This is a genomic window from Corynebacterium sp. LK2537 (assembly GCF_040946485.1).
Classification (GTDB): Bacteria; Actinomycetota; Actinomycetes; order Mycobacteriales; family Mycobacteriaceae; genus Corynebacterium.
In genome coordinates, this window is sequence record NZ_JAYWLQ010000003.1 from 1 (window position 1) to 113844 (window position 113844).

107 protein-coding genes, 6 tRNA genes and 2 pseudogenes (1 of these 115 only partly in view) are annotated in these 113844 nt (G+C 65.9%); 45 read left to right on the forward strand and 70 right to left on the reverse strand.

Translation table 11 applies throughout. The features are described from left to right. Window positions 1-165 precede the first annotated feature (165 nt). Together murA and ramA are read right to left on the reverse strand one after the other, a co-directional pair. On the reverse strand, window positions 166-1434 hold the full coding sequence (gene murA, locus VVS03_RS04835; RefSeq protein ID WP_368519804.1) for a UDP-N-acetylglucosamine 1-carboxyvinyltransferase: 1269 nt from the start codon (window positions 1432-1434) through the stop codon (window positions 166-168). 20 nt (window positions 1435-1454) lie between these two features. After that, window positions 1455-2297, reverse strand: coding sequence for an acetate metabolism transcriptional regulator RamA (gene ramA, locus VVS03_RS04840; protein WP_368519805.1), 843 nt, complete (start codon window positions 2295-2297; stop codon window positions 1455-1457). Window positions 2298-2655: 358 nt separating this feature from the next. Here ramA and cysK point away from each other — a divergent pair, with 358 nt between their 5' ends. Both cysK and epsC read left to right on the forward strand, forming a co-directional pair. Continuing rightward, on the forward strand, window positions 2656-3594 hold the full coding sequence (cysK, locus tag VVS03_RS04845; RefSeq protein WP_368519806.1) for a cysteine synthase A: 939 nt from the start codon (window positions 2656-2658) through the stop codon (window positions 3592-3594). Window positions 3595-3686: 92 nt separating this feature from the next. After that, a complete protein-coding gene (gene epsC / locus VVS03_RS04850; protein WP_368519807.1) occupies window positions 3687-4250 on the forward strand; it encodes a serine O-acetyltransferase EpsC in 564 nt (187 codons plus the stop codon). A gap of 74 nt (window positions 4251-4324) precedes the next feature. Here epsC and VVS03_RS04855 read toward each other — a convergent pair whose 3' ends face one another. The 5 genes from VVS03_RS04855 to VVS03_RS04875 all read right to left on the reverse strand — a co-directional run bounded on the left by VVS03_RS04855 (window position 4325) and on the right by VVS03_RS04875 (window position 5271). Next, the gene (locus tag VVS03_RS04855; protein WP_368519808.1) at window positions 4325-4699 is read right to left on the reverse strand and encodes a GNAT family N-acetyltransferase; all 375 of its coding nucleotides are present in this window, start codon (window positions 4697-4699) and stop codon (window positions 4325-4327) included. Further along, a tRNA-Phe gene (locus tag VVS03_RS04860) sits at window positions 4664-4739 on the reverse strand. Before VVS03_RS04860 ends, VVS03_RS04855 begins: the two co-directional genes overlap by 36 nt. A gap of 20 nt (window positions 4740-4759) precedes the next feature. Then, window positions 4760-4836: transfer RNA gene (locus VVS03_RS04865), tRNA-Asp, on the reverse strand. 233 nt (window positions 4837-5069) lie between these two features. Beyond that, window positions 5070-5143 (reverse strand) — tRNA-Asp (locus VVS03_RS04870). A gap of 55 nt (window positions 5144-5198) precedes the next feature. Next, window positions 5199-5271: transfer RNA gene (locus VVS03_RS04875), tRNA-Glu, on the reverse strand. A 116-nt stretch (window positions 5272-5387) separates the two neighbouring features. On the opposite strand from VVS03_RS04875, the gene VVS03_RS04880 reads away from it, so the two are divergent. Beyond that, complete coding sequence (locus tag VVS03_RS04880) at window positions 5388-5720, forward strand: metal-sensitive transcriptional regulator (RefSeq protein WP_368519809.1); 333 nt, start codon at window positions 5388-5390, stop codon at window positions 5718-5720. Between the two features lie 143 nt (window positions 5721-5863). Here VVS03_RS04880 and VVS03_RS04885 read toward each other — a convergent pair. Both VVS03_RS04885 and VVS03_RS04890 read right to left on the reverse strand, forming a co-directional pair. Further along, window positions 5864-5936, reverse strand: a tRNA-Lys gene (locus VVS03_RS04885). Window positions 5937-6049: 113 nt separating this feature from the next. Continuing rightward, the gene (locus VVS03_RS04890) at window positions 6050-7549 is read right to left on the reverse strand and encodes an acetyl-CoA hydrolase/transferase family protein (protein ID WP_368519810.1); all 1500 of its coding nucleotides are present in this window, start codon (window positions 7547-7549) and stop codon (window positions 6050-6052) included. Window positions 7550-7731: 182 nt separating this feature from the next. On the opposite strand from VVS03_RS04890, the gene dusB reads away from it, so the two are divergent. Beyond that, window positions 7732-8877: a tRNA dihydrouridine synthase DusB gene (gene dusB / locus VVS03_RS04895; protein ID WP_368534627.1), complete on the forward strand. Its 1146-nt coding sequence runs from the start codon at window positions 7732-7734 to the stop codon at window positions 8875-8877. 88 nt (window positions 8878-8965) lie between these two features. Continuing rightward, entirely contained in the window at window positions 8966-9694 is a 729-nt protein-coding gene (gene phoU, locus VVS03_RS04900; protein WP_368521627.1) for a phosphate signaling complex protein PhoU, read from the forward strand. A 167-nt stretch (window positions 9695-9861) separates the two neighbouring features. On the opposite strand, the gene pstB is transcribed toward phoU, so the two are convergent. The 5 genes from pstB to mshD form a co-directional block, all read right to left on the reverse strand. Further along, window positions 9862-10635: a phosphate ABC transporter ATP-binding protein PstB gene (pstB, locus tag VVS03_RS04905; protein WP_368519813.1), complete on the reverse strand. Its 774-nt coding sequence runs from the start codon at window positions 10633-10635 to the stop codon at window positions 9862-9864. Window positions 10636-10690: 55 nt separating this feature from the next. Beyond that, window positions 10691-11605 carry a phosphate ABC transporter permease PstA gene (pstA, locus tag VVS03_RS04910; protein WP_368534628.1) on the reverse strand — a complete coding sequence of 305 codons (915 nt, stop codon included), beginning with the start codon at window positions 11603-11605 and terminating at the stop codon, window positions 10691-10693. Between the two features lie 20 nt (window positions 11606-11625). Beyond that, on the reverse strand, window positions 11626-12702 hold the full coding sequence (gene pstC, locus VVS03_RS04915) for a phosphate ABC transporter permease subunit PstC (RefSeq protein WP_368519815.1): 1077 nt from the start codon (window positions 12700-12702) through the stop codon (window positions 11626-11628). A gap of 166 nt (window positions 12703-12868) precedes the next feature. Next, window positions 12869-13957: a phosphate ABC transporter substrate-binding protein PstS gene (pstS, locus tag VVS03_RS04920; protein ID WP_368521624.1), complete on the reverse strand. Its 1089-nt coding sequence runs from the start codon at window positions 13955-13957 to the stop codon at window positions 12869-12871. A gap of 327 nt (window positions 13958-14284) precedes the next feature. Then, a complete protein-coding gene (gene mshD, locus VVS03_RS04925; protein ID WP_368534629.1) occupies window positions 14285-15205 on the reverse strand; it encodes a mycothiol synthase in 921 nt (306 codons plus the stop codon). A 32-nt stretch (window positions 15206-15237) separates the two neighbouring features. Here mshD and VVS03_RS04930 point away from each other — a divergent pair, with 32 nt between their 5' ends. Continuing rightward, on the forward strand, window positions 15238-16056 hold the full coding sequence (locus VVS03_RS04930) for a DUF2993 domain-containing protein (protein ID WP_368519818.1): 819 nt from the start codon (window positions 15238-15240) through the stop codon (window positions 16054-16056). A 6-nt stretch (window positions 16057-16062) separates the two neighbouring features. Here VVS03_RS04930 and VVS03_RS04935 read toward each other — a convergent pair whose 3' ends face one another. Then, window positions 16063-17115, reverse strand: coding sequence for a diacylglycerol kinase family protein (locus VVS03_RS04935; RefSeq protein WP_368519819.1), 1053 nt, complete (start codon window positions 17113-17115; stop codon window positions 16063-16065). Between the two features lie 93 nt (window positions 17116-17208). Here VVS03_RS04935 and VVS03_RS04940 point away from each other — a divergent pair, with 93 nt between their 5' ends. Next, window positions 17209-17937 (forward strand): FABP family protein, encoded by a 729-nt coding sequence (locus tag VVS03_RS04940; RefSeq protein ID WP_368519820.1) that lies wholly within the window; start codon window positions 17209-17211, stop codon window positions 17935-17937. Between the two features lie 9 nt (window positions 17938-17946). On the opposite strand, the gene VVS03_RS04945 is transcribed toward VVS03_RS04940, so the two are convergent. After that, window positions 17947-18792: an aminodeoxychorismate lyase gene (locus VVS03_RS04945; protein ID WP_368519821.1), complete on the reverse strand. Its 846-nt coding sequence runs from the start codon at window positions 18790-18792 to the stop codon at window positions 17947-17949. A gap of 62 nt (window positions 18793-18854) precedes the next feature. Between VVS03_RS04945 and VVS03_RS04950 the strand changes: the two genes are divergently transcribed. Next, on the forward strand, window positions 18855-19916 hold the full coding sequence (locus tag VVS03_RS04950) for a folate-binding protein YgfZ (protein ID WP_368519822.1): 1062 nt from the start codon (window positions 18855-18857) through the stop codon (window positions 19914-19916). A 193-nt stretch (window positions 19917-20109) separates the two neighbouring features. Then, window positions 20110-20319, forward strand: coding sequence for a DUF3073 domain-containing protein (locus VVS03_RS04955; protein ID WP_290223174.1), 210 nt, complete (start codon window positions 20110-20112; stop codon window positions 20317-20319). A 70-nt stretch (window positions 20320-20389) separates the two neighbouring features. Here VVS03_RS04955 and purM read toward each other — a convergent pair whose 3' ends face one another. The 3 genes from purM to VVS03_RS04970 form a co-directional block, all read right to left on the reverse strand. Continuing rightward, complete coding sequence (purM, locus tag VVS03_RS04960) at window positions 20390-21451, reverse strand: phosphoribosylformylglycinamidine cyclo-ligase (protein WP_368519823.1); 1062 nt, start codon at window positions 21449-21451, stop codon at window positions 20390-20392. A 28-nt stretch (window positions 21452-21479) separates the two neighbouring features. Continuing rightward, a complete protein-coding gene (gene purF, locus VVS03_RS04965; protein WP_368521622.1) occupies window positions 21480-22988 on the reverse strand; it encodes an amidophosphoribosyltransferase in 1509 nt (502 codons plus the stop codon). Window positions 22989-23057: 69 nt separating this feature from the next. Beyond that, window positions 23058-23453, reverse strand: coding sequence for a sterol carrier family protein (locus tag VVS03_RS04970; protein WP_368521621.1), 396 nt, complete (start codon window positions 23451-23453; stop codon window positions 23058-23060). A gap of 170 nt (window positions 23454-23623) precedes the next feature. On the opposite strand from VVS03_RS04970, the gene VVS03_RS04975 reads away from it, so the two are divergent. Next, window positions 23624-24574, forward strand: a complete 951-nt coding sequence (locus tag VVS03_RS04975) for an acyl-CoA thioesterase (RefSeq protein WP_368521620.1) — start codon at window positions 23624-23626, stop codon at window positions 24572-24574. 33 nt (window positions 24575-24607) lie between these two features. Here the strand turns inward: VVS03_RS04975 and VVS03_RS04980 are convergent, their stop codons facing one another. Both VVS03_RS04980 and trhA read right to left on the reverse strand, forming a co-directional pair. Next, window positions 24608-24799: a hypothetical protein gene (locus VVS03_RS04980; protein WP_368521619.1), complete on the reverse strand. Its 192-nt coding sequence runs from the start codon at window positions 24797-24799 to the stop codon at window positions 24608-24610. A 110-nt stretch (window positions 24800-24909) separates the two neighbouring features. Next, window positions 24910-25611 (reverse strand): PAQR family membrane homeostasis protein TrhA, encoded by a 702-nt coding sequence (gene trhA / locus VVS03_RS04985; RefSeq protein ID WP_368521618.1) that lies wholly within the window; start codon window positions 25609-25611, stop codon window positions 24910-24912. Between the two features lie 109 nt (window positions 25612-25720). Between trhA and VVS03_RS04990 the strand changes: the two genes are divergently transcribed. After that, a complete protein-coding gene (locus VVS03_RS04990; RefSeq protein WP_368534630.1) occupies window positions 25721-26791 on the forward strand; it encodes an alpha/beta hydrolase in 1071 nt (356 codons plus the stop codon). Between the two features lie 435 nt (window positions 26792-27226). Here VVS03_RS04990 and VVS03_RS04995 read toward each other — a convergent pair whose 3' ends face one another. From VVS03_RS04995 to purS, 6 genes are all read right to left on the reverse strand, one after another. After that, window positions 27227-28057 carry a hypothetical protein gene (locus tag VVS03_RS04995; RefSeq protein ID WP_368521616.1) on the reverse strand — a complete coding sequence of 277 codons (831 nt, stop codon included), beginning with the start codon at window positions 28055-28057 and terminating at the stop codon, window positions 27227-27229. Beyond that, window positions 28020-28865 carry an ATP-binding cassette domain-containing protein gene (locus VVS03_RS05000; protein WP_368521615.1) on the reverse strand — a complete coding sequence of 282 codons (846 nt, stop codon included), beginning with the start codon at window positions 28863-28865 and terminating at the stop codon, window positions 28020-28022. The genes VVS03_RS04995 and VVS03_RS05000 overlap by 38 nt, the downstream gene beginning before the upstream one ends. Continuing rightward, on the reverse strand, window positions 28865-29389 hold the full coding sequence (locus VVS03_RS05005) for a hypothetical protein (RefSeq protein ID WP_368534244.1): 525 nt from the start codon (window positions 29387-29389) through the stop codon (window positions 28865-28867). The genes VVS03_RS05000 and VVS03_RS05005 overlap by 1 nt, the downstream gene beginning before the upstream one ends. A gap of 134 nt (window positions 29390-29523) precedes the next feature. Continuing rightward, complete coding sequence (gene purL, locus VVS03_RS05010) at window positions 29524-31794, reverse strand: phosphoribosylformylglycinamidine synthase subunit PurL (RefSeq protein WP_368519833.1); 2271 nt, start codon at window positions 31792-31794, stop codon at window positions 29524-29526. A gap of 9 nt (window positions 31795-31803) precedes the next feature. Beyond that, a complete protein-coding gene (gene purQ / locus VVS03_RS05015; protein WP_368519834.1) occupies window positions 31804-32481 on the reverse strand; it encodes a phosphoribosylformylglycinamidine synthase subunit PurQ in 678 nt (225 codons plus the stop codon). Next, a complete protein-coding gene (purS, locus tag VVS03_RS05020; RefSeq protein WP_070768624.1) occupies window positions 32481-32723 on the reverse strand; it encodes a phosphoribosylformylglycinamidine synthase subunit PurS in 243 nt (80 codons plus the stop codon). The genes purQ and purS overlap by 1 nt, the downstream gene beginning before the upstream one ends. A 321-nt stretch (window positions 32724-33044) precedes the next feature. Here purS and VVS03_RS05025 point away from each other — a divergent pair, with 321 nt between their 5' ends. Continuing rightward, window positions 33045-35774 carry an ExeM/NucH family extracellular endonuclease gene (locus VVS03_RS05025; protein ID WP_368521613.1) on the forward strand — a complete coding sequence of 910 codons (2730 nt, stop codon included), beginning with the start codon at window positions 33045-33047 and terminating at the stop codon, window positions 35772-35774. Here the strand turns inward: VVS03_RS05025 and VVS03_RS05030 are convergent. The 5 genes from VVS03_RS05030 to VVS03_RS05050 form a co-directional block, all read right to left on the reverse strand. Further along, a complete protein-coding gene (locus VVS03_RS05030) occupies window positions 35771-36454 on the reverse strand; it encodes a DUF2334 domain-containing protein (protein WP_368519836.1) in 684 nt (227 codons plus the stop codon). The two genes, VVS03_RS05025 and VVS03_RS05030, sit on opposite strands and share 4 nt — an antisense overlap. Before the next feature lie 46 nt (window positions 36455-36500). Then, the gene (locus VVS03_RS05035; protein ID WP_368534243.1) at window positions 36501-38639 is read right to left on the reverse strand and encodes a S9 family peptidase; all 2139 of its coding nucleotides are present in this window, start codon (window positions 38637-38639) and stop codon (window positions 36501-36503) included. Between the two features lie 123 nt (window positions 38640-38762). Further along, window positions 38763-39647 (reverse strand): phosphoribosylaminoimidazolesuccinocarboxamide synthase, encoded by an 885-nt coding sequence (locus VVS03_RS05040; protein ID WP_368534242.1) that lies wholly within the window; start codon window positions 39645-39647, stop codon window positions 38763-38765. Window positions 39648-39673: 26 nt separating this feature from the next. Beyond that, a complete protein-coding gene (gene purB / locus VVS03_RS05045) occupies window positions 39674-41104 on the reverse strand; it encodes an adenylosuccinate lyase (protein WP_368534241.1) in 1431 nt (476 codons plus the stop codon). A gap of 22 nt (window positions 41105-41126) precedes the next feature. Further along, window positions 41127-41804, reverse strand: a complete 678-nt coding sequence (locus tag VVS03_RS05050) for a metal-dependent transcriptional regulator (RefSeq protein WP_368534240.1) — start codon at window positions 41802-41804, stop codon at window positions 41127-41129. Between the two features lie 54 nt (window positions 41805-41858). On the opposite strand from VVS03_RS05050, the gene nrdI reads away from it, so the two are divergent. Together nrdI and nrdF are read left to right on the forward strand one after the other, a co-directional pair. Then, entirely contained in the window at window positions 41859-42293 is a 435-nt protein-coding gene (gene nrdI, locus VVS03_RS05055; protein WP_368534239.1) for a class Ib ribonucleoside-diphosphate reductase assembly flavoprotein NrdI, read from the forward strand. Between the two features lie 62 nt (window positions 42294-42355). Continuing rightward, a complete protein-coding gene (gene nrdF / locus VVS03_RS05060) occupies window positions 42356-43357 on the forward strand; it encodes a class 1b ribonucleoside-diphosphate reductase subunit beta (RefSeq protein WP_368534238.1) in 1002 nt (333 codons plus the stop codon). A gap of 34 nt (window positions 43358-43391) precedes the next feature. Here the strand turns inward: nrdF and purD are convergent, their stop codons facing one another. Next, window positions 43392-44681, reverse strand: a complete 1290-nt coding sequence (purD, locus tag VVS03_RS05065) for a phosphoribosylamine--glycine ligase (protein ID WP_368534237.1) — start codon at window positions 44679-44681, stop codon at window positions 43392-43394. Window positions 44682-44715: 34 nt separating this feature from the next. Between purD and VVS03_RS05070 the strand changes: the two genes are divergently transcribed. Then, window positions 44716-45141 (forward strand): HIT family protein, encoded by a 426-nt coding sequence (locus VVS03_RS05070; RefSeq protein WP_368534236.1) that lies wholly within the window; start codon window positions 44716-44718, stop codon window positions 45139-45141. Here VVS03_RS05070 and VVS03_RS05075 read toward each other — a convergent pair. The 3 genes from VVS03_RS05075 to VVS03_RS05085 form a co-directional block, all read right to left on the reverse strand. After that, window positions 45138-46616 (reverse strand): sensor histidine kinase, encoded by a 1479-nt coding sequence (locus VVS03_RS05075; RefSeq protein WP_368534235.1) that lies wholly within the window; start codon window positions 46614-46616, stop codon window positions 45138-45140. The genes VVS03_RS05070 and VVS03_RS05075 overlap by 4 nt on opposite strands. A gap of 42 nt (window positions 46617-46658) precedes the next feature. Further along, on the reverse strand, window positions 46659-47369 hold the full coding sequence (locus tag VVS03_RS05080) for a response regulator transcription factor (RefSeq protein ID WP_368534234.1): 711 nt from the start codon (window positions 47367-47369) through the stop codon (window positions 46659-46661). 259 nt (window positions 47370-47628) lie between these two features. Then, window positions 47629-49371: a pyruvate dehydrogenase gene (locus tag VVS03_RS05085; protein WP_368534233.1), complete on the reverse strand. Its 1743-nt coding sequence runs from the start codon at window positions 49369-49371 to the stop codon at window positions 47629-47631. A gap of 179 nt (window positions 49372-49550) precedes the next feature. Here VVS03_RS05085 and VVS03_RS05090 point away from each other — a divergent pair, with 179 nt between their 5' ends. Beyond that, window positions 49551-51044 (forward strand): MFS transporter, encoded by a 1494-nt coding sequence (locus VVS03_RS05090; protein WP_368534232.1) that lies wholly within the window; start codon window positions 49551-49553, stop codon window positions 51042-51044. Next, a complete protein-coding gene (locus VVS03_RS05095) occupies window positions 51031-51579 on the forward strand; it encodes a TetR/AcrR family transcriptional regulator (protein ID WP_368534631.1) in 549 nt (182 codons plus the stop codon). The genes VVS03_RS05090 and VVS03_RS05095 overlap by 14 nt, the downstream gene beginning before the upstream one ends. Window positions 51580-51676: 97 nt before the next feature. Here VVS03_RS05095 and VVS03_RS05100 read toward each other — a convergent pair. Then, window positions 51677-51752: transfer RNA gene (locus VVS03_RS05100), tRNA-Thr, on the reverse strand. Window positions 51753-51963: 211 nt separating this feature from the next. Between VVS03_RS05100 and thrE the strand changes: the two genes are divergently transcribed. The 5 genes from thrE (at window position 51964) to otsB (ending at window position 56889) form a co-directional block, all read left to right on the forward strand. Beyond that, complete coding sequence (gene thrE, locus VVS03_RS05105; RefSeq protein WP_368534230.1) at window positions 51964-53709, forward strand: threonine/serine exporter ThrE; 1746 nt, start codon at window positions 51964-51966, stop codon at window positions 53707-53709. A gap of 75 nt (window positions 53710-53784) precedes the next feature. After that, window positions 53785-54156 carry a hypothetical protein gene (locus tag VVS03_RS05110; protein ID WP_368534229.1) on the forward strand — a complete coding sequence of 124 codons (372 nt, stop codon included), beginning with the start codon at window positions 53785-53787 and terminating at the stop codon, window positions 54154-54156. Between the two features lie 9 nt (window positions 54157-54165). Next, window positions 54166-55593 (forward strand): trehalose-6-phosphate synthase, encoded by a 1428-nt coding sequence (locus VVS03_RS05115; RefSeq protein ID WP_368534228.1) that lies wholly within the window; start codon window positions 54166-54168, stop codon window positions 55591-55593. After that, window positions 55590-56096, forward strand: coding sequence for a hypothetical protein (locus VVS03_RS05120; protein ID WP_368534227.1), 507 nt, complete (start codon window positions 55590-55592; stop codon window positions 56094-56096). Before VVS03_RS05115 ends, VVS03_RS05120 begins: the two co-directional genes overlap by 4 nt. 28 nt (window positions 56097-56124) lie before the next feature. Continuing rightward, entirely contained in the window at window positions 56125-56889 is a 765-nt protein-coding gene (gene otsB, locus VVS03_RS05125) for a trehalose-phosphatase (protein WP_368534226.1), read from the forward strand. Here otsB and VVS03_RS05130 read toward each other — a convergent pair. After that, window positions 56842-57930, reverse strand: coding sequence for a LacI family DNA-binding transcriptional regulator (locus VVS03_RS05130; protein WP_368534225.1), 1089 nt, complete (start codon window positions 57928-57930; stop codon window positions 56842-56844). The genes otsB and VVS03_RS05130 overlap by 48 nt on opposite strands. 109 nt (window positions 57931-58039) lie before the next feature. Here VVS03_RS05130 and VVS03_RS05135 point away from each other — a divergent pair, with 109 nt between their 5' ends. From VVS03_RS05135 to VVS03_RS05150, 4 genes are read left to right on the forward strand one after another with little or no spacing between them, the layout of a single operon-like run. Beyond that, entirely contained in the window at window positions 58040-58984 is a 945-nt protein-coding gene (locus tag VVS03_RS05135) for a metal ABC transporter solute-binding protein, Zn/Mn family (RefSeq protein ID WP_368534224.1), read from the forward strand. After that, window positions 58985-59689 (forward strand): metal ABC transporter ATP-binding protein, encoded by a 705-nt coding sequence (locus VVS03_RS05140; RefSeq protein ID WP_368534223.1) that lies wholly within the window; start codon window positions 58985-58987, stop codon window positions 59687-59689. It abuts the gene before it with no gap. Beyond that, window positions 59690-60568, forward strand: a complete 879-nt coding sequence (locus VVS03_RS05145) for a metal ABC transporter permease (protein WP_368534222.1) — start codon at window positions 59690-59692, stop codon at window positions 60566-60568. A gap of 18 nt (window positions 60569-60586) precedes the next feature. Further along, on the forward strand, window positions 60587-61453 hold the full coding sequence (locus tag VVS03_RS05150) for a PHB depolymerase family esterase (protein WP_368534221.1): 867 nt from the start codon (window positions 60587-60589) through the stop codon (window positions 61451-61453). On the opposite strand, the gene rlmB is transcribed toward VVS03_RS05150, so the two are convergent. Genes rlmB through VVS03_RS05190 form a run of 8 tightly spaced genes read right to left on the reverse strand, consistent with a single transcriptional unit; the run spans window position 61415 to window position 69675 of the window. Next, window positions 61415-62362, reverse strand: coding sequence for a 23S rRNA (guanosine(2251)-2'-O)-methyltransferase RlmB (rlmB, locus tag VVS03_RS05155; protein ID WP_368534220.1), 948 nt, complete (start codon window positions 62360-62362; stop codon window positions 61415-61417). The two genes, VVS03_RS05150 and rlmB, sit on opposite strands and share 39 nt — an antisense overlap. Window positions 62363-62391: 29 nt before the next feature. Next, window positions 62392-63777: a cysteine--tRNA ligase gene (gene cysS / locus VVS03_RS05160; protein WP_368534219.1), complete on the reverse strand. Its 1386-nt coding sequence runs from the start codon at window positions 63775-63777 to the stop codon at window positions 62392-62394. A gap of 32 nt (window positions 63778-63809) precedes the next feature. Then, window positions 63810-64556, reverse strand: a complete 747-nt coding sequence (locus tag VVS03_RS05165) for a glucosamine-6-phosphate deaminase (RefSeq protein ID WP_368534632.1) — start codon at window positions 64554-64556, stop codon at window positions 63810-63812. Between the two features lie 44 nt (window positions 64557-64600). Further along, window positions 64601-65740, reverse strand: a complete 1140-nt coding sequence (locus tag VVS03_RS05170; protein ID WP_368519858.1) for an N-acetylglucosamine-6-phosphate deacetylase — start codon at window positions 65738-65740, stop codon at window positions 64601-64603. After that, the gene (gene nagE, locus VVS03_RS05175) at window positions 65740-67830 is read right to left on the reverse strand and encodes an N-acetylglucosamine-specific PTS transporter subunit IIBC (protein ID WP_368521251.1); all 2091 of its coding nucleotides are present in this window, start codon (window positions 67828-67830) and stop codon (window positions 65740-65742) included. The genes VVS03_RS05170 and nagE overlap by 1 nt, the downstream gene beginning before the upstream one ends. 39 nt (window positions 67831-67869) lie before the next feature. Next, window positions 67870-68358, reverse strand: a complete 489-nt coding sequence (gene ispF, locus VVS03_RS05180; protein ID WP_368519860.1) for a 2-C-methyl-D-erythritol 2,4-cyclodiphosphate synthase — start codon at window positions 68356-68358, stop codon at window positions 67870-67872. Next, on the reverse strand, window positions 68321-69088 hold the full coding sequence (gene ispD, locus VVS03_RS05185) for a 2-C-methyl-D-erythritol 4-phosphate cytidylyltransferase (protein WP_368521252.1): 768 nt from the start codon (window positions 69086-69088) through the stop codon (window positions 68321-68323). Before ispD ends, ispF begins: the two co-directional genes overlap by 38 nt. Next, entirely contained in the window at window positions 69088-69675 is a 588-nt protein-coding gene (locus tag VVS03_RS05190) for a CarD family transcriptional regulator (RefSeq protein WP_368519862.1), read from the reverse strand. The genes ispD and VVS03_RS05190 overlap by 1 nt, the downstream gene beginning before the upstream one ends. A 255-nt stretch (window positions 69676-69930) precedes the next feature. On the opposite strand from VVS03_RS05190, the gene VVS03_RS05195 reads away from it, so the two are divergent. Together VVS03_RS05195 and radA are read left to right on the forward strand one after the other, a co-directional pair. Then, a complete protein-coding gene (locus VVS03_RS05195; RefSeq protein WP_368519863.1) occupies window positions 69931-70521 on the forward strand; it encodes a hypothetical protein in 591 nt (196 codons plus the stop codon). A gap of 87 nt (window positions 70522-70608) precedes the next feature. Continuing rightward, complete coding sequence (gene radA, locus VVS03_RS05200; protein ID WP_368519864.1) at window positions 70609-71970, forward strand: DNA repair protein RadA; 1362 nt, start codon at window positions 70609-70611, stop codon at window positions 71968-71970. Here the strand turns inward: radA and VVS03_RS05205 are convergent. Continuing rightward, window positions 71967-72692, reverse strand: coding sequence for a hypothetical protein (locus VVS03_RS05205; protein ID WP_368519865.1), 726 nt, complete (start codon window positions 72690-72692; stop codon window positions 71967-71969). The two genes, radA and VVS03_RS05205, sit on opposite strands and share 4 nt — an antisense overlap. A gap of 81 nt (window positions 72693-72773) precedes the next feature. After that, a complete protein-coding gene (locus VVS03_RS05210) occupies window positions 72774-73400 on the reverse strand; it encodes a carbonic anhydrase (RefSeq protein ID WP_368519866.1) in 627 nt (208 codons plus the stop codon). A 50-nt stretch (window positions 73401-73450) separates the two neighbouring features. Here VVS03_RS05210 and VVS03_RS05215 point away from each other — a divergent pair, with 50 nt between their 5' ends. Next, window positions 73451-74320, forward strand: coding sequence for an A/G-specific adenine glycosylase (locus tag VVS03_RS05215; protein ID WP_368521253.1), 870 nt, complete (start codon window positions 73451-73453; stop codon window positions 74318-74320). On the opposite strand, the gene VVS03_RS05220 is transcribed toward VVS03_RS05215, so the two are convergent. The 3 genes from VVS03_RS05220 to VVS03_RS05230 form a co-directional block, all read right to left on the reverse strand. Continuing rightward, entirely contained in the window at window positions 74317-75570 is a 1254-nt protein-coding gene (locus VVS03_RS05220) for a threonine/serine exporter ThrE family protein (RefSeq protein ID WP_368520040.1), read from the reverse strand. The two genes, VVS03_RS05215 and VVS03_RS05220, sit on opposite strands and share 4 nt — an antisense overlap. 34 nt (window positions 75571-75604) lie before the next feature. Continuing rightward, window positions 75605-75775, reverse strand: coding sequence for a DUF4236 domain-containing protein (locus VVS03_RS05225; protein WP_141759328.1), 171 nt, complete (start codon window positions 75773-75775; stop codon window positions 75605-75607). A gap of 92 nt (window positions 75776-75867) precedes the next feature. After that, entirely contained in the window at window positions 75868-78555 is a 2688-nt protein-coding gene (locus VVS03_RS05230; protein ID WP_368521254.1) for an ATP-dependent Clp protease ATP-binding subunit, read from the reverse strand. Window positions 78556-78770: 215 nt separating this feature from the next. Between VVS03_RS05230 and VVS03_RS05235 the strand changes: the two genes are divergently transcribed. The 3 genes from VVS03_RS05235 to VVS03_RS05245 are packed head-to-tail and all read left to right on the forward strand — an operon-like array spanning window position 78771 to window position 81638. Then, a complete protein-coding gene (locus VVS03_RS05235; protein WP_368520041.1) occupies window positions 78771-79616 on the forward strand; it encodes a phytoene/squalene synthase family protein in 846 nt (281 codons plus the stop codon). Beyond that, window positions 79613-81106, forward strand: a complete 1494-nt coding sequence (gene crtI / locus VVS03_RS05240; RefSeq protein WP_368534218.1) for a phytoene desaturase family protein — start codon at window positions 79613-79615, stop codon at window positions 81104-81106. The genes VVS03_RS05235 and crtI overlap by 4 nt, the downstream gene beginning before the upstream one ends. A 31-nt stretch (window positions 81107-81137) precedes the next feature. After that, window positions 81138-81638: a CAP domain-containing protein gene (locus VVS03_RS05245; protein ID WP_368534217.1), complete on the forward strand. Its 501-nt coding sequence runs from the start codon at window positions 81138-81140 to the stop codon at window positions 81636-81638. A gap of 59 nt (window positions 81639-81697) precedes the next feature. Here the strand turns inward: VVS03_RS05245 and lysS are convergent, their stop codons facing one another. Beyond that, window positions 81698-83269 (reverse strand): lysine--tRNA ligase, encoded by a 1572-nt coding sequence (lysS, locus tag VVS03_RS05250; RefSeq protein WP_368534216.1) that lies wholly within the window; start codon window positions 83267-83269, stop codon window positions 81698-81700. Window positions 83270-83431: 162 nt separating this feature from the next. Between lysS and VVS03_RS05255 the strand changes: the two genes are divergently transcribed. From VVS03_RS05255 to VVS03_RS05295, 9 genes are all read left to right on the forward strand, one after another. Further along, the gene (locus tag VVS03_RS05255; protein WP_368534215.1) at window positions 83432-85498 is read left to right on the forward strand and encodes a PhoX family phosphatase; all 2067 of its coding nucleotides are present in this window, start codon (window positions 83432-83434) and stop codon (window positions 85496-85498) included. A 59-nt stretch (window positions 85499-85557) separates the two neighbouring features. Then, entirely contained in the window at window positions 85558-86517 is a 960-nt protein-coding gene (locus VVS03_RS05260; protein ID WP_368534633.1) for a FecCD family ABC transporter permease, read from the forward strand. 8 nt (window positions 86518-86525) lie between these two features. After that, window positions 86526-87473, forward strand: coding sequence for a FecCD family ABC transporter permease (locus tag VVS03_RS05265; protein ID WP_368534213.1), 948 nt, complete (start codon window positions 86526-86528; stop codon window positions 87471-87473). Next, the gene (locus VVS03_RS05270; protein WP_368519876.1) at window positions 87473-88246 is read left to right on the forward strand and encodes an ABC transporter ATP-binding protein; all 774 of its coding nucleotides are present in this window, start codon (window positions 87473-87475) and stop codon (window positions 88244-88246) included. Before VVS03_RS05265 ends, VVS03_RS05270 begins: the two co-directional genes overlap by 1 nt. A gap of 46 nt (window positions 88247-88292) precedes the next feature. Beyond that, window positions 88293-89330 (forward strand): Fe2+-enterobactin ABC transporter substrate-binding protein, encoded by a 1038-nt coding sequence (gene fepB, locus VVS03_RS05275; RefSeq protein WP_368534212.1) that lies wholly within the window; start codon window positions 88293-88295, stop codon window positions 89328-89330. A gap of 648 nt (window positions 89331-89978) precedes the next feature. Next, on the forward strand, window positions 89979-90644 hold the full coding sequence (locus VVS03_RS05280; protein WP_368534211.1) for an HNH endonuclease signature motif containing protein: 666 nt from the start codon (window positions 89979-89981) through the stop codon (window positions 90642-90644). 31 nt (window positions 90645-90675) lie between these two features. Beyond that, window positions 90676-92376, forward strand: coding sequence for a carbon starvation protein A (locus VVS03_RS05285; protein ID WP_368519879.1), 1701 nt, complete (start codon window positions 90676-90678; stop codon window positions 92374-92376). Further along, window positions 92373-92615, forward strand: coding sequence for a cory-CC-star protein (locus VVS03_RS05290; protein ID WP_290223308.1), 243 nt, complete (start codon window positions 92373-92375; stop codon window positions 92613-92615). Before VVS03_RS05285 ends, VVS03_RS05290 begins: the two co-directional genes overlap by 4 nt. Next, the gene (locus VVS03_RS05295) at window positions 92606-93514 is read left to right on the forward strand and encodes an ArsA family ATPase (RefSeq protein WP_368534210.1); all 909 of its coding nucleotides are present in this window, start codon (window positions 92606-92608) and stop codon (window positions 93512-93514) included. The genes VVS03_RS05290 and VVS03_RS05295 overlap by 10 nt, the downstream gene beginning before the upstream one ends. Here the strand turns inward: VVS03_RS05295 and VVS03_RS05300 are convergent. The 12 genes and pseudogenes from VVS03_RS05300 to dacB all read right to left on the reverse strand — a co-directional run bounded on the left by VVS03_RS05300 (window position 93458) and on the right by dacB (window position 103172). After that, window positions 93458-94276 (reverse strand): pantoate--beta-alanine ligase, encoded by an 819-nt coding sequence (locus tag VVS03_RS05300; RefSeq protein WP_368534209.1) that lies wholly within the window; start codon window positions 94274-94276, stop codon window positions 93458-93460. The genes VVS03_RS05295 and VVS03_RS05300 overlap by 57 nt on opposite strands. Continuing rightward, window positions 94260-94865, reverse strand: a complete 606-nt coding sequence (locus VVS03_RS05305) for a hypothetical protein (protein ID WP_368534208.1) — start codon at window positions 94863-94865, stop codon at window positions 94260-94262. The genes VVS03_RS05300 and VVS03_RS05305 overlap by 17 nt, the downstream gene beginning before the upstream one ends. A gap of 2 nt (window positions 94866-94867) precedes the next feature. Next, a complete protein-coding gene (locus VVS03_RS05310; RefSeq protein ID WP_368534207.1) occupies window positions 94868-95566 on the reverse strand; it encodes a DUF6779 domain-containing protein in 699 nt (232 codons plus the stop codon). Window positions 95567-95571: 5 nt separating this feature from the next. Further along, entirely contained in the window at window positions 95572-96042 is a 471-nt protein-coding gene (locus VVS03_RS05315) for a DUF3180 domain-containing protein (RefSeq protein WP_368534206.1), read from the reverse strand. Continuing rightward, entirely contained in the window at window positions 96043-96510 is a 468-nt protein-coding gene (folK, locus tag VVS03_RS05320) for a 2-amino-4-hydroxy-6-hydroxymethyldihydropteridine diphosphokinase (RefSeq protein WP_368534205.1), read from the reverse strand. It abuts the gene before it with no gap. Continuing rightward, window positions 96510-96881, reverse strand: coding sequence for a dihydroneopterin aldolase (folB, locus tag VVS03_RS05325; protein ID WP_368534204.1), 372 nt, complete (start codon window positions 96879-96881; stop codon window positions 96510-96512). Before folB ends, folK begins: the two co-directional genes overlap by 1 nt. Further along, window positions 96881-97741 carry a dihydropteroate synthase gene (gene folP / locus VVS03_RS05330; protein WP_368534203.1) on the reverse strand — a complete coding sequence of 287 codons (861 nt, stop codon included), beginning with the start codon at window positions 97739-97741 and terminating at the stop codon, window positions 96881-96883. The genes folB and folP overlap by 1 nt, the downstream gene beginning before the upstream one ends. 4 nt (window positions 97742-97745) lie before the next feature. After that, window positions 97746-98318 carry a GTP cyclohydrolase I FolE gene (gene folE / locus VVS03_RS05335; RefSeq protein ID WP_296203329.1) on the reverse strand — a complete coding sequence of 191 codons (573 nt, stop codon included), beginning with the start codon at window positions 98316-98318 and terminating at the stop codon, window positions 97746-97748. A gap of 73 nt (window positions 98319-98391) precedes the next feature. After that, window positions 98392-100386 (reverse strand): annotated as a pseudogene (gene ftsH / locus VVS03_RS05340) (ATP-dependent zinc metalloprotease FtsH); the annotation flags it as partial. 12 nt (window positions 100387-100398) lie between these two features. After that, entirely contained in the window at window positions 100399-100986 is a 588-nt protein-coding gene (hpt, locus tag VVS03_RS05345; protein WP_368534249.1) for a hypoxanthine phosphoribosyltransferase, read from the reverse strand. A 42-nt stretch (window positions 100987-101028) separates the two neighbouring features. Next, window positions 101029-101907 (reverse strand): annotated as a pseudogene (gene tilS / locus VVS03_RS05350) (tRNA lysidine(34) synthetase TilS); the annotation flags it as partial. Window positions 101908-101909: 2 nt separating this feature from the next. Next, window positions 101910-103172 carry a D-alanyl-D-alanine carboxypeptidase/D-alanyl-D-alanine-endopeptidase gene (dacB, locus tag VVS03_RS05355; RefSeq protein ID WP_368534202.1) on the reverse strand — a complete coding sequence of 421 codons (1263 nt, stop codon included), beginning with the start codon at window positions 103170-103172 and terminating at the stop codon, window positions 101910-101912. 86 nt (window positions 103173-103258) lie between these two features. Here dacB and VVS03_RS05360 point away from each other — a divergent pair, with 86 nt between their 5' ends. The 4 genes from VVS03_RS05360 to VVS03_RS05375 are packed head-to-tail and all read left to right on the forward strand — an operon-like array spanning window position 103259 to window position 108373. Next, window positions 103259-103735 (forward strand): inorganic diphosphatase, encoded by a 477-nt coding sequence (locus tag VVS03_RS05360; protein WP_368534201.1) that lies wholly within the window; start codon window positions 103259-103261, stop codon window positions 103733-103735. Between the two features lie 8 nt (window positions 103736-103743). After that, window positions 103744-104034: a rhodanese-like domain-containing protein gene (locus tag VVS03_RS05365; protein WP_368534200.1), complete on the forward strand. Its 291-nt coding sequence runs from the start codon at window positions 103744-103746 to the stop codon at window positions 104032-104034. A 58-nt stretch (window positions 104035-104092) separates the two neighbouring features. Then, window positions 104093-104536, forward strand: coding sequence for a MarR family winged helix-turn-helix transcriptional regulator (locus VVS03_RS05370; RefSeq protein WP_368519891.1), 444 nt, complete (start codon window positions 104093-104095; stop codon window positions 104534-104536). Continuing rightward, window positions 104537-108373, forward strand: coding sequence for a Pls/PosA family non-ribosomal peptide synthetase (locus tag VVS03_RS05375; protein WP_368534199.1), 3837 nt, complete (start codon window positions 104537-104539; stop codon window positions 108371-108373). Here the strand turns inward: VVS03_RS05375 and VVS03_RS05380 are convergent. From VVS03_RS05380 to VVS03_RS05405, 6 genes are all read right to left on the reverse strand, one after another. Beyond that, window positions 108370-109779 (reverse strand): metallophosphoesterase, encoded by a 1410-nt coding sequence (locus VVS03_RS05380; protein WP_368534198.1) that lies wholly within the window; start codon window positions 109777-109779, stop codon window positions 108370-108372. The two genes, VVS03_RS05375 and VVS03_RS05380, sit on opposite strands and share 4 nt — an antisense overlap. Before the next feature lie 238 nt (window positions 109780-110017). Next, window positions 110018-110917: a polyphosphate kinase 2 gene (ppk2, locus tag VVS03_RS05385; protein WP_368534197.1), complete on the reverse strand. Its 900-nt coding sequence runs from the start codon at window positions 110915-110917 to the stop codon at window positions 110018-110020. A gap of 132 nt (window positions 110918-111049) precedes the next feature. Continuing rightward, window positions 111050-111190: a hypothetical protein gene (locus VVS03_RS05390; protein ID WP_368534196.1), complete on the reverse strand. Its 141-nt coding sequence runs from the start codon at window positions 111188-111190 to the stop codon at window positions 111050-111052. 91 nt (window positions 111191-111281) lie between these two features. Further along, the gene (locus VVS03_RS05395; protein WP_368534195.1) at window positions 111282-111482 is read right to left on the reverse strand and encodes a hypothetical protein; all 201 of its coding nucleotides are present in this window, start codon (window positions 111480-111482) and stop codon (window positions 111282-111284) included. A gap of 516 nt (window positions 111483-111998) precedes the next feature. Next, window positions 111999-113648: a chaperonin GroEL gene (groL, locus tag VVS03_RS05400; protein ID WP_368534194.1), complete on the reverse strand. Its 1650-nt coding sequence runs from the start codon at window positions 113646-113648 to the stop codon at window positions 111999-112001. Between the two features lie 188 nt (window positions 113649-113836). Beyond that, on the reverse strand, window positions 113837-113844 hold the final stretch of the coding sequence (locus tag VVS03_RS05405; RefSeq protein ID WP_368534193.1) for a metallophosphoesterase family protein. Its footprint extends 1231 nt past the window's final position; 8 of the gene's 1239 nt are visible here — the last part of the coding sequence; its start codon lies beyond the right edge, outside the window — the gene reads right to left on this strand; the stop codon is at window positions 113837-113839.

Below are 113844 nucleotides of genomic sequence, written 5' to 3' on the forward strand. Positions count from 1 at the left end.
TGTTCAACCTTACTCACAACCGTAAACAAAGTCAAACACCGTCACCACCCGTTAACCTCTCAGCTACCTCGCGGCGACTGGGATTAATTTACACACAGTCCCCGAAAGACACAAATCCGCCGGTCACCGGTAAATTCCGGGGCCGACGGATAGGGGCTTTGAGCGTTAGTACCGCTCCTCTTCCTGGGTCCGCTCCACCTGAGCGCCCAGCCGGTTCAGGTTCTCCACGAAGTTCGGGTAGCCGCGGTCGATATGGAAGACGTCGTGGACCACGGAGACCTCGTCCGCACACAGGCCCGCGAGAACCAGGCCGGCGCCGGCGCGAATATCGGAGCTCCAGACGTGGGTCGAAGACAACCGTTCCTGCCCCCGGACGATGACGTGGTGACCGTCGACTTGTGCGTCCGCCCCGAGGCGGAGCATCTCGTCCACAAAACGGAAGCGGGATTCGAAGACGTTCTCGGTGATCATCGTCGTGCCTTCGGCCACCGCCGACAGGCCAATGGCCATCGGCTGCAGATCGGTCGGGAACCCCGGGAAAGGCAGAGTGTTGAAGTTGACCGCCTTCGGGCGCCCGTCCATACGGACCCTAAAGCCGGTCTCGTAGGTCTCCACGTCGGCGCCCGCGGACTTGAGCTTTTCCAGCGGCAGGTGCAGGTGCTTCGGCGCAATCCCGCCCACAGTCAGATCGCCGCGGGTCATGGCAGCGGCATAGGCCCAGGTGCCGGCGACGATACGGTCGCCCACTACCTCGTGCTCGGTGGGCTGCAACTTGTCCACACCCTCAATGGTGACGGTCGACGTCCCCGCCCCACTGATACGCGCGCCCATGGAGTTGAGCATGTCACACAGGTCCACGATCTCCGGCTCGCGCGCGGCATTGTCCAGGACGGTGGTCCCCTCCGCCAGTACCGCTGCGGTCAGGATGTTCTCGGTGGCACCGACCGAGGGGAAGTCGAGCTTGATCTTCGCGCCGTGGAGGCGCTCCGCCTCGGCCACGACGGCGCCGTGCTCAATCCGGGTCTTGGCACCCATCTTCTCCAGGCCCGACTGGTGCATATCCAGCGGGCGGGAACCGATAGCGTCGCCGCCGGGGAGGGCCACCTTCGCCCGACCACAGCGCGAGGTCAGCGGGCCCAAGACGCAAACGGAAGCGCGGAACTGCCGGACGGCATCGAAGTCCGCGTCCGAACGCGGCTGGTCCGGGGTGTCGATGGTGACTACCGAGCCGTCGATAGTGACCTCGCAGCCCAGCCCCTCAAGAACCTTCTTCATGAGGGGTACGTCCAGAATCTCCGGACAGTTAGTCAACGTCGTGCGGCCCTCCGCCAGCAGGGCGGCCGCCATCAGTTTCAGCACACTATTTTTGGCGCCGTCGACCCGCACAGAACCCTGCAGGCGGGCACCACCGGTGACAATAAATTGGTCCTTCACACCGACCAACTTACAGCCTCTTAGGGCAGTGCGCCGATCCGGCGGGCGGCATTGACCGCCTCGTAACGGGTGTGCGCGCCGAGTTTACGCATCACAGAGCGCAGATAAGACTTCACGGTTTCGGCGCCGATGCCCATTTCTTCCGCGGCTTCGACGTTCGTGTGCCCCAGAGCTACGCAGGAGAGCACGTCGAGCTCGCGGGCGGACAGCTTGGTGGACTGCTTGACGCGGACCGGCGAGACCATCTGGTCGCACAGGGTCTCGAGCTCCTTGCGGAGATCGTCTTCGGCCACCCGGTTGGCCAGCATGCGCAGCTTCGAGTGGGTGGAACGGACCTGCTCCCACTCCGCACCGTTCATCACGTGGCCACCGCGACCGGCCCCGGCCTTGCCGCCGTCGGTACGGCGCAGCACCGAGTTGACCGCCAGGTCCTGCTCGAGACAGCGAGCGGTCATGGTGACTTCCTCGATGACCTTGTCTCCCAGGCGGACCGGCGAGTGCACGCCGACGTACAGGACGCCGCGGATTTCGCGCTGGACGATGACCGGCACGGCCACGATGGAGTGCAGTCCCTCGTCCTGGATGAGGCGGTCGTTTTCGTGGGAGATGGTCTTGGCGCGCAGGTAATCCGAGACACCCACCGCGCGGCGACTCTTGACGACGCGGCCACCGACGCCGACGCCGGCATCGATAGTCAGGTTCTGCAGGGCGGGGGTGCGCAGGCCGACCCACTGTGTGATCTGCAGGCGATTATCCGGCAGCAAGGTGCCGTACATCGTCACCGGGATACCAGTGGCGGTCTTCAAGGAAGACAATGCGGCCCGTACGGCCTCGTCGTCATCTTTAATTCGGTGCGCTTCCAAGACGTACTCCTACTCGGGGGTACCCATTAAGGTGCACCCAGGGGTGCCCCTTTTGAACGGGTGTATTACAACACTGTTTCCCAACTGTATCGGGCTAACGGGGGTAATTCTAAATCAGAACTCTCATAAAACACGAATCCGCTACCTAATTAAAATACAGGCGGCGGGGTTAACCACGAGCGCCAGCGCGCCCGAACTGGTATAAGCGCCCGTCACCCACGGGACAACCACCACCGCAGCCAGCGTTTCCCACTGAATAAAACTCGGTCTATTTCTTGCGTACTGGTCGGTCTAGACAACTAGTGTAGGGTGGGAAAAGCAAATCGGAAAACAGCTGCACAAGGAGTCCCGAATACCTATGGCAAAGATTTACGACAACATTCTCGAGACCATCGGCGGTACCCCGCTGGTTCGCGTCAACCGTCTGACCGAGGGCCTCAAGGCCGACGTCCTCGTTAAGGTCGAGTCCTTCAACCCGGCTAACTCGGTCAAGGACCGTATCGGCCAGGCCATCGTCGACGCCGCCGAGGCCTCCGGCGAGCTGAAGCCGGGCGGCACCATCGTGGAAGCCACCTCCGGCAACACCGGCATCGCCCTGGCCCTGGTCGGCGCGGCTCGCGGCTACAAGGTCATCCTGACCATGCCGGAGACCATGTCCAACGAGCGCCGCGTCCTGCTGCGCGCCTACGGTGCCGAGATCGTCCTGACCCCGGGCGCCGCCGGCATGCAGGGTGCAGTCGACAAGGCCAACGAGATCATCGAGCAGAACGAAGGCGCCATCCTGGCCCGCCAGTTCGCTAACGAGGCCAACCCGACCGTCCACTACAACACCACCGGCCCGGAGATCTGGAACGACACCGACGGCAACGTCGACATCCTGGTCGCGGGCGTCGGCACCGGCGGCACCATCACCGGTGCGGGCCGCTTCCTGAAGGAGAAGAACCCGGATCTGAAGACCGTAGCCGTCGAGCCGGCCGCTTCCCCGCTGCTGTCCGAGGGCAAGGCCGGCCCGCACAAGATCCAGGGCCTGGGCGCTAACTTCATCCCGGAGGTCCTGGACCGCAAGCTGGTCGACGAGGTCATCGCCATCAGCAACGAGGACGCTGTGGAAACCTCCCGCAAGCTGGCCGTCGCCGATGGCATCCTGGGCGGCATCTCCACCGGCGCTAACCTGAAGGCAGCCCTGGAGCTGGCCCAGCGCCCGGAGAACGAAGGCAAGACCATCGTCACCGTCGTCTGCGACTTCGGCGAGCGCTACGTCTCCACCATCCTCTACGAGGACATCCGCGAAGATTAATTTCACGCGTTAAGTGCCTGCTTGAGCCTTGTATAGCCAAGCAGGCACTTTTTCTTGCCTTTTGGGCGACCGGTTTTTAGTACGCTTTGGATATGAACATCCTCAGCCGAATCCGCGAAGACCTAGCTAACGCCCGCGACCACGATCCCGCTGCCCGCGGCGACGTCGAAAACGCCATCGTCTATTCCGGACTGCACGCCATCTGGGCCCACCGCGTTTCCCACTGGCTCTGGAAGCGCGGCCTGAAGGGACCGGCCCGCGTCCTGGCGCAGCTTAACCGCTTCTTCACCGGCATCGAGATCCACCCCGGCGCCACCATCGGCCGGCGCTTCTTCATCGACCACGGGATGGGCATCGTCATCGGCGAGACCGCCGAAATCGGCGACGGCGTGATGCTCTACCACGGTGTGACCCTGGGCGGCCAGGTGCTCACCCAAACCAAGCGCCACCCCACCATCGAGGACAACGTCGTCATCGGCGCGGGCGCCAAGGTGCTGGGCCCCATCACCATCGGCCACGGCTCCGCCGTCGGCGCCAACGCCGTCGTTACCAAGGACGTGCCCCCGGAGCACAGCGCCATCGGCATCCCGGCTAAGAACCGCCCGCGTCGCCACGAAGAGCGCATCAAGCTCGTCGACCCCGACTACTTCATCTAGCCGGAGCACAATACCGCGCAGCGCCGCGCACGCGGCCCTGCAGCCGCCGCCTAGCTCCCTCGGTAGCTTCCCCCTTAAGAACCCGCCTGCAACTCCTTGTAGGCGGGATTTTTGTCGATAAAGCGCGCCACGGCGGAGCAGGTCGGGCGCACGCGCTTGCCGGCCTCCCGCGCATCATCCAGCGCGGCCTGAATCAGGGGCTTAGACAGGCCCCGACCCTGAAAGTCCGGGTGGACGACCGTGTGGTCGAACTCGCGGACGTCAGCGTCATCGATGTAGTGCGCGTATCCGGCCTCGTGGCCGTCCACGGTGATGACGAACTGAGAACGATCGGTCTGCTTGGCAACGGAGTAGTTTTCCATGGCCCCAGTATGCCAAAAAGGCCCGTTCCCTTTAGCGGAAACGGACCTTGCTGGTGGCCAGAGCCAGGATCGAACTGGCGACCCCACACTTTTCAGGCGTGTGCTCTACCGACTGAGCTATCTGGCCGAAGACTACCGGAGTAGCCTTGGCGACCCTGACGGGACTTGAACCCGCGACCTCCGCCGTGACAGGGCGGCGCGCTAACCAACTGCGCCACAGGGCCATTATTTAATTTGCTGCATTCCAGGGCTTAGCACCCTGTCTTGCACGAGTTATTACTCTACACAGAACGCCGAAACATAGGCAAATCGCCTGCTAGTCATCCATATTCATAGAGAAAGCTCGCACCAGATGGGACACGTTCACAAGTCTTGCCAAACCCTGGCCGCTCCGCCGTCCCCGCGCCCGAAAGACGCGAAAAAGGGCCGAGGTAAAACCTCGACCCTTCTGGTACTGCGACCCTGACGGGACTTGAACCCGCGACCTCCGCCGTGACAGGGCGGCGCGCTAACCAACTGCGCCACAGGGCCAGCACGTCTAAGACGTACATGGTGAAGAAAAACTCTTTAAAAGAGGCCTTCTCCGTACCCCCAACGGGATTCGAACCCGTGCCGCTGCCGTGAAAGGGCAGTGTCCTAGGCCGCTAGACGATGGGGGCCTGCCGCGGTATTCAAGGCAGAAAACTCTCGCTTTCCCTTGCGCGACTTCTCAAAATATACTGGAAGAATCACTCAATACAAAATCGCGCCCTACCCCGGAGATAAAACCACCGCTATGCCCGAAAATCAGGAAGCCTGCTCGTGCCACGCACCGCATAAACACGGCTACAACGCGGACGCCGACTCCAAGAAGAAGTACCTGGCCAGGCTGCGCAAGATCGAGGGCCAAACCCGCGGAATCCACCGCATGATCGACGAGGATCAATACTGCATCGACATCATCACGCAGATCTCCGCGGTCACCTCCGCCTTGGAAAACGTCTCCCTCGCCCTCCTGGAAGACCACATCGCCCACTGCGTGGCCGGCGCCCGCAACGCGGACGGTACCATCGCCCAGGACAAGCTGGACGAGGCCATGCGCGCCATCAAGAAGATGGTCAAGAGCTAGCCCCCCTTCCCCTAGCGCGCCGTCCAACCAACAGCCCCTGCCGGCGATTTAAACGCCGCCTCAGCGGCTGCCAGGCCTTAATCCTTGTAAAGACATGAAAGAACCCGCTAACGGCTCTTAGAGCGCGCTAGCGGGCTGGTGCGTGGGCCCTGAGGGGCTCGAACCCTCGACCTGCGGATTAAAAGTCCGTAGCTCTACCAGCTGAGCTAAAGGCCCAATGCGTTCCTTATTCTAATAGGAGGCCACGACAGGAAGAAAATAGCCCCCGAACCGGGCCTCAAAGGCCCTGTTCATAGGGGCTACTAACTGCCTAATGAGCGTCGGCGCGCTTACTGGGGACGCATATCCCCGGTCTCGGCGAAGCGAATCTGGAAGTCGAAGGCGGACTTCAGATCGTGCGGGGTGTGGATGAACTTGCCCTGCTTAGCACGCTCGAAGTACTCCTCCAGCGCAGGACGGTAATCCGGGTGAGCCACGGCGATGACCTTCTCGGCGCGCTCGCGCGGAGCCAGGCCGCGCAGGTCAGCCACGCCGTACTCGGTGATGATGACCATGGTGTCGTGCTCGGTGTGGTCGGTGTGCGCCACGAAAGGCACGATGGCGGAGATCTTGCCGTCCTTGGCAATCGACGGGGACACGAAGGTGCTGATGTAGGCGTTGCGGGTGAAGTCGCCCGAGCCACCGGTACCGTTCATGATGCGGGTGCCGCCCACGTTGGTGGAGTTGATGTTGCCGTAGATGTCGCCCTCAATCATGCCGTTGGAGGAAATCAGGCCGACGCGGCGGATGACCTCCGGGTGGTTGGAGATCTGCTGCGGGCGCAGCACAATGTGCTTGGCGTAGCGGTCGGCCTCGGCGTTCATCTTCTCCGCGTACTCCGGGGACAGCGCGAAGGAGGTGGCGGAGGCGACGGTCATCTTGCCGGCGTCGATGAGATCCAGCATGCCGTCCTGGATGACCTCGGTGTAGGCCTGGATGTTTTCGAACTTGGAATCCAGCAGGCCGGCCATCACGGCGTTCGGGACGTTGCCCACGCCCGACTGCATGATGAACTGGTCGTATGCCAGACGGCCGGCGGCAACCTCGCCCTCGAGGAAGTTGATGAAGTTCGCGGCGATCTTCTCGGAGGTCTCGTCCGGGGCCTTGAAGGGGGCGTTGCGGTCCGGGGCGTTGGTCTTAACGACGGCGACGACCTTGTCCTTGGGGATCTCGATGTAGGTCTCACCGATACGGTCGCTGACCTTGGTGATCGGGATCGGCTGGCGGTTCGGCAGCTTCTCGATGCGGTAAATATCGTGCATGCCCTCCAGGTTCAGGGACTGCCACTCGTTGACCTCGAGGATGATCTTGTCCGCGGCCTCGATGTACTCGAGGTTGTTGCCCACGGCGGACGACGGCACGATGTTGCCGTCCTCGGTAATGCGGACGACCTCGATGATGGCTACCTGGAAGTCGCCGTAGAAGCCCTCCTCGACCTGCTGGCCCATGTGGGACAGGTGGACGTCCTGGTAGAGCAGCTCGCCGGAGTTAGCCTTGTTACGCAGCACCGGATCGGAGTTGTACGGGGCGCGGAAGCGCAGGGCGTCTGCCTCCGCGAGGACGCCGTCGCAGTCCGGGGCGGTGGAGGCGCCGGAAAAGACGTCAATCTTGAACTCTTCGCCCGCCTCGTGGGCCTTGGTGGCCTTCTCCGCGATAGCGGCCGGCAGCGCCTTCGGGTAACCGGCACCGGTGAAGCCGGAAATGCCCACTCGGTCGCCATTGTTAACGTACTTGGCTGCCTCCTCGGCGGAGACCACGAGGTCCTGGTAATACCCAATCCGCTCAGTCAAGTCTTTACCTCCTGTGATTGTCGCGGCGCGCGGGTGTAACGCACGCCGCATGGTTTTAGTTACACGCACCACATTAGCGAATATTTGCAACCTTTTCCGCAACTGTGCCAAAACTGTGAAGACAAGGTGCACCCGCCGTCCCGGTTTGCCAGCGTTTCTGCCCACAGTCCACAATGTAAAACGTGACTTTGCGCATCGGTTCTATCTCTCTCAACTCCCCCGTCATCCTCGCCCCGATGGCCGGGGTGACCAACGTGGCTTTCCGGACGCTGTGCCGCGAGCAGGAGCTCGCCCGCACCGGCACCGTGGCCGGCCTCTACGTCTGCGAGATGGTCACCGCCCGCGCCCTGGTGGAACGCAACGAGAAGACCATGCACATGACGACCTTCGCCCCGAGCGAGGATCCGCGTTCGCTCCAGCTCTACACCGTCGATCCGGAATACACCTACCGCGCAGCGAAGATGATCGTGGACGAGAACCTGGCCGATCACATCGACATGAACTTCGGCTGCCCGGTCCCGAAGGTCACCCGCCGCGGGGGCGGATCCGCACTGCCGTATAAGCGCCGGCTTTTCGGCAACATCGTCGCGGCCGCCGTCAAGGCCACGGAGGGCACCGACATCCCGGTGACGGTGAAGATGCGCGTCGGCATCGATAGCGAGCACCACACGCACCTGGACGCCGGCCGTATCGCCGTTGAGGAGGGCGCGGCCGCCGTGGCGCTGCACGGGCGCACCGCCGCCCAGCGCTACTCGGGTCAGGCGGACTGGTCGGAAATTGCCCGCCTGAAGGAGCACCTCGCGGACAGTGGGGTGCCGGTCCTGGGCAACGGTGATATCTTCAAGGCTTCCGATGCCGCCGCGATGATGGAAGCCACCGGCTGCGACGGGGTCGTCGTCGGCCGCGGCTGCCTAGGCCGCCCCTGGCTCTTCGCCGAGCTATCTGCCCACCTGCGCGGCGAGCCGGTGCCCGAGGAGCCGACGCTGGGCGAGGTCACGCAGATCGTCTACCGCCACGCGGAGCTGCTCGCGCACTACGACGGCGAGGCCCACGCCTGCCGCGATATTCGTAAACACATTGCGTGGTACCTGCGCGGCTTCCCGGTCGGCGGCGAGGTCCGTTCGCAGCTGTCTAAGGTAAACTCCCTGCCGGATCTGCGCGAGCTGCTCGCCCCCTGGGCCGGCTCTAATGCCCGGGCTGACGATGCCTCTGGGCCCCGCGGACGTCAGGGTTCGCCGGCCAAGGTCGCGCTGCCGGACGGCTGGCTGGACGACCCGGAGGACGAGGCGGTGCCCGCCGGCGCCGAGATCATGAACTCCGGCGGCTAAACCCGCAGCTTGTATACACCTATCAGGGTATTGAAAATTACTAGTTCTTGGCGGGCGTTCCCAATAAACGTGCACTATACTGTTGGGCATGCGAATTGCCTACAGAGAGAAGTTAGATAACTTCGCGCACGACCTGATCCTGATGTGCGACACGGTTCAGGCGATCATGTCTCAGGCTTCGCGGGCACTTCTGACGGCCGCCTTGCAGCCGGCCGAAGATGGTCTATCCCTATCCGACGAGCTAGAAGAGCTGCGCACCCGGTGCGAAGAACGCGCCGTGTCCCTCCTGGCATTGGAAAACCCCATGGCCAAGGACCTGCGCCAAGTGGTCTCCTCTATCTATATCGTGGAGGACCTCTACCGCATGGGCCAGCTGGCCAAGCACATCGCGAAGTCCGCGCGACGCCGCCACCCCCACCACGTGGTTCCGGAAGAGTTCATGGGGTACCTCGAAGAACTCGCCCGCCTGGTCGATGAGATGTGCTCGCGCACCCGCAACGCTCTTATCGATCCGGATCCCCAGCTGGCGCTGGAGCTGGCGAGCGACGATGACGCGGTGGACGACATCAACCACCACCTGATCACCATCCTGACCCAGCGGGATTGGAAGTACTCCACCCGCTCGGCCGTCGACCTGGCTATGCTCTCGCGCTTCTACGAGCGCTACGCGGACCACTGCGTCAACGTGGCCGCCCGCATCCTCTACCTGAGCACCGGCATGCTGCCGGACGAGTACCTGGCCCGCCGCGCCGACGAGGACCGCCGCCAGGACATGGAGGCCCACTTCGCCGCCCTGGAGCGCCAGTTCCGCCGCTAGCCGGCCTCCCCTTACTACTTGCCCGCCCCGCATCCCGCGCGGCGGGTTTTTCTACGACTAATCCCCCGGCACCAGGGCTCAACCTGGCGCCCGGGGGATTTAAGTCTTTAGCTCAGACAATCAAGTTTTAGCGCAGCGCGCGGTGCGGCCGCGCGCGGGGAGCCTCCTTAGCCGAAACGGCCGGAGATGTAGTCTTCGGTTTCCTTCTTTTCCGGGTTCTCGAAGATCTTGGTGGTGTCGTTGAACTCCACCAGGTGGCCCGGCTTGCCGGTGGCCTCCAGGGAGAAGAAGCCGGTCTTGTCGGACACACGGGATGCCTGCTGCATGTTGTGCGTCACGATGACGATGGTGAATTCCTGCTTCAGCTCGTGAATCAGGTCCTCGACCGCCAGGGTGGAAATCGGGTCCAGGGCCGAGCAGGGCTCGTCCATGAGCAGCACCTCGGGCTCGACCGCAATGGCGCGGGCGATGCACAGACGCTGCTGCTGACCGCCGGAGAGGCCGCCGCCCGGCTTGTCCAGGCGGTCCTTGACCTCGTCCCAGAGGTTGGCGCCGCGCAGGGACTTCTCCGCGACCTCCTTGAGCTTCTTCTTGTTCTTCTCGCCGGACAGCTTCAGGCCGGCGACGACGTTGTCCTCGATGGACATGGTCGGGAACGGGTTGGCCTTCTGGAAGACCATGCCGATGGTGTTACGCACGGAGACCGGGTCGACCTTGGAGTCGTAGACATTCTGGCCGTCCAGCAGGATCTCGCCCTTGACGTAGGCGCCCGGGATGACCTCGTGCATGCGGTTGAGGGTACGCAGCACGGTCGACTTACCACAGCCGGACGGGCCGATGAACGCAGTTACCGCCTGGGCCGGGATGTGCATGTTGACGTTCTGCACAGCGTGGAAGTCGCCGTAGTAGATATTGACGTCATTGAGTTCGAGTTTGGACATCTTGTGCTCCTGAGTATGAGAGTTGTCGGTGAAAGTTCGGGCCGGGCGAAGCAGGTTACTGCTTGACCGAGAACTTCGCGGAGATGATTCGGGCGGCAACGTTGAGCAGCGCGATGAGAAGGACCAAGGTGAAGGCGGCGCCCCACAGCTTGTCGAGGACGGCTTCGGTAACGCCGGCCTTGTACATGTCCAACATCATCAGCGGCAGCGAGGACATGGTGCCACTGGTCGGGTCCCACTTCAGGGCGCTGGTGGAACCGACCAGGATGAGGACCGGAGCGGACTCACCCATGATGCGGGCGATTGCCAGCATGACACCGGTGGCGATACCGGACAGTGCGGTCGGCAGAACAATCTTGGCGATGGTCTTCCACTTCGGCACGCCCAGGGCGTAGGAGGCCTCGCGCAGGTCCATCGGGACCACGCGGAGCATCTCCTCGGTGTTACGGACGACAATCGGAATCATCAGCAGCAACAGGGACCAAGCCAGGGCCAGACCGGAGCGGTCGAAGCCCATGACGCCGATCCAGGCGGCGTAGACGAACAGGGCGGCAACGATGGACGGGACACCGGACAGGATGTCCACCATGAAGGTGGTCACGCGGCCGAGCCACCCGCCACGGGAGTACTCCACCAGGTAGATGGCGGTGAACACGCCAATCGGGACGGCGATGATGGTCGCCAGGCCAGCCTGGATGATGGTACCGACGATGGCGTGCAGCGCACCGCCGCCGGGCTGGTGGTACATGACGCCCAGCATGTCCTCGGTCCACCACTCCACGTTCAGAGTGACGGGCAGGCCCTTGACGATGAGCTCCCAGAGCACCCACACCAGCGGGATGAGAGCGACAATCATGCACAGGTAGATAAGGACGGTCGCCGCGCTGTTGGCGAACTTACGCTTGCCCGAGATGTCGGTAAAGGCGTTGTGTGTGGTCGAAACGTCAGAAGCAGCTACAGCATTAGACATTGTTTGTTATCCTCACTCTTCTACTTCTTGGAGACGATCGCGCGGGCAATGGCGTTGACGATGAACGTCAGCAAGAACAGCACCAGACCGGCGGCGATGTAGGCGCCCGCCTTAATCGGGTTGTTGAACTCCGGTGCCGCGTTCGCAATCGCGGTTGCGAAGGTGGTACCGCCATCGAACAGGGAGAAGCGGAACTCGGACGACGGGCCGACGACCATGTACAGGGCCATGGTCTCACCGAGCGCGCGGCCCAAGCCCAGCATGGCGCCGGAGATGTAGCCCGAGAGGCCGAACGGCAGAACGGTCATGCGGACGACTTCCCAGCGGGTAGCGCCCAGGGCCAGGGCGGACTCGACCTGCCCCTTCGGGGTCTGGACGAAAACCTCACGCGCGGTAGCCGCGATAATCGGCAGAATCATTACGGCCAGCACGATGCCACCGGTGAACATGTTGCGGGCGGTGGCGAACGACGGCGAGTTCTCGTAGACGGTGAAGAGGAAGAATCCGCCGGCCCAGCTGTGAATCCACTCGTAGAAGCCCGACAGCACCGGGCCCAGGACGAGCCAGCCCCACAGACCGTAAACGATGGAAGGAACGGCGGCCAGCATGTCGACCAAAAAGCCCATCGGCTTGACCAGGCGGGCCGGCGCGTAGTTGGACAGGAAGATGGCCACGCCGAGAGCCACCGGCATCGCGATAATCAGAGCCAGCACCGACATGGTGACCGTGGCGGCGAACAGGTTCGGGATACCGAAGTACATTTCGTCCACGTTGGACGTGTCCCACGGACCCGTGTAGATGAAAAAGCCGAGGTAGCCTTCGGCGTTGCGGTTCAGCGCGGGGACGGCACGAATAATCAGGAAGATGCCGATAGCCGCAATGAAGACAGTGATGAGGGTAGCGGACGCGGTGGAGAGAATCTCAAAGACGCGGTCGCCCGGGCGCTTAACGCCGCCGGTCTTCACGCCCTCGGAAGCGCCCTGGGGTTCGTTATCGGGTTTGCCCGCGGCGGTGGTGGTAGCCACGGAGTGGCCTTCCACGTTGCGGTCATCGTCGAGCTTCTTATGCTCACCCGTTGTCGAGTTGTACTCAGCCATGTGGCGGGGATCCTTCAACTTGTAGGGTTTTTACGTTTGTCACATCTTCCCGCTTAACGGGAAGAACCCCCGACGGCGTAACGAGCGGCCGGCGGGGGAAATTCAACCATCTAGCCCATCATCCCGCGCTGGGGCGGGGTGATGAACCAGTCAGTATGAGGATGCTTTAGGACGCCTGGATCTCGTCGACAGCCGTCTTCAGGCGGTCCAGGTGAGCACCGGTGACCGGGATGTGGCCGGCCTCGGTCAGGCCCTCATCCTGGTGGTCCAGAGCGGTCTTCAGGAACTCCTTCAGCAGGGCCGCCTCGGACTCGTCGTAGCCAGCGGAGCAGACGATCTCGTAGGTGGTCAGGATGAGCGGGTAGGAGCCCTCATCGGAGGAGGAGAACAGAGCCTCGGAGTTCACGACCATGTCGTTGCCCTCGGTCTCGAACTGCAGGTTCTCCAGAGCGGTGCCGACGGTCTCCTCGGACAGCTCGGTCGGGCCAGCACCGAAGTCGATCTTGGCAACGCCCAGACCGGCCTGCTCAGCGTGAGAGTGCTCGACGTAGGTGATGCCGCCGTCGATGCTGGAGACCTGGGTAGCAACGCCGGAGGAGCCGTTGGCGCCCTCGCCGACCTCGGTCGGGAAGTTCTTGCCACCCTCGTTGTCCCACTCTTCGGTGGCGTCGTGCAGGAACTTCTGGAAGTTGTCGGAGGTACCGGACTCGTCGGAGCGGTAGACCACGGAGATGCGGGTATCCGGCAGGTCAACGCCCTCGTTGTCAGCCTGGATAGCCTCGTCGTTCCACTCGGTGATGTCGCCCTTGAAGATCTTGGCAACGTTCTCGGTGGAAAGGTTCAGCTCGTCAACGCCCTCCAAGTTGTAAGCGATAGCAACCGGGCCGATAACGAACGGCAGGTGCCAAGCGTCGTTGCCGTTGCAACGGTCCTTAGCAGCCTCAACCTGTTCCTCCTCCAGCGGGGAGTCGGAACCGGCGAAGGTGACCTGGCCGTCGACGAACTGGGTACGGCCGGAGCCGGAACCGGTGGCGTTGTAAGCCAGGCTAGCGTCGCCGCCAGTGGTCTCCTGGAACTTGGAAGCAAAGTAGTCCATAGCGTTCTGCTGGGAGGAAGCGCCCTCACCAGTCAGCTCGCCGGAAACCTCGGTCTCGCCCTCAGCGGAGGAGTCAGAGTCGTTGCAGGCGACCAAAGCGGTAGAAGAAGCCGCGATGATGCCGAAGATTGCAGCGGTGCGCTTGAAATTGCGAATCACGGGAAACCTTTCCTGTGGAGATCAGATTCAACTTGATTGTCCGAGCACCTTTACCCGCGCGCAGCCACCCCATGGGACGGTGGTGCCGGGCTGACCTCCGACGCGGTGGAACTGGCCTATAGCGGTGAACTAGTCCGCGGCGCAGTACCTCCGCGCCTAGAAGGCCTGGATACTCACAACGCTTAAAGCTATCCAGTCTTGGTTAACCGGAAAGGTCCCTTTCGGTTAACGCTGAGTTAACAATCGCCCCAACGCAGGTGATTCTTCTCACCTTTCACACCGATCCATGGTTTCCTACTGAGTTTTCTCAACGTTCTTCCTCAGGTTTTAGACGCCGTAGACGCAGTGCCGCTCGGCCACCTCGAAACCCGCCTTGTCGTAGGAGCGCACGGCCGCGGCGTTGTCCGCCTCCACGTAGAGAATGACCTTGTCAGCGCCTTTGTCCTGCATGCGCTTGAGCCCCAGCGCCAGCAGCGGCCGGGACAGCCCCTGGCCCTGGTAAGAGCTGGCCAGGCCGATGACGTAGACCTCGCCGAAGGACTCGTCCTCCTCGGTGGTCACCGGGGAGTGCCACTTGGTCCAGTGGAAGCCGGCCAGCCTCGGTTCCGCGCCGCGGGTGTCCCACAAGAAGAGCACGTCCGCGGGGTCGTACCAGGAGTTGTCCTTGCCGCGCGCCAAGCGCTCGGCGTCCCAGCCGCCCTGCTCCGGGTGCCAGCTAAACGCCTCGTTGTTGACGGCCAGCCAGGCGCTATCGACGGCCTCGGCTCCGAAGCGCTGGGCGGCCGCCGGGTAGTCCATGGCCTCCAGGCCCGGCGCGTCGACGGCGTCGAAGGCTGCGGCGGAGCGCAATGGGTCCCCCTCGAGCGCCATAACCAGCAGCTCGCGCTCGATGGTGCGGCCCGCGGCGGCGGCCAGGTGCTGGGCCGCGGGCAGGTTCCCGTGCGCCCAGACCGGCCGATCGCCGAGTTCGCCCAGCAGGGCCTTTCCCTCACCGTTACCGCGGTAGTCGGGGGCGACGAAGAGCTCGGCGCTGTCCCCGTCGTCGGCGGCCACCCCGGCCAGGTCCTCGCCGACCCACAGCAGGGTGTGGGTGTGGCCCAGGCGGGCATCGTCGAGCCCGGCCAGGAACTGCTCGGAGAGCGGCGCTACCCCGTCGGCCTGGGCGGCCTGGCGCGCTAAGGCGGCTACGGCGCGGGCCGTGGCGGCATCGTCGGGCAGGTGCGTGGTTTTAGTGGTAGTCGCTGTCATGGTTTCCAGGATAGTTTGCAACAATGGAGCATGTGACTGACGTTGTTGTGCCCGCCCGCGCCCGCAAGCCCCTCGCCTGGCTCCTGGGCATCGCCGCGGTGAGCGGAAGCCTGTTTGTGGTGGACTCCGGTTTCGCCATGCACGCGGAGCATTCCATTTCCCAGCGGGTCAAGGAAGAATCCAAGCTGGAAAACTCCCCCGAGGTCTACGTCGGGGGCATGCCCTACCTGGGGGCGGCGGTAACCAACGAGATCCCGCTGATCGAGGTCAAGTCCCTCGACGTGGAGGTGCCCCACTTGGGCATGATCAATGCGCAGACCACCCTGCGCGATATCACCGTCTCCGCCGACCAGCTGACCAGCGGGGACTTCGCCGGCGCACCGGTGTCGACCTTCTCGCGCGCCATCACCCTAGACGGCGTCGCGCTCGGGCGCCTGCTGGACATCACGGACCTATCCATTGCCAACCCCGACAACATCTCGCCTACCGGCGGCATGGCCTCCGAGGCCGAGCTCAGCGGCACCGTCGCCGGCGCGAAAGAGCCCACCCGGGTGCGCGTGACGCTGCGGCTCGTCGGCGAGCGCTTCTACATGCGCCCGGTGGAGATCCTGGAGCTGGCCGAGGGCACGAGCGAGGAAGAGGCCACCCAGGTCTTCGAGCTGGAACTGGATACCCGGCAGCTGCCCCTGCCCGCCCAGGCCACCGCCGTGCGCCTGCAGGGAGGCGGCATCACCTTCGAGACCCAGCGCCGCAACACCCACCTGCAGCCCGGCCAGCTTGCCCCCATCGAGATCGCCGGGGAATACGACTCCGACGGCCGCGAGGTCAACGACGAGAATTCCGGTAACTAGCCGCGCCTACTTAATCCGGATGAGGTCCAGTAGGATCTCTTTCACGCTCCGCTTGTGCGGCTCGCCCGCCTCTCGCGGGGCGAAGACCTCGAGGGCGTCCGGCACCGAACGCAGCTGGACCCGGGTATGCGTTCCTTCGGATTCCCCGTCCGACTGGAAGCGGTGCGGGGTCGGGCAGCTCAGCGTCACCGCGGAGGCGTCGTCGAATTGCAGGGTGCGCGCGCTGGTGACCTTGTTGAGCCAGCGGCGGTGGTCCACGCCAATCAGGTGCAGCATGCCCACCAGGCCGGACACGCCCTGCAGGCTGCTCAGCCCGAACAGGCCCAGGCCCTCGTCGAAGGAGTTGCGCGGGTTGGTCACCATGGGCAGCGGGCCTAAGAAGGTCCACGGGTTGGTATTCGACGCCAGCATCAGGGGGACGTTCTCGTGCTCCCAGCGTTTGCCGTCGTTGCCCTCCGCGACCACGTTGATGCGCGGCGGCCGGCGCAGCGCACGCGTGTAGGCGCGCACCCCGATGACCAGGTAGCGCAGCGGCGTGGCCGCAAAGCCGCGCTCGCGGGCCCGGTCCACCCGCGCCAGGACGTCCGCGTCCAACCCGAAGCCCGCGTTCACGGCGAACCAGCGGTCGTCCCAGGTGCCCAAGCAAATGGTGCGGGTGCTGTTGCGGTCGAGCAGCCGGGCCAGCACATGGGTCGCGTCCACGGCGCCGGCGGGAAAGCCCAGCGCGCGCACGAAGACGTTGGCCGAGCCGGTCGGGATGATCGCCAGCACGGGCAGCTCCTCCGGGCGGGGCCGCTGCCCGGGATCTGCGGAATCTTTCACCGGGCCGAGCAGGCCGTTGACGATCTCGTTGACGGTGCCGTCGCCGCCCATGGCGATGACCGCATCAAAGTCTGAACGGCGCATGCCGGCCACCATCTGCTCCGCATGCCCCGGGTACTGGGTCATCCGGGCTTCCATGGACAGCCCGGGCGCCGCCCGCAGCGCCGGCACGACCTGCCGCAGCAGGCCGGCGTTCTGGCTCGTAGAGTTCGGGTTCAAAATTAATAGGACACGCACACACCACACTCTATAGACCTGGCCCGGGTTTCGCTGCGCTTCTCCCCCGCCCAACCACGCAGTGCCGACGCACAGTTAGCTAGGATCGAGGGCATGACTGAGCGAAACGATCACTCCGAAACTCCCGAGAACACCACCCCGGCCGGCGAGCAGACCCCGGACACGGCCGCCGATGCCGCCGCAGCGAACACCGGCTCCAACGGCAAGCTCAACGGCAACGCCGCCGTGAACCACGCCGCCGAGGCCTGGAAGGACGCCTCTTCCCGCAACATCCCGGCCCCGGACTTCGCCGAGATCCCGGTCTCGGAGGACACCGCCAACCTGCGCCAGGGCCCGTCCCTGCACGACGGCCTGCTGGCCCTGCTGCCGCTGGTGGGCGTGTGGCAGGGCGAGGGTCAGGCGCACGGCACCGACGGCAACGAATACACCTTCGGCCAGCGCCTGATTATCGCCCACGACGGCGAGAACTACCTGTCCTTTAGCTCCCGGACCTGGAAGATTGATTCCGAGGGCACCCCGGGCGAGTCCGACGTGCGCGAGTCCGGCTTCTGGCGCATCTCCGCCAAGGACGAGATCGAGATGACCTACACGTCCTCGACCGGCATCGTCGAAATCTTCTACGGAGAGCCCTTCAACGAGCGCGCCTGGCAGCTCGAGTCCGCCTCGACCATGGTCACCGAGACCGGCCCGAAGAACCTGGGCCCGGGCAAGCGCATGTACGGTCTCATGCCCAACAACAACCTGGGCTGGGTCGACGAGCGCCTCGTCGACGGCGAGATGCGCCCGTACATGTCGGCCGAGCTTTCCCGCGTCGCCGGCTAGCTAATCGCGCTACGACGCCACCGCGGCGTCGATGAGCGCACGGATTTCCTCCGCGTTGTCCGGGGCCGCCAGCTTGGTCCCGTTCAGCGAGCGGACCCGCACCCCAGTGCGCACCGAGGAGACCAGCCAGACCGAGTCCGAGCGCTGCAGGTAGCCCAGGTCCATCTCCTTGGCCTTGCAGTTATAGCCGCGATCCTCGGCCAGCGCAAACAGCGCCGCCTGCGTGGTGCCCGGCAGGATCCCCGGGGCCTTGGGCGTGCGCAGCTTCTTCCCGCGCACCGCCACGACCGTCGAGGTGGCCCCCTCCAGCACCAGGCCGCTGTCCGGGTGGGTATAGATGACGTCGTCGTAGCCGTCGTGGCGAGCCTGGCGCAGCGTAGCCAGCGTCGCGGCGTAGTTCAGGGTCTTGGCCAGCACCTTGTCGTCCGCCTGCCAGCGCCGCGGGGTCGCCCACACCCGCACTCCCTTCGCCCGCTGGGCTAAAACGTCCGCGCCGATGGGCTGGACCGCGACCCACGCTGTCGGCACCCCGGTCGAGGCCCGCCCCCGTGAATAGGTCCAGGTGCACTTGGCTTCCTCCGCATCGAATTCGCTCGCAGCCAGCGCGGTGGCCTCCAGCCACTTGTCCAGGCACGGTTCCGGCAGCCCCAGGGCGCGGGCGGAGCGGGCGAAGCGCTGCGCGTGCCGCTCGGTGTTGCGGGCCTTGCCGTCCCTAATGAGCAGGGACTCGAAGACCCCGTCGCCCCGCGTGACGGCCGCGTCATCCCAAAAGACCAGCGGCAGGGAGGGGTTGTGGCGGCGGATCGATCCCCCGAAGGGCTCGACCACGTAGATTACGGGCGCAGGTTGTAGCATGCTCATAATTATGCCCGGTCCGACCTAGCCAAGCAGGCGAATGGAGCGTTACGATGGCAATTGTGAGTTATTCTTCTGTTCTTCTTCAGCGCTCCGGCGCTGCCGAATTCCAGTCAGAAACACCGCTCGATGCCGCCGGGGTCGCGTGGCATTACGGAAACCCCTTGGGTGAACAACGCGCCGCCCAGTCCGGCGCCATCGTCGTAGACCGCAGCCACCGCAGGTTCTTGCAGGTCAGCGGCCAGGACTCCGCGGAGTTCCTCAACAACCTCCTCTCGCAGAAGCTGGACGATGTCCCCGTCGGCTACAGCGCCACGGCCCTCGACCTGGACATCCAGGGCCACATCCTGCACCAGGCGGACATCACGCGGACGGAGGAAGGCTTCTTCCTTGACCTGCCCGCGGGCCAAGCAGACAGCCTGCGCGATTTCCTGACCAAGATGGTGTTCTGGTCCCAGGTAGAAATCACGGAGCCGGACTACGCCCTGCTGACCGTCCTGGGCGACGGTGAGGTAGCAGACCCCGCGGGCACCGTTTTTAGCCGGGAGGTCGACTGGCCGGGCATCCGCCGGCGCGACCTCGTCGTCCCGCGCGCGGAGCTAGCCACCGCCGTCGCGGAACTGGAAGCGGCCGGTCTCACCCTGGCCGGGCTGATGGCGTATACCGCCGAGCGCATCCGCGCCCGCGAGCCGGAGCTGGCCGTGGACTTGGACACCAAGTCCATCCCCCACGAGGTCCCGCAGTGGATCGGCCGCGGCGAGCAGGCCGGCGCCGTGCACCTGAACAAGGGCTGCTACCGCGGGCAGGAGACCGTGGCGCGCGTGGAAAACTTGGGCCGCTCACCCCGCCTGCTGGTGCTACTGCACCTGGACGGCTCGGCCCCGCAGCTGCCCGAGCCCGGCACAGGCATCACCTTCGGCGGCCGCCGCGTGGGGCGGATGGGTTCCATCGTCGACGACTGCGACTTCGGCCCCATCGCCTTAGGCTTGGTCAAACGTTCCGCCCTGGATTCCGGGCAACTGACCATCGGCCAGGCCGCCGCCAACCTCGATCCGGATTCCATCCCCACCACTGAGGGGCCGAAGGCTGGACGCGCGGCCATCAACAAACTGCGGGGGAAGTAGAGTCACCCGTTTAGAGACCTAGTGAGAAAACCTTAAGTCTCTCACTAGGCCATTTGCCCTGCCTTAGGGGGTCGTGCGGAATTTTTTTGACGCACAGGCTATTGTGTCTTACAGGAAGATACTCAAATGACAAGCCGATGGGGCCATCCGAAACCCTGGATCGTGCCCTACACACCTCAAGGGGGTCATGCACATGGGACGCGGACGCGCGAAGGCAAAGCAGACCAAAGTTGCACGCCAGTTGAAGTACAATTCTCCGGAGATGGACTTGGATTCGCTCCAGCGCGAGCTAGCCTCCAAGAAGCCGGGCGATGGATGGGGCCGAGAGGATGAAGAAGACGACCGCTACGAAGACCCATACGCCGACTACATCGACGACTGGGACGACGAAGCCAAAGGTTAACCCCTAAAAACGCCACTACGCCGCCGGCGACCAAGACTTGGTCACCGGCGGCGTTGGCGTAGGTCGGGCGCTAGAAGTTCGGGTGGTTGCCGGTCACGACGACGCGGGGCTCGCCCTCGGCAGACTTGCGCACCTCGCCCAGCTCCCAGGCATCCAGGTGGCGGGCCGTGAGCATGGCCAGCGCGCGGTCGCGGTCCTCGGCGGAGACGACCGCCACCATGCCGACACCCATGTTGAAGGTCTTTTCCATCTCGGACAGCTCGACCTTGCCCACCGAGGAGATAGTGCGGAAAATCTGGCCCGGGGTCCAGGTGGAGCGGGCCACGTGCGCGGTCAGCCCCTCCGGGATGACGCGCTCGAGGTTGCCGGCCAGGCCGCCGCCGGTGACGTGGCAGAACGTTGCCACGTGGCACTCCGCGGCCAGCGCCAGACAATCCTGGGCGTAGATGCGGGTCGGGATGAGCATCTCCTCGCCCAGCGTGCGGCCGAGCTCGTCCATGTAGCCGTCCAGCGGCAGGCCCGCCTGCTCCAGCAGGACGTGGCGGGCCAGGGAGTAGCCGTTGGAGTGCAGCCCGGACGAACCCATGGCGATGAGCACGTCGCCGTCGCGGACCTTGTCCGGGCCCAGCACGCTATCGGCCTCGACCACGCCCACGGCGGTGGCGGAGACGTCGTAATCGTCGACCTCCATCACGCCCGGGTGCTCGGCGGTCTCGCCGCCCAGCAGCGCGGCGCCGGCCTGCACGCAGCCCTCGGCGATGCCGGCCACGATCTCCGCGACCTTTTCCGGAACGACCTTGCCGACGGCGATGTAGTCCTGCAGGAAGAGCGGCTCGGCGCCGCAGACCACCAGGTCATCGACGCACATGGCCACCAGGTCGATGCCGATGGTGTCGTGCTTGTCCATTGCCTGGGCCACGGCCAGCTTCGTGCCCACGCCGTCCGAGCCCGCCGCCAGGATGGGCTCCTTGTAGTCGCCGAGCTTGAACAGGCCGGCGAACCCGCCCAGGCCGCCCATGACCTCCGGGCGGGTAGCGCGCTTGGCATGCGGGGCGAACAGCTCCACCGCGCGGTCGCCGGCGGCGATGTCCACGCCGGCGGCGGCGTAAGTGTTGTCAGTCGTATCGGTCATAGCGAAAGTTTCATTCCTTGGGGTCTTTTTAAGAGTTCTGGCTCATAAGCGTACGCACAGCTTCCGCGTTGGGGTTACCGGCCGGCAGGCCCAACGGGTAGTGGCCATCAAAGCAGGCGGCGCACAGCTGGCTGCGCGGCTGCTCGGTCGCCGCGATCATCTCATCGACGCTGACAAAGCCCAGGCTGTCGGCACCGATGGCCTCGCAGATGGTCTGGCAGACGACCTCCGGGTCATCGCTGGGCGCGACGTTGGCGATGAGCTCGCCCGGGGAGGCAAAGTCGATGCCGTAGAAGCACGGCCACTTCACCGGCGGGGAGGCGATCCGCACGTGGACCTCGGCCGCCCCGGCCTCCCGCAGCATGCGGATGAGCGCGCGCTGGGTGTTGCCGCGGACAATCGAGTCATCCACTACCACCAGCTTCTTGCCGGCGATGACTTCCTTGAGCGGGTTGAGCTTGAGCCGGATGCCCAGCTGGCGCAGGGTCTGCGTGGGCTGGATGAAGGTACGGCCCACGTAAGCGTTTTTGACCAGGCCGTGAGCGAAGGTGATGCCGGATTCGCGGGCGTAGCCGACCGCGGCCGGGTTGCCGGACTCCGGCACCGGGATGACCAGGTCGGCGCCCTCGGCGGGGTACTGGCGGGCCAGGCGGCGGCCGATATCCACGCGGGTCTCGTTGACCGAGCGCCCGGAGATCTGGGAGTCGGGTCGGGCCAGGTAGACGTATTCGAAGACGCAGCCGTGGCGGGTGGGCTCGACGAATTTCTCGGAGCGGATCCCGGTCTCGTCGATGGCGACGAGCTCGCCCGGCTCGATTTCCCGGATGAACTGCGCGCCCACGATGTCGAGCGCACAGGTCTCGGAGGCGACCACGAAGCCCTGCGGCAGGCGGCCCAGCGCCAGCGGGCGCACGCCGTGGCCGTCGCGGGCGGCGTAGAGGGTGTGGCCGTCGGTAAAGGTCAGGCAGAAAGCGCCCTGAACGCGGGGCAGCAGTTGGCGGGCGGATTCGAAGACGGAGGTCTCATCATTGACGCCGTCGCCCAGCAACATGGACAGACACATCGAGTCGGAGACCGACTCCTCGTGCGGTTTGATCAGCCCGCGGTCCACGGCCTCTTGGCGCAGCTCCAGGTAATTGACCAAGTTGCCGTTGTGGCCGAGCGCGATGTCTACCCCGTTGGAGGACGCGCCGAACATCGGCTGCACGTTGGACCATTCCTTGCCACCGGCGGTGGAGTAGCGGGTGTGTCCGACGGCCACGTTGCCCTGCAGGGAGCTCAGGATGGACTCGTCGAAGATGTTGGCCACGAGCCCCATGTCTTTGAACACCACGAGGCGGTCGTCGTCCCCGACCGCCATACCGGCGGCCTCCTGGCCGCGGTGCTGGAGGGCGAAAAGCCCGAAATAGGTAAGCTTGGAAACCTCTTCTCCCGGGGCCCAGACGCCGAAGACGCCGCATTCTTCCCGCGGAGAGGTCTCGCCGTGATCGTCGAGATTAGTGAGGCCAGTTGTCTGAAGTGAGTTGACGGCTTCCACGCCGGTTATCTTAGTCTTTTAGCCAGCGCGGCACTAATACTCGGCCGTCTTCCTGCCCGCTTGCGCGGCTTAGCGGCCCAGCGGGATGACGGGCAGCCACTCCGCGATTTCGGCGGCGCGGGAGCCGGAAGCATCAACCTGCCCTGCGTCGACGGCGGCTTGCCAGCTGGTATGCCCGGTGGCCAAACGCAGCCACGTGTGCGGATCCGTCTCCACGACATTGGGTGGGGTGCCGCGGGTGTGGCGCGGGCCCTCAATACACTGGACGGCCACGAACGGGGGTACCCGCAGCTCCACTGAGTGCCCCGGCGCGTCCTGCTCCACCAACCGGGCCGTGTTGCGTACCGCCTGCGCCAGCGTGGCCCGGGCCGGCCGCTCCGTGGTCTCCGGGTTGTCTTCCCGGATCCACTCTGCCAAAGCCTCGACGGCCGCGCGCGCCGCGGCGGGATCTGCCTTCTTTGCCATGCCGCCCAGTCTAGTCGCCGCCACCCCGGCGCTGCCCGCGCGCAGCCTTCTGGCTGTCCGCGACGCCACGTGCCCTAATCCTTCCTCCCGCCCTGGTAGCTTTATATATTATGACCACTACCCCGCAGACGCAGGATGCTCTCAAGTCCCCGCAAATCACCCTTCGTTTCATGGCTTCGCCTACTGATGTCCTGATGGCTGGCGCCCAGGGCATCAGCGGCGGCCGCGTTCTGGAGTGGATCGACAAGGCCGCCTACGCGTGCGCGGTCCAGTGGTCCGGCCAGTACTGCGTGACCGCTTACGTGGGCCACATCCACTTCACCCGCCCCATCCCCTCGGGCCACATCGTGGAGGTCCGCTCCCGCATCGCGATGACCGGCCGGTCGTCCATGCACATCGTCAACGAGGTGCTCTCCGCGGACCCGCGGGACGGCATCTTCACCCGCGCCTGCGACTGCCTGGTCATCTTCGTGGCCAAGGACGCCGAAACCAACAAGTCGACCCCGGTACCGACGTTCACCCCGGAAAACGACGACCAACGCCGCGTCGCCGAGGCCGCCCAGTCCCGTATTGAGCTGCGCAAGGCCATCGAAGAGGAGATGGAACAGCAGACCTACGACGGCCCGTCCTACGCCCCGCGGCTCATCAACCGCTTCCTGGCGAAGCCGACGGACGTCAACTGGGGCGGCAAGGTCCACGGCGGCACTGCCATGGAGTGGATCGACGAGGCCGGCACCGCCTGCACCATGGAATGGTCCGGCGAACACACCGTGGCCGTCTACGCCGGCGGCATCCGCTTCTACCGCCCGATTGCCATCGGCGACCTCATCGAGGTCGACGCCCGCATGATGCGCACCGACAACCGTTCGATGCAGATGTCCATCCACGTGCGCGCCGGCAACCCGCGCGGCGGCCGCAACAACCTAGAGACCGCCATCCACGCGACCGTGGCCTACATGGCCATCGACCGCGACTTCCAGCCGCAGGCCGCCCGCCAGTTCACCCCGGTCACCGAGGAGGACAAGCGCCTGGCCGAGCATGCCAACATCCTGCGGGAGCTACGCGGCAAGTACTCCCCCAAGCCGCTCATCGTCGCGCCCAACAACCAGCACATCGACTAAGCCCCAGCAGTCAGCGCCCACGCCGGCAACGCGCTAATCGGCGCCTGCCGGCCGGCGCAGCGTCTCCCAGTCCCGCACCAGAAAGTAAATCGGGCCGGCCCCTGCCACCACGGCCACGACGGTCCCCGCGATCGATCCGTTCAGCGCGAAGCCCACAGCCAGCATGGTAAGTGCAGCCAGGACCGCCACCCGGATTACGGCAGTTGCCTTTTCCTTTGCTTTCACGCGGTTAGCCTTCTCTCATGGCCTTGGCCCGGCTGTTAGTGCCCTCAACGGCACTTGCCGGGCCCGCACCCCTTGTCTTCACTCCCTATACTAGCGGCCTGCCCGTACTGCTAGCCGGCGCCGACGACCACCATCCACACGGCGACCAGGTGGACCGTGGCGGCCGCGATCGTCGCGGTGTGGAAATGCTCGTGGTAGCCGTAGATGCGCGCGTTGCGCCCCGGCCACTTAAACCCGTAGACCACCGCACCTAAGGAGTAAACCAGGCCACCGGCAAAGAGCAGCCAGACCACCGCGGGGCCTTCCTGCCGCCACAGGGTCGGGATGAGCGGGACGATCAGCCACCCGAGCACCAGGTACACGGCCACGGATAGCCAGCGCGGGTGCTCGATCCAGACCAGGTTGAGTATCACCCCGGCCACCGCGCCGCCCCAGGCCACCCCGAGCAGGATCCACGCGGTCACACCATTGAAGGCGATAAGCGATAGCGGCGTATAGGTCGCCGCGATGAACACGGCAATGGTGGCGTGGTCGGCCCGCCGCCACCACTGCACGGCCCGGAAGCTACCCCAGGGCCAGCGGTGATAGGTGGCGGAAACCGCGAATAGGCCAACCAGGCAGACCCCGTAGACCGTCACGCCGAGGGCCGGTGCCCAGCTCAGCGTCATCCAGGAATAGGTAATGAGGACCGTGGCGGCGACGAGGGCGGCCAGCGCGGCGAAGACGTGCCCCCACCCGCGGGTAAGCGGGCGCGGGCCACGGTCGGCCACTAGCCTGGTCCGTTCGACTAGGCCGTCCTGTACCGGCGCCATGTGTCCTCCTCTTAAGACTCAAGTGACGTAGTGCGCACCACTTCTAGCCGTAGTATAACCTACGGTAGCGTAACCCACGGCTGTGAAAATCCTTCGAATTCGTTGCTATATGGGTTATAGTCGAACGGTATTTAAATCTGTCTCCCTCCGCCGCCCCCGCGTACTAGCCGCCGCCTTCGCCGCGGTCGCCGCCCTGGGGTTCGGCCTCGCCAGCCCTGCCGCCCCGTCCGCCCAGGCCCAGTCGAGCCTCATCGACGGCACCTTCCAGCTGCCCGGCAACCAGAGCAAGCAGCCCTGGTTGGGCAACCAGCCGAAGATCGTGAACAAGCGCCACGTCAACGGCAACTTCTGGAAGGTGGACGTCTGGTCCCCGGCCAACCGCGCCGTTATCACCAATAACGTGCTGCTGCCCGGCGGCGACCAGCCGCGCGGCTCCTTCTACCTGCTGCCCGGCATCCAGGGCGGCGAGCAGGGCATGAACTGGATGAGCCACACCGACATCGGCCCGTGGTTCGCCGGCAAGAACGTGAACGTTGTCATGCCCATCGGCGGCGCTTATTCCCTCTACACCGACTGGAATACTGCGGATCCCATCCTGGGCGTTAACAAGTGGAACACCTACATGACCCACGAGCTGCCGCCGCTCATCGATGCCGAATTCCACGGCACCGGCCGCGACGCCATCGCCGGCCTGTCCTCCACCGGAGCCGCCGCCCTCGACATCGCCGGCCACGCCCCGCAGCGCTTCCGCGCCGCCGCCTCCTACTCCGGCTGCCCGGTCCGCTCCGACGCCCTGGGCTGGCCGGTCTCCAGCGTCATGATGGCCGCCGGCGGCGGCTCCTCCGTCAACGCCTGGGGCCTGCCCGGCTCCCCGGCCTGGGCCGACCACGACCCGAACGCCCAGCCGCACCGCCTGCGCGACGTCAAGGTCTTCGTCGCCTCCGCCTCCGGCACCCCGGGCCCAATCGACGGCAACTACGGCCCCGCCCAGCACCTGGGCCCGTCCGCAACCGAAAAGGTTGCCAACGAGTGCACCAATATCTACACCCGCAGCGCCCGCGCAGCCGGCGTCGACGTCAACCGCTACTACACCAACACCGGCTCCCACTCCTTCCCGCTGTTCTCCCACCAGCTCAAGGTCAGCTGGGCGCAGACCATCCAGCCAACCATCGGCGGCTAACCGTCGCGCTACCTTTGGCGCGGGCGACCCACAGTAGGCGGCGATCCCCGCAGCCAAAACAGCTGCGACGCCACCGCCCGCTACGAGGCCGCCCGCGCCTTAAACGAGGAAATCCATAGCACGGCGAAAGAGGCGCTGGCCGCGGCCGAGTCCGACCATCTCTTCCGCAAGACCCTTGACGGTTTAACGGAGCGCTCCAAGCCCCTCTACCGGCCCGGCGTCGAGAAGCTGTCGGATGAGGAGTTAGCATCGGCCTGCCAGCGGATCCTGGACGACTACGGCGCGTTCCCGCGCACAATCCCCGAGTTCAACCAGGGCGACGTCGACGACTTCCGCTTCTACTTCGCGAAGGACTACCGCGAAACCGACGCCACCGGTGTGCCGACTTACAACTAGCCGTTCCTGTCAGGTCGCGAACAAAAGATTGGACTCGCCCTAGCGCTGCAAAAGGCGCCCTACCTTGGTGGTCGTAGCAACGACAGACACAAGCGCTACTGCCAACAGCAGGAAACACGCGGTAATGCACCACGCCGCGAAGGTACTTTGGGCTGCCTTTGGAGAGAAAGTGAAAACTACGAACATCGCGACGGTGGGTAGCATAGCTAGCAATTGAGCGATATTGCCGCTCGTCCCAGCTTTGACTCGGGACAGGCCGGGGAACAGCAGTTGGATTGTCAGCCCAAGCCCAATGCCCATCGCCAGACATGGCCACGGTAGGACCAGAATCTTCCATAAGGAATCGGCAGCAAGACCTTTATGAGCGAGGAAGACTGCTGAGGCCCCGTAGAAGGCCAAAACCAGCACGAGTGTCGCAATAGCGGTGAGGAATACGGCAATTAGAGCGAGAGATAACACGATATCCCGCTTACCGTAACCCCGACTAAGCACGATTTCGATGGCACCCGACCGAACTTCGATATCCGCCATACCGATGACAGTATTTGCGCCAATAAGCCCCGCAAAAAGAGATGCAATGAGCGGTGCTTGGCTGATAACTGCCGCTACAAGAAGTGAGCTTTCAGGGCCTAGACTTGCTCGCGATTCTGCATCGATCTCATTCACCCCACTTTTGACGGCGCCTAGACTAGCCCCGGTAAGCGCATCTGGGAAGAAATACACAGTAGCTGCCAGCGCAAGCGCGACGACGAAGGCGAGTAAAGGCAAAAGCAGAAGTGCTTTCCACTGTTCCCGCCAAGCCTTGAAGAAATAAAAACGCAAGAGCACAGTTCTATCCTCGATAGTAAGTTTCCAGTCCTTGGAGGTCATCGATTGCGCGTATGTCGATTCCCTCTGATGACAAAAGCTCAACAACACGGGAAATCCCGAAACTAGGAGTAACATCAACAGCAATCCAACCGGAACTTTCGCGCTGCGGATTGCCTTCAACGAGCAACTGTAGGGCCTTTTCTGTTTTTGAATTATCAACGGACAGCCGAATTCGACGGTCGTCCAAGGCTGCCACAGCACTAACTTCTTTCTGGCTCACTTCCGCCGAGCCTGATATCTGAATGACGGTTGTCGCTAGACCTGAAACTTCGAGTAGGTCATGCGAAGTCACAACGACGCAAGCTCGTTCCCCGAGCCTGCGCACGACATTGTGAGTCAAACGCTTCATTGCTGGATCCATCCCAGCTGTCGGCTCATCCAAGAAGACCACGTCCGGCTGGCCCAAGAGAGCACGAGCTAGGCCCAGGCGTTGACGCTGGCCTTGAGAAAGTGTGGAAGCTTTCTGGCCGCCAATTTCAGACAAAGCAAGCTCATCCATGAGTTTTTGACAAGGAGACTGACCACTAGGGTCCAAGAAATTAGACCATTGTCGCAGGTTGTCTTCAACTGAAAGCTGCGAGTAGATTCCCGGAAGGTGCGACAAATAGCCGACTCGCCCATCAACCCTGACCAGTCCATCCAAAGGCGGAATCACCCCTGCCATAGTGCGAACCAAGGTTGTCTTACCACTACCATTCGCACCGGTAACGCAGTGAACGCCTACGGAAAGGCTGAGGCACACCCCCTTCAAGACAGGGTCACCGTCTGTCCACCCAACGGTAAGGTCTTCAGCAATCAAGCGCGCCATTAGGGTTCCTCCGCGACATCCGACTGTCCTGCAAAAGCACGGCCGCCCTGTCGTTCTATACGCGTGTTAGCACTCATCCGGCGAAGAATTACCCTTTTAACGGAGAGGGAGTCTTTCACAACCTGCTTGAGGCTACCTCTAACTCTAATCGTCAAAGGATTAGCTGCCTTTTGCGAGGCGAACTGCGCCCGCCCCGCCACATTACCGCTATTGGCCAAAACCAACGAACGAAATCCTGGGAGCTCAGACGCGGGTTGCCATTCCACGGACGAAGGGTTATCGACGGTATCCAACAAATCATCACAACGTCTTGCATCTGTAAAACGTTGCCAACTTTTCCAAGATGCACCAAGCATTTCATTGGTTAGAAAAAACGCACTTTCCCGTAAAGAACAAGAAAGTGCGTTTTCTCCAGACTCGTCACGGAAAGATACTACGACCATCCGCGCCGTGTCAGACGCGGCCGAGGAGGCTAGTTGAGACGCACCGTCAAGCCAGAACCGAATGGATACTTTTTCACCCATTTCAGCCCCAGCTCCTCCGATGTGAACGTCAATGCCAACAGGGATGCTGGAGTGCGAACCCCTGCCGCATAGTGTGTATTACCGATACTCGATACTACTTAAACCCCTTTGCCTTTGCAACCCATAACACTCTCTTATTCCACCACGGAGTTAGCCCCCACGGCGTGGCCGAAGAGGTCGGGCAGGGTGGCGGACCAGGCGTCGACCAGCTGGGTCAGCGGGACGGCGGTCTGGCCCAGGATGAGGCTGTCCACCGCGGTGGTCTTACCGACCTGGGCGGCCGGGATGCCCAGCTCCTGGGCGCGCTGGAGGACGGCGTCCGCCTTGTCCTTGGTCGTGGCGACCAGGGCACGGGAGGCGGACTCGGAGAACGCCGCTACGAACTCGTCGTCGTGGACGGCGGCGAGATCGAGCTCGACGCCGACGCGGTTGCGCTTGGCCATCTCGAACGCGGCGACGGCCAGGCCGCCCTCGGAGACGTCGTGGGCCGCGGTGATATCGGAGTTGCCGTGGAAGAACTCGGCCAGCTTGGCCTCGTTGGCCAGGTCGACCTGCGGCGGCAGGCCGGACAGGCCCTTGCCGGATACCTGCTGCCAGATGGAGCCGCCAAACTCGTCCTGGGTGGAGCCCAGGAGGATGAGGACTTCGTCCTCAGCGGTGCCCAGGTTGTGGCCGATGGAGGCGGCGACGTCGTCGATAACGCCCAGCACACCGACGACCGGGGTCGGCAGGATGGGTTCCTCACCGGTCTGGTTGTAGAAGGAGACGTTGCCGCCGGAGACCGGGATACCCAGCTCGACCGCGCCGTCGGCCAGGCCGTGGACGGCCTCCCGGAACTGCCACATCACATCCGGGTTTTCCGGGGAACCGAAGTTCAGGCAGTTGGTGACGGCCACCGGGCGGGCGCCGGTGACGGCGACGTTGCGGTAGGCCTCGGCCAGGGCCAGGCGAGCGCCCATGTTCGGGTCCAGCTTGGTGTAGCGGCCGGAGGCGTCCGCGGAGACGGCGACGCCGCGGCCGGTCTCCTCGTCGATGCGCAGCACACCGGCATCCGCGTGGTGCGACTGCACCGTATTACCGCGGACGTAGCGGTCGTACTGGTTGGTAATGAAGTCACGGGAGCACAGCGCCGGGGAGGCCACCAGCTGGAGGAGGGCATCGCCCAGCGGGGCATGATCCACGCCGCCGAAGTCCTGCAGCTTGTCCTGCCACTCCGGGCGGGCGTAGGGGCGCTCGTAGACCGGGGCCTCGTCGGCGATGGTGCCGGCCGGGGCGTCCACGACGACCTCGCCCTGGTGGCGGATGACCAGGTGCTTGCCGGTGGTGACCTCACCAATCTCGGCGCAGGTGACGTCCCAGTGCGCGCAGATCTCGCGGAAGCGCTCGACGTTTTCCGGGGCCACGACCGCGCACATGCGCTCCTGGGACTCGGAAGCCAGGATCTCAGCGGCGGTCATGTGCTCGGCGCGCAGCGGGACCTCGTCCAGGTTGATCTCCATGCCGCCGTCGCCGGAGGCGGCCAGCTCACTGGTCGCGCAGGCCAGGCCGGCGCCGCCCAGGTCCTGGATGCCCACCACGACGCCGGCGTGGTAGAGGTCCAGGCAGCACTCGATGAGGACCTTCTCCGCGAAGGGGTCGCCCACCTGGACGGCCGGCAGCTTGCGTTCCGCGCCGTCCTCGAAGGTGTCCGACGCCAGCACGGACACGCCGCCGATGCCGTCCAGGCCCGTGCGAGAGCCGAACAGCATGACCTTGTTGCCGGTGCCGGAGGCGAAGGCCAGCTTCAGGTCCTCGACCTTTAGCGTGCCCACGCACAGGGCGTTGACCAGCGGGTTACCTACGTAGGACTCGTCAAAGACGGTCTCGCCCCCAATATTGGGAAGACCCAGGCAGTTGCCGTAGCCGCCGATCCCTTCGACGACGCCCGGCAGGACGCGTTTGGTATCTGGGGCATCGGCCGGGCCGAAGCGCAGCTGGTCCATCACCGCGATGGGACGTGCGCCCATCGCCATGATGTCGCGGACGATGCCGCCCACGCCGGTGGCCGCGCCCTGGTAGGGCTCAACGTACGACGGGTGGTTGTGGGACTCCACGCGGAAGGTCACCGCGTTGCCGTCGCCGATGTCGACCACGCCGGCGTTCTCACCGATGCCGGCGAGGATCTTCTCCCCCATCTCTTCGGTCATGGTCTGGCCGAAGTAGCGCAGGTGCGTCTTCGAGGACTTATATGAGCAGTGCTCCGACCACATCACGGAGTACATGGTCAGTTCGGCATCGGTCGGCCTACGCCCCAGGATGTCCTTGATGCGCTGGTATTCGTCGTCCTTGAGCCCCAGCTCGCGGAAGGGCTGTTCCAGGTCCGGGTCCTGCTGGGCCTGGGAGACGGTGTCATTGTGTACGGTCATGTGCGCCTCCTAAACTGCGGCCGTCACGGCGTTGATAGCGGATACAAAAAGGCCCAGGCCGTCAGTGGACGGCCCGGTAAGCGGATCGATGGCGTGCTCGGGGTGCGGCATAAGCCCCACGACCCGGCCGGTCTCGTTGGTAATACCGGCGATCGCGTTGACGGACCCGTTGTAGTTGTCCGTGTAGCGGAAGACCACGCGGCCTTCCTTCTCCAGCTCCTCGACGGTCTCCGCGGCGGCCTGGAAACGGCCCTCGCCGTGCTTGGCCGGGATGAGGATCCGCTGGCCAGCCTCAAATTCGGTGGTCCAGGCGGTCTGCGCGTTCGCGACCTCCAGGTAGGTATCCGTGCAGTGGAAGTGCAGCCCCTGGTTGCGGGTCAACGCCCCGGGCAGCAGGCCGGCTTCGGTCAGGATCTGGAAGCCGTTGCAAATGCCCAGCACCGGCATGCCCTTGTGGGCAGCGTCGATGACCGAGCGCATGACGGGCGCGAGGGCGGAAATCGCCCCGGAGCGCAGGTAGTCGCCGTAGGAAAAGCCACCGGGGACCACGACCGCGTCCACGCCGCGCAGGTCGGCGTCGGCGTGCCAGAGGTTTTCCACCTCGGCGCCGGCCCGGCGCGCAGCACGATCCGCGTCGACGTCGTCGAGCGTGCCGGGGAAGGTAATTACTCCGATCTTGGCGGACACTACTTGACCTCCAGCCCGGTGACCTCGTAGTCCTCGATGACGGTGTTGGCCAGCAGGGTGGCCGCGACCTTCTCCAGCTCCTCGGCCGTCACGGAGTCCGCGACCTCCAGCTCGAAGCGCTTGCCCTGGCGGACATCGCTGACCCCTTCAACCCCGATTCGACCCAGCGCGCGGACAACAGCTTGCCCCTGCGGATCCAGAATCTCGGCCTTCGGCATGACATTGACAACTACACGAGCCATTAAATTTCCTTACTGTGCTCACGGCTAGGTCTGCGCGCACTAGTTTAGCCTGCCTAGGGCCGCAAAACCTACCCATCCCAGCGGTCACCCCCACACCAACGCCCGCTCCCCCAATCGGGGCCGGAAAGTAAACACCGGGTATCCCCCGCAAAGACGGAAACCAAATTCTAGGCCACACCTAGGCAAACCCCCTGCGGGCTTCGAACACGCGGCAGCGCTTGCTCCCGCGCGTGTCCGCTCCGTGTTCTACAACTGAGGGTAATGCGCTCGGAACGCATGAATTTGTCTGTCTTCTTCCCCAACTAAGGTGGTTCGTTCCCTATGTCTTCTCCCCAGTCCTCGCGGCGGGTGGCCCGCCGCCGCGGCGCGCTCGTACTCGCGGCCGTGACCTCTACCGTCGCCGCCGGTCTCGCCGTCCCCACTGCCTCGGCCGCCCCGTCCGGGGACAACGTCGTCATCTCCGAGGTCTACGGCGGCGGTGGCAACTCCGGCGCGGAGTACACCCACGACTTCATCGAGCTCTACAACCCGACGGATGGTGACATCAGCCTGGATGGTTGGAACGTCGAGTACTTCTCCGCCAAGGGCGGCTCCGGCGGCACTACCCAGCTGAACGGGACGATCCCGGCCGGGGCGCATTACCTCATCCAGCAGGCTCAGGGCAACGGCGGCAACACCGCCCTGCCGGCTGCCGATGCCACCGGCAGCCTGGCCATGTCCGCCACCAAGGGTTCGGTCCAGCTCAGCGACGGCGCGGGCGAGGTGGTCGACTTGGTCGGCTTCGGCGAGGCCAGCCTGTCCGAGGGCTCCCCGGCCCAGGCGCCGAACAACCGGAACTCGGTCCAGCGCGACGAGAACGGCACCGACACCGATGACAACTCCGCCGATTTTACGGCCGGCGCGCCCAGCCCGGCCGGCACCGGCGGAGGCGTGGCCCCGGAACCGGGCACCGATCCGGAGCCGCAGGATCCGCCCGCCGCGGGCGAGGCCGTGGCCATCGCCGATATCCAGGGCACGGGCCCGGCCTCCCCGCTGGTCGACCAGACCGTGACCACCGAGGGAGTCGTCACCGCCGTGTGGGAAGAAGGCGGCCTGAACGGCTACACCATCCAGACCGGCGGCGAATCCGCGGCCGGCGAGGCCAGCCACGGCCTTTTCATCTACGCCGGCAATGACGGCGCGTACCCGGAAATCGGCCAGTCCGTGCAGGTGACCGGCAAGGTCTCCGAGTACTACGGCAACACCCAGGTCTCGGCGCGCAACTTCACTGAGCTGGAGGAGCCGCTCGAGCAGGTCGAGCCCATCGAGATCGACGAGCTGCCCGCCGGCGACGAGGCCCGGGAGGCCTACGAGTCCATGCTGGTACTGCCCGGCACCCACACCGTCACCAACAACTACGCGCTCAATACCTACGGCGAGGTCGGCCTGGCCGCGGGCCAAGAAGCCCTGCGCCAGCCCTCCGATGTCCATGCTCCCTCGACGGATCCGAACTCCCCGCTCAAGCAGCTGGAAAAGGACAACGCCGAGCGCCTGGTCACCCTGGACGACGGCCGGACCCGCGACTACCTGAAGACCGATAAGGACACCCCGCTGCCGTATATCTCCCAGGACGGCGGCCAGACCATCAAGAGCCTGCGCACCACCGACCAGGTTAAATTCCAGCAGCCGGTCGTCGTGCACTACTCCCACGAGCAGTGGCGTTTCCAGCCCACTTCCCCGGTCACCGGGGAGACCGCCGGTGCGGATCTGCCGATTAGCTGGGAGGACTCCCGCGCCGCGGAGCTGGACGCCCTCGACGTCGAAGGCGACTACACCATCGGCGCCTTCAACGTCCTGAACTACTTCACCTCGCTGGGTGAGGAGTTCGGCGGCAGCTCCTACGACGACAAGGACGGCAACCCAGTCACCGTCAACCGCGGTACCACCCGCGGCGCCTATACCCAGGCCGCCTTCGAAGACCAGCAGGCCAAGATCGTCGCGGCCATCAACGGCTTGGACGCCGACGTCATCGCGCTGTCCGAAATCGAGGACACCTTCGGCGTGACCGGGGACCTCTCCCGCCGCGACGAGGCACTCAACCACCTAGTCGAGGAGCTCAACGCCGCGGGCGGAAACTGGAAGGCCGTCGCCTCCCCGTCTCAGGGCGTGCCGGAGGACGTCGACGTCATCCGCACCGCGTTTATCTACGACCCGGACCGCGTGCGCCCGGTGGGCGAATCCCGTATCTTCAGCGACGCCCGCTTCACGGGCACCGCCCGTGAGCCGCTGGCCCAGGAGTTCGCCCCGGCAGATGCCGGCGAGGACGCCGAGACCTTCGTGGCCGTGGCCAACCATTTCAAGTCCAAGGGTTCCGTGGTCAAGGATGACGCGGACCGCGGCGACGGCCAGGGCAACAACCCCAACGTGCGCAACGCGCAGGCCCAGGCGGTCCTTGACCACCTGGCCAAGCAGCCGGACTGGCAGGACAAGGCCACCTTCGTCATGGGGGATCTGAATACCTACACCCGCGAGGAGGCCCTGGACATCTTCCGCAACCACGGCTACACCGTGCCGGCGGAGACCTTTGATGCCGACGCCTCCTACCAGTTCAGCGGCCTGCTTGGCTCCCTGGACCACGTCCTGGCCAACGAAGTGGCTAGCGAGAACGTCACCGACGCGCAGGTCTGGAACATCAACGCGGACGAGTCCGTCGCCTTCGAGTACTCGCGCCGCAACTACAACGCGGTCGACTTCTACGACGACTCCCCGTTCCGCTCCTCCGACCACGACCCGGTCAAGGTCGGCTTCTCCCTCGGCGGGGATGACGCCGCCGGCGATGACGAGAACGGAAACGACGGGGACGACAACAACGAGGATGACGACCAGGGCCAGCCGGCGGGTTCGGGGGATGCCGGCTCGAGCGGTTCCTCGGTGGGCGGCGCTGTCGTGGCAGTGATTGCTGGCCTGGCCGCGGTCCTGGGCATCGGCACCGCCCTGGCCGGTGGCCTGCGCGGCGTGCTGCCGATGTTGCCGGCGGATGTCCGCCGCGTCATCGAGCGCCTGCTGCCCTAGTTCGGCAGGTAGATGCTGTAGTCGGCCGGCTCCGCGCCGGCCGCTGCGGCCTTGTGCACGGCCTTGACGAAGTCCTTGACCACCTTCCGGTCGTCGAGGTTACGGCCGGAGACCGAGAGTCGGACGGTGTTGCCGCGCTGGGCGGAGCGTTCCGCTGCGCGGATGATGTTGCGGCGCCACCACTTGGCCGCGCCGAAGCCCTCGCCGTAGGAGAGGTTGCGCGACTGGTAGAACTTGCCGGATTCCAGCTCGTGGATGCCGCGGGTGGATACGGCCACGTCGAAGCCGAAGGCCGGCAGCACCTTGAGGGTTCCCTCCGACATGCGCCAGCGCGGCGGGGCGAAGATGGTGGGGGTGAAACCGATCTTGCCCATCTGCCGGGTCGCACCGGCCAGTCGCAGCTTCGCCTCGTGCTCATCGAGGTTGGCGAATTCCGCGCGGCGGCCCTGGACGGCTTGGTCGAAGCCGTTGAGAATCAGTACCCGGCCGGCGTCTGCTTGCTCTTTGACCCAGCCCTTCGTCTTGGAGTCCTTCGCCAAGTGCCAATTGCCGTCAATATGCGGGGCGATCAGAAGAGACACAGGAATCCCCTCGGCATCCAGGATGCGGAGGAGATTCGAGGCCTGTTTCCGGGTGTCGTCGAAAATACTGGAAATCGAAACCAGGAGGTGGCCATGCATAAGAAGTATTATCGCACAGCCTTCTAGGTTCCGCGCGTCGAGAACTCTACTCGGTACACCCCGTGGCCTGGTTGATGATCCAGGCGTATTCGAAGGCGTTCTGGCGCCACTTGTCGTAGCGGCCGGACACGCCGCCGTGGCCGGCGACCATCTCCGTCTTCAGCAGGAACTGCCCGCCGCTGGCAACGGTGCGCAGCTTGGCGATCCACTTGGCGGGCTCCACGTAAAGCACGCGGGTGTCGTTCAGCGAGGTCGTGGCAAGGATGTTCGGGTAATCCTGCGCCGTGACGTTCTCGTACGGGGCGTAGCTGGCCATGTAGTCGTAGAAGGCCGGGTCGTGGTACGGGTCGCCCCACTCGTCCCACTCCACCACCGTGAGCGGGAGCTCCGGCATGAGCATGGAGGTCAGCGGATCGACGAAAGGCACGGCGGCCTGGATGGCGGTGAAACGGTCCGGGGCCATATTCGCCACGGCACCCATCAGCATGCCGCCCGCGGAGCCACCTTCCGCCGTCAGCCGGTCCGGGCTGGTCAGGCCACGGGCGATGAGGTCGTCGGCCACGTCGATGAAGTCGGTGAAGGTGTTCTTCTTCTCCATGAGCTTGCCGTGGTCGTACCAGCCGCGGCCCATCTCCCCGCCGCCGCGGACGTGGGCGACGGCGAAGATCATGCCGCGGTCCAGCAGCGACAGGCGGGTGACGGAGAACCCGGGGTCGACGCTAGTCTCGTAGGAACCGTAGCCGTAGAGCAGCATCGGCTGCGGCGCGGAGGTGTCCAGGTCCGCGCGGTGCACCACGGAGACGGGGATCTCCGTGCCGTCCTGGGCGGTGGCCCACAGGCGGTAGGCGGTGTAGTCGCCGGGCTCGTAGCCGCCCTGGACCTCCTGCTGCTTCAGCAGGGTGCGCTCGCCGGTGGCGACGTCGTATTGCAGGACCTGGGCAGGCTGCGTGAACGAGCCGTAGACCATGCGGATGACCGGGGTGTCCCACTCCGGGTTGCCGGTGGTGCCGGCGGTATAGATCTCCTCGTCGAAGTCGACCTGGGTGAACTCGCCGAGCCCCTCGCCCTCGGTCAGGGGCATGATGGCGATGCGTCCGATGCCGCCGCTGCGGTAGACCAGCACCAGCTGGTGCTGGTAGGTATCCACGCCCTCGATACGCACGTCCCCGCGGTGCGGGACCAGCACCTGGGTATCGCGCAGGGCGGGTAGGCCGGTGTCCTTCGTCAGCGCCGGGCAGACGGTGACCTCGAAGTTGGCGCCGGCGGCGTTGTGGGTGACGATCCAGCGGTCCTCGCCGTCGATGACGGCGTGGTCCACCTCGTATTCGACCCCGGATTCGCGCTCCCAGAGCAGCTGGAATTCGCCTTCCGGCTGGTCCTGCTCCAGCACCCAGAACTCCGAGGTGATCTTCGAACTGGAGACCAAGAACAGGTACTTGTCGCTGCGGGTGCCGCCCACTCCCACACTGAAGCGGGCGTCTTCCTCGTAGAAGATGCGCACGTCGTCTTCCTGCGGCGTGCCTACCTTGTGGCGCCACACGCTGTCGGCGCGCCAGGCCTCGTCGACGGTCTGGTAAAAGATGTAGTCCTCGCCGACCCAGGTCGCGCCGTAAAACAGGCCAGTCAGGTGATCGTCGAGCAGTTCGCCCGTAGCCAGGTCCTTGATGCGCAGCTCGAAGCGCTCGTCACCGCTAACGTCGACGGAATAGGCCAGGTAGCGCCCCGAGGTTGTGATGGAAGAGGCCCCGAGGGAGAAGAATTCGTTGCCTTCGGCCAGCTCGTTCAGGTCCAGTAGCACCTCTTCGCCTGCCGGGCGGCCCTCCTCCGGGATGACGGGCGGGAACCACGGGTCCGCGCCTTCCTCGACCGGCAGGCGGCAGGACAGGCCGTAGCTCTTGCCCTCTTGGGAGCGCCCGTAGTACCAGTAATCGCCCTGGCGCACGGGAACGGACATGTCCGTTTCCTTGATACGCGACTTAATCTCCTGGTAGATATTCTCGGTCAGCGTCTCCAGGTGCGCGGTCTGCGCCTTGGTGTAGTCGTTTTCCGCGTTAAGGTAGTCCAGCGTGTCCTGCGACTTCTTATCCCGCAGCCACTCGTAATCATCGACGAAAGTGCGGCCGTGGAATTGGCGCGAAATCGGACGGACGGGGGCTACCGGAGCATGCATGGATTCATCAGTCATAGGCCCCCATCCTACGTCACCGCGTCCCCCAGCCGGCGGGTCACTCCCGCCCGGAATTGCGCTGGTTGTCTTTAAGGATCCTGCCTAAGTAAAGAAATCCGAGCACCAAGATAATGGGGACTGTTAGCCCACCCAATCGATGAACTGCTGGCCCGACAGGCGCTCGTAGGCCTCGATGTAGCGCAGGCGGGTGGCGGAGACGACCTCGTCCGGCAGGGCCGGCGGGGTGGTCTCGGAGGCCTTGTCCCAGCCGGATTCCGGCGAGGTCAGCCAGTTGCGGACGTACTGCTTGTCGAAGCTGGGCTGGACCTCGCCCTCGACGTAGGAGTCGGCCGGCCAGTAGCGGGAAGAGTCCGGGGTCAGCACCTCGTCAGCCAGAACGAGGGTGCCGTCGCTGTCCAGGCCGAACTCGAACTTGGTGTCGGCCAGGATGATGCCGCGTTCTTCGGCGATCTGGGCGGCCTGGGCGTAGATGGTCAGCGTGGCGTTGCACAGCTGGGCGGCGCGGTCGGCGCCGAGGTCTTTCACGACGCGCTCGTAGGTAACGTTCTCGTCGTGCTCGCCCTGCTCCGCCTTAGTCGCCGGGGTGAAGATGGGCTCCGGCAGGCGGGAGGCCTCCACCAGGCCGGAGGGCAGCTCGATGCCGCAAACCGTGCCGTTGGCCTGGTATTCCTTCAGGCCGGAGCCGGTCAGGTAGCCGCGGGCCACGCACTCGAAGGGCAGCATCTTAAGCTTCTTGACCACAAAGGCTCGCCCCAGGACCTCTTCCGGGATCCGCTCGTCGTCGACCGGGCCGGCCAGGTGGTTGGGGAAATTGATGGCGTCGAAGAAGAACTGCGAGGTCGCAGTCAGCACCCGCCCCTTGTCCGGGATGGCGGGCTCCAGGGCGAAGTCGAAGGCGGAAATCCGGTCGCTGGCCACCATGAGCAGCGTGTGCTCATCGATGGCGTAGATGTCGCGGACTTTGCCGGATACGAGGTGCTGATAATCGCTAAGACGTGGTCGCATGCCCCACATCTTAGCGCGCCGGCAGGCTAAATAATCTCGCCCGGGCGGTACTGGGCGGCCTGGGGGTGCTGGTCCGCCTTTTCAGCAATCCGGGACAGAACCTGGCCTACCTGCGCTTCCGCAGCGCCGATGAAGGCGTGCTTGTCGTCGAGGGCCGCATCCAGAGCAGCCCTGTCAAGGGGGAGGCGCTCGTCGGCGGCCAGGCGCTCCACCAGGTCTTGGTCCGCGCCTTTTTCGCGCATGTTCAGCGCCACGGCGACGGCGTTTTCCTTGATGACCTCGTGGGCGGTCTCGCGGCCGACCCCGGCGCGCACGGCCGCCATGAGGATGCGGGTGGTGGCCAAGAAGGGCAGGTAGCGCTCGAGCTCGCGGTCGATCATGGCCGGGAAAGCACCGAACTCCTCCAGCACGGTCAGGAAGGTCTCGAACTGGCCGTCGAGGGCGAAGAAGGCGTCCGGCAGCGCGACGCGGCGGATGACCGAGCAGAAGACGTCACCCTCGTTCCACTGCTGCCCGGCCAGGTCGCCGACCATGGTGAGGTAGCCGCGCAGGATGACCTGGAAGCCGCAGACGCGCTCGCAAGAGCGGGCGTTCATCTTGTGCGGCATGGCAGAGGAACCGACCTGGCCTTCCTTGAAGCCCTCGGTGACAGTCTCATTGCCGGCCATCAGGCGGATGGTGGTGGCCAGCGAAGACGGCGCCGCGCCCAGCTCGACGAGGGCGGAGACCGCATCGAAGTCCAACGAACGCGGGTAGACCTGCCCGACGGAGTCGAAGATCCGGCTAAAGCCGAGGTAATCCGCCACGGAGGTCTCCAGGGAGGACAGCTTGTCGTGGGACCCGCCCATGAGATCCAGCATGTCCTGGGCCGTGCCCATCGGCCCCTTGATGCCGCGCAGCGGGTAGCGCCCGAGCAGTGCCTCGACGCGTTCGATGGCCAGCAGCATCTCATCGGCGGCGGAGGCGAAGCGCTTGCCCAGGGTGGTGGCCTGGGCGGCGACGTTGTGGGAGCGGCCCGCCATGACCAGGTGCTGGTACTTGTCCGCGTGCTCACCCATGCGGGCCACCACGGCGATGGCCTTGTCCCGGATGATCTGGAGGGAGCGGTAGATCTGCAGCTGCTCGACGTTTTCGGTCAGGTCGCGGCTGGTCATCCCTTTGTGGATGTGCTCGTAGCCGGCCAGCGCGTTGAATTCCTCGATACGCGCCTTCACGTCGTGGCGGGTAACGCGCTCGCGCTGGGCGATGGAGTCCAAGTCGACGTCTTCGACCGCTGCCTCGTAGGCGCTGATCGCCTCTTCGGGGATATCCACCCCCAGGTCTTTCTGAGCGCGCATGACCGCGATCCACAGCTGCCGCTCGAGCACGATCTTGTGCTCGGGGCTCCAGATTTCGGTCAGCTCCGCCGAAGCGTAGCGGGAGGACAGGACGTTGTTAATCTTCTTCTTTTCAGCCACAAGCCCTCATTATTCCACGTGACTAAGACGCGGGGGCAACCCAGATGGCGTCGGCGGCAGCTGCCCCCAAGTGTACGGATCCTTCCTGCGTCACCACCTCAACCGTCTCCGTGTAAGCCGCCCCCGCTTGGGTGCGCACCTCCACCCCGGCGCGCACGCCGTGGGCAGCCAGGAAGCGCAACAATTCGTCATCCGCGTCGGAGATGCGCTCCACGCGGGCCTTAGCCCCCACTGGCAGCTGGCTAAGCTGCACTGCACTCGGCTGGTCCACCACACCATCAGCGGTGGGAATCGGATCGCCGTGCGGGTCACGGGTGGGGCGGCCGAGCGCGTCATCGATGCGCGCTACCAAGAGATCGGAGACCGCGTGCTCGAGGACCTCGGCCTCCGCATGGACCTCGTCCCACGTGTACCCCAGCTTTTCCTGCAGGTAGGTCTCCAGCAGGCGGTGGCGCCGGACCATTTGGACCGCGAGCTCGCTGCCTTCCTCCGTCAGGTCAAGCGCCCCGTAGCGGGTGTCGGTGAAGAGCCCTTGCTGCGTGAGCTTACGAACGGCGTCGGACGCCGAGGACAACGTGACCCCCACGCGGGCGGCCAGCGCGGTTTTGGTGACCGGTTCGGGGGACCATTCCTTCAGCAGCCACGCGGCTTTGAGGTAGTTCTGCGTGCTAACCGGCAGGTCATTGAGCTCGATGTCCATGGGGATACTCTAACAAACTTGAAACTACGTCATACCGTAGTTTAGATTTGCCCCATGCCGTATTCTGCCGATTCGTTCCGGACGTGCGCGACCGATTTGATCTATTTTTCCTCCGCGTCCGAGAACACCCACCGCTTCGTAGCCCAGCTCAACCGGCCCGCCGCACGCATCCCCCTGCGCCTTAAACGCGAACCCATGCTGCTGGCCACGCGGCCTTTCGTTTTGGTCGTCCCCACCTACGGCGGCGGCAACCGCGCGCAAGCGATCCCGCGCCAGGTGCGCGCGTTCCTCAACGTGCCCGCCAACCGCGCCCTCTTGCGCGGCGTCATCACGAGCGGAAACACCAACTTCGGCGAGGATTTCTGCGTCGCCGGAAAACTGATTGCTGACAAGACCGGGGTCCCGGAGCTGTACCACTTCGAGCTTTTAGGCACCCCCTTCGACGTCGAACGCGTCAACGCGGGACTGGCCTATTTCTGGGCCCACTGAGCGGCGGCAATACGCAACGCTTTTACCCACCCCACCCACCAAGCCTTAAAGGAGAGCAAGAATTGTCCATTATCTCGCAGTCCGTCACCCCGCCCGAGCTCAAGCGGACGCCCTCAGCCCGCGTGCGGCCCATCAACTGGAACCGCACCCAGGATCCGAAGGACCTAGAGGTCTGGAACCGGCTGACTTCCAATTTCTGGCTGCCCGAGAAGGTCCCGCTGTCCAATGACTCGAACGACTGGCACGGGCTAACAGCCACGGAACGCACCCAGACCATCCGCGTTTTCACCGGGCTGACCCTGCTGGACACGCTCCAAGCCACGGTGGGCGAGGTCTCCCAGATCCCCGACGCCCAAACCGAGCACGAGGAGGCGGTCTACACCAACATCGCTTTCATGCAATCCGTGCACGCGCGCAGCTATTCTTCGATCTTTTCAACCCTGACCACCACGGAGGAAATCGACGCCGCCTACCAGTGGGCGGTGGACAACGACCTGCTTCAGCGGCGCGTGAAAATGGTAGCCCGCCACTACTTCGGCGCGGACAAGCTGAAGCGCAAGGCCGCGGCCACCTTGCTTTCCTCGCTGCTGCTCTACGCGGGGTTCTATCTCCCGCTCCACTTCGCCGCGCGCGGCACCCTAACCAATACCGCGGATCTCATCCGCCTCATCTTGCGGGACAAAGCGGTGCACGGCTACTACTCCGGCTACAAGTTTCAGCGGGGCCTGGAAAAGGCCCCGCACCGCGCCGCGGAGCTCGACAACTTCGTGCACGATCTGCTCGACAAGCTCTACGAACTCGAGCTGCAGTATTCGGCAGAGCTCTACGAGCCCTTGGGGCTAATGGACGGCGTGGCCACGTTCGTGCGCTACAACGCCAATAAGGCGCTCATGAACCTGGGATACCCGGCGCGCTTTGACTATTCGTCCACGGCCGTGGACTCGGCGGTACTGACCGCGCTGGCCCCCAGCGCGGACGAGAACCACGACTTCTTTTCCGGATCGGGTTCCTCCTACGTCATCGGCCGCGCCGAGGCCACCAACGACGCAGACTGGAGCTTCTAACGCTGGTGCCCGACCAGCCGGCCGCCCGTGCCTGCTAGCGGTTACGGCCGGGCACCTCGATGCGCCCTTCCTGGGCGGCCAGCGCGATGTCGCGGCGGTAGAAGCCGCCGTCCATGGTGATGCCTTCGAGCACCGCGTAGGCGGCCTCGCGGGCGGCGGCGAGGGTCGAGCCCTTGCCCAGGGCGTTGAGCACGCGCCCGCCGTCGGATACCACCTTGCCCTCGGCCACGGTGGTGCCCGCGTGCAGGATGCGCTCCGGATCCTCCAGGGCGTCGCCGGTTATTTCGTCGCCCTTGCGCGGGGAGGCCGGGTAGCCCTCGGCGGCCAGCACCACGGTCACGGCGAAGGCGGGCTCCCATTCCAACGGGCTGAGCTCCGCCAGCTTGCCGGTGGCCACCGCGTTGAGAGCTTCTGCCAGCGGGGAGGTCAGCAGGCTCAGCACAGCCTGGGTCTCCGGATCGCCGAAGCGGCAGTTGAACTCGATCACCGCCGGGCCCTCCGGGCCCCACGCCAGGCCGGCGTAGAGAAGACCCGAATAGGGGGTGCCGCGGGCGACCAGCTCGCGGGCGACGGGCGCGCAGACCTCGTCGACGATGGTGTTGACGCCGTCCTGCGGCAGCCACGGCAGCGGCGTGTAGGCGCCCATGCCGCCGGTGTTGGGGCCTTCGTCGTTGTCGTAGGCGCGCTTGTGATCCTGGGCGGGCAGCAGCGGCACGACGGTTTCGCCATCAACTAGGCAGAATAGGGAGACCTCCGGGCCGGGCAGGAAGGACTCGATGAGCACCGAGTTGCCGCCGTTGTGCACAGCCTTGATGTGCTCCTCGGCCTGCTCGCGGTCCTCGGTAACCACCACGCCCTTGCCGCCGGCCAGGCCGTCGTCCTTGACCACGTAGACCGGGCCGAATTCGTCGAGGACCCGGGAGATCTCGTCTTCCGCGGCGTCCGGGCCGATGGTCTCCGCGTGCGCGGTGCGCACGCCGGCCGCGTCCATCACGTCCTTGGCGAAAGCCTTGGAGCCCTCGATCTGGGCGGCCTCCTGGTTGGGGCCGAAGACCGCGATGCCGGCGTCCCGCAGGGCATCGGCGACGCCGGCCACCAGGGGAACCTCCGGGCCGATGACCACCAGGTCCGCGGCGATGTCCTGGGCCAGGCCCGTCATCTGGGCCGGGTCGTCTACCTGGGTATAATCCGCGTGCACGGTGGCGATCCGGTCCATGCACGGGCTGCCCGGCGCCACGTGCAATTCAGTGGTCGCCGGATCAGCGGCTAGTCCTTTCAAGAGGGCATGTTCGCGGCCGCCCGAGCCAATCACGAGAATACGCATGCCGTCTATCTTAACTTGCCGGTAGCCTGGGGCCATGGCTTCTGTATTTACCAAGATCATCAACGGAGAACTCCCCGGCCGCTTTGTCTACCGGGACGAGCAGTGCGTGGCGTTTTTGTCCATCGAGCCGCTGCGCTACGGGCACACCCTGGTCGTGCCGGTGCAAGAGGTCGACAAGTGGACTGACCTCGATCCGGAGACCTGGGGCCACCTGAACCAGGTCGCCCTGCGCATCGGCCAGGCCATCAAGAACGCCTTCGGCACCCCGCGCGCCGGCTACATCATCGCCGGCTTCGACGTCCCCCACACCCACATCCACCTCTTCCCCACCGAGAAGATGTCGGAATACGATTTCTCCAAGACCTACGCCGCCGAGGACACCGACCCGGCCGCCATGGACGAAGCCGCAGCCCGCATCCGGCAGCACTTGGGCACCGACGCGGAGGGCCGCCCGGCCTAATCCGCCGAAGCCGCTGGGTCGTCGGCCTCCGGATAGGCCGGCAGGCGCACGGTAAACACCGACCCCTCCCCCGGGGTCGAATCCACCGTGATGCTGCCGCCGTGCTGTTCCACCAGGGATTTCACGATGGCCAGCCCCAAGCCCGAGCCGCCCGTGTCACGCGTGCGCGAACTATCCTCGCGGTAGAAGCGCTCGAAGATGTGGGCGGCTACTTCTCTGTCCATGCCCTTGCCGTCGTCGATGACGTCGAGCAGCACGTCGGTCGCGTCCCGGCGCAGCTGCAGCGTCACCGCCGCGTCATCGCCGCCGTGGCGGATGCCGTTGGAAATCAGGTTGAGCAACACCTGGTGCAGGCGGTCCGGGTCGCCGTCGACCACGGGCACGGAATTCGACTTGTTGACCACCTGGATGTCCCGGCCGGGGAAGGCCGCCCGGGCCGAGGAGCCGACCGACAAGGCCAGCTCCAGCATGTCCACCGGCTTCTTGTCCAGCCGGTTGCCCTCGGCGCGGGTGAGCGAGAGCAGGTCCTCGACCAGCAGCGACATGCGGGTCGACTCGGAGTCGATCTTGGAGAGGACCAAGTCCACGTCCTGGGTAGCCCCGGAGCGGTAGAGCTCCGTGTAGCCGCGCAGGCTGGTCAGCGGGGTACGCAACTCGTGGGAGGCGTCGCCGACAAACCGGCGCATCTGGCCCTCTTTCATCTGGGCCTCCTCCACGGAGCGCTGCAGGTGCCCCAGCATGACGTTGAGCGCGGCCGCCAGCTGGCCGACCTCGGTGTGCAGCGGCCACTCGGGCACGCGCTTGTTCAGATCCCCGGCGGCGATCTCCGAGGCGGTCTTTTCCACCACCCGCAGCGGGCGCAGCGCCCACCGGATGGACCAATACCCGGCCAGCGCGATGAGGGCGATGACCAGGGACAGGATCAGCACCTGGACCACCGCCAGGCCCTGCAGGATGCTGGCCTCACTACCCAGGGACTTGGCCACGACCGTGACCACCCCGTCGGTCTCGAAGGCCTGCGCGCGCCACTTGACCTCGGTGACCGCAGAGTCGGTCGTGGACTCCACCGTCTCCGGGGAGCCGCCGATGTAGAGGCCGTCGACCCGCGGCATGGAGTCGAAGACGTTGAAGTATTCGATGGAGCCGTTGGGGTAAATCTTGATGACGCAGAAGTCCGTCGGCGGGCGCTGCGAGCGGTCGCCCAGGTTGAACAGCTCGGGGCTTTGCGCCCAGCCCTTGGCCGCGGAGGCGATGTCCTCATCCACGCGGTTGTACAACACGTCCCGCATGATCGAGGAGACGGCCACGGAGCTGCCGACCAGGCCCAGGCCGGAGACCACGACCAGCAGGACCACCAGCCAGGTGCGCAGGGGCATGGCGGTGGTCTTGAAGCGGCCCTTGAACACCCGCTTCACCTTGCCCCACGCGGAGGTAGGTGCTGCGGCCTGCCGGGCGCTAGTTTCGGTATCGGTCATGCTGGGGACGGGGCAATCTCTCTGGAAGGTCAGGGACGGGTTTTAGCTGCGCGGGGTACGCAGCACGTAGCCCACGCCGCGGACGGTGTGGATGAGCCGGGTGTCGCCGGTATCAATCTTGCGGCGCAGGTAGGAGATATAGGACTCGACCACGTTGCCGTCGCCGCCGAAGTCGTAGTGCCAGACGTTGTCCAGGATCTTGGCCTTGGACAGGACGACCTCCTTGTTCTGCATGAGGTAGCGCAGGAGGTTGAACTCGGTGGGCGAAAGATCGATGATCTTGCCCGCCTTGGTGACCTCGTGGGTGTCGTCGTTGAGAGTCAGGTCGGCGTAGGACATGGTCGCGTTGTTGGACTCGTCCTCCACGCTGGCCCCGCGGCGCAGAATGACGCGCAGGCGGGTGATGACCTCTTCCAGGCTAAAGGGCTTGGTCACGTAGTCGTCCGCGCCAATAGTCAGGCCGTGGATGCGCTGCTCGACGCTGTCCTTGGCGGTCAGGTAGAGCGCCGGGCCGTCGAGGCCCTCGGAGCGCAGCTTGCCCAGAAGCTCGAAGCCGTCCATGCCCGGCATCATGACGTCCAGGATGTAGGCGTCCGGGTTAATCTCGCGGGCAATCCGCAGCGCCTCGGTGCCGGAATTGGCCGTGCGCACGTCGAAGCCCTGGAATTTCAGGGACACGGTCAGCAGCTCGACAATATTGGGCTCGTCGTCTACGACGAGGATTTTAACGTTTTCGGTGCTCTTGTCGTCCATTGTTGTGACCATCGCTTTCTACTATTGGGACCTCTCAGCCCGCCGGTACCGTGGACCTACTCGAGGCGAAGTCCGCGCCCGGTGCGGGGCTGCTAGGAGAGAATCTGGTTCTCTCAGCTACTACACAGCAGTCTGCCACTTCAATTATCAAAGGTACTGACCGGTTACTGCAAGGACCCTGTGAGTTAGAAAAAGCGGGCCCAGCCATGCCGGGCCCGCAGTTTTCACCGAAAACGCGTGGTACTAGACCTCGAAAGCGCTAGACCACGGAGGCCGGGATGTTGCGCAGGTTGGACTTAGCCATGCCCAGCATCTTGCCCACGCCGCCGCCAAAGACGGTGCGGGTGGCGGCCTTGGAGAAGCCCAGCAGCTGCTCGAAGGTCAGCGTCGGCGGCAGGGACAGCGCGTTCGGGTCCGTGATCATGTCGATCAGCACCGGGCCGTCGAAGGCCATGGCTTCCTTGATCTGCTTGCGGGCCTTCTTCGGGTCCTCGATGCGGATGCATTTGATGCCGGCGGCTTCCGCGATCTTGGCGTAGTTGACCGGCGCGTGGTCGGTCTGGAACTCCGGCAGGCCCTGGACCAGCATCTCCAGCTTGACCATACCCAGCGAGGAGTTGTTGAACACGAACATCTTGACCGGCAGGTTGTGCAGCTTCACGGTCAGCAGCTCGCCCATCAGCATGGACAGGCCGCCGTCGCCGGAGAAGGTGATGACCTGCTTGTCCGGGTTGGCAGCCTGGGCTCCGATGGCCTGCGGCAGGGCGTTAGCCATGGTGCCGTGGCGGAAGGAGCCGATCTGCTGGCGCTTGCCGTTGGCGGTGATGTAGCGCGCACCCCAGACGTTGCACATGCCGGTGTCCACGGTGAAGATGGCGTCGTCGTCGGCCTCGTCGTCGATGATGTCCGCCAGGTACTCCGGGTGCAGCGGGGTCTGCTTGTCCACGTCCTTGGTGTAGGCCTCCACCACGTGGTTGAGCTTGCGGTAGTGCTCCTTGAGCATCTTGTCTAGGAAGGAGCGGTCGGTCTTTTCCTCGACGCTCGGCAGGATGTTGGCCAGCGTGGCGGCGACGTCACCGACCACCGGGTAGGAGATCTTAGTGCGACGGCCGATGTGGGCGCCGTTGATGTCGACCTGGGCCACATTGTGCTTGGGCAGGAAGTCGTTGTACGGGAAGTCCGTGCCCAGCAAGATGAGCAGGTCGGCGTCGTTGGTGGCGTCGTGCGCGGCGCCGTAGCCCAGCAGGCCGTTCATGCCGACGTCGAAGGGGTTGTCGTACTGGATGTACATCTTGCCGCCCAGGGCGTGGCCGATCGGGGCCTTGACCTTCTGGGCCAGCTCGAGAACCTCCTTGCGGGCGTCCTTGACGCCGGCGCCCACGAACAGAGCCACGCTCTTGGCCTCGTTAATGGCCTGGGCCAGGGCAGCGGCCTCGCGCGGGTCCGGGTAGACGACCGGACGGCCGGTGGAAATCACCGAGTCGGCGAAGGTGTCATCGTCGGCCTCCTGGGTGGTGACGTCGCCCGGGATAACCAGGACGGACACGCCGTTGCCGGCCATGGTGGACTGGATGGCGTGGTGGAGGACCACCGCGCCCTGCTCGGCGGAGTTAACCATCTCGCAGTAGCCGGAGCACTCCTGGAAGATGGCCTCGGGGTGGGTCTCCTGGAAGAAGGTGGAGCCGATCTGGCGGGACGGGATGTGGCTGGCAAGCGCCAGCACCTTGGCGCCGTTGCGGTTGGCGTCGTACAGGCCCTGGATGAGGTGGGTATTGCCGGGGCCGCAGGAGGCCGCGCACACGGCCAGCTCGCCGGTGGTCAGGGAGTCGGCCTCAGCGGCGAACGCTGCGGCTTCCTCGTTACGGACGTGCACCCACTCGATGTCCGACTGGCGCACGGCGTCGACGATCGGGTTCAGCGAGTCGCCTACCAGACCGTAGATACGGCGGATGCCCTGCTTTTCTAGCGTCGCTACCAACTGTTCAGCGTATGAACGAGCCATGATTCAACTCCTTTGGCTATTAATTAATCTCCTTCGCCATTGTGCTCTCAAACTGGCCAAATATCCATGTTCAGGGGTTATAAGGCTCGCCTTCTCACAAGCGGCGCGCCTCTATGATTTCCGCCACTCCCCACCCTCCGGGTTGCAAACAGTACCGAACGGTCGTTACAGTAATCGACATGCAAACGACGACGACTCTGCGCCCCGAGGAGACCATGTCTAAGGGCGCCCGCTGGTCCTTCTTCGCCGTTATCTCCTCCGGTCTTTTGATGGTGGGACTCGACAACTCGATTCTCTACACCGCGCTGCCCGCGCTCAACGAGCAGCTCCACACCGACTCCACCCAGCAGCTGTGGATCATCAACGCCTACGCGCTGGTGCTCGCCGGCCTGCTGTTGGGCACCGGCACGCTGGGCGACAAGATCGGCCACCGCCGCATGTTCGTGTACGGCCTGTGGATCTTCGGCGCCGCCTCCCTGGCGGCCGCCTTCGCCCCGTCGGCCTGGGCGCTGGTTGCCGCCCGCGCGGTCCTGGGCCTCGGCGCCGCCATCATGATGCCGGCCACCCTGGCGCTTATCCGCTTGACCTTCCACGACGAGGTGGAGCGCAACACCGCCATCGGCATCTGGGCCTCCGTCGCCGTCGTCGGCGCCGCCGCCGGCCCGACCGTGGGCGGGCTCCTGCTCGAGCACTTCTGGTGGGGCTCGGTCTTCCTCATCAACGTTCCCATCGTGCTCATCGCGCTGGTGGCTACCCGGCTGCTGGCGCCGCCGAATATCGCCAACCCGGACAAGCACTGGGACCTCATCTCTTCGCTGCTGGCCCTAGTCACCCTGTCCAGCCTGGTCATGGCCATCAAGTCCGCGGCCAGCACCGAACCGAACTGGGGCATGGTAGCCGGCACGCTCATCGTCTGCGCCATCGGCGGGTCCTTCTTCGCCCGCCGCCAGCGCCAGCTGACCGAGCCGCTGCTGACCTTCGACGTCTTCCGTTCGCCGGTCTTTACCGGCGGCGTCCTGGCCGCCGGCGGGGCCATGTTCGCCATGGCCGGCGTGGAGATGACCACCACGCAGAAGCTCCAGCTGGTCGATGGCTTCAGCCCACTCCAGGCAGGCCTGGTCGTCTCCGCGATGGCCATTGCCGCCGTGCCGACCTCGACGCTGGGCGGGGCTACTTTGCACCGCGTGGGCTTCCTGCCGCTTATCTCCGGCGGATTCGTCCTTATGGCCGCCGGGGTCGGGGCCGCCTTCTGGGCCGGCCGCCACGACGCCCTCTGGCTCTTCGTCGTCGCCATGGTCTTCGCCGGCATGGGCGCGGGCCTGGCCATGTCCGTGGCCTCGACCGCCATCATCGGCGCCGCCCCGCCGCACCGCTCCGGTATGGCCGCCAGCGTGGAGGAAGTCTCCTACGAGTTCGGCACCTTGCTCTCCATCGCAATCACTGGTTCCCTGGTCCCGCTGTTTATGGCCCAGGGCCTGCCCGCAAACATCGCCGCCCTCGGTATGGAGGCCCTCTACCAAGACTCCACCCACGCGGCGGCCGCCGTGGCCTACAATGACGGATACATGTACACGCTTTGTATCCTGGCCGCAGTCACCGTGGGCTTCGCCGCAGCCACCGCCTACTGCTTCCGCCACAACCCCAAGTCCGGTGGTTCCGTTGGCTCGCACTAGCAAGAAGGATCAGATCCTGGCCAGTGCCATTAAGATCATCGGCCAAGACGGCATCCACGCCGTGACCTACGACCGCTTGGCGGAGAGCACCGGGCTGTCCAAGTCCGGGCTCATCTACCACTTCCCCTCCCGGCACGCCCTGCTGCGCGACATCCACACCTATGGCGCCGCGCGCTGGGAACCCGAGCTGGAGGACTACGCCGGCGGGCGCACAGCCGATGAGCTCACCCCGGCCCAGCGCCTGCGCGCCCTGCTGAGCTCCCTGGCGAAAAACGATCCCCTCGCCGAGCTGCTGATGAATATCCACGCCCAGACCGACCCGGAGTACTCCGCCCCCTGGGAATCCGTCAGCCTGCGCTGGGGCCCCGACCCAGCCGCCGCAATCGCTAACGATGCCGACCTGACCGAACTCATCGCCCTCATCATGGGCGAGGGCCTCTGGATCCACGACCACATCACCGAGACCAAGCTCAGCGCCGACAACCGCGCCAAGCTCATCGAGTTCATGCTTAGCCAGCTGCCAGAGGAAAACTAAGTTCGGGAGTCGCGGCCAATTTTTGGACATTTTCTGGACACTCGGGCGCTCGGTATCCAGCTTCTGCTTCCGGAAAACGTCTTTGAGATGGCGTTTTTGGAGCTGGAGACGAGACTTGAACTCGCAACCTACGCATTACAAGTGCGTTGCGCTACCAATTGCGCCACTCCAGCCTTCGGCACGGGTGGGTTGCACTCCGTGACGACGTGTAAATGCTACCTTACGGGCTTTCGGGGGACGAAAAGAGCGGCGGCGATGGGGCTTAAGGGGTACCTAAAAGGCGCGGGTGAGGGCGGGTTATGCGTGAGCACTTTTAAGGCACTAGGCTTCCGGGTAGATTCCTTATTTCACCCGTTTTCACTCCAGCTCGCTAAAGGATAGCGCGTGTCAGTTTTTTCCAAGTTGCGCGGCATTTTTCCGGGCAACAGCAGCAATATCGCCACTATCGATGCGGCGAAGGCCGCGCCGCCGCCCTCCCCGCTGGCGCCCATTGATCTAACCGACCCGGCCCAGGTCACCGGCGTCATGGAGATCGCCGCCCGAATTGGCGATCTGCTGATCTGCTCGGGCACGTCGAACTCCGACACCCGCGCGCAGGTCTACCTGGCGGCGGCCTCCTACGGCCTGCACTACTGCCACGTGGGGATCGTGCTCAACACGATTACCATCCACACCAATATCGGCACCGGCTCCGACCGCCGGCCGGTGACCGTCTTCCGGGTCGCCAGCGGGCTGGACGTGAACTTCTCCCGGCTGGCGGCGGTGGACCGGCTCATCCGGTCCATCCACTCGGGCGCCACCCCGCCGGCGATGGCGGAGAAGATGCTCGACGACATCGAGGCCATGAAGCCGCCGCGCAGCGTGCGTTCCTCCCTGCTGGGCTGGGGCGTGATGGGCGGGACGTTCTCCGTCATGCTGGGCGGCGACATCTTCGTCGGCGTCGTCTCCTTCTTCGTAGCCCTGCTCATCATGTCCGTCAACGCGTGGCTGGGCAGGTTCCGATTACCGCCCTTCTACCAAAACATGGTCGGCGGATTCATCGCCGTCGTGCCCGCGGCGTTCTTCTACCGCGTGGCGTCGAATATTGGCCTGACCTTCTCCCCCAGCCAGGTCATCGGTATGGGCATCGTCGTCTTGGTGGCCGGCCTGACGCTGGTGCAGTGCCTGGTCGACGGCATCACCAAGGCCCCGGTGACGTCCTCCGCGCGCTTCTTTGAGGCCTTGCTGTCTACCGGCGCCATCATCGCCGGCGTCGGCGTGGGCATCCAGTTCGTCGACTACATCGGTTTTACCCTGCCGCCGCTGGCGACCATCGCCCCGCCGGTCTACCACGAGATCCCGCTGCTCATCCTGTGCGGCGGCGTAGGCTCGGCCGGGTTTGCCTGGGCCTGCTACGCCTCCTGGTCGGAGACCATCATCTCCGGGCTGACCGCCGCGGCCGGCATGTTCTTCTACTACTTCGTCATCATCCCCTTCGGGGTCTCCACGGTCATTGCCAGTGGCATCTCCGCCGTGGCCGTGGGCCTGGCCGGCGGCCTGATGGCCCGCCGCTTCCTAATCCCGCCGCTGGTGACCATGATCTGCGGCTACACGCCCATGCTGCCCGGCCTAACGCTCTACCGCGGCATGTACGCCGCGCTGAACGAGCAGATGATCACCGGCATGACCAACCTGGTCACCGCCCTGGCTATTGCCGGAGCGCTGGCCGCCGGTGTGGTCTTCGGTGAGCGTGGTGCGCGGCGCCTGCGTCGCCCGAAGTACTTCCGCCCCTATTCCGCCTTCAAGCGCCTGGGCCGGTACTCCTTCCACCAGGCCACGCGCCTGGCCAACAGCCGCCCGCGCATCCCGCGCGTGCCGCTGTCGCCGTTCGCTCCCCGCCAGGAGCGCCCGGTTCCCCCACCGGTGCACGGCCCGAAGCCGCCGACGGCCGCGCAGCAGGCGCGCCAGCGCCAGGACGAGACCGCCACCCAGCAGTGGCAGGCCCAGGTGGATGCCGGCGAGCTCGACGATCACTGGCCGCAGCGCACAGAGTGGCCGGCCCAGCCGCAGCCGCTGCGCGAGGAAACCATCTACACCACCCCGGGCACCGAGGAGTTCTACGCCGCCCACGCGGATCCCGACCAGCGCTGAGCCGGGCCGGTAGCGTACAATATACGGTCTGAAGCTACTAGCTTATTTAGCGCCGTCGCACCGTAGGAGGAATACGTGCCACCCAAGGTCACTGACACCCAGCCCAACGTTGAGCAGATGAACGCCGTGGAGGAAGAGACCGCCGCAGCCGCCCGCCGCGTGGTCGCCACCTATGCCGAGGATTTCCTGGACGGCGTGACCCTGATGTCCATGCTGGGGGTCGAACCGGACGGCCTGGTTCACAAGAAGGTGCTGGCCGAATACGGCGAGCCCGAGCCGAAGAAGTCGACCAAGAAGTCCACCAAGAAGGCCGGGAAGAAGTCGACCAAGAAGGCTTCCAAGAAGTCCACCAAGAAGGCCAGCAAGAAATCGACCAAGAAGTCCACCAAGAAGTCCACCAAGAAGGCTTCCAAAAAGTCCACCAAGAAGTCGACGAAGAAGTCTTAAGGACCCGCCATGGCCGGTACCAACAAGTTCGTGGTCGTGGCCAACCGTTTGCCGGTTGACCTTGTCAGCCACCCGGACGGCTCCCAGGAGTGGAAGGCCTCCCCGGGTGGCCTGGTCGCTGCCCTGTCCCCGGTCCTGCGGGAGCAGGAAGGCTGCTGGGTGGGTTGGCCCGGCGTGGCCGACGCCGCCCCGGAGCCGTTCACCACAGACGACGGCATCCACCTGCACCCGGTGCGGCTGTCCCAGCGGGACTACGAGGAGTTCTACGAGGGCTTTTCCAACGCAACCCTGTGGCCGCTCTACCACGATCTCATCGTGACCCCCGCCTACCACCGCGAGTGGTGGGCCACCTACCGCGACGTCAACCTGCGTTTCGCTAACGAGGTGGCCAGCGTCGCCGCCGAGGGCGCGACCGTGTGGGTGCAGGACTACCAGCTGCAGCTGCTGCCCGGCATCCTGGAGCAGCTGCGCCCGGATCTGACCATCGGCTTCTTTTTGCACATCCCCTTCCCGCCCGCGGATCTCTTCCGCCAGCTGCCCTGGCGCGAGGAGCTCATCCGGGGGTTGCTCGGCGCCGACGTCGTGGGTTTCCACCTGGAGTCCAACGTGCACAACTTCCTGGGCCTGGCCCAGGCCCAGGGCCTGCGGGTGAGCGGAAAGGTGGCCACCCGGCGCGCCAGCGCGCAGGTCGAAGCACCCGACGGCCGGTTCACCCGGGTCGGGGCCTTCCCCATCTCCATCGACATGGGGGACTTCCCGCCGGCGACCGAGGCGGACGTCGCCGAGGTCGCGCGCCTGCGCGCGGAGTTGGGCAACCCGGAAACCGTCATCCTGGGCGTGGACCGCCTGGACTACACCAAGGGCATCCTCCAGCGCCTGAGCGCTTTCGAGGAGCTACTGGAAACCGGCGCGCTGGACGCGGAGAAGGTCGTCCTGGTACAAATCGCCACGCCTTCGCGCGAGCGCATCGAGCATTACCAGCAGACCCGTTCCGCGGTGGAGGAAGCCGTCGGGCGCATCAACGGGCGCTTCGGGGGCATCGGCAAGCCGGTGGTCCATTACAGCCACCGTTCGGTGCCGAAGCCGGTGCTGCGGCAGTACTACCGCCTGGCCGATGTCATGCTGGTCACGCCGTTTAAGGACGGCATGAACCTGGTGGCCAAGGAATACGTCGCCTGCCACGGGGACGGCTCCGGTGCCCTGGTGCTGTCCGAGTTCGCCGGCGCGGCCGACGAGCTGGAGCAGGCCCACCTGTGCAACCCGTTTGATATCGAATCGGTCAAGTCCGCCCTCCGCCAGGCGGTGGTCGGGCTGCGCGAGAACCCAGAGACCATGGAGGCCAACATGAAAGCCCTGCACGCCCAGGTACGCGACCACGACGTCCAAGTGTGGGCGCAGGCTTTCCTGCAGGCCCTCGGGGAGGCCAAGTCCGAATGAAGCCTATGACCCAGGCCGGGACCTGCCTGGCCGCCGCCGCGCTGGTGCTGGCCGGTTGCGGGGACTCCGAGCCGCCGGCGCCGACCGCCCCCGGCGACGAGCGCATAGTCGGCAAGGACTGGCAGGTCACCGGCATCTACACGGATCCGGAGGCCCTGTCGACCATCTCCGAGGCGGTGACCAACGTGCCGTCCATCAGCTTCGGCGAGTCCACGGCGGTGGGCACCACCGGCTGCGCCCGGTTTGTGGCCAAGGTCTCCTACGTCGAGGGAGAGGACGCCGCCAACGTGCGCGACGCTGATTACCTGCGCTTCGACGAGGTCAGCTACGACGAGCGCAGCGAGGACTGCACGGGCGAGGCCGCCTGGGCACACAACAGCCTGTCCCGGCTCATTGCCACGGACCGCGAGTTCGACATCTCCATCAACCCGAACAACCAGCTGGTGCTCACCCTGCGCGACGGCAAGGTCGACAGCCCGGCGGTGGAATTCGTCTCGCTCTAGCCGGCGAGCCGCGCGGTAGATTGGGGGCATGGATTATGCCTTTGCTCTCGACCGCCTCGCCACCACCGATCAGCTGCTGGTAGTCAGCGACTTCGACGGCACCCTGGCCGGTTTTGCCGCCGATATCTACGCAGTCACACCCCACCCGGATTCGCTGGCCGCCCTGGAGCGGCTGGCCCGGCTGCCGCGCACCACCGTGGCAGCGCTGTCCGGCCGCCATCTGGCCGGGCTCAAGCAGGTCTTCCCTTTCAAAGCCCCCGTGCTACTGGGCGGTTCCCACGGCGCGGAGACCGAGGGGATGGACAACCCGGCCCTGGCGGACGCGGCTGCCAAAATCGCGGTCATCGACGAGCGGCTGGAGGCGGTGTCCGCCCAGTACCCGGGCACCTATATCGAATACAAGCCCGTCCACCGCGTCTTCCACGCCCTCGAGCTCTCCCAGCGCGACCCGGACGCGGCAGCGCGCGCCCTGGGCACCGCCCTGCGGCTGGAGGCGCCGGGACTGCACGTGACCGAGGGTAAGAACGTGGTCGAGTTTTCCGCCTCCACCGCCACGAAGGGCTCCTGGATCGCTGAGACCCGCCGCCAGCTGGGCGCTACCGGCGTGGTCTTTCTGGGCGATGACGCCACGGACGAGACCGGTTTCCGCGCCCTCGACCCGGCTACGGACGTGGGCGTGAAGGTCGGCGAGGGGGACACGGCCGCGCAGCTGCGGGTGGCGGATATCGACGCGGTGGCGGCCTTCCTAACCGAGCTGGCCGACCGTCGTGCCGGGGCTGTAGGTCGTTCCTAGGATTTTGCGCGGGCGGGCCACCGGCTCCCCCGCGATGAGCCGGGCCAGCAGGTGCCCGGCCGCCGCGCCCTTGGCCTTGTTCGGCTGCTGGACCGTGGCCACCCCGCGCAGGCGGGCGACCTCGATGCCGTCGAATCCGGTCACGGAGAGATCCCCAGGCACGCTCCAGCCGCGCTCGGCGGCGTAGTCCAAAACGCCAAGAGCCATGGAGTCCGTCGTGCACAGCACGGCGGTCAGCCCCGGGTTGCCCTCCAGCAGTCTCGCCGCGGCCTCCCGGGCGGTGGCCGGCGTGTTGAGGTGACGGGTCACCACGGGCACCCCCGCGGGATCCACGCCGGCGCCGGCGAAGACCTCGAGCGCGCCCTGCACGCGGGAGCGCTGCACGTGCATCTCGGCCGCCTCCAGGTCCGCCGGGCTCACGGGCCCGTCGAGGCGCGCGCGGCGCAGGCGGATGGACAGGATGCCGATCCGGCGGTGGCCGGCATCGATAAGCGCCTGGGCCGCTGGGGCGATGGCGGCGCGGTCGTCGATGCCGACGAACGGCAGGCCGGTGTCCACCGGCTGGTCACAGACCACGACGGGCAGCCCGCGGGCCCGCGCGGCGGCCAGGTAAGGATCCCCCGCGGCCACCGAGTAGATGACGAAGCCGTCGACGCTCGCGCGGCCGAGCAGCTCGGCGGCGCTGGCCTCGCGTCCGGTGGTGTCCGGCCCGGCGGGGATAAGAGTCAGCGAGAAGTCCGTCCCGGTAGTCGCCTCGGAGAGTCCGGCCAGAAAGTCCACGGAGGCCATATCTTCGAAGGCGTAGGACAGGTGCTCGGTCAGCACCACTCCCCAGGACCCGGCGTGGCGGGTGCGCAGGCTGCGCGCCGTCGGATCGGGGCCGGGGTAGCCGCGGGCGGCCGCGGCGGCCAGGATGCGCTGCCGGGTGGCCGGGGCCAGCTGGTCCGGCCGGTTGTAGGCATTCGAGACCGTGGTACGGGAAACGCCCAGCTCAGCGGCTAGTGATGCCAGCGTCTTGCGCTGCGGGCTGCGTTTGACCATGCCTCCTACCCTACCGCGACGCATCCCCCTGCCCGCCGCCAGTCGATAACCGATGTTTTCATCTCATTTCCATTTGACAACGTTTTTCAACAAGTGCAGACTGGGGAACATGCATGTTGCCAAGAACAAACTCGTCCCCGTCGCCCTTCTCGCCGCCGGCGCGCTGACTTTAAGCGCCTGCTCCGGCCCGGGCGCGGACGGCAACGACGCTGACACCTTGAAGGTGGTCGCCTCCACCTCCATCTGGGCGGACGTGGCCCAGGCGGTGGCGGACAGCTCGCCGGAACTGGACGTCGAGGTCCAGGCCCTAGTCGAGGGCAACGACGTCGACCCTCACCACTTCGAACCCACCGCCGCGGACCTGGCGCGGGCCAACGAGGCCGACGTGGTCATCGCCAACGGCGGCGGCTACGACGCCTGGATGTACCAGGCCTTGTCCAACCAGGACGACATCATCTCCGCGCTGCCGCTGACCGACCACGGCGCCCTCGACGAGGAGCCGGACGTCATGACGGCCGCCGAGGCCAAGGAACACCCGGGCGAGGTGACCAACATCGAGGGCAACGAGCACATCTGGTACGACGCCGCCGCCATCGAGAAGGTCGCCAAGGAAACCGCCGACCGCCTCAACGAGCTCTCCGAGACCAAGGACGCCTCCGCGGACACGGTGGTCCAGGAGGCCGAAGCCATCCAGGACAAGCTGGCAAGTATCGGTTCATTCCGCTACGCGCAGACCGAGCCGATCGCCGACTACCTGATGAAGTACACCCCGGCGACCGACGCCACGCCGGACGGGTACCGCAAGGCCACCGTCGCCGAGGGCGAGCCCACCGCCGCGGACCTGGCGCGCTTTTTGGGCGAGGTCAACGAGGACAAGGTCGACGTGCTCATTTATAATCCTCAGACGGAAACGGATCTCACCACCCGCATCAAGGACGCCGCCGAGGACAAGGACCTGCCCATCGTCGAAATCGGTGAGACCCCGCCGAAGGACACGAACTTCTTGGAGTACTACGAACAGGTGGTGGATGATCTCGCCGCGGCGAGCAAATAAATGGCGCTAGTTAGCTTCACCGACGCCGCGGTTGACCCGCTGTGGTCCGGGCTCAGCCTGGACATCCAGCCCGGCGATTTCATCGCCCTGCTGGGCCCGAACGGCGTGGGCAAATCCACGATGTTGGGAACCATCCTGGGCACCCGCCAGCTCACCGGCGGGCGCGTCGATGTCAACGCGCGCGTGGGGTTTATCCCGCAGCAGCGCATGTTCCCGGCCGAGCTGCCCATGCGCGCGCGGGACTTGGTCTCCCTGGCGCTCGCACACGGGGTGGTCCGCAACCGGCGGGCCGACCGGGCCCGAGTGGACGAGCTGCTCGCCGCGGTGGGCGCCACCGGCATCGCCAACCGCCGGGTCGGCCGCCTGTCCGGTGGCCAGCAGCAACTGGTGCGCCAGGCCCAGGCCCTGGCCCAGGACCCGCAGCTCATCCTAGCGGACGAGCCGCTGCTCTCCCTCGATCCCGCCCGGCAGCAGGCCACGGTGGCCCACCTGCAGCGCCTCAGGAAAGAGCGCGATACCTCCATCGTCTTCGTCACCCACAGCATCAACCCGGTGCTCGACGTGGTCGACCACGTGCTCTACCTCGCCCCGCAGGGCCACGTCTTCGGCACCGTGGACGAGGTGATGCGCTCCGAGGTGCTCTCCGAGCTTTACGGGGCGGAGGTCAAGGTTGTTGAGATCGACGGAAGGATGCTGGTGATCTAGATGGATTTCTCCCGCTTTGTCGAGGACACCCAGTACCTGCTCAGCGTCGATTTCGTCCAGAATTCCCTGGTGGCCTGCGCCCTGCTGGGCGTGCTGTCGGGCGTGATGACCTCGCTCATCGTGCTGCGCCAGATGTCCTTTTCCGTGCACGCGACCTCCGAGCTCGCCCTGATGGGCGCGGCCGCCGCCCTGCTCTTCGGGCTGAACATCGGCTTCGGCGCGGTGGCCGGCGCCATCGTCGCGGCCATCGTGCTGGCCACGCTCGGGTTCAAGGGGCAGCAGGACAGCGCCATCGGCGTGGTGATGAGCTTCGGGCTGGGCCTATCGGTGCTCTTCATCCACCTCTACCCCGGCAACGCCACCACCGCGATGACGCTGCTGACCGGGCAGATCGTCGGCGTGTCCCAGGCCTCGGTCTGGTGGCTGGCCGGCACCACCGCCCTGGTCGTCGGCGCGGTGGCCCTGTTCTGGCGCCCCCTCCTCTTTGCCTCCGCGGACCCGGCCATGGCCGCGGCCGCCGGCGTGCCCGTGCGCAGCCTTTCCGTCCTCTTCGCCATCCTGGTGGGCCTGGCAGCCTCCCAGTCGGTCCAGATCGTCGGCTCCCTGCTGGTCATGGCCCTTTTGATCACGCCCGGCGCGGCGGCGGTCCAGATAACCTCCTCGCCCGTGCGCGCGGTGCTCTGGGCCACCGTCTTCGCCGAGATCTCCGCCGTCGGCGGCCTGGTGCTCTCGCTGGCGCCGGGCCTGCCGGTCTCCGTGTTCGTGACCACCATTTCTTTTGTCATTTACCTGGCCTGCCGGGCCATCGGCTGGCGCCGCGGGCGCCACGCCCAGCGCGACGAGACCGCCGTCCAGCAGCACTGTTCGGCGCAGGACTAGGGACTAGACTGGCAAGCTATGGGATACACGCTGCACCGGGAAGAACTAGAACACCAATCGAGGACGCGCAAATATCTGCTCATCGAGCCCGATAACCTCCCGGACAACCCGGACATCGTGCTGTATTTCCACGGCTCCTTGCAGTCTGCCAACGTCTCCCGCCGGTTCACCAACGGCACCTTCGACGAGCTGGCCGAAAAATGCGGCTGCCTGGTGGCCTACCCGGACGGCGTGGACCGCCATTTCAACGACGCCCGCGGCATCCTGCCGGTCACCGCGCGCGAGGAAAACGTCGACGACGTCGGCTTCACCCGGGCGCTGGTCGAGCGCCTGCGCCGCGACTACTCCGCCGGGCGCGTTTTCGCCTGCGGGTACTCCAACGGCGGGCAGATGGTCCTGCGCCTGCTCTTCGACGCCCCCGGGCTGCTCAGCGCCGCCTGCATCTTCGCCTCGACGCTGGGCCGCGGCGACAACCACCGCCCCAGCAACCCGGACTCCGCCCTGCAGCCGACCCCGGTGTTGCTGCTGCACGGCACCGAAGACCCGTATGCCCCCTACGCCGGCGGCACGGCCGGCTTGGACGCGCGGCGCACCCGCGGCGAGGTGACCTCGGCTGCGGAGACCGCCAACCGGCTCGCCGAGCTCAACGGCGCTTCCCCCGAGCCGGAGACCAGCCGCCCTTACCCCGGCGTGCGCGCCGAGACCTGGGGCGGGGATTCCCCCGTGGTGCTGTGGACCATGGAGGGGCTGGGCCACGTGGTGCCGTCTGGCAACGCGGTGGACCCGCGGCTGGGCCCCAACACCCAGGAATTTATCGCGGCCGAGGTGGCCGCGGATTTCTTCGGCCTAGCGGGCCGCGCGGCGCTGCCGGGCGAACTCGGATAGCACGGCGCCGGCCGCGACAGACGCGTTGAGGGATTCCACGCCCGGGGACATCGGGATGGACATGATGACGTCGCAGTTTTCGCGCACCAGACGGGAGATCCCCTTGCCCTCGGAGCCGATGACGATGACCACCGGGTCGGTGCCGCCGTCGTAGCTGTCCAGGGTGTGCTCGCCGCCGGCGTCGAGGCCGACGACCTGGTAGCCGTTCTTCTGGAACTGCTGCACCGTGCGGGTGAGGTTGGTGGCGCGCGCCACCGGCAGGCGGGCCGCCGTGCCCGCGGAGGTGCGCCAGGCCACCGCGGTGACGGATGCCGAGCGGCGCTCCGGGATGATGACGCCGTGGCCGCCGAAGGCCGCCACCGAGCGCACCACCGCGCCCAGGTTGCGCGGGTCGGTGATGTTGTCCAGGATGACGAACAACCCGGTCTCCCCGGTGTCCTGGACCTGCTGCATAAGATCCTCGACCTCGGCGTACTTGTAGGGCGGGATCTGCAGGCCGATGCCCTGGTGCATGCCGTTGCCGGTCATGCGGTCCATCTCATGGCGCGGCACCTCGTGGATGGGCACGTTCCGGGTGTTGCACATGGCCACCGCCTCGGACAGGCGCTCGTCGTTCTTGGTGCCCTGGGCGATGTAGAGCGCCGTGGCCGGCACGCGGGCGTGCAGGCACTCGATGACCGGGTTGCGGCCCACCACCATCTCCGGGGTCTCCTTGACGTGGCGCCCGGAGTCGCGGCGCTGGCGGGCCAGCTTCGCCTTGTGCTTGGCGTGGTAGACGCGGTCCTCCGCCTTGGGCGTCGGGCCCTTGCCCTCCAGGCCGCGGCGGCGCTGCCCGCCGGAGCCTTTAACCTGGCCCTTCTTGTTGGTCTTGCGGGTGCCAGCCCCGCCGCGACCGTGCGTGCGTGCCATTGGTGGTCCTTCCTAGGTATTCAAAAGTCTTAAGACAGCTGCCAGGTGGCGCCGTCGGGAGTGTCCGTGACCGTAATGCCCGCCGCGGCCAACCGGTCGCGCACCGCGTCCGCGGTGGCGAAGTCCTTGTCCTTGCGGGCCTGGGCACGCCGGTCCAGCTCGGCCTGGACCAGCTGATCCAGGGCGGCATCGGCAGCCGAAGAGCCCGCGCCCGCCGCCCACTTCTCATCCAGCGGGTCGAAGCCCAGGACCGCGGCCATGGCGCGCACGGATTCCGCCAGCTTCCTGGCGGCGCCCTCGTCGCCGGCGGCCAGCTCCTTGTTGGCCGCGCGGACGGTGGTGTGGATTTCGGCCAGCGCCTTGGGCACGGCGATGTCCTCGTCCATTGCGGCGCCGAAGGCCTCGGTCCACTCGCCCAGCGCCAGGTCCGGGAAGCGGTTGACCAGGTCCTCGATACGGCGGTAGCCGGCGGCGGCCTCGGTGAGCGCGGCCTCGGAGTATTCCAGCACCGAGCGGTAGTGCGCGGAGCCTAGATAATAGCGCAGTTCCACGGGCCGGACTAATTCCAGCATGTTGTCCACACTGAGCACGTTGCCCAGGGACTTCGACATCTTCTCGCCCGCCATGGTCACCCAGTGGTTGTGCATCCAGTACCGCGCGAAGCCGTCCCCGGCCGCATGCGACTGCGCCATCTCGTTCTCGTGGTGCGGGAACTGCAGGTCCAGGCCGCCGCAGTGGATATCGAACTCGGAGCCCAGGTAGTAGGTGGACATCGCCGAGCACTCCAGGTGCCAGCCCGGGCGGCCCTTACCCCACGGGGTGGGCCAGGCTGGCTCGCCCGGCTTGGCGGCCTTCCACAGCGCGAAGTCCAGCGCGTTGCGCTTGCCGGCGTTATCCGTCTCGCCCTGCTCCATCTCCTCGACGCGGTTGCCGGACAGGCTGCCGTAGTCGGAGCCTTCCGCCTTGGTCCAGGCGTTAACGTCGAAGTAGACCGAGCCATCGGCCGCGTAGGCGAAGCCGTTGTCGATGAGCCGCTGCATGTAGTCGACCATCTGGGTCACGAACCCGGTCGCGCGCGGCTCCACGGACGGCGGCAGCACGCCCAGCATGTTGTAGGCGGCCGTGAACTCGCGCTCGTAGGTGGACACCCACTCCCACCAGGGGCGGCCGTTTTCGGCGGCCTTGGTCAGGATCTTGTCATCAATATCGGTCACGTTGCGCACGAATGCCACGTCCCAGTCCTTGGCCAGAAGCCAGCGACGCAGGATATCGAAGGCAACCCCCGAGCGCAGGTGCCCGATGTGCGGCTTGGCCTGCGGGGTGGCCCCACACAGGTAGACCGACACATGGCCGGGGCGAAGCGGCTCAAAATCGCGGAGGTTACGGGTAGCAGTGTCATAGATACGCAAAGTCACAACAGTGATTCTACCTAACCGTATCTGCCGTCCTAGTTGGGCTTATTCGCCTCCGCGAACTCGTAATATTCCCGGTTGCGCAAACCACTCGCGGCGGCCGCGTCCACCACCACCGTGGCGTGCCGGTGCCACTGCAGGATGGAGGCCGGGCAGGCCGCGCTCAGGGGCCCTTCCACCAGCCCGGCGACCGCGTCCTGCTTGTTTGCACCGGTGGCAATCAGCAGCAGGTGCCCGGCGCGCTGGATGGTGCCCAGCCCCTGCGTGACGACGTGGCGCGGGACCTCGTCCGCGGAGGCAAAGAAGCGGGAATTGTCCGCCACGGTCAGCGGGTGCAGGGTTTTCCAGCGGGTCAGGGAGTTGAGCGAACTGCCCGGCTCGTTGAAGCCGATGTGCCCGTTTTGGCCCACCCCCAGCAGCTGGCAGTCGATGCCGGCGGCCGCCGCGATCTCGTCTTCGTAGCGCTCCGCCGCGGCCGCGTCCGGCACGTGCAGCCGCGCGGGCTCGACCCCGAGCGGATCGATGAGCTCGGTACGCAGCGTCTGGTAGTAGCTCTGCGGGTGGTCGTGGCCCAGCCCGACGTATTCGTCCAGGGCGAAAAACTCTACTTCGCTGGTCTCCAGGCGCCCGGCCCGCGCGCGGGCGATGAGCTCGGCGTAGGTGGCCAGCGGCGTCGATCCCGTGGCCACCCCAATGACCCCGCCGGGGCGGAAATAGCCGGACAAGATATCCGCGGCCGCCGTCGCGACCTCCGCCGCGGTCTTCCGGATGATGACTTCCATGCTGCTTTCCTCCAGTCCTGCCTCAGCGCGGTGCTTTAGCCCTATTATCCCCGCAATCGCTGCCCGCCGGCGAAGACGGTGCGAACGTCCCCGGCGGGGTCGAATTCCACGAATTCCGCGGGGTGGCCCACCTGCAGGCCACGCGCCTGATCCAGGCCCAGCAGGCGGCCGGGGTTAACGGAGGCTGCCCGCGCCGCGGCGGGCGCCCCGTGGCGGGCACTAAATCGCGCGAACTGCTGGGCCAGGGTGCTCGTCCCGCCCGCGATGGCGCCGTCCCCGCCGGCCAGCCGCGCCACCCCACCGGCGACGACGACGTCGAGCGGGCCCAGCCGGTAGGCCCCGTCCGGCATGCCGGCGGCCTCCATCGCGTCAGTGACCAGGACCAGGCCTTCCCCGGCGCAGGCGGCGATGACGTCCACGGTCCCGTCGGCCAGATGCACGCCGTCGCCGATGGCCTCGACGGCCACCTCGCCGCGGGCGGCGGCCGCGAGCAGGGCTCCCACGGCCCCGGGCTGGCGGTGGTGCAGCGGCGGCATGGCGTTGAACAGGTGCGTGGCCGTGACCGTCGCCCCGCGGGCGACCGCGTAGTCGAGGATCTCGGCCGTGGTGGCGAAGTCCGCCGTGGTGTGCCCCAAGGAGACGATGACACCGTACTCGACGCAGGCGTCCACCAGCGCCCGGGCGTGGGGCGTTTCCGGGGCGAAGGTCAGCTGGCGGACCGCACCCGCGCCGCGCTCCAGGATGCGGCGCAGCATGGCCGGGTCGCCGTCCTGGATGCGGTCCGGGGCCTGCGCCCCGCACTTGGCGGTGTGGATGAACGGGCCCTCCAAGTGGATCCCGTCCACCACGCCCTCGGCCACCAGCGGCGCCAGCACGCCGACCTGGCGGGTCAGCTCCTCCTCCGTCCCGGAGACCAAGCTCGCCAGGAGGTGGACGCTGCCCTGCTGACGGTGGAATTCGGCCGCCTGCCGGCATTCGGCGAGCGTTCCCGTGGGGAAGGCCCCGCGCGCCCCGCCGTGGTTGTGGACGTCCACCAGGCCCGGCGCGATAATACCCAGCTTATCGGGGGAAGACTCGAGGCGTTCCACGCTTTCGATAACGCCCTCAGCATCCACGCGCACCTGCGCGGGGTAGGGCTCGGCCTGGCCGTCGGTGAGCCGGGCGGCGACGGTACAACCGGCCATTAGCGGTACTCCACTTCCATGACGTGCTGGCCCACGGCCACGTCCCCGGTGCGGATCAGCGTGGTCTCAGCGACTTTCTTCTTGTTGGTCACGACCACCGGGGTGGTCAGGTCGATACCGCGTTCGCGCAGGGCGGCCGCGTCCACGCGCACCAGCGGGTGGCCCGGCTCCACCGCGTCCCCGCGGCTGACCAGGACCTCGAAGCCCGCCCCGCGCAGGCCCACGGTGTCCAAGCCGATGTGGACCAGCACGTCCAGGCCCTCGGCGCTGCGCACCGCGACCGCGTGCTTGGTCTTGGCCACCATGGTGACCTCGCCGGCTATCGGGGAGGCCACGACCAGCTCGTCCTCGTTGCCCGGCACGATGGCAAACCCCGGGCCCACCTGGCCGCCCGCGAAGGCCGGATCCGCCACCTCCTCCAGCGGGATGGCCTTGCCCTCGGTGGGCGCGGACAGCTCCGTCATGCCCGCCTTCTCCGGGGACGCGGTCGCGACAGCCGGAGCGGGAGCCGAAACCGCCACCGGGTGCTCCATCTGGCGCCGCACCTCGTCGTGGACGAACTGCACGTTGGGCCCGATGATGACCTGCACGCCCTTGGCCGAAGGCCGGTATACCCCGGCCACGCCCGCGGATTTGAGCGTCTGCTCCTCCACCCGCTGCGGGTCGTGCACGGTGGTGCGCAGGCGCGTGGTGCAGTATTCCATCGTGTTGAGGTTTTCCGCCCCGCCGAGGCCGGCCAGGATCCGGGCGGCCTGCGCGGCCAGCTGGTCGTCGCCTTCCGCGCTGTCACCACCGTCTTCCGGCGCGTCTTCCTCGTCGTCGCCGCGGCCCGGGGTCTTCAGGTTGAATTTGCCGATGAGGAAGTAGAAGAGGCCAAAGTAGATAAAGAAGTAGGCCACGCCCATCACCAGCAGCATCCACCACTGGTTGGCCAGCGGGTTCTGCGAGGACAGCAGCATGTCGAAGAAGCCGGCGGAGAAGCCGAAGCCCGCCGTCCAGTCGAAGAAGGAGGCGATCGCCATGGAAATGCCCATCAGGATCGCGTGCACCACGAACAGCAGGGGTGCTGCGAACATGAAGGAGAACTCGATGGGCTCGGTGACACCGGTGAGGAAGGAGGCCAGCGCGCCGGCCAGCATCAGAGAGCCGACCACCTTGCGGCGCGACGGCTTGGCGCGCAGCGTCATCGCCAGCGCCGCGCCCGGCAGGCCGAACATCATCACGGGGAAAAAGCCCGCCTGGTACTGGCCGATAACGCCGATGACCTCGCAGTTGGCGCCGTCCCAGACGCCCGGGCAGGAGGCGGCATCGCTAGCCGCCTGGGCGGCGACCAGGGTGTCCGCACCGCCCAGGAACTTGCCGATGTCGTTAATTCCGACCACGTCGAACCAGAAGATGGCGTTCAGCGCGTGGTGCAGGCCGGTCGGGATGAGCAGGCGGTTGGACACGCCGTAGACGCCGGCGCCGATGGCGCCCATGCCCTGGATCCACTGGCCGAAGTTGAAAAACGCGGTGTAGAGCACCGGCCAGAGGAAGTAAAAGGCCCCGGCCAGCGCGATGGAATACAGGGAGGTCAGGATGGGCACCAGGCGCCGTCCGGAGAAGAACGCCAGCGCATCCGGCAGCTTGGTGGCGTGGAAGCGGTTATAGGTCCAGGCGGCGAGCACGCCGACGAAAATGCCCAGCAGCACGTTCGCCGGGCCGACCGCGTCCCAGCCCTGGGCCGCCCAGTCGAGGGCCTGCTGGCCTTCCAGGGCGGCAGGATCCTCGATGCCGCGGTAGTTGGCCACGGCCTCCGGTCCGACCAGCTTGGTCACGGTGAAGAAACCGAGGAAGCCCGACAGCGCGGCCGCGCCGTTGGAGTCCTTGGCCAGCCCGAAGGAAATGGCGATGGCGAAGAGCACGCCGAGGTTATCCAGCACCGCCCCGCCGGCCTGCTGAAAGACGGAGGCCAAGAAGCTTAAGCGTTCACCTCCCCGGGCGTCGAGGAAATAGCCGATGCCCGTCATCAGCGCCGCGACCGGCAGCACCGCCACCGCGCCCATCAGCGCCTTTCCGAGCTTTTGCAGCGGTCCCATGACCTTGTCCATGGCGCTTTTACTCCTTAGCTTTGTGACAACCGGGCAGGTTTAGCCCCGGTCGGAATACACCAGGGCGGTGGCAATGGCCGCGCGGCCTTCCTTGCGGCCGGTAAAGCCCAGGTGATCGGTGGTGGTAGCGGAAACGCTCACGGGAGCGCCCAGGATCTCGGTGAGGGTGCGCTCGGCCTCCTCGCGCCGCGGGCCCATCTTCGGGGTCTGCCCGATAAGCTGCGCGGACGCGTTGCCAATCCGGTAGCCGTGCGCGGCCAAGAATTCCCGGCACTCGGTGAGCAGGCGGGCCCCGGATACGTTGTCGTATTCGGCCCGGCCCACGCCCACAAACGAGCCCAGGTCCCCCAACCCCGCGGCCGACAGGAGGGCGTCGACCAAGGCGTGGGAGACCACGTCCCCGTCGGAGTGGCCCTCGCAGCCGTCGTCGGCGGCGAAAAGCAGGCCGGCGATCCAGCAGGGCTTGCCGGCTTCGATCTGGTGGGCGTCGCTAGCGATGCCCACCTTGGGCAGGATCGGTTCGTTCATTAGGCACCTCAAATACTGTGGGTTCAGCCTCAGATACTACGGCCTGAGCCAACCGCAGATCTATAGGGGTAGTGATTTTAAATGCCATGGCATCACCTGTCACAGTCACGACCGGGCAGCCGAACCATTCCATGAGGCTGGCGTCGTCGGTGGCGACGAAGTCGCGAGAATCGGTGGCGAAATAAGCCTCGTTGGCCTGGCGCAGGGTGGCCAGGTCGAAGCCCTGCGGGGTCTGGACCGCGCGCAGCAGGCTGCGGTCCGGGGTGGAGAGCACCCGGGAAGTATCCGCGGCCGCCACCTCTTTAATGGTGTCGGCGACCGGCAGGACCGGGATGACCGCCGGCGCCCCGTCGAGCACCTTGCGCACGGCCCGGCTAATCATCCCCGGGGGCGTTAACGCGCGGGCGGCGTCGTGGACCAGCACCACCGCGTCCTCGTGCTCGATGGCCTGCAGCCCGGCCCAGACCGAGTCGGCGCGCTCGCCGCCGCCGGCGACAAAGCGCAGCGGGATCTCTTTAGCCTGGCTAGCCAGGGCGCGCTCGGCGTGGGCGCGCATGACCGGGTTGATGAGAACGACGACCTCGTCCACCACGGCGGAATTAATTATCGCCTGGACGGAGCGTTCCAGCAGGCTGCGGCCGGCCAGCTCGACGTAGGCCTTCGGCAGCTCGGCGCCCAGCCGCGTGCCGCTGCCGGCGGCGGCGACGAGCGCGATAACCCGGCGAGTCACTAGTCTTCGTCGTCGAAGGACAGGTCGCCCAGGTCGACGTCGTCCGTGTCGACGTCGGTGGTCACCGAATTGTCCTCGATCAGGCCGGCGGCGCGGTGGCGCTCGATGGTGGCGTTGATTTCGTCCATCATCTTGTCCGCCTTGGCGTCATCGACCGGCTTGGCCAGGGCCAGCTCGCCGACGAGGATCTGGCGGGCCTTGACCAGCATGCGCTTCTCGCCCGCGGACAGGCCGCGGTCCTGATCGCGGCGCCAGAGGTCGCGCACGACCTCGGCGACCTTGTTGATATCACCGGAGGCCAGGCGCTCCTGGTTGGCCTTGTAGCGGCGAGACCAGTTGCCGGCCTCTTCCACGTCCTCCTCGCGCAGGACGGAGAAGACCTTTTCCAGGCCTTCCTTGCCCACCACGTCGCGCACGCCGACCTTCTTGGCGTTCTTGGAGGGCACGCGGACAACCAGGTCGGACTGGTTGATGTGGAGCACCAGGTACTCCAGCTCTTCGCCGCCCATCACGCGCTGCTCGATGTCTTCGATCACCGCGGCGCCGTGGTGCGGGTAAACAACCACCTCTCCGACCTTGAACTCCATTGCCACTCCTTGCTCGATTGTTAAAGAGGTACCCCTAAAGCCTGCCTGGCAGGCACATAGGACAAATATTCTACCACGCGCCACCTCCCCCGGCGCCGGCCGGCCACATCCCCCAAAAGTACACCCCCAATTGCCCTCCCTAGAGCGGGGGCTAGGTCACGTTGAGGTCGAAAACTGTGTACTTGGTTGGAAAAAATACTAGGCTTGATGATCGACAAATCCCTGTGATCTTTAGTTGATGGAGGACAACCCAAAGTGAAGTCCCTGAAGTCTGCCGCCCGTCGCGGTGTCATCGTTTCGGTTACCGCTGCGTCCGCGCTGGCGCTGGCTTCCTGCTCCGCCGGCCATGTCACCCAGACCGCCGACCAGGTCGCTGCCGTTGACGGCTCCGAAGCTTCCACCGAAGATGGCCTGATTGCGGTGCGCGACGTGACCATCCTGGTCGAGCCGGACAACCAGCACGCCTCCCTGAAGTTCACCGCCGTGAATCAGGGCTACGAGGACCAGGCAGCCGAGCTGGAATCCATCACCGTGGACGGCCAGGAAGTCCAGCTGCAGCCGGCTTCCGTCGAGCCGATCAACCGCGATCAGCGCCTGGTGGGCGACTCCCAGGAGAACCTGGACAACATGCCGCAGGCTGAGTCGGACGACATCCAGTACGTCGCCACCACCATGCAGGATGACGACTTCGGCTACGCCGGCCACCGCACCGTGGTCTTCCAGTTCTCCAACGGCGACATCGAGGTCAACGCCACCGTCGCCGCCTCCCAGAAGGAAGCCGGCAAGTACAACCGCGACGTCGAGTCCACCGAGGGCTACACCACCGAGGAGCCCTCCGGCCACTAAGCGCTAAAACTCCTCATCTCCCCTGGCTACGGCCGGGGGTTTTGTTGTCTCTGCGGGAATGTCCGGGGTGTGTTTTAAGCTAGGGTCATGGCAAAGAAGCAGCGTCCCATCCACACCTGTACCGAGTGCAACTACGTCTCCCCGAAGTGGCTGGGGCGCTGCCCGGAGTGCGGGTCGTGGGGCACGTTCCAGGAATCCACGCCGGCCAGCCCGACGGCCGCGACCGCCAGCAAGCCCCAAGGGCTCACCCCGTCCAGCCCGGCGCAGCCGATGACCAAGATCGCCGCCTCGGCCACCCGCACGCGGAAGACCGGCATCTCGGAGCTGGACCGGGTGCTCGGCACGGGCATCGTCCCGGGTTCCGTGGTGCTCATGGCGGGCGAGCCCGGCGTGGGCAAATCCACGCTGCTGTTGGAGGTCGCCTCCCGGTGGACTCAGCAGGACCGCACCGCGTTATATGTCACCGCGGAGGAGTCGGCGGGCCAGGTCCGCGCCCGCGCCGAGCGCACCGGCGCGCTGCAGGACACCCTGTACCTGGCGGCCGAGTCCAACCTGGACGTCGTCTTCGGGCACGTGCAGCAGACCCAGCCCTCGCTCATCATCGTCGACTCGGTCCAGACCATGCAGGCGCCCGGCGTGGAGGGCGTGGCCGGCGGCGTGGCTCAGTCCCGGGCCGTGACCGCGGCGCTGACCACGCTGGCTAAGTCGACGGGGATCCCCATCCTGGTGGTCGGCCACGTCACCAAGGACGGCAACGTGGCCGGGCCTAGGGTGCTCGAGCACCTCGTCGACGTGGTCTTGAACTTCGAGGGCGACAAGCAGTCCAGCCTGCGCATGCTGCGCGGCATGAAGAACCGTTTCGGCGCCACGGATGAGGTCGGCTGCTTCGAGCAGACCGCCACCGGCATCCGCGAGGTCGCCGACCCGTCCGGCCTCTTCCTCTCCCACCGCGGGACCACCCCGGACGGCTCCGCGGTGACCGTGGCCATGGACGGCGTGCGCCCCATCCTGGCCGAGGTCCAGGCCTTGACCGTGGACCCGGTGGCCAAGAACCCGCGCCGCGTGGTCACCGGCCTGGACACCAACCGGGTGCCGATGGTGCTGGCGGTTCTGCAGGCCCGGGCCGGGCAGCGCACCAATGACAAGGACGCCTACGTCGCCACGGTCGGCGGCGTGCGTATTTCGGAGACCGCCACGGATCTGGCAGTCGCGCTGGCCACGTGGTCCTCCCTGCACGAGCAGCCGCTGCCGCCGCGCACCGTCGTTATCGGCGAGGTCGGCCTGGCGGGCGAGCTGCGCCCAGTGCCCAACCTGGCGCGCCGGCTGAGTGAGGCCGCCCGGCTGGGCTATGAAAGCGCCATCGTCCCGGCCACGAAGAACTTGGAGACCAACCTGCAGGTGCGCCAGGCGCAGACGCTACGGGAGGCGATCGAGCTGGTCAGCCCCTAGGACAGGTTGAAGGTGTGGGCCGCCGACGGGTTGTCGCCGATGACGGCGTGGAGGTAGTAGCCGCCCGGCTCCACGGCGGAGCGGTTGTTGCACTGCTCCGGGGCGGAGGTCTGCCGCGACCAGGTCGCCTGGAAGTGGCGCTTCTTGCCAGACTCGAAGGTCTGCTCGCCTTCCTGCACCGACGGGTAGCAGTCTGTGTCCGCCCACATCCGCTGGTTGGTGCCCAGGTTGTAGACCTCGAAGCGCAGCTCCTGGTCGTCGAGGTTGATCTTGCAGTCGGCCTTGGTGGGGTTTTCCACCGTCATGTAGAAGGTGGGCAGCTCTCCCTCACCGTAGGTGGCCTTGTCGCTGCTGGCGGTGATCTCCAGATCGGAGAGCTGACAGGTGTCCTTAGCGTCGGCCGCGACCGGCTCCGAGCTCGCTTCCGCGTCCTCGCTCTCGCGGGCAGATTCCGACTCGGTCTCAGACTCGGTTGCCGTTTGAGATTCCGACTCGGTTTCTGATTCCACCGCGGTCGTTTCGGTCTCCGCTGCCGGGGTTGACTCCGAGGTGGTCTCGGCGGCCGGCTCGGTCGCCTCGTCGTTGCTGGAACCGCCGACCATGCTTAGGACCCAGACCAGCAGAACGACGACCACGACGATGATGACCAACGCCGCGACGCGGCGGCGCTGGTAGATCTCGTTGGGCAGGGGGCGCTTCTGCTGGGGTTTACGGTTAGTCACGGCTTATAGTTTATTGCCTTAGCAGCGGCGACGGCTGGCACCTTCAGGGGTGTGTCTTCGATTGGCCGGCGGTTTCGCAGCTCAGTCCAGCCCGTGGGTCACCAGGGTCTCGACGGTGGAGTCCTCCAACAGGTAGCGGGCGCCGACGACGCCGACGGTCCCCTCCTCGACCTTGTGCTGCAGGACCGAGAGGCTAGCCACGAGCTGATCGACGGTCTCGCGCACGTGCTGGCGTTCGTAGTCGTCGGTGCTCGAGCTGCCGGCGCGCTTGGACTTCAGCGTCGACAGCGCGACTTTCTCGATGATCGCGCGCTGGAAGCCGGCGGGTAGCTCGGCGTGCTGGTCCACCACCGCGGCGGTGGCGGCGACCGCGCCGCAGGACTGGTGGCCCAAGATAACCACCAGGTTGCAGTTCAGGTTCTCCAGGGCGTATTCCAGCGAGCCCTTCACCGCGGTATCCAGGATGTGCCCGGCGGTGCGGATGACGAAAGCATCCCCCAGGCCCAGGTCGAAGAGGATCTCCACGGGGGCGCGGGAATCCGAGCAGGACAGGACCACCACGCGGGGATCCTGCCCGCCGCGCAGGCCGGCCCGCCGCTCCTCGTCGTTGTGCGGGTGCAGCGGAGAGTTGTCGCGGAAGCGCGCGTTACCGGCTTGGAGGGTCTCCCAGACTTCCCGGGGGCTTTGCTTTTTATCTTTCAGTGGCATGGCTCAAATTATAGTCCTGCGCACCGCTCCTATTAGACTCCTGCACAGATATGGATACTGGTGCTTTGCTCGAATGGTTCGCCCACGCCCGCCGGCCCCTGCCCTGGCGGGAGCCGTCGACCACCGCGTGGGGCGTCCTAGTCAGCGAGGTCATGAGCCAGCAGACCCCGGTGGCCCGCGTCGCGCCCGTCTGGCAGGAGTGGATGCGCCGCTGGCCCACCCCCACCGATTTCGCTGCCGCCAGCCGGGACGAGGTCCTGCGCGCCTGGGGCAAGCTAGGCTACCCCCGCCGCGCCCTGCGCCTGTGGGAATGCGCCCAGGTGGTCCGCGACGAGCACGGCGGCGAGGTCCCCGACGGTGTCGATGATCTGCTCAGCCTGCCGGGCATCGGCGACTACACCGCCCGCGCCGTGGCCTGCTTCCACTACGGCCACAACGTCCCGGTGGTCGACACCAACGTGAGGCGCGTGGTCGAGCGGGCCGAGAACGGCAATTTCTTAGCCCCCAACCCTTCCAAGAAGGAGCTCGCCCAGGTCGCCGAGCTCCTGCCGGAGGACAATGGCCCCACCGTCTCCGTGGCCCTGATGGAGCTGGGCGCGCTAGTCTGCCGCGCCAAGTCCCCAGACTGCCCCGCCTGCCCGTTGAAGGAGTCCTGCGCCTGGCAGGCCGCCGGCTGCCCCAGCCCGAGCGCCGAGGAGCTGACCAAGGCCAAGAAGCGGGTCCAGAAATTTGCCGGCACCGACCGGCAGGTGCGCGGCAAGATCATGGACGTGCTGCGCGCTGCCGATGCCCCTGTCCCCCAGGCCGACATCGACGTCGTCTGGCCGGACGCCCCGCAGCGCTCCCGGGCACTGGCCTCGCTTCTGGCCGACGGCCTCGCCGAACAGGACGAGCAGGGCCTTTTCCACCTGCCGCGCTAGGTCCGGATGGAAAAATCGATGAGCCGGGTCAGCGCCCAGTCCGGGTCCGTGAACAGCCGGGCCAGGACCAGGCCGGCACCAATGGAGGCGACCACCATCATGCTGGTGGCCAGGTTAGCCAGGGCCTGTTCCATCTGCCCCTCGTTGAGGTAGTAGACTGCCCGGAACATGGTCACCCCGGGGATCATGATGACCGCGGCCGGCACCGTCGTGGTAATCCGCGGCAGCCGCGCCTTCCGGGAGGCCAGCGCGCCCAGCAGGCCGATGACCAGCCCGCCGCAAAACGCCGCGAAATACCCGGTGGTGCCCAGGTGCAGCAGCAGAAGGCGCGCCGCGTTCGCCACGGTGCCCACCATCGCGGCCACCAGGATCATCCGGCGGGAGGAATTAAACAGGAAGGCGAAACCGGCGATGCCGAAGAAGCTGGCCAGGACCGCCATGGTGTACCAGGTGGCATCGGTAGCCGGCACCGGCGGGGCCGGGTTCAAGTCAGTCAGCCAGCTGACCATGGCCACGGTGAAGGTGGCGGCGAAAATGACGGTGAAGGCATAAGCCAGGCGCACCATGCCGGCATCAAAGTCGAAGCGCGCGATATCAATCAGGGCGGAGAACAACGGGAAACCCGGGATCAAAAAGAGCACCGCCGCCACGTAGCCGGAGGAAAAATCCCCTGGGTCGGCCAGCCCGAGCGCCCCGACGAGCTCGGTCACGAGGAAGAAGACCAGGCTGGCCGTCGCCCCGCCGGCCACGATGCCGCCGATCTGGTGGACGTGGTTGCTCAGCACGAAATGGCGCACGAATTGCCCGCTAAAAGCGGCCAAGGCGACGATGCCCACCGCCGCCAGCGGAAAGAAATTCAGCAGCGCGAAGGCCGCGCACGCCACGGCCGCCGCAGCCGAGAGCACCCAGCCGTTCCAGCGCTTGCGCACGTTGTGCTCGATCCGGTCGAGCTTTTCCGCCAGCTCCTCGGCGGTTATCCCGAAGTGCAGGTGGTGCCGCGTCAGATCCTCTAGCGCCTCAATGCGGGAGGCGTCCACCGCCGGCGAATGCTGCCGGGAAATGACCGTGCGGAAAAGCTCGCCGCGGTGGAAGGTACAGGTAATCTGCGTGAGCCCGACCGTCGCGTCCAGCCGGTCGAAGCCCAGGGCCCGCGCCGCGCGTTTCATCCCGCGCAGGACACGGTAGCCCGACGTGCCCGCCCCCATGAGCAACATTCCCAGGCGCAAGACCACGTCGGCCTCTACGCCCATGCGGCGGTGCTTTTCGTATGGCGGCGGGGTCACTTTAGCGCCAGCGTCCCCGCCAGTTGAGCCCGCCGGGCAGGTTCACCCAGAACCCGCCGCGGGAGTTGAAGGTCACCGGACCAATCTTGGTCGAGGCCGAGGCCCCGCGGCCGGAAAAGTTAATCCAGCTGTTCTTGCCGGTCTTCTTACGTGAGCGGTATTGCAATCCCATGCCAGTGATTCTAACTCACTCTAAGTTACCGGTTTACAGGCACTAGAAAAGCAGCCTCCCGCAGGAGGCTGCTTCATCTCTTTAGCGGCGTCTTACATCGGCTGGCCGGCTCCGGCCGGGCCGTCCTCGTCGCCGTGGTCCTCAGGAGTCTCGGGCGTCTCCGGCAGGGTATCTGCGGTTACCTGCTCCGGCTCCTCGTTCTCACGGACCTCGTCCTCGTCCAGCTCCTGCTCGAAGGTGCCCTCCGGCAGCGGCTTCGGGCGCGGGCTGAAGGTGAAGGTGGCCTGCGAGTTGTCCTTGGACTCGCCGTCCCAGTTCTCCACGTCGACGCTGATGATCTCACCCGCGCCGATCTCGCCGAAGAGGATCTTCTCCGAGAGCTGGTCCTCGATCTCGCGCTGGATGGTGCGGCGCAGCGGGCGCGCACCCAGCACCGGATCGAAACCGCGCTTGGCCAGCAGGCGCTTGGCCTTCTCGGTCAGCTCGATGTCCATGTCACGCTCCTGCAGGGACTTGGACACGCGGCCGATGAGCAGGTCGACCATTTCCATGATCTGCTCTTCGTTGAGCTGGTGGAAGACCACGACCTCGTCGATACGGTTCAGGAACTCCGGGCGGAAGTGCTTCTTCAGCTCGTCGTTGACCTTGGCCTTCATCCGCTCGTACTGCGCGTCCTGATCCGAGGCCGCGTCGGCGGTAAAGCCCAGCCCCACGGCCTTGGAGATGTCCTGGGTGCCCAGGTTCGAGGTAAAGATCAGCACGGTGTTCTTGAAGTCCACCACGCGGCCCTGGCCGTCGGTCAGGCGGCCGTCCTCGAGGACCTGCAGCAAGGTGTTGTAAATCTCCTTGTGGGCCTTTTCGATCTCGTCGAAGAGCACCACGCTGAACGGCTTGCGGCGGACCTTCTCCGTGAGCTGGCCGCCCTCCTCGTAGCCGACGTATCCCGGAGGGGCACCGAACAGGCGGGAGGCGGTGAAGCGGTCGTGGAACTCACTCATGTCGATCTGGATGAGGTCATCATCCGAGCCGAAGAGGAAGTTAGCCAGCGACTTCGACAGCTCCGTCTTACCCACGCCGGACGGGCCGGCGAAGATGAAGGAACCGGAAGGACGGCGCGGATCCTTCAGGCCCGCCCGCGTACGGCGGATGGCGCGGGAGACGGCCTTGACGGCCTCGTCCTGGCCGATGATCCGCTTGTGCAGCTCATCTTCCATGTGCAGCAGTCGCGAGGACTCCTTCTCCGTGAGCTTGAGGACCGGGATGCCGGTCCAGTGCGCCAGCACCTCGGCGATCTGATCCTCGCCGACCTCGGCGATGTCCTCGAGCTCACCATTGCGCCACTGCTTTTCCTTCTCGGCGCGCTCCTCGCCCAGCTGGCGCTCCTTGTCGCGCAGGCCGGCGGCCTTCTCGAAGTCCTGGGCGTCGATGGCCGCTTCCTTCTCCTGGCGGACCTCGGCGATCCGGTCGTCGACCTCGCGGACAGAGTCCGGGGCGGTCATGCGCTTGATGCGCATGCGGGCGCCGGCCTCGTCCAGCAGGTCCACGGCCTTATCCGGCAGGAAGCGGTCGTTGATGTAGCGATCCGACAGGGAGGCAGCCGCCTTCAGGGCGTCGTCGGTGTAGGACACACGGTGGTGCGCCTCGTACTTGTCGCGCAGGCCCTTGAGGATCTTGATGGTGTCCTCCAGCGAGGGCTCTTCCACCTTCACCGGCTGGAAGCGGCGCTCCAGCGCGGCGTCCTTCTCGATGTGCTTGCGGTATTCCTCCAGCGTGGTCGCGCCGATGGTCTGCAGCTCGCCGCGGGCCAGCTTCGGCTTGAGCAGGGAGGCGGCATCGATAGCACCCTCGGCGGCACCGGCACCAACCAGGGTGTGGATCTCATCGATGAACAGGATGATGTCGCCGCGCTGGTTAATCTCCTTGAGCACCTTCTTCAGGCGCTCCTCGAAGTCACCGCGGTAGCGGGAACCAGCGATCAGCGAACCCAGGTCCAGGGAGTAGACCTGCTTGTCCTTCAGGGTCTCCGGGACCTTGCCGTTAACGATGTCCAGGGCCAGGCCCTCGACGACGGCGGTCTTACCGACGCCGGGCTCACCGATGAGCACCGGGTTGTTCTTGGTGCGGCGCGAGAGCACCTGCATGATGCGCTCGACCTCGGACTCGCGGCCGACGACCGGGTCCAGCTTGCCGTCCTTGGCGGCCTGGGTCAGGTTGCGGCCGAACTGGTCCAGCACCAGGGAATTAGAGCGTTCCCCGGAGTTGCCCTGGGAACCGCGCCCGCCGGCACCGGCGCCCACGGGGCCGCCGCCCTTGTTGCTGTTGTCGTTTTCCTGGTTGTTGCCCTCGTAACCGGACAGCAACTGAATAACCTGCTGACGCACGCGCGGCAGGTCTGCACCCAGCTTGGTCAGCACCTGCGCGGCGACGCCGTCGCCTTCGCGGATAAGGCCCAGCAGCAGGAACTCCGTGCCGATGTACTTGTGGCCCATCTGCAGGCCCTCACGCAGGGACAGCTCCAGGACCTTCTTCGCGCGCGGGGTAAACGGGATGTGCCCAGTGTGCGGCTGGGTTCCCTGGCCGATGATCTCCTCGACCTCGCGGCGCACGTCCTCCAGGGAAATCCCCATGGACTCCAGCGCCTTGGCGGCTACGCCTTCACCCTCGTGGATAAGGCCCAAAAGGATGTGCTCGGTGCCGATATAGTTGTGGTTGAGCATGCGTGCCTCTTCCTGCGCCAAGACAATGACGCGGCGGGCACGGTCAGTAAACCTTTCGAACATCTGCTATCTACCCCTTGTGGTTTTTCCTAAATTCTCTATCCACTCTAACGCGCTTTCCCCAGCCTCCATTCTCACTTTCTGCGCCAAGGTAGTAAATCAGCCGCTTTTAGCAGGTCATGAACCTGTACGCCGGTAGCGAACAGGCGAATTTAGCGGGGTGAATTACCCCGCACTAGGCTTTAGGGAAAAGTCCAATTATGAAAGGCTTCGTGAACATTTCCCACCGCTCGGCGCTCCGGCACTACCACGCCGCCGCGGGCCAATCCGCGGGTCGCATTATCAATTACTATTCCACCAGTTTCTCGTGGAGTACCCGGCTTTTCCCCGCTGCGATCCGGCGCGATATCCAGGCCCTGTACGCGGTGGTACGCATTGCGGACGAGATCGTCGACGGCGCGGCCGCGGAGGCCAAGACCGCCGACATCCGCGCCCTGCTGGACGGCTACGAGGAGCAGGTCGTCCACGCTGCCGATGCCGCCTTCCACACCGATCCGGTCCTCCACGCGTGGGCGAACGCGCAGCGCCGCTGCCAGTTCTCCGAAGACCACATCCGCGCGTTCTTCGCCTCCATGCGCAGGGACTTGGACCCCTCCCCGCATGACGCGGCGAGCCTCCAGCGCTACATCCACGGCTCGGCGGAGGTCATCGGCCTGATGTGCCTGGATATCTTCCTGGTCGGGCGCCACCCCGCCGAAGAAGACCGGGCCACCATGGCAGACGGGGCAAAGGCCCTCGGGGCGGCCTTCCAGAAGGTCAACTTCCTCCGAGACCTCGCCGAGGACACCGACTGCCTGGGGCGGGGTTACCTCCCGGAGCTGGATGCCTCCACCAAGCGCCGGTGGTGCGCGGAGATCCGCGACGAGCTCGCCCGCGCGCGCCGCGCCGCCCACCTCCTGCCGCCCGGCGCACGTAGGGGAGTCCTCGCCGCGACGGGCCTGTTTACGGACCTAAACGAGCGCATCGACAGCGCCAGCGTCGACGAGCTGTACGCGCGCCGGATCCGGGTGCCCGCGCCCCGTAAGGCCCAGATCCTGGCCGGCAGCCTCTGGAGGAATGCATGAGTACCTGCGTTGTTATCGGCGCGGGCGTGGCCGGCCTGGCCACCGCCTGCCTCCTGCAGGACGAAGGCTACGAGGTCACCGTGGTCGATCGCCTCGCCGAGCCGGGCGGCCGAGCGGGAAGATTCACCGACTCCGGTTTCCAGTGGGACACCGGTCCGTCCTGGTACCTGATGCCCGAGGCCTTCGAGCGTTTCTTCGGCCGGCTGGGGCACCGCACCAGTGATTTCTTCGAGCTCACCGAACTGAGCCCCGCCTACCGGATTTTCAACGAAGCCGGCCACGCCGCGGACATCGACGGCACCGTGGTCGAATTTTTCGACCAACGCACGCCCGGGCAGGGCGCTCGCCTAGGCGACTACCTCGCCACCGCCAGCGATACCTACCGGATGGCGCTCAAGCACTTCCTCTACACCACCTTCAGCCACCCCTCGCAGCTCCTGCACCCCGATATCCTGCGACGCCTGCCGCGCCTGGCGAAGCTCCTGGGCCAGTCCCTACAAAGCTACGTCGGCTCGCGTTTTAGCGATCCCCTGCTGCGCCAGGTCCTGACCTACCCGGCGGTCTTCCTGTCGACGGAGCCGGCCGCCGCCCCAGCGCTGTATTCCCTGATGAGCCACGCGGATCTCACCCAGGGCGTGCGCTACCCGCAGGGCGGCTTCGCCGCGGTAATCGACGCGTTTTTAGACCTCGCCACCGACCTGGGCGTGCACTTCCAGTGGGAGGCCGAGGCCACCGCGATCGTCACGCACGGCAAGCACGCGACCGAAGTCACCACCACCCGCGGCACCCTGCCGGCGGACCTGGTGGTCTCCGCCGCGGATCTCCACCACACCGAGACTCGCTTGGTGCCCGCCCACCAGCGGACCTTCTCCGATAGGTTCTTCGCCCGCCGCGATCCGGGACTGTCCGCCGTGCTGGTGCTGGCCGGCGTGCGCGGTCCGCTGCCCGAACTGGCCCACCACAATTTGTTGTTCAGCCGCGACTGGGACCCCGACTTCGACGCCGTTTTCCGCGGCGGCGGCGCCTCGAACTCCATCTACGTCTGCAAGACCTCGGCCAGCGATGCCTCCGTGGCCCCGGAAGGGTGCGAAAACCTTTTCATCCTGGTGCCCGCTGCTGCCGATGCCGCCCTCGGCCACGGCAGCGCCTACGGGGAGGAATCGGCAACGGTCGCCGGCATCGCTAGCCGGGCGCTCCAACAGCTGGCCGAGTGGACAAACGTTCCGGATCTGCACGGGCGTATCCTTACCCAGCACACCATCGGCCCCGCCGACTTTGCCGACCGCTACCATTCGCTGTCCGGCGGAGCCATCGGGCCCGCGCACACCTTGTTCCAGTCCGCCTTCTTCCGCGGGCGCACCCAATCTAAAAAGATTGACAACCTGTTTTATGCTGGAGCCACGACCGTTCCCGGAGTGGGGGTACCTATGTGCCTCATTTCTGCCGAAAATGTACTGACAGCCGTGAAGGAATTTAAACTAAAGGTGTAGGCCCTATCTCTCTCGAAGAGGAAACCTCACCATGCCACGGTTCAACTTCAATATTCGGCAGATCATCTCCGCTGTACTGTCCCTGCTCACCATTCTGGGGATCATCATCGGCGGCATCTCCTCCGGCAGCTCGATTCCTGCCGCGCCGCCGGCCGCAACGTCCTCGGCCAGCCAGCAGGCCGTCCTCGACGCGACCAACGACTTCCGCGCCCAGAACGGCCTCGCCCCGGTCAAGGCCAACGCCGCGCTCAACGACTTGGCCCAGGACTGGGCCGAGACCATCGCTCGCACCGGCGAGTTCAAGCACCGCGCCAACTACTGGGAGCACTACCCGGCGAATATGCGCCCGGGTGGCGAAAATATCGCCCAGGGCAACCGCGGTGACTCCGGCCGCGTCTTCGTCAACCGCTGGGCCAACTCCCCCGGGCACCGCAAGAACATGTTGGATCCGGAAGCTAAGTCCCTCGGCGTGGGCGTAGCCCAGGCTGCCGACGGCAGGCTCTACGTCGTCCAGAACTTCGGCCACGACTAGAACCTAAAAAGCAGACCAGAGAGCGGATTCACTCTCTGGTCTGCTTTTTCTTGCCCTTTTTAGCTCTGCTCAGGCTTAACGATGGGGAATAGCACCGTCTCGCGAATGCCCAGGCCGGTCAGGGCCATCAGCAGGCGGTCGATGCCCATGCCGGTGCCGGCTGTCGGCGGCATGCCCTGCTCCATCGCGGCGAGGAAGTCCTCGTCCAGGACCATGGCCTCCTCGTCGCCGCCGGCGGCCAGGCGGGCCTGATCTTCGAAGCGCTCGCGCTGGATGACTGGGTCGATGAGCTCGGAGTAGCCGGTGGCCAGCTCGAAGCCGCGCACGTAGAGGTCCCACTTCTCGGTAACCCCGGGCTGGGTGCGGTGCGAACGGGTCAGCGGGGAGGTCTCCACCGGGAAGTTCTTGACGAAGATCGGGCCCTCGAGCTGGTCCTCGCAGAGCACCTCCCAGATTTCCTCCACCAGCTTGCCGTGGCCCCAGCCGGTGCCGACCTCGAGGCCGATGACGTCGGCGATGCCCTTGAGCTCCTCCACGGAGGAGTCGATGGTCACCTCCGGCTGGCCCGGGAACTTGCGCGCCAGCGCCTCGTTCAGCGAGGGGTACATCTCAATCTCCGGCCATTCCTCGCCGCCGAAGTCGTACTCGGTGCCATCGGCCAGGGTGACCTTCTGCGAGCCGAAGACCTCCTGGGCCACCGCCTGGATGGACTCCCGGGTGGTGCGGGCGCAGTCGTTGTAGTCACCCCAGGCCGCGTAGGTCTCGAGCATGGCGAACTCCGGCGAGTGAGACTTGTCGATGCCCTCGTTGCGGAAGTTGCGGTTAATCTCAAAGACGCGATCGATGCCGCCGACCACCGCGCGCTTCAGGAACAGCTCGGGGGCGATGCGCAGGTAGAGGTCGATGTCCAGCGCGTTGGAGTGGGTCACGAACGGGCGAGCTGCCGCGCCGCCGTGCAGGGTCTGCAACATCGGGGTCTCGATCTCGTTGAAGCCCTGGGACTCCAGGTAGTTGCGCAGGGCGCGCACGACCTTGATGCGGATCATGGCATTGTCGCGCGCTTCCTTGCGCACGATGAGGTCGTTGTAGCGCTGGCGCACGCGGGTGTCCTCGGCCATGTCGGCAAACGAGACCGGCAGCGGGCGCAGGGACTTCGAGGCCATGGTCCACTCGGTGGCCATCACGGACAGCTCGCCGCGGCGAGAAGAGATGACCCGGCCGGTCACGGAGATGAAATCGCCCAAGTCGACGTCCTGCTTCCAGGCATCGAGGCGCTCCTTGCCGACCTCGGCCTGGGAGAGCATGGCCTGCACCTGGGTGCCGTCGCCGTCCTGCAGCGTGGCGAAGCACAGCTTGCCGGTGTTGCGCATAAAGATAAGGCGCCCGGCGATGGAGACGACGTCCTCGGTCTCCTCCCCTACCGCCAGGTAGGTTACGCCTTCTTCCGAACCGGCGGCCTCGTCCTCGGCCAGCACGCGGTACTTGGCGCGCAGGTCGGCCAGGGAGGTGGTTCGGGCTACCGACACCGGGTAAGCCTCGGTGCCGTCAGCGAGCAGGCGGGTGCGCTTGTCGCGGCGGATCCGTAGCTGCTCCGGGATGTCTGGGGTCTCATTCTTCTTTTGCTCGCTCACGCCCAACAGAATACCGCATGCCATCTGCGGCGGTGTTAACCCGTACTTCATGAAAACGTCGTCCAATATCAATCTGAATCTAAATATCCAGTTACTTCACCGAACTAAGTTCTAGGCGCAACTTTCCATGACTTTCTATAATCGATTTTGGAGCATTCACCCATGGCACTGAAGGGCCGTAATCTTCTTAGTTCCTTGTTTACTTCCTCCCGTTCCAGCCTGACCTGCACCTACAAGTGCGGCAACGCCTGCTTCGGGGAGGCAGACAACCCGACCTCCAACCCGTACTTCGGCGATCAGTTCAGCCGCCGCACCGCGCTGCGCGCCGGCGGCCTGGGCGTCGTCGCCGTCGGAGGCAGCGCCGCCCTGGCTGCCTGCTCGGCCCCGGAGGAGAACACCGGCAGCGCCTCTACCACCACCACCGAGGCCGACGTCGAACTGACCTCCGCCGAGGGTATGAAGTTCGAGCCGGTCGAGCCGAACACCAAGGACGAGGTCGTCGTACCTAAGGGCTACCAGCAGTCCGTGCTCATCGCCTGGGGCGATCCGGTCATCGAGGGCGCCCCGGAATTCGACGTCCACAACCAGACCTCCCAGGACGCGGAGAAGCAGTTCGGCTTCAACAACGACTTCGCCGGCCTAGTAGAGCACCCGAACGACCCGGAGCGCTTGGTCTACGTCTGCAACCACGAGTACACCACCGAGCCGCAGATGTTCCCGGACTACGACGCCGAGAACCCCACCGAGGAGCACGCGAAGATCGGCTGGGCCAACCACGGCCTGACCGTGCTGGAGGTCTCCAAGGCTGAGGGCGGCAACCTCAAGCGGGAGTTCGGCCCGCTCAACCGCCGCATCACCCTGACCACGCCCTTCCGCCTGACCGGCCCGGCGGCCGGTTCGAAGTACGTGAAGACGGACAAGGATCCGGAGGGCACCACCATCTCCGGCACCATGGCTAACTGCTCCGGCGGCGTTACCCCGTGGGGCACCATCCTGTCCGGCGAGGAAAACTTCGACGCCTACTTCGCCAACGCCAAGGTCGACGACGAGCGCGCCCAGAAGTCCCTGGACCGCTTCGGCTTCGAGGACGAGCCCTCCCAGCGCAAGTGGGAGCGCTTCGACGACCGCTTCGATATCTCCAAGACGCCGAACGAGCCGAACCGCTTCGGCTACGTCATCGAGCTGGATCCGCTCGACCCGCAGTCGAGGCCCATTAAGCACTCCGCCCTGGGCCGCTTCAAGCACGAGGCCGCGAACGTCCACGTCACCGACGACGGCACGGTGGTCACCTACTCTGGCGACGACGCCCGCTTCGAGTACATCTACAAGTTCGTCTCCTCCCGCAAGATCAAGGAGGGCGACGCCCGCCACAACATGACCATCCTGGACAACGGCAGCCTCTACGTCGCCGAGCTGAAGGGCAACTCCCCGGAAGAGGAGATCGACGGCTCCGGCGTCCTGCCGGAAGACGGCAAGTTCGACGGCACCGGCGTGTGGAACAAGCTGCTGACCGTGGACGGCGACAAGGCCGAGTCCCACGTGGAGGGCTTCAGCGCCGAGGAGGTCGCCATCTTCACCCGCGAGGCCGCCGACAAGGCGGGCGCGACCAAGATGGACCGCCCGGAAGACGTGGACATCCACCCGCAGACCGGCAAGGTCTACGCCGCCCTGACCAACAACTCCTACCGCGGCGCCACCGGCGAGGACGCGGAGAAGAACCAGGAGGACCCGAAGGAATGGGCCCCGGTCAAGGAGAACAAGAACGGCATGGTCATGGAGATCTCCGACGACCACGCCGGCGAAAAGTTCACCTGGAACCTCTTCCTGGTCTGCGGCGATCCGGCCACCGCGGACTCCTACTTCGGCGGCTTCGACAAGGAGAAGGTTTCCCCGATTTCCTGCCCGGACAACCTGGCCTTCGACTCCCACGGCAACCTGTGGATCTCCACCGACGGCAACGCCCTCGAGTCCAACGACGGCCTGTACGCGGTCACCACGGAAGGCGAGACCCGCGGCGAGCTCAAGTGCTTCCTCACCGTCCCGACTGGGGCCGAGACCTGTGGGCCCATCGTCACCGACGAGCGCGTCATGGTCAACGTCCAGCACCCGGGCGAGGATGACGAGGCCGCCTTCGACGAGCCCTCCTCCCACTGGCCGGACGGTGGCAACTCCACCCCGCGCCCGGCCGTCGTAGTCGTCTGGAAGGAAAACGGCAACATCGGCGTATAGGGTATACTAACCTAACTGTGTTCAGGTTTAGGTTAGTCGCACCCTTGTGCCTCGCGCTCGTGGTCGCCCTGTGTCTGGCAAGCCTCTTTGTCGGCGCGCGGGCGACCACGTTCTCGCAAGTATGGGAGGCCATCCCGGGCGGTTTCCGCTACGCTTTCGACCCCGGCGCGCCCGCGGACGAATTCGAGATGCTCCTGGGCATCCAGCGTCTCCCGCGCACTCTTCTCGCGCTCATCGCCGGCACCTGTCTCGGTGCCGCGGGCGCGCTCACCCAGGCTTTTACCCGCAACCCGCTGGCCGATCCCGGCATCCTCGGCGTGACCGCCGGGGCGGCCGCGGCGGTGGCGCTGGCCGTGTCGACCGGCGTGACGGATTCCTTCGTCTGGCCCGCCATCCTGGGCGCGGTCCTAGTGACCAGCCTGCTGTTCGCGCTTAACTCCAGCGGTAGCCCACTGACTTTCGTGCTCGCCGGCATGGCCCTGTCGGCCGTCCTCATGGCGCTGGTCAACGCCCTGGTCCTCACCAACGACGAGGTGCTCGACGCCATCCGGCAGTGGGCCACCGGCTCGGTCGCGGGTCGCGACTTCGGGACGGTAGAAGTCACCGCGCCCATCGGCATCGTCAGCCTGGTGGCCGCCATCCTGCTGTCCCCGCTGGTCAACCTGGTACTGCTCGGCGATGCCACCGCGCAGTCCCTAGGCGTGCCCGTCTCGGCGGTCCAAGCTGGCGGGGTTATCGTCATCGCCGGCCTGACCGGCGCGGCCGTGGCGGCGGCCGGTCCGGTGGCGTTCATCGGCTTGGCCGCCCCGCACATCACCCGTCGGCTAGCCGGCGTGGACTACCGCCTGATTGTCCCCCTGTCCGGCCTCGTAGGCGGGGTGTGCGCCCTCTTGGCCGACATCCTGGGCCGCCTGCTTGCCCGCCCCGGGGAGCTGCCCATGGGCATCGTCCTGGCGCTGCTGGGCGTCCCGATCTTCATCCTCCTGGTGCGCGGCAACAAGATTGGAGGCAACCTATGATTCGCTGGTTGACTCTCATTGCCCTGGCTGTCCTCGGCGTGGTCGTCTCCGTCATGCAGGGCGATTTGGCGCTTTCCTTCTCCGACGTGGTGGCCGTTTTTACCGGCGGCGGCTCGGCCGCCCACCGCGCGGTCATCCTGGAATTCCGGCTCGGGCGCGCCGTCGTTGCCCTGGTGGTCGGCGCGGCGCTGGCCTACTCCGGCGCGCTCACCCAGTCCGTCGCTCGCAATGGGCTGGCCAGCCCCGACATCCTGGGGGTGACCAACGGGGCATCGTTAGCCGCGGTGGCCGCCATCGTCTTTGGTTGGGGCATGACGCCGGTAGCCGCCATCCTCGGCGCGGCTCTTACCGCCGTGGCCATGGTCTTTTTGGCCGGCCGGGGCCGCAGCATGGTGCAAATCGTGCTGGTCGGCGTGGGCCTGTCGATGTTTTTGTCCTCGCTCACCACCTGGCTTCTGGCCTACGCGCAGCTGGATCGCGCGGCCAGCGCCCGCATGTGGATGGCCGGCTCCCTTAACGGGAGGGACTGGCACCACGCGTGGGTTCCCCTGGCCACCGTGGTCATCGCCGTCGCGCTGGCCGGTTGGCTTTCTTTCCAACTGGCCGCGCTCAGCCTCGGCGACGCCACCGCCCACATCCTGGGGCACAACGTCCGCCTGGCCCAGCTCATCCAGCTGCTGGTGGCAGTCGTGCTGGCTGCCGTTGCCGTCGCGGCCGCCGGTCCGATCGGCTTTTTAGCTTTCGTGAGCCCGCACGTGGCGCGAATGGTCTCCCGCGCCCCCACCCCGCCGCTGCTTTTCTCCGCGGCGGTGGGTGCTACCGCACTGTTGTGGGCGGACATCGTCGCCCGCGTGGTGCTGCCGTGGCCGCTGCCGGTGGGCGTGGTCACCGCCTTCCTGGGCGCACCCCTGCTGTTTATCTTGGTCCTGCGCACCCGAGCAAAGGAAACTGTGTGATGGATATCTTTTCTTTGGACAACGTCAGCGTCGGCTACGGGAACAAACCCGTGGTCACGGACCTGAACCTGCGCCTGCCGGAAGGCGGCATCACCTGCCTCATCGGCCCGAACGGCTGCGGAAAATCCACCCTCCTCAAGTCCCTGTGCGGACTCTTGCCCCACACTGGAAAGCTGGAGTTTTATAACCGCGATCTGGGCAGCTGGAACCGGCGGGAGCGCGCCCGCTACCTGAGCATGCTGCCGCAATCCCCCGTGGCCCCGGAGGGGCTGACGGTCGGCCAGCTGGTCGCGCGCGGGAGGCACCCCTACCAGACGTGGTACCAGCGCTGGTCTGCCGGCGACGACGCCGTCTACACCGACGCAGTCACCACCACCGGCCTAACCGATCTCACGGACCGGCCCCTCCACCAGCTCTCCGGCGGGCAGCGGCAACGCGCCTGGATCGCTATGACCATCGCGCAAGATACCCCAGTCATGCTGCTCGACGAACCCACAACGTACCTCGACCTGGCGACGTCCGTCGACGTCCTGCGCTTGGTCCGGCAACTAGTCGATGCCCGGGGCAGCACCGCCATCATGGTCCTCCACGATCTGAACCTGGCGGCCCGCTGGTCCGATCGTCTAATTCTGCTCGGCGCGGACGGAAAGCTGGCGGCCCAGGGCTCCCCGACCGAGGTCCTCACCGAGGACCTTTTGGCCGCAGTTTTCGGCCTCGAGGCGGTCATTGCTACTGACCCCATAAGTGGGGGACCCTTGGTGGTGCCGCGATAGGTTAGGCTAACCTCCTAGGAGGTAGTCCACTACCTAGGAGGCACCCTTGCCCGTCGCACGACGCATCCTCGCCCTGTCCGCCACCGCAGCTCTTTCGCTCGGCCTCGTCGCTTGCAGCGACAACGCTGAGAATTCGGAAAACGCAGAGAACTCGGAGGCCGCTTCCTCTAGCACCGCAGACAGCACCTTCCCGCGAACGATCCAGACGCAGGACAAGGACCGCCAGGAAACCGATCTCACCATCGAGTCCCAGCCCACGAAGATCGTCTCCGCCTCCGTCACCCTGACCGGCGCCCTGCTCTCCCTCGACGCGCCCGTCGTCGCCTCGGCCGGCGGCAACCCGGACGCCCCGATGTTCGCCGACGGCACCGGCTTCGGCCTGGCCTGGGACGAGGTCGCCCAGCAGAAGGGCATCGACTCCATCTACACCATCGGCTCCGCCTCCGCCGAGGCCGTCCTGGCCCAGGATCCGGACCTGGTGGTCATGTCTAACGTCGGCAACGACTCCGGCGTCGAAATCTACGACCAGCTCAAGGACATCGTCCCGGTCCAGGTCATCGACTACTCCGACCAGTCCTGGCAGGACACCACCCGGGAGGTCGCCGAGGCCGCCGGACTGGAGGACAAGGCCGATGAGGTCATCGGGGACTACGACGCCGCCGTGGAGAAGGCCAAGGGCAACCTGGACATCGAGCAGCCCGTCAACATCGTCTCCCCCACCAAGGACGGCATGAACTTCTTCACCGAAGAATCCGCCCAGGGCCAGATCTTCAGCGACCTGGGCATTGAGGTCGCCACCCCGGCAGAGGACCTCGTCGGCACCTCGGCGCAAGGCTCCAAGCGCGGCGACGTCAAGGCCGTTAACACCGAAAACCTCCCGCTCGCCCTGGACGGCAAGAGCGCCTTCGTTCTCAACCTGGGCGGCAAGCCGGCCGATGAGAAGGTCCGCAAGGATCCCCAGCTGGCCGACACCGAGTCCGTCCGGAACAACCACGTCTACCCGCTGGACGGCGAGTTCTTCCGAATTGACGCCTTCTCCGCGAAGGACCTGGTGGACCACCTGCAGGAAGAATTCGGAAAATAATTCGTACATTTTTTCGAAAAAGGGTAGCGCAATGTCGGACGGTTGCGTATTGTGTGGGTTAGTTAGAACAGATTAGCTAACTCACAACCGGGGGAATTATGCAGCCCTACTACACTGTCAATACTCCCTACTGTCCGACTGCTACCGCCTGTACCACCTACCGCCGCAACTACTACTACCTCTGGCAAGACCTCCGCCCTGCTCGCAGCGCTGACGACGAGCTCGCCATCAAGCGCTTAGCCCTAAAAACCGGTCTCTCCTTCACGCGCGCACGGGATTATTGCGAGAGCCTAGAACGGCTCGACACCTTGCCGAAGTTAAAACACTTAGTCGAAACCCTGCACCACCTCGAGTTCAAACAACTCACCCTCATTGATTCCGTCCTCAACAAACTAGGCGCCACCCCGTCCCCGGAATCGCTCGCGCGGATCGATACCGAACTCGCCGACTACCTGACCCCAACGCAGCCCGCCCAGGTCCTGCCCTCCCACGAAAATCTCCGCCGGAAGCTTAACCGGCTCGTCAACGCAGAATTGGAACTTACCCAACCACCCCACGAGCCTCCCCCCGCCGCATTATTCCGCCGGGCCCGCCGGCTCCAACCGCGGCGAGATCGTCGCGGAATACGACGCGGAGACCACCGCCGCCATGGACGCCGCCATCCGGAAGGTCGCCAAAGACAACAACGTCAGCCCGGCCAAAGCGCTGGCCGGGCTCGTCCTGGGCAAGTATGGCTCGCCGCGCGTCGTACTCAACATGTTCATGGCTCAGGACCTCCCAGAAAGCGGCGGGTTCATCGACGGCTACGGCTGGGTCGACGCAGACACCGCCGACCACATGGCCGAAAAATCCGACCATCAGCGCGACATGGCAGCCGCGGCCGAAAAACGCAGCTCGAACTACCAGACCCCGGAGGGCATCAAGGCCTTCCTCAACGGCCGGGACGGCTGCTGCCGGTACCCGGGCTGCAGCATCCCCGCCATCAGGTGCCAGAAAGACCATTGCAAAGACTTTCACGACGGCGGCCCCACTGCCGCGAGCAACCTGGTCAACCTCTGCCAGCACCACCACAACATCAAGACCGACGGCCGGGTGACTTATATCCTCGACCCGCGCACTGGGACCGTGGTGTGGCTTTCCAACGACGGCACCTGGGAGTCCACGTCGCCGGAAGGCCCGCTGTCCGCGAAAAACGTTAACTGGATGCGGACCATGGCACAGGCGCAGCACTCCCGCCGCGACCGCGCGCACACCAAGGCCACCTCCCCCGTTTTGGAAAACCAGCCCCTACACGAAACTTTCGTGCCACAATAGTGATTCATTGCACACTTCCACGGAGGGTATCATGAACTCACTCATACTCGCTGCCATCGGCGTCGCGATGATGGCCGCCGGGTACCTGCTCTATTCCCGTTTCCTCGGAAACCGAATTTTCCGACTTTCCCCTAACTACGCCACCCCCGCGCACACCATGCGCGACGGCGTCGACTACGTGCCCACCAACAAGTACGTCCTGTGGGGGCACCACTTCACCTCTGTTGCCGGCGCGGCCCCGATCATCGGTCCGGCCGTGGCCGTCATCTGGGGCTGGCTGCCCGCGTTCCTGTGGGTGACCATCGGCACCGTCCTCATGGCCGGAATGCACGACCTCGGCGCGCTGTGGGCATCGCAGCGTCACCGCGGCCAGTCCATCGGTACGCTGTCCGGCCGTTACATCGGCTCGCGCGGGCGCAACCTCTTCCTGGTCGTTATTTTCCTCCTCCTGCTGATGGTCAACACCGCCTTCGCGGTCGTCATCTCCAACCTGTTGGTCTCCACCCCGACCGCGGTCATCCCGACCTGGGGCGCCATCGTCGTGGCATTGTTGATCGGTCAGGCAATCTACCGCTTTAACTGGAACCTGCCGGTGGTCTCCATCGTCGGCGTCGTGGCCCTCTACGCGCTGATGATCATCGGCGACCGCGTGCCGGTGGTGCTCCCGGAGACCGTGCTGGGGATCCCGGCCAACGGCGTCTGGATCATCGCGCTGTTCATCTACGCCTTCGCGGCTTCCCTGCTGCCGGTCTGGGTGCTGCTCCAGCCGCGCGACTACATCAACGGCCTCCAGCTTTTCATTGGCCTGGCCATCCTCTACGGCGCCTTCCTGTTCACCGCCCCGGACATCGTCGCCCCGGCGCTTAACGATGCCGTCCCGGACGGCACCCCCTCCATCTTCCCGCTGCTGTTCGTCACCATTGCCTGCGGCGCGATCTCCGGATTCCACGGCGTGGTGGCCTCGGGAACCTCCTCGAAGCAGCTGGACAAGGAAACCGACGCCCGCTTTGTCGGATATTTCGGCGCCGTCGGTGAGGGCCTTTTGTCCCTGGGCACGATCATCGCGACCACGGCCGGGTTCAAGACCATCCAAGATTGGGAAGAGATTTATCACGAGTTCAACGCCGGGGGCGTGGACGCCTTCGTCGCCGGTGGTGGCTCGTTGATGAACGAGGGCCTCGGTATCCCCACCTCGCTGTCGGGGACCATTCTCGCGACCATGGCCGTGCTCTTCGCCGCCACCACCATGGACTCGGGCATCCGCCTGCAGCGCCTCGTGGTCCAAGAAATCGGCGAGGTCGTCGGGGTGCGGATCGGCGCCCTGGTGGCTACCTGCATCGCGGTCGGCGTGGCCTTCGCGCTGACCTTCTCCCAGGGCACCGACGGCTCGGGCGGCATGACTATCTGGCCGCTGTTCGGCACCACCAACCAGCTGATGGCCGGCCTGACCCTGGCTATCCTGGCCGTCATCCTGACCTACCTGCGCCGGCCGACCCTGCCGGTGCTCATCCCCTTCGCCTTCCTCATGGTCATGTCCGTCTGGGCGCTGATTATGCAGCTCGGCACCTTCTGGCAGGAGCAGAACTGGCTGCTGCTGGTCATGGACGTCATCATCCTCATCGCCGCCCTGTGGGTCACCGTCGAGGCGCTCGCTTCCCTCCAGCGTGCGCGGCGAAGCCCGGCCATTACCTGGACCGACGAGGACGTCGACGCCCCGGAGCCGGTCCGATGAGCCTGCGGCAGCTGCTCCAGGATTACTACGCCGGCCCCTACCGGGCGACCTTCGCCAAAGCCAAGCAGGAGGAGGATGACCTGTTCCTGCTGCTGGTGATGTCGGAGGCGCTCGGGGTTCCCAACCCGGCGACCTATTACACCCTGGAATTGCTGCCGGTCGTCTACGACGAGTTCCACGCCTGGCATCGGCGTATGGGGATGGATCGCTCCCCGCTGGAGGGCATCTCATGCTGCTAAAACCGGTGACGTTTTTCGGCGGCAAGGGCGGCGTCGGCAAGACCACCCTGGCGGCCGCCGCGGCGTGGAAGGCCGCGCAGCAGCATTCGACGCTGTTGGTTTCGACGGACCCGGCGCACAACCTGGGGCACCTCTGGGACGTCTCGCTGGGCGATACCCCCACGCCAGTCGCCGACCGCCTCGACATCGTGGAGATCGACCCGGCCGAGGTCACGGAAAAACACCTGGCCGAGGTCCGGCACACGATGCACAAGATGATGCCGGAGCGGCTGCACTCCCAGGTCAACCGGCACCTGGACCTGGCCCGGCAGTCACCGGGGACGCACGAATCCGCGCTGCTGGAGCGCATGGCGGACCTGGTCGATACCGACTACGAACGGATCATCTTCGATACCGCCCCCAGCGGCCACACCGCCCGCCTGGTGGAGCTGCCCGAAATTATGCAGGCCTGGACCGACGGGCTGTTGGAGCGGCGGGACCGTTCGGATCGTTTTAGCTCCCTGGTCCGCGGGCTCGGCGGGGAGGCCGGTTCCGAGCAGGTGGATAAGCGCAACCAGGAGATCCGGAGCATCCTCTGGCGCCGCCGGGAGCGTTTCGTGCGGCTGCGGGCGACGTTGCAGCAGGACTCCGAGTTCTATCTGGTGCTAACCCCCGAGAGGCTCCCGGTGCTGGAAACCACCGAGTTTTATCACCAACTCCGGGACAGTGGGATGATCGTGGGCGGGGTTATCGTCAATCGCCGGTCACCGCAGGGGCAAGGCAGCTTTATGGAGGCCCGCCGGCGGATCGAGGACGCGGCGCTTAGCGGCTTGGCGCTGCCAGTCCCGACCGTGGAGGTGCCGCTACTTCCCGCGGACGTGGGACCGGAGCAACTCGGTTTCATCGCGGAGCTGCTCTGACTGGTACTCGTCCCAGTTCTTAAAGCCCACGCCCAGCGGCAGGCCGACGTTGTCGATAAGGCGTATTCCGCCCAGGGTGGCGGCGACGAGGAGGCGGGCATCGCCCTGCTCGGGCGCGGGGCCGAGGTCCTTGCCGCGCACGGCGACGTAGTCGGGATCCACGCCGGCGGAGCGAAGGACGGACTCGGTGACCTCGAGGACGTGCTCGGCGCCGGCTTCTGCCGCGTGCGCCCCGGCGGTCAGCGCGGCGGAGATCGCGGTGGCAGCGGTGCGGTACTCGGCAGGCAGGCGGGTGTTGCGCAGGCTCATCGCCACGCCCTCGGCGGTGCGGACGGTGGGCACGCCGTGGAGGCTCACGCCCAGGTGCAGATCGCGCACGGCCTGGTTTAAGGCCAGGTTGTATTCGTAGTCCTTCTCCCCGACCACGACGTCGGAGGGACGTAGCGCGCTGATGAGCGCCAGCGGCAGCGCCAGATCCTGGACGGGTTCCAGGCCCCGGTCGGGGGTCGGAACGGTGATGGTTTTTCCGTGCGGCCAGAGGGTCTCGGCATCGTAGTGCCAGACCACGTCGGCGTCGGGGGCGTCGCCTTCCCGCAGCGCAACGACCACGACGGCCGAGCGGATGGCGCGGGCCGCGCGGATGAGCGCCTGGTGGCCGGCGTGCACTCCGTCGCCCAGGATAACCAGCACGACGGGCCGGCCGGTCTTCGCGTACGCGCTACCGACCATGCGGATCTTGGCAAAGTCACTGGTTTCGATCATTATTCCCCCAGAATTCTAGGTCGATGTCCCCGCGCAATTCTGCCAGCCGGCGGGCATAGCTTAGGTAGGCGGGTTCCCCGTTGTAACCGGCCATGATCTGCTGCGCGGAAAGCAGCGTGTAGTCGTTGCCGCCGCCCTCCCGGGCGAGGATCTCGCGCAGCATTTCCTGCTTGTAGAGCCCGGCGACGAAGCCGGGGCGGTCGGCATCAGCGAGCAGCATATACTTCCCACGCGCCTCGAAGACCAGGAGCGTGGCGACGGTCTCGCCGAGCTCGTCTAGGGCATCGACGGCCCAGGCCTCGTCATCGACCGGGCAGACAGCGGCGACGATAGCGCCGCGGGTCTCCAGGGCATCGAGGGCCTGCGCGCCCCGGGTCAGGCAGGTGTGCATGACGATGGTGCCGGAGCGGACGATGCCGGCTGCCTCGTCGATGGCCCCGGGCAGCCGGTCTTCCTCCACCGCCAGGATGAGGGCTTCCGCGTCCGCGGCGGTGCCGAGCTTGTGGCCGGCTTCGGACAGGCGTTCGGCGAAGAGCTTTCCGGGGGCGGAGTCACCGATCACCCCGATGCGCATGCGCGGTGCGTCCACGGCTACTTCTTTTTCTTCATCTCGGCCATGAGCTCCGCGACGGAGACCGAGCCCTCGCGGTGAGCGTCCTGGCGGCGGCGGCCGCGCTTTTCTTCCTTCGGCTTGCCCACTTCCGGATCCCCGCCGCTATCCCAGCGCACGGCCTGGAAAGAGTCAGTCTGGAAGGTGGGGCCTTCCTTCTTTGGCTCCTCGGCTTCCTGCTTTTCCTTGATGATCTCCTCGAGCGGGGTCTCCTGCGGCGTCTGATTGCCCAGGCGGCCGGCGATGGCGTCCTCGGAGGGGGCGCCGGCGGAGGTCTGCTTGAAGTTGTCTTCCAGCTCCATGATGCGGCGGGCCTCGGCGCGCAGGGCGGCCGGCTCGTAGCCGAACTCGCGGCCCGACAGATCCTCCAGCTGCTTGCGGATGGTGCTCAGCTGCTCACGGATCTCGGCGAGGACCTCCGGCTCTTCGGCGGTCTGTGCCTTTTCCAGCTCCGCCTGGTGGAGCTTCTCGCGGTAGGCGAGCTCGTCCTCGCTCTTCTGGGCCAGGCGGCGGTAGCGGGTGACGAGGAAGAACCCGACCACAGCGGCCCACAGAGCGGCGAGAAGTGCGATCTTTAGCGCGGCGTCGGAACCGGCAATGAGCATGACGATGCTGGCAACAATTGCGAGCACCACCAGCACTGCGAGCCCAATCTGGCCGCGATCGGTCTGGTTATTCATGGCTACTACTCTAACGCGTCCGATCCCGTTTCGGGCGGAGGGACTTCGCAGTATCGCTCCAAAACCACTCCCGCAATCGCCATGGCCAGCCCACCCAGGGCGGAGGCCAACACGCCGGTCAGATCGTCGGAGGCGGCGGCCAGGCGGCCGGCGTTCGGGACGACGTAGCAGGCAATGCCTGCGTACGCGCCGCCGACGATGGTCCCGGTCCACGCCGAGGCCTTCGCCACCAGCATGAACTGGGCAATCGTCAGGGGGTTCAGCTGGGTGCGGTCCAGGCCGATGCCGTCGTCGTTTTTGGCCTGCCGCACCTTCCACGCCAGGCCTAGGCAGAGCGCGGTCATGACCCACAGGGTGATAGACACCGTCGCGGGGATGGCCAGCATGGAGCCGTAGAAGCGGCCGGTCAGGATCGCGGCCGCGGCGGCCACGAAGAGCCCTACCCCGACTAGCGTTCCAATGGAGGTGCGTTTCACTTAGCGTTCCTTGATCTCGGCGACCTCGGCCGGGTCCAGCTTCGCGATCAGATCGCGGACGGGCACGCCGCTCAGGCGCGCGTCCGGGTCGGCCGCCAGCCACGGGACGAGGACGAAGGCGCGCTCGTGGGCGTACGGGTGCGGCACGGTCAGCGCGGGGTCGTCACTGACGTAGCCGTCGATGTCGACGATGTCGACGTCCAGGGTGCGCGGGCCCCAGTGCCGGATGCGCTGACGGTCGGCGGCCTGCTCGAGCTTCTGACCGCGGCGCAGCAGCTCGATCGGGGTCTCCTCCACGTCGACGATGAGCACCGCGTTGAGGAATTCGTCCTGGTCGGTAACGCCCCACGGCGGGGTGGAATAGACGGGTGAGGCCGCCACCGTCTGGTCCGCGAACTCGCGGAAGACGGTCTCCAAGAGTTTTTCTCGGTCGTCCATGTTGGAGCCGATGGATAGTACCGCGCGCATTAGCCCCTCCGGATGGTCTTCTTCGAGCGCCGGGCGACGACGGCGACGTCACCGAAGGTGCGCTCGATGGGGGCCTGCGGCTTGTGCACGGTCACCTCGACGGCGAAGAGCTGCTCGTAGGCTTCCATTGCGGCGTCGGCAATCCGGGAGGCGACGGTCTCGATGAGATCGTAGGGCTCGCCCTCGACGATCCCGGCGGCGAGATCCGCCAGCTCCGCGTAGTTGATGGTCTCGGCCAGGTCGTCGCTCGGGCTGAAGCTCAACCAGCAGGTGATGTCGACGAGGAACTTCTGGCCGTCCCGCTTCTCGTGGTCGAAGACCCCGTGGTAGCCGTAGCACTCCAGGCCGGTGAGCTCAATGCGGTCTGCCATTAGTTCCCCTGGTAATCCGCGCCGAGCTTCCAGGCGGCGGCGACATCGACGGCGTCGCGGGAAACGGCCACCTCGTGCACGCGCACGCACCACGCGCCCAGCTGGGCGGACAGCGCGGTCACGGCGGCGGTCGCGGGATCGGCTTCAGTCGGGCCGGCCGGCAGGTCGCGGTTTTTCCGGATGCCGGTCAGGAAACGCTTCCGGGAAGCGCCGACGAGCACCGGGTAAGGCCCGTCGATGAATTCGGGCAGGGCTTTCAGCAGCGCCCAGTTATCCTGCGGGGTCTTGGCGAATCCCAGGCCCGGGTCGATGCTGATGTTGCTCTCGCGCACGCCGGCCTGCAACGCCTTGCCTACCAGATCGTCCAGGACGTTGTGCACGTCGCGCACGACGTCGCCGCCGTGGTCGGCCGCGCCCGCGGCGTCGCCGAAGCGGACGGTGCGCCAGTGCATCAGGCACACGGGCAGGTCGGTCTCGCCCATCACGCGGAACATGTCCGGATCGGCCAGGCCGCCGGAGACGTCGTTGAGTAGATCCACGCCGGCCTCGGCGGAGGCGGCCGCCACGCTGGCGCGCATGGTGTCCACGGAGGTGAGGATCCCGTCTTCGTGCAGGGCCTTGATCACCGGGGTGACGCGGTCGCGCTCGACGCCCGCGTCCACGCGGGTAGCCCCCGGGCGGGTGGACTCGCCACCGACGTCGATGATGTCCGCGCCCTGGGCCACGAGCTCGTGGGCGTGCGCGATGGCGTCGTCGACGGCCAGCCACTTGCCGCCGTCGGAGAAGGAATCCTCGGTCACGTTGACAATCCCCATGACCAGCGTGCGGCCGGTCGGGGCGGACAGATCTGCAATCGACATGGTATTAGCTCCGGATTAGGCTCATGACCTCAGCGCGTGAGGCCGCGTTGGTTTTGAACCCGCCGCGCACGGCGGACGTCGTGGTGGTCGCGCCCGGCTTGCGGATGCCCCGCATGGCCATGCACAGGTGCTCGCACTCGATGACCACGATAACCGACTGCGCGCCCAGGGTATCGGTCAGCGCGTCGGCGATTTGGGTGGTCAGGCGCTCCTGCACCTGGGGGCGCTTGGCGTACATATCCGCCAGGCGGGCCAGCTTGGACAGGCCGGTGACGTGCCCGTCCTTGCCGGGGATATAGCCGATGTGGGCCACGCCGTAGAAGGGCACCAGGTGGTGCTCGCAGGTGGAATAGATCGGGATATCGCGCACCAGGACCAGCTCTTCGTGGTTCTCGGCGAAGGTCTTGTGCAGCACCTCGGTGGGATCCACGTGCAGGCCGGCGAAGATCTCCGCATACGAGCGGGCCACGCGGGCCGGGGTCTCCTGCAGGCCCTCGCGGTCCGGGTCTTCGCCCACGGCCAACAGGAGTTCGCGGATAGCCGCCTCGGCGCGCGGCTGGTCGAAGGAATTAGTCATCGTCGCGGTCCTTTTCGTAGTCCCCGGCGTGCTCGCCGAAGTTGAATCCGTACTCGCCGGACGGGGTCTCGCCGGCCTCCCGGCGCTCGCGGGCCGCGCGGGAGGCGTCCAGCAGTGTCATGCGCTTGGGCAGCTCCTCGCCGCGCTCCTTGGCCAGTTCGACCGGCGTCTTGACCGGCTCGCGGCCGGCCTGCTGCGGGAAGCGCACGTTCTCGCCCGGGAAGACGTCGTAGGACTCGCGCGGGACGATGTCGGTAAACAGGCGCTCCAGGTCCGGGCGGCGCAGCGTTTCCTTCTCCAGCAGCTCGGTGGCCAAAGCGTCCAGGTAGTCGCGGTGCTCGGCCAGGATCTCGTAGGCCTGCTGGTGGGCGCGGTCGAGCAGGTAGTGCATCTGCTCGTCGATCTTGGCGGCGATCTGCTCGGAGTATTCGCTGGTCCCGCCCGGGCGCCCGCCGAAGGGATCGCCCTGTTCCTGGCCGTACTTCACGGTGCCCAGCTCCGGGGAGAAGCCGTATTCGGTGATCATGGCGCGCGCGATCTTGGTGGCCTGCTCGATATCGGCGGAAGCGCCGGTGGTCGGGTGGCCGAAGACCAGCTCCTCGGCGGCGCGGCCGCCCATGGCGAAGACCAGGCGGGCGAACATCTCGTCCCGGGTGTACATGCCCTTGTCGTCTTCCTGGGCGGTCATGGCGTGGCCGCCGGTGCGGCCGCGGGCCAGGATGGTGACCTTGTAGACGCGCTCGATGTCCTTGAGCGCCCACGCGGACAGGGTGTGCCCGCCCTCGTGGTAGGCGGTGACCTTCTTCTCCTGCTCGGAGATGATCTTGGACTGGCGGCGCGGGCCGCCCACCACGCGGTCGGTGGCCTCCTCCAGGGCGTCGGCGGTGATCACGTTGCCGCCGATGCGGGCGGTCAGCAGCGCGGCCTCGTTGAGCACGTTGGCCAGGTCGGCGCCGGACATGCCGGCGGTGCGTTTGGCCAGCTGGGTGACGTCCACGTCCTTGCCCAGCGGCTTATTCTTGGAGTGCACGCGCAGGATCTGCTCGCGGCCGGCCAGGTCCGGGGCGGTGACCGGGATCTGGCGGTCGAAGCGGCCCGGGCGCAGCAGCGCCGGGTCCAGGATGTCCGGGCGGTTGGTCGCGGCGATGAGGATAACGCCCTCGCGGTCGCCGAAGCCGTCCATCTCCACCAGCAGCTGGTTCAGGGTCTGCTCGCGCTCGTCGTGGCCGCCGCCCATGCCGGAGCCGCGCTGGCGGCCGACGGCGTCGATCTCATCGACGAAGATGATGCACGGGCTGTGCTCCTTGGCCTGCTTGAACAGGTCGCGCACGCGGGAGGCACCCACGCCCACGAACATCTCCACGAAGTCCGAGCCGGAGATGGAATAGAAGGGCACGCCCGCCTCGCCGGCCACGGCGCGGGCCAGGAGCGTCTTACCGGTGCCGGGCGGGCCGTAGAGCAGCACGCCGCGCGGGATCTTCGCACCCAGCTCGTGGTAGCGGGTCGGATCCTCCAGGAAGTCGCGGATTTCTTGAAGCTCGTCGACGGCCTCGTCCGCGCCGGCCACGTCCTCGAAGGTGTTGGTCGGCATGTCCTTGGTGAGCTCTTTGGCCTTGTTGCCGCCGATGCCGAACATTCCCCCGCCCTGCTGCATGCGGGACATGAAGAAGAATAAAAGGCCAAAGAGCAAGAGCATGGGCAGCAGGAAGCTGAGCATGGAGCCCAGGAAGGATTCCTGGGTCACGTTGGTCTCGTACTTCTCGGCGTCGGTGTCCTTGACCGCGTTGAAGATCTGCTCGCTGGCCCGGGCCGGGTACTTCGCGACGATCTGCTCGACGCCCTCGCGGTCCTCGACCGTGATGGGCTTTTTCAGCTCCAGGCGCAGCCGCTGTTCGCGGTCGTCGATCTGGGCTTCCTTCACATTGCCGTCCTGCAGCTGCTGGATGGCCACCGACGTATCCGCCGGCTCGTAGCCGCGGGTGTCGTCGGTCAGGAAGGTAAAGGCGTACAGGGCGATGAGCAGGACCGCCGCGATGCCGCCGTAGCGGAGGATTTTCTGGTTTTTCATCAAGGAATAAGTCTAGTTGTTGCTGTAGACACTGGGGTGCAGGGTGCCCACGAACGGCAGGTCGCGGTAGCGCTCGGCGAAGTCGAGGCCGTAGCCCACCACGAACTCGTTGGGGATGTCGAAGCCGACGTCGAACAGGTCCAGCTTGGCCTTGACGACCTCCGGCTTGCGCAGGAGGGAGACCACCTGCAGCGACTTCGGGTTGCGGTTTTCCAGGTTGCCGATGAGCCAGGACAGAGTCAGGCCGGAGTCGATGATGTCTTCGACGATGAGCACGTCGCGGTCCGCGATGTCCCGGTCCAGGTCCTTGAGGATGCGCACCACGCCGGAAGAAGAGGTGGAGTTGCCGTAGGAGGAAACGGCCATGAACTCGAGCTGGGCCGGGATGGACAGCGCCCGGGAGAAGTCCGTGAGGAAATAAGCCGCGCCCTTGAGCACGCAGACCAGCAGCAGCTCGTTCTCGGCGTCGCGGTAGTGTTCGGAGACCTTGTCGGCCATTTCTTGGACGCGGCGGGCGATGTCGTCTTCGGAGAGGAGGACCGCTTCCACATCAGAGCCGTACCGCTTGTCCGGCACGGAGTAGTCCTTGGCCTCGTGCAGAGTCATGGTGGGGTGACCTTTCTTCTTCGCTTCTACCAGTGACAGTTTGCCACCTCGGCGCAGCACTTCCAAGCTCTGCACCGCCACCGGACCCTGGCCGTGCCAGTCGGTGCACAGCTTGTCGATGCCCCGGATGGCCGCCCGGCTCACCGGCACGCCGTGCGCGTTCAGCCAGCCGGCAATCGCGCGGCGGCGCTGCGGCTCGGCCAGCGCGGCCAGCTCCGCGCAGTCGTCGGTTAGGCGCGCGGGGCTAAGCAGCTCGTCGTCGGCGGCGACGTCCGCGGCCGCCTGGGCCAGCGCCGGGGTGGGATCCCCGCCGATGATGTCGCGCAGCAGCGGCAGGACCTGGGTGCGGATGGCCACGCGGCGGAAGCGGGCATCGGCGTTCTGCGGATCCTGCCAGGGGGTATAGCCCAGCTCCCGGCACGCGCCCGCGGTGTCGGCTCTCCTGATACTAAGGAACGGCCGCCAGAGGTTGTTTTCCACCTTTCGCATGCCCGTCGCCTTGCCGCGCAGGGCTCCCAGCAGCAGGGTTTCCGCCTGGTCGTCGGCGGTGTGGGCGACCAGGACGGGCCTTTCGGTGCCGAGCGCCTGGTACCGCGCGACCCGGGCGGCGGCCTCGGTGGGCTCGGGCACGTCGACGGTAACGATCTCCCCGGCCACGCCCAGCTGCCGCGCCGCCTCCACCGCGCGTTCGGATACCTCCCGCGAGCCGGACTGCAGGCCGTGATCGACGGAGACGGCGGTGATTTTGTCTTTGTGCTCTCCGTACTCGGCCGCCAGGGCGGCGGTCAGGGCGAAGGAGTCCGCCCCGCCGGAGAGCCCGACGGTGACAGCGGGATAGCCCTCCGCGAAGGGCCGCACCGCGGTGCGGCAGGCCAGAAAGTGCGGGGATTTCCGCGGCCAGAAGGGCTCGGCCATGGCTAGTACTTGGCCAGGATGCTGGTCAGCGCGTCCTGGTTGGCGCGGGCGGACAGCAGCTCGCCGTCGTTGGTCAGCAAGGCGAAGGCGTAGATGCGGCCGGACTGGCCCTGGGCGGTGCCGGCCAGGGCGGCGGTGCCCGTGAGGGTGCCGGTCTTGGCGCGCACGTAGCCCTTGCCGGAAAGGTCGCCGTAGCGCTCGTAAAGGGTGCCCTCCCCGCCGGCGACCGGCAGGTAGGTCAGCAGCGGGCGCAGGTCCGCGTCCTCGGCGGCGTGCTCGACCAGGTGGGCCAGCAGCTGGGCGTTAAGGCGGTTGTCCGGCGAGAGGCCGGAGTTGTCCTCCAGGTGCGCCCCGCTCAGGTCGTAGCCGGCTTCCTGCAGGACCTCGAAGGTGGCCTCGGTCGCGCCTTGGAAGCTGGCCGGCTTGCCCTGGTGGAGGGCAAGCTCGCGGGCGATGGCTTCCGCGGCGACGTTGTCGGAGTGCTTGACCATCTGCTCGGCGCGCAGGGACAGCGGCTCGGATTCGATGGTGGCCACGACCTGCGCTCCCTCCGGGGCGGTACCCTCGCCGGCCTCTGCGCCCAGGCGATCGGCCAATTGCTGGGCGACATCGCGGGCCGGTTGGTGGCTGCGCGGCACGTCGCCCTCGGTAGCGCCCAGGCGCCCGCCGTAGATCATGGACGGCTGCATGGGGGCGACGTAGCCCTCGTCCACGTTTTCCGGGTCCCAGCCGGTGGCCTGGTCGGGGCCGGACCAGACGGAGTTGTCGATTAGCACGCGGGAAGCACTTCCGATCTCTTCCGCGGCGCGCTCCAGCTGCTCGTGGGTCATCCACACGTCGCCGGCGGATTTAATGATGACGTCGTCACCGTCGCGCACGATATCGGTGCGCAGCCGCTCGTTCTCGTCCAGGGCTAGCGTGGCCGCGGCCGTGGTCAGCACCTTGGTGGAAGAGGCGGGGACGAGGGCCTTGCCCGCGTCTTTTTCCCACAGCACCGCCCCGTCCGTGGTGTCGATGATCTGCGCGCCGTAATTGGCCAGGTCTTCCTTGTCCAGGGCCTCGATTTCCCCCGTGAGCGCGGCAGCGTCGATGTCGCCCGGGGTGGCCGGGGTGAGCGCGTCTCCAGGGGCGGAGTGGGCATACGCCTCGCCGTGGTCTAGGTCGCTGTAGGCCTGCTGGACCGTGATACCCACCGCCGCGGTCGTGCCCACTGCCGCGGCGGTGACCACCGCAGCCAAGGTCCACCACACATGTTTTGCCTTCATCGCCTAATACCCTACCCCGGGCGCACGCTAGGATGTTCACTAGAATCATTACTGCCAATCTGCATTTCTTTTCATGGAGGTACAACGTGAGCGTTGAAGTAACCATCGAGATCCCGAAGGGCTCCCGCAACAAGTACGAGGTGGACCACGAGACCGGCAAGATCTACCTGGATCGCTACCTGTTCACCCCGATGGCCTACCCGGCGGACTACGGTTTCATCGACCACACCCTGGGCGAGGACGGGGATCCGCTCGACGCTCTGGTTCTCCTGCCGGAACCGGTCTTCCCGGGCGTCATCGTGGAAGCCCGCATCGTCGGCGTGTTCAAGATGACCGACGAGGCCGGCGGCGACGACAAGCTGCTGGCCGTGGTCGATGACCCGCGCTGGGAGCGCTACCAGGACATCGACGACGTCCAGCAGCACATCAAGGACGAGATCGAGCACTTCTTCACCCGCTACAAGGACCTGGAGCCCAACAAGGAGGTCACCGGTTCCGGCTGGGGCAACAAGGAAGAGGCGGAAAAGATCCACGCCGCCGCCATCGAGCGCTACCAGGGCTAGTCCTTATTATGCGTAACGTTAACCCGACTGAGGTCCCCGCGGGCGCCCAGCTCATCGACGTGCGGGAGGACAGCGAGTGGGCCACCGAGCACGCCGCTGGCGCCACCCACATCCCGATGGGCGAAATCATCGACCGCGTGGGCGAGCTCGATAGCGCTGAGCCCGTGTACGTCATCTGCCATTCCGGTGGGCGCAGCCTGCAAGTGGCCGCCTATCTGGAGCAGAACTTTGGTCTCGACACGGCGAACGTCGTCGGCGGGACCGATAACTGGAAGGCCAGCGGTTGCGAAATGGCCTAAATAGTTGGCTGACGCCAATCATTTAGGTTTTCGACCTTAGGGGCGCTACTATGATGGAATGACCTCAATACCCACCGAATTGCTAGAATCCCCGTCCTTCCAGTTGGAGCGCCTCCGCCGCCGCACCCGCGACGGCGTGGAGGCCGCCTTGTCCACCAAGCAGACCACCCTGCGCGAGTACTGGGTGCTGACCTGCTTGGTGGATTCTTCTGCCACCTCCCAGTCCTCCCTGTCCGAGCTTTTGGCTATCGATGCCTCGGATATGGTCCGCCTGCTCGACTCGCTGGAAAAGCGCGGCTGGGCCAAGCGCGAGCGCGACCCGCAGGACCGCCGCCGCCAGATCGTGGCCTCCACCAAGAAGGGTGCGAAGGCCCAGAAGGAACTGGCCCAGCTGGTCGACTCCGCCGAGGAAGAGGCCTTGGACTCTTCCACCAACAAGCAGCTCAAGCACCTGCGCAAGCTGGCCAAGTCGATCATTGCCGCGGACGAGGAAGAAGCGTAAATGGTCCCGCAGCACTACCTAGCCAGTGCCCTAGCCCCGCGCCCGCGGACTCTCTGGGACGTGCTGTGCACCACCGCTGAACTCTTCCCGGAAGCAGCGGCCATCGACGACGGCGAGGTGATGACCTACGCCGAACTCATCGACAGCGCCCGCGCCTGGGCGGCCGAGCTGGCCTCCCAGGGCATCCGCCGCGGCGACCGCATTGGCATCCGCATGACCTCGGGCCACCGAGAGCTCTACCTGGCCATCGCGTCCACCCTGGCGGTGGGCGCGGCCTACGTGCCGGTGGACGCGGACGACCCGGACGAGCGCGCCGAGATGGTCTTCGGCGAGGCCGACATCGACGGCCTGTTCACCGACGCCGGCTTCCGCCCGTTGCGCCGGGGCGAGCCCGTCCCGCTGGAGGAGCCGCAGCCGGAGGATAACGCCTGGATCATCTTCACTTCCGGCTCGACCGGCAAGCCCAAGGGCGTGGCGGTAAGCAACCGCTCTGCGGCGGCCTTCGTTGATGCGGAAGCCGCGCTCTTTTTGATCGACAACCCGCTCGGCCCGGACGACCGCGTGCTGGCGGGCCTGTCCGTGGCCTTCGACGCCTCCTGCGAGGAGATGTGGCTGGCCTGGGGCCACGGCGCCTGCCTGGTGCCGGCTCCGCGCTCGCTGGTGCGCTCCGGTATGGATCTGGGCCCCTGGCTCATCCGCCGCGACATCACCGTCGTCTCTACTGTCCCGACCCTGGCCGGCCTCTGGCCCGCCGAGGCCCTAGACCACGTGCGCCTGCTCATCGTGGGCGGCGAAGCCTGCTCGCAGGAATTGGTCGAGCGCCTAGCCACCGAGGACCGCGAGATGTGGAATACCTACGGGCCCACCGAGGCCACCGTGGTCGCCTGCGCCGCGCAGCTCAAACCCGGCCAGCCCGTCTCCATCGGCCTGCCGCTCAACGGCTGGGATCTGGCCGTCATCGACGGCTCCGGCAACCCGGTGGCCTACGGCGAGGTGGGCGAGCTGGTCATCGGCGGCGTGGGCCTGGCGTCCTACCTGGACCCGGTCAAGGACGCGGAGAAATACGCTCCGCTGGAGACCCTCGGGTGGCAGCGCGCCTACCGCACCGGCGATCACGTGCGGCTAGAGGAAGACGGACTCTACTTCGTCGGCCGCGTAGACGATCAGGTGAAAATCGGCGGCCGCCGTATCGAGCTCGGCGAGGTCGAGGCGGCAGTCGCCGCCGTCGATAACGTCTACAACTCCGCCGTCGCCGTGCAAAAGACCCCCGGCGGCGAGTCCGTGCTGGTGGGCTACGTGAGCCTGGAAGACCCCGCGCGAGCCTTCGACGAGCGCCGGGCGCACGAGCGACTAGCCGAGACCATGCCGGCGGCGCTAGTGCCGCGCATCTGTGTCATGGATGAGCTGCCCGTGCGCACCTCCGGCAAGGTGGACAAGAAGGCCCTGCCCTGGCCGCTGCCCGGCGTGGGCGTGGACAGCGCCGGCCTGACTAGCACCGAGGCCTGGTTGGCCCAGCTGTGGGTCGACGTGCTGGGCGTGTCCGTGGAGGATGAGAACGCGGACTTCTTCTCCCTGGGAGGCACCTCCCTGGCCGCCGCGACCCTGGTCGGCCGGATCCGGGAGCGCTACCCCACCGTGGCCGTGCGCGACCTTTACGACCACCCGCGGCTGGGCTCGTTGGCCGAGCACCTCGCCGGCGCCGAGCCGCGCCCGGCAACCCACGAGCCGCGTTCGGTGGCCCCGGTGGGGGCCGGGACCCGCATGGTCCAGACCCTGACCAACGTGGTCACCATGACGCTATCGGGCATGACCTGGATCGCCTGGCTGCTGCTGGGCTCGAACCTGGCGAAGGCGGCCGGCGTTGATTTCGCCGTGCACACCAACTGGTGGCTGGTGGCCGTCCTGCTGGTCGTCTTCGCGACCCCGCTGGGGCGCATCCCCATCGGCGCTTTGGGCGCCCGCGCGCTCACGGCCGGGATCGACCCGGGCGACTACCCGCGCGGCGGCTCGGTGCACCTGCGCATCTGGGCCGCGGAACGCTGGGCGGACGCCTCTGGCTCCCGGGGCATCGCGGGCGCTACCTGGGTCAACAACTACGCCCGCCTGCTCGGAGTGAAAATCGGCAAGTCCGTGGACCTACACACCCTGCCGCCCGTGACCGGGCTGCTGACGGTGGGTAAGCACGCGGCCATCGAGCCGGGCGTGGACCTGTCCGGCTACTGGGTGGACGGGGACATCGTCCACGTCGGCGCCATCGACATCAAGGAGGGCGCCCGCATCGGCGCGCGCTCGACCCTGCTGCCCGGCGCGGTCATCGGGGCTTACGCCCACGTGGAGACCGGCTCCACCGTGACCGGGGCCAAGAAAGTCAAGGCGGAGCAGCGCTGGTCCGGCTCCCCGGCGCGCAAGGTCGGCCGCTCCAAGCACCGCTTCCCCGATCACCCGCCGGCGCGGCGCTCCGGCTGGGTGCCGGTCTACGGGCTGACCTCGGTGGTACTATCCCTGCTGCCGATCATCGCCTTGGCTGCCGGCGCCGCGCTGGTGGTCGGGCTGGTTAACGGCCCGGGCAACCCGGCGGTCGGCGCCATCCTCTTCGCCCCGCTGGGCGGGTTGGTGGCCTTCGCGACCTACCTGGCGCTGACCTGGGCGGGCGTGCGGTTGTTCTCGCTGGGGCTTAAGCCCGGCACGAACCCGGTGCGCTCGGCGGCCGGCTGGCGCACGTGGACCATCACCCGCCTGATGGACGACGCACGCACCCACCTCTTCCCGCTGTACGCGGGCCAGCTGACCCCCGCCTGGCTGCGCAGCCTGGGCGCGAAGATCGGCTCCGACGTGGAGGTCTCCACCGCCGTGATGGTGCCCAAATTCGCGGACGTCAAGGACGGCGCATTCCTGGCCGACGACACCCTGCTGGGCGGCTACGAGCTCGGCGGCGGCTGGATGCTCACCGGCGTGTCCAAGGTGGGCAAGCGCTCCTTTTTGGGCAACTCCGGGGTGACGGGACCGGGCCGCAAGCTGTCCAAGAACTCCTTGGTGGCCGTTCTCTCCTCGACGCCGAAGAAGTCCAAGGCCGGCGCCAACTGGTGGGGATCCCCGCCGGAGCGCATGCGCCGCGTGGAGGCCCACGTCTCCACCGGCGAGTCCCGCACCTACCGCCCGGGGATGGGCGTGAAGGTGGCCCGCGGGCTGGTGGAGACCCTCCGCCTGCTCGCGCCGATGGCCTCGGCCATGCTGGCCGCCGGCGTGCTGGCCACCTTGCTGTGGCTGCTCAAGGCCGCCAACCTGGGTGTGGCGATCGCGCTGGGCGGCCTCGTCCTCATGGCCGCGGGCGCGGTCGCGGTGGCGATTGCCTGGGTGGCCAAGTGGGTCTGCGTCGGCCGGCACCGCACCGCGGATCACCCGCTGTGGTCGGCGTTCGTCTGGCTCAACGAGCTCCAGGACACCTTCGTGGAGGTCGTCGCCGCACCCTGGTTTTTCAACCACACCACGGGCGCGGGCGAAATCAACCTGGCGCTGCGTGCGCTGGGCGTCAAGATCGGCCGCGGCGCCTGGATTGAGACCTACTGGTTCCCGGAGACGGACCTGTGCGTGGTCGGCCGGGGCGCGTCCGTGGGCCCCGGTACGGTGGTCCAGACCCACCTTTTCCAGGACCGCGTGATGAGCCTGGATACCGTCACCGTCTCCGACGGGGCCACCCTGGCCGCCCACTCGGTCGCGCTTCCGGCCGCCACCATCGGGTCCGGCGCGACCGTCGCTCCCGGCTCCCTGGTCATGCGCGGCGATGCCGTGCCGCGCGACTCGGTCTGGCAGGGTAACCCCATCGAGCCGCTCGCCTAGCGCGGGAAGTCCTGGTACTTCAGCATCTTTCCGGCCTGGAAATCCCAGGCTTCCACGCGCACCCGGTCCGGGTAGACCTTGACCCGCAGGCCGGAGGATGCCTCGTCCTTCTCCTTCACGATTTTCTCGTCGTGGTCGCCGTCGGGCAGGTATTCGTTGAGGATCGCCCCGGTATTGACCACCGGGAAGGCGGCGTCCTTGTAGCGGTAGGTGCCCCACCAGTTGTTCTGCCGCAGCGAGGAGTGCGAGTGGCTGGTAAAGGCTACGATGTTCGGGTGCCGGGCGAGCACCTCGCTGAGTGCCTCCAGATCCTCGAAGTCGTTCTGGTACCACGCGGAGTGCGACATCGACACCGTCTGCGGCAGTAGCGGGTGGGTAAACACCAGCGGGGTTATTCCCTGGCTCTCCCAGTAGCCCAGGCGCGACTCCAGCCAGCCCAGCTGCTTTTCGGACAGCCGCTGGAAAGGCTCCTTGCCGCCGCGGTCGCGGTCGGAGTAGTACTCCGTGTTGATAGAAATCAGCGGCACCCCGCCAGCCATGACCTCCGCCCACGGCTCCGCCTGTCCGGAGTGTTCAAGGAAGCGCTGCAGGTACGTCTCGGAGCCCTCGGGCCCGTACATCTCGTGGTTGCCGATAGTCCACAGTTCCGTGCCGGAATCATGCGGCTGCGCGCGGTGCGCGGCGAGGAATTCATCCCACTGCGCTTCGGAGCCATCATCGACCAGGTCCCCGTTGAGCACCAGCGCGTCCGCTTTATCCTCCATGCCGTTGAGCTGGCGGACCGCGTCCTGGTAGTCCTCCGGGTCACCCTGCACGTCGGAGAGTACGTCCACGACCGCCTCCGGCGTGCCCACCTGCCCGAGCGGCCGCGTGACCTGAACGTTGTCCAGCGCCCACCACCAGTCATCGTTGCCGTTGCGGTAGACGAATTCCACCTGCATGGTTTTAGCACCTTCCGGCACGTCGAGCTCCAGGCTCTCGTGCTTGGAGAAGACATCCTCGGAAAAGACCGCGGCCTCGTGCGCCTCGCCGCCATCGAAGGCCACGCGCACCACCGCCGACTGCTCCGGGGAGCCTTGCCGGTAGTGGTGGTCGAATTCCAGATTTACCGTTTCCCCGTCGACGGGGATCTCCGGGCTGCGCAGCGCCGTGGTCATGGAGTCGGTCTCATTGAGGCGCTGCTGCTTGCTATCCACGATGGCCACGTTCCCATGCGCCTGCGTGAACCAGTGCCGCATGTCCGTCCCGGCCGCCCAGGTCCAGTCCCGGATGGTGGACAGCGCCCACCCGTTCCAGCGCGCCTCTCCGGAGCTGACCCCGGACGTCGACACCGACCAGCGCTCCGGCACGTTGTGCGTGAACTTCGCGGGGTTGGCGACCTCGTCGAAGCCCTCCGACCACAGCACCCGGTCACCCGAGTCAGCCGCAGAGTCAGAAACAGAAGAAGAACTCGACGACAACGAAGATAAAGACGATAAAGACGAAGTAGAAGACAGAGACGACTGTGCATGTGCCACCGGCGCGGCAAGGGCCGCAGTGCACATCAAGCTAACGAAAAAACGGGAAGAGTTATTCACCCCACTAACTCTTCCCTACCCCCATCACCGCAGGGTGACGACGAGATTAACCCTGAGGAAACTTCTGCTAGTCACCAATCTGGTCGCGGCCGCGCTTGACGATGTTGTCGTCCACCTCGCCGACGACGGAGTGGTCCTTGTTCGTGTACTCGAACTTGGACAACACGTAGCGCATGGCGTTGATGCGGGCGCGCTTCTTGTCATTCGACTTGATGGTGATCCACGGCGACTCGTCCGTATCCGTGTAGCGGAACTGCTCTTCCTTAGCGCGGGTGTAGTCATCCCACTTGTCCAGGGAAGCCAGGTCCATCGGCGAGAGCTTCCACTGACGCACCGGGTCGATCTGGCGGATGGCAAAGCGGGTGCGCTGTTCCTTCCGCGTCACGGAGAACCACAGCTTAGTCAAAGAGATGCCGGAGCCCAGGATCATGTTCTCCAACATCGGCACCTCGCGGAGGAACTCCGCGTGCTGGGATTCGGTGCAAAAGCCCATGACGCGCTCGACGCCGGAGCGGTTGTACCAAGAACGATCGAAGAAGACGATTTCCCCGCCCGCCGGGAAGTGCTGGATATAGCGTTGGAAGTACCAGGAGGTCGACTCGCGCGGGGACGGCTTTTCCAGCGCCACCGTGCGCGCACCACGGGGGTTGAGGTGCTCGTTGAAGCGCTTAATGGTGCCGCCCTTGCCCGCGGCGTCGCGGCCCTCGAAGAGGATAATGTGGCGCTGGCCCGTTTCCTTGGTCCAGTTCTGCCACTTCAGCAGCTCGATCTGGAGCGCACGCTTGGTGGACTCGTACTCGTCGCGCGTCATACGCTCGTCATAGGGGTAGTTTTCCCGCCAGGTCTGCACCGGCGAGCCATCCGGCATAATCAGCGCCGGGTCGTCCTCGTCAGAGTCGTCGACGACGTAGCCGTCGGTCTGCGCTAGGTCGATCTCGGGAAGTTCGTCGTCTTTGTGTTCAGCCATGTATTAAGTGTAACCTGCCCACCCCATTCTGGCGCGCCGATCTAGACATCTACTTTGCACAAAAGAGCAAAAAAGACCCCGTCCGAAGACGGGGTCTGATGCCGACTGCGTCAAGCAGTCAGAGCGGTGTTCTTAGACGAACATACCAATGAGCTGGGAAACGCCCTTAGCCAGCTTGACCAGCGGCTCCATCCAGTCGGTGACGCGGCCCAGATCAGCAGCGAAAGCGGAAGAGCCCTCAGCGAAAGTGTTGAAGCCTTCGTTCTCGAACATAATGTTTTCTCCTTTGAGAGTCGGATTAGATTGTGGGAGGGCTTAAAGCCCGTGGTTAGTGGCCGAGATAGCCACTAACCGATGGAATTACTTAGGCAGCAGCCTCTTCAGGATTGACTACCTTGTCGGTATTCGGGAAGAAGTCAGAGCTGCCCAGCTCTTCCCGACCCAGGAAGTTGACCAGACGGGCCAGGCCCTGGAAGATGTCATCAACGTTGCCGAAGACCTTGCCCCAGCCTTCCCAGGTGTCAACGAAGTTGTCGATGTGAGTCTGGATGAGAGAGAGATCCATGTTGAACTCCTAATCTAGTTCCGACTTACGCCGGAGAGGGTTTGCGGTTTTGCAGACACCCTGCGGGCGTCACACGAAGTAATTTTGCCACATTTCTTCCCGGCGTCAACCGGAACATGTTTGCACATTTTATTCACGCCCTAGAACTTGCGCCCCACCCGACCCGACAGAAACAGACACTACAACAGTTCCACCCCCACTCTTCCTGCGGTTTTGGCTCTATACGTACGCTTTTTTGTAATCTTTTTCGCCCAATGTAACGGACAGTTGTCTCGTCACGATAAACCTTCGCCTATTCTACGCGTTCTGATTGCTAATTCTTCTCAGCTAGACACCCCTAATGCGGGGGTAACCTTTAACAATCATTACCTGCACAGAGCTGGTAATATCTATATTCCCGACGGACTAAAAGATAGCTGTGCGGAACCTAAAGACTCCGCGCTCTGGGTGTGCGAGAGCACAAAAGGCCGCCTCCCGTATGGGAGGCGGCCTTAGGTTTGTGGGATGCTGGCTGGCTTAGAAGCCGCCCATGCCACCCATGGCATCGGCAGCAGCTGCGGCGTCGCCCGCACCGGCCGGCTGCGGCTTGTCAGCCACCACAGCCTCGGTGGTCAGGAACAGGGCGGCGATGGAGGCCGCGTTCTGCAGGGCGGAACGGGTGACCTTCACCGGGTCGTTGATGCCCTTCTCCATCAGGTTGACGTACTCGCCGGAGGAGGCGTCCAGGCCCTCACCAGCCGGCAGGGAAGCAACCTTGTCGGCCACCACGCCCGGCTCCAGGCCAGCGTTGTGGGCGATCTGCTTCAGCGGAGCGGACAGGGCCTCACGGACGATCTTGACGCCGGTGGCCTCGTCGCCGGTCAGGTCGGACAGGCTGTCCAGGGCAGAAGCGGCCTGCAGCAGGGCCACGCCACCGCCGGCGACGATACCCTCCTCGACGGCTGCCTTCGCGTTACGGACAGCGTCCTCGATGCGGTGCTTGCGCTCCTTGAGCTCGACCTCGGTGGCGGCACCGACCTTCAGGACGGCCACGCCGCCCGACAGCTTGGCCAGGCGCTCCTGCAGCTTCTCGCGGTCGTAGTCGGAGTCGGAGTTCTCGATCTCGGCGCGGATCTGCTTGATGCGGCCGTCGATCTGCTCCTGGGCGCCGGCGCCCTGCACGATGGTGGTGTCATCCTTGGTGACAACGACCTTGCGGGCCTGGCCCAGCAGCGGCAGGTCGGCGGTCTCCAGGGACAGGCCGACCTCCTCGGAGATGACCTGGCCACCGGTCAGGATAGCCATGTCCTGCAGGGTGGCCTTGCGGCGGTCGCCGAAGCCCGGGGCCTTGACGGCCACAGACTTGAAGGTGCCGCGGATCTTGTTGACCACCAGGGTGGACAGGGCTTCGCCTTCGACGTCCTCGGCGATGATCAGCAGCGGCTTGCCGGCCTGCATGACCTTCTCCAGCAGCGGGACCAGGTCCTTAATGTTGGAGATCTTGGAAGAAACCAGCAGGATGTACGGGTCCTCCAGGACGGCCTCCTGGCGCTCCATGTCGGTGGCGAAGTAGCCGGAGATGTAGCCCTTGTCGAAGCGCATGCCCTCGGTGACCTCGAGGTCGACGCCGAAGGTGTTGGACTCTTCCACGGTAATGACGGAGTCCTTGTTCACCTGGCCGTTGCCCACGGTGTACATGGCCTCGGCGATCTTCTCGCCGATAGCCGGGTCTGCAGCGGAGATGCCAGCGGTGGTAGCGATCTGCTCCTGGGTCTCGACCTCCTTGGCCGAGGACAGCAGGGAGTCCACGACGGCCTTGGTGGCGGACTCGATGCCGCGCTTGATGCCCATCGGGTTGGAGCCAGCCGCGACGTTGCGCAGACCCTCGCGAACCAGAGCCTGGGCCAGGACGGTAGCGGTGGTGGTGCCGTCACCGGCAACGTCGTCAGTCTTCTTCGCTACTTCCTTGACCAGCTCGGCGCCGATCTTTTCGTAAGCATCTTCCAGCTCAATTTCGCGTGCGATGGAAACGCCATCGTTGGTAATGGTCGGAGCGCCCCAGGACTTCTCCAACACAACGTTGCGGCCCTTCGGGCCCAGGGTGACCTTGACGGCGTCGGCCAGGGTATTCAGGCCGCTTTCCAGGCCGCGGCGGGCCTCTTCATCGAAGGCGATAATCTTTGCCATGGTGTTTGTGCTCCTCGTTTATTAGATAGGACGACACTCACGTCGGTGTTTGCATGGACGCCCGCGACGGCATGATTGGCGAGTGTTAGACCAACCTCAACCATGCAAACCAAGATTTCTAGCACTCGCCTTCTGCAAGTGCTAAGCACCATTCTGGCACTCGGGACCCCCGAGTGCAAGGACGCCGCCTACCACG

Bases quoted from the DNA above. Each gene is read 5' to 3' on its own strand.
- epsC (WP_368519807.1), top strand. From the start codon at position 3,687: ATGAACATCCTCAGCCGAATCCGCGAAGACCTAGCTAACGCCCGCGAC.
- VVS03_RS05365 (WP_368534200.1), top strand. From the start codon at position 103,744: ATGCGTAACGTTAACCCGACTGAGGTCCCCGCGGGCGCCCAGCTCATC.
- VVS03_RS05375 (WP_368534199.1), top strand. From the start codon at position 104,537: ATGGTCCCGCAGCACTACCTAGCCAGTGCCCTAGCCCCGCGCCCGCGG.
- VVS03_RS05165 (WP_368534632.1), bottom strand. From the start codon at position 64,556: ATGGAAGTCATCATCCGGAAGACCGCGGCGGAGGTCGCGACGGCGGCC.
- VVS03_RS05245 (WP_368534217.1), top strand. From the start codon at position 81,138: ATGCCACGGTTCAACTTCAATATTCGGCAGATCATCTCCGCTGTACTG.
- VVS03_RS04975 (WP_368521620.1), top strand. From the start codon at position 23,624: ATGGCTTCGCCTACTGATGTCCTGATGGCTGGCGCCCAGGGCATCAGC.
- VVS03_RS04990 (WP_368534630.1), top strand. From the start codon at position 25,721: ATGGGTTATAGTCGAACGGTATTTAAATCTGTCTCCCTCCGCCGCCCC.
- VVS03_RS05390 (WP_368534196.1), bottom strand. From the start codon at position 111,190: ATGTTCGAGAACGAAGGCTTCAACACTTTCGCTGAGGGCTCTTCCGCT.
- folK (WP_368534205.1), bottom strand. From the start codon at position 96,510: ATGCGCGCGGTACTATCCATCGGCTCCAACATGGACGACCGAGAAAAA.
- cysK (WP_368519806.1), top strand. From the start codon at position 2,656: ATGGCAAAGATTTACGACAACATTCTCGAGACCATCGGCGGTACCCCG.
- VVS03_RS05255 (WP_368534215.1), top strand. From the start codon at position 83,432: ATGGCACTGAAGGGCCGTAATCTTCTTAGTTCCTTGTTTACTTCCTCC.
- VVS03_RS04995 (WP_368521616.1), bottom strand. From the start codon at position 28,057: ATGACCTCCAAGGACTGGAAACTTACTATCGAGGATAGAACTGTGCTC.
- VVS03_RS05070 (WP_368534236.1), top strand. From the start codon at position 44,716: ATGGCTTCTGTATTTACCAAGATCATCAACGGAGAACTCCCCGGCCGC.
- pstA (WP_368534628.1), bottom strand. From the start codon at position 11,605: ATGTCTAATGCTGTAGCTGCTTCTGACGTTTCGACCACACACAACGCC.
- purL (WP_368519833.1), bottom strand. From the start codon at position 31,794: ATGACCGTACACAATGACACCGTCTCCCAGGCCCAGCAGGACCCGGAC.
- VVS03_RS05290 (WP_290223308.1), top strand. From the start codon at position 92,373: ATGAGCCTGCGGCAGCTGCTCCAGGATTACTACGCCGGCCCCTACCGG.
- trhA (WP_368521618.1), bottom strand. From the start codon at position 25,611: ATGGCGCCGGTACAGGACGGCCTAGTCGAACGGACCAGGCTAGTGGCC.
- VVS03_RS05270 (WP_368519876.1), top strand. From the start codon at position 87,473: ATGGATATCTTTTCTTTGGACAACGTCAGCGTCGGCTACGGGAACAAA.
- VVS03_RS05310 (WP_368534207.1), bottom strand. From the start codon at position 95,566: ATGAATAACCAGACCGATCGCGGCCAGATTGGGCTCGCAGTGCTGGTG.
- phoU (WP_368521627.1), top strand. From the start codon at position 8,966: ATGCGAATTGCCTACAGAGAGAAGTTAGATAACTTCGCGCACGACCTG.
- VVS03_RS05395 (WP_368534195.1), bottom strand. From the start codon at position 111,482: ATGGATCTCTCTCTCATCCAGACTCACATCGACAACTTCGTTGACACC.
- VVS03_RS05230 (WP_368521254.1), bottom strand. From the start codon at position 78,555: ATGTTCGAAAGGTTTACTGACCGTGCCCGCCGCGTCATTGTCTTGGCG.
- pstB (WP_368519813.1), bottom strand. From the start codon at position 10,635: ATGTCCAAACTCGAACTCAATGACGTCAATATCTACTACGGCGACTTC.
- VVS03_RS05280 (WP_368534211.1), top strand. From the start codon at position 89,979: ATGGACGCCGCCATCCGGAAGGTCGCCAAAGACAACAACGTCAGCCCG.
- purS (WP_070768624.1), bottom strand. From the start codon at position 32,723: ATGGCTCGTGTAGTTGTCAATGTCATGCCGAAGGCCGAGATTCTGGAT.
- pstC (WP_368519815.1), bottom strand. From the start codon at position 12,702: ATGGCTGAGTACAACTCGACAACGGGTGAGCATAAGAAGCTCGACGAT.
- VVS03_RS05075 (WP_368534235.1), bottom strand. From the start codon at position 46,616: ATGACCGATACCGAAACTAGCGCCCGGCAGGCCGCAGCACCTACCTCC.
- VVS03_RS04880 (WP_368519809.1), top strand. From the start codon at position 5,388: ATGCCCGAAAATCAGGAAGCCTGCTCGTGCCACGCACCGCATAAACAC.
- VVS03_RS05120 (WP_368534227.1), top strand. From the start codon at position 55,590: ATGAAGCCTATGACCCAGGCCGGGACCTGCCTGGCCGCCGCCGCGCTG.
- VVS03_RS05300 (WP_368534209.1), bottom strand. From the start codon at position 94,276: ATGATCGAAACCAGTGACTTTGCCAAGATCCGCATGGTCGGTAGCGCG.
- VVS03_RS05145 (WP_368534222.1), top strand. From the start codon at position 59,690: ATGGATTTCTCCCGCTTTGTCGAGGACACCCAGTACCTGCTCAGCGTC.
- nrdI (WP_368534239.1), top strand. From the start codon at position 41,859: ATGCCGTATTCTGCCGATTCGTTCCGGACGTGCGCGACCGATTTGATC.
- folP (WP_368534203.1), bottom strand. From the start codon at position 97,741: ATGTCGATTGCAGATCTGTCCGCCCCGACCGGCCGCACGCTGGTCATG.
- ispF (WP_368519860.1), bottom strand. From the start codon at position 68,358: ATGAACGAACCGATCCTGCCCAAGGTGGGCATCGCTAGCGACGCCCAC.
- VVS03_RS05050 (WP_368534240.1), bottom strand. From the start codon at position 41,804: ATGGACATCGAGCTCAATGACCTGCCGGTTAGCACGCAGAACTACCTC.
- VVS03_RS05080 (WP_368534234.1), bottom strand. From the start codon at position 47,369: ATGGACGACAAGAGCACCGAAAACGTTAAAATCCTCGTCGTAGACGAC.
- VVS03_RS04970 (WP_368521621.1), bottom strand. From the start codon at position 23,453: ATGGCAAAGAAGGCAGATCCCGCCGCGGCGCGCGCGGCCGTCGAGGCT.
- crtI (WP_368534218.1), top strand. From the start codon at position 79,613: ATGAGTACCTGCGTTGTTATCGGCGCGGGCGTGGCCGGCCTGGCCACC.
- VVS03_RS05190 (WP_368519862.1), bottom strand. From the start codon at position 69,675: ATGGAGTTCAAGGTCGGAGAGGTGGTTGTTTACCCGCACCACGGCGCC.
- VVS03_RS05140 (WP_368534223.1), top strand. From the start codon at position 58,985: ATGGCGCTAGTTAGCTTCACCGACGCCGCGGTTGACCCGCTGTGGTCC.
- VVS03_RS05030 (WP_368519836.1), bottom strand. From the start codon at position 36,454: ATGCATGGCCACCTCCTGGTTTCGATTTCCAGTATTTTCGACGACACC.
- groL (WP_368534194.1), bottom strand. From the start codon at position 113,648: ATGGCAAAGATTATCGCCTTCGATGAAGAGGCCCGCCGCGGCCTGGAA.
- rlmB (WP_368534220.1), bottom strand. From the start codon at position 62,362: ATGGCACGCACGCACGGTCGCGGCGGGGCTGGCACCCGCAAGACCAAC.
- VVS03_RS05150 (WP_368534221.1), top strand. From the start codon at position 60,587: ATGGGATACACGCTGCACCGGGAAGAACTAGAACACCAATCGAGGACG.
- VVS03_RS05225 (WP_141759328.1), bottom strand. From the start codon at position 75,775: ATGGGATTGCAATACCGCTCACGTAAGAAGACCGGCAAGAACAGCTGG.
- VVS03_RS05090 (WP_368534232.1), top strand. From the start codon at position 49,551: ATGCAAACGACGACGACTCTGCGCCCCGAGGAGACCATGTCTAAGGGC.
- VVS03_RS05210 (WP_368519866.1), bottom strand. From the start codon at position 73,400: ATGCCACTGAAAGATAAAAAGCAAAGCCCCCGGGAAGTCTGGGAGACC.
- VVS03_RS05085 (WP_368534233.1), bottom strand. From the start codon at position 49,371: ATGGCTCGTTCATACGCTGAACAGTTGGTAGCGACGCTAGAAAAGCAG.
- purD (WP_368534237.1), bottom strand. From the start codon at position 44,681: ATGCGTATTCTCGTGATTGGCTCGGGCGGCCGCGAACATGCCCTCTTG.
- VVS03_RS04955 (WP_290223174.1), top strand. From the start codon at position 20,110: ATGGGACGCGGACGCGCGAAGGCAAAGCAGACCAAAGTTGCACGCCAG.
- VVS03_RS04940 (WP_368519820.1), top strand. From the start codon at position 17,209: ATGACTGAGCGAAACGATCACTCCGAAACTCCCGAGAACACCACCCCG.
- VVS03_RS05130 (WP_368534225.1), bottom strand. From the start codon at position 57,930: ATGGTCAAACGCAGCCCGCAGCGCAAGACGCTGGCATCACTAGCCGCT.
- VVS03_RS05370 (WP_368519891.1), top strand. From the start codon at position 104,093: ATGACCTCAATACCCACCGAATTGCTAGAATCCCCGTCCTTCCAGTTG.
- folB (WP_368534204.1), bottom strand. From the start codon at position 96,881: ATGGCAGACCGCATTGAGCTCACCGGCCTGGAGTGCTACGGCTACCAC.
- VVS03_RS05025 (WP_368521613.1), top strand. From the start codon at position 33,045: ATGTCTTCTCCCCAGTCCTCGCGGCGGGTGGCCCGCCGCCGCGGCGCG.
- VVS03_RS05285 (WP_368519879.1), top strand. From the start codon at position 90,676: ATGAACTCACTCATACTCGCTGCCATCGGCGTCGCGATGATGGCCGCC.
- otsB (WP_368534226.1), top strand. From the start codon at position 56,125: ATGGATTATGCCTTTGCTCTCGACCGCCTCGCCACCACCGATCAGCTG.
- VVS03_RS05295 (WP_368534210.1), top strand. From the start codon at position 92,606: ATGCTGCTAAAACCGGTGACGTTTTTCGGCGGCAAGGGCGGCGTCGGC.
- VVS03_RS05115 (WP_368534228.1), top strand. From the start codon at position 54,166: ATGGCCGGTACCAACAAGTTCGTGGTCGTGGCCAACCGTTTGCCGGTT.
- VVS03_RS05005 (WP_368534244.1), bottom strand. From the start codon at position 29,389: ATGGGTGAAAAAGTATCCATTCGGTTCTGGCTTGACGGTGCGTCTCAA.
- dacB (WP_368534202.1), bottom strand. From the start codon at position 103,172: ATGAAGGCAAAACATGTGTGGTGGACCTTGGCTGCGGTGGTCACCGCC.
- radA (WP_368519864.1), top strand. From the start codon at position 70,609: ATGGCAAAGAAGCAGCGTCCCATCCACACCTGTACCGAGTGCAACTAC.
- VVS03_RS05220 (WP_368520040.1), bottom strand. From the start codon at position 75,570: ATGGGCGTAGAGGCCGACGTGGTCTTGCGCCTGGGAATGTTGCTCATG.
- VVS03_RS05035 (WP_368534243.1), bottom strand. From the start codon at position 38,639: ATGACTGATGAATCCATGCATGCTCCGGTAGCCCCCGTCCGTCCGATT.
- VVS03_RS05215 (WP_368521253.1), top strand. From the start codon at position 73,451: ATGGATACTGGTGCTTTGCTCGAATGGTTCGCCCACGCCCGCCGGCCC.
- VVS03_RS05170 (WP_368519858.1), bottom strand. From the start codon at position 65,740: ATGGCCGGTTGTACCGTCGCCGCCCGGCTCACCGACGGCCAGGCCGAG.
- purM (WP_368519823.1), bottom strand. From the start codon at position 21,451: ATGACCGATACGACTGACAACACTTACGCCGCCGCCGGCGTGGACATC.
- VVS03_RS05040 (WP_368534242.1), bottom strand. From the start codon at position 39,647: ATGCGACCACGTCTTAGCGATTATCAGCACCTCGTATCCGGCAAAGTC.
- VVS03_RS05135 (WP_368534224.1), top strand. From the start codon at position 58,040: ATGCATGTTGCCAAGAACAAACTCGTCCCCGTCGCCCTTCTCGCCGCC.
- mshD (WP_368534629.1), bottom strand. From the start codon at position 15,205: ATGACAGCGACTACCACTAAAACCACGCACCTGCCCGACGATGCCGCC.
- ppk2 (WP_368534197.1), bottom strand. From the start codon at position 110,917: ATGGCTGAACACAAAGACGACGAACTTCCCGAGATCGACCTAGCGCAG.
- VVS03_RS05000 (WP_368521615.1), bottom strand. From the start codon at position 28,865: ATGGCGCGCTTGATTGCTGAAGACCTTACCGTTGGGTGGACAGACGGT.
- nagE (WP_368521251.1), bottom strand. From the start codon at position 67,830: ATGGACAAGGTCATGGGACCGCTGCAAAAGCTCGGAAAGGCGCTGATG.
- folE (WP_296203329.1), bottom strand. From the start codon at position 98,318: ATGACTAATTCCTTCGACCAGCCGCGCGCCGAGGCGGCTATCCGCGAA.
- VVS03_RS04945 (WP_368519821.1), bottom strand. From the start codon at position 18,792: ATGCTACAACCTGCGCCCGTAATCTACGTGGTCGAGCCCTTCGGGGGA.